The sequence below is a fragment of the Arsenicibacter sp. R0_47 genome (genome assembly GCF_057652235.1).
On sequence record NZ_JBYFCJ010000028.1, the window covers coordinates 1 to 100,686 of the forward strand.

Genomic DNA, 100,686 nt, shown 5'->3' on the forward strand with positions numbered 1-100,686 from the left:
CAGAAACTGTCCGTAAAGTTGGGCCGTGACTTTCATGGCTTTTTTTGACTCAATTTAACTCTTTTGCGTAAGTCCTATTTTAATTAATTGATTTTTAAAATCTTAATATAGGGCCGGGGCCACCGATTTTTCAGGGTTGACAAGGTTGACAAGGTTGACCTAAAAAATGCCTCACATGAGCTGCTTTAGGAGCGGCGGCACCGTGCCGCCCAAAAAAATCCCGTTTCCTTTGCACTGGCTAATTGTGTTTCGATGAAGTCAAGCCACCCAATGACGTGCTGAATGAAATGTTGCATTGTTGGGGTGGGTTCATGTGATGATCGGGCGAAATGTGAGTAGTACAGAAACTGAAAGCCCGGCCCTTTTCGATTGAGCACAATTGATCTATCGGATTCCTGCATACACACAGCTATACCACTACCTGAAAAGAAGTGAAGCCAGGCCATTGGGTTGATTTCCCAATTCAAAAAGGCGGCAGGGTGGCCAAGAAAGCCAAACTCGTATTCGTTTGAGCCATTGGCACCACAGTATTTAGATAGTTGTGGTGAATCCTGACCATCGTAGCAAGCTTTCAGCAAAATTGATTTTTCAATCAGGACTGCTGAAAAAGGCTCTGATCCATCACAGGTCCAGGCCAGTGTAAATAAGCTGTTTGAATAGCTTTTCATTGAAGGAGGTGTTAAAAGCCAGTATCGTCTTTCGCCTGATCGGTTGTCTGTAGCTCTTCTTCTATATCTTCCAGGCTGAAGTCTTCGATGGTTTCTGTGAGATAATCGTAATCAAATGCTAATGCCGTTGATGATACCTTACCGAACTTCAGGCCGCGAACTTTTGCCAGATAGCCTTTTTGATTAGTCAGGTAATGTCTGACTGTACCTTCGTCCAGTGCCTTTTCTCCGCGTTCTCTGCACAACTTCTGATAAAAAGTGTGAATGTTTGTCAGACGGATAAAAAGAACTTTTCGGCCTTGTTGAGTCTCATTATTAACTAGGTTAATCCGGATTTCTTCTGATCCCCTTGGTACATCAACATCAAGAAAAGATTTTACGTCAATCCGGTAATCAACTTTCATTTTAATGTGTTTACTGCGACTCATAAACATGACCATTTTCCAGAATACAGAAGTCTCTTTGTTGCCGGAAATAAGACTATTTTGAGAAGCAACTAAATTGTAGGCTGATGTTCGGAGTTCAGTAACCGTGAATGGAAAATCTAACTGATCACTTAAACAGCTATATGTACTGAGTAGAATAGACATATTTTTAGCAATACGGTCATCAATACCCCATTTGTTGAAATATTTCTTCAATAACGAAAATTCGTTATCGAAATGTCTCATGAAATCGGCCTTAAAATGATCTCTATATTGGCTTATGTGTGCTGTAAGGTAACTGACTCCATGCACTTCAATGTCCTGATAAAAGTTTGAATGTTCTTCTTTTTCTTTTTCAGAATAATCGGTTTTAGTGAATTGTAAAAGGATGCAACGGGTGAAAAGAGCGTTGTCGGCCGTGGGTAGTTCCTGACCCGAAATAATACAGCCTGATTTAACAGGAATTGACCGGTTTCTGTTGTCTTTTGAATTTTCTGATTTTGTGTGCCCTGCGCCATCGTATGCGGTTTTAAGGCTTTGAATACGAGCGTAGTCGATACTATTCTGATACTCGTCAAACCAGACAATTGCATTTTCAAACTCCGCAAATTGTTTGTAAAAGGCAACGGCTGTACCGGTGTTCAACATGAATGGTGATCTCGCCTCTCCAAATAGTTTCATAATTGACCAGGCAATTGATGACTTTCCGGATTGCGGTGGGCCAAACAGAAACAGGTGGGGGAAAAACCGGAACCGGTTATATATAATATCCCGGAATAGACATGTTATGAAGTAGAGCAAACCAATTTGGCCATTCCCGTTCAAGGGATATACTTCACAAAAACGTTTGGCATACTCAGTAAATGAAACTGCTTTTGACGGCAAATCCATCTTGAATTTTTTATGATTTTCGAAATCATCAGAGTCATGTGGGTTTATTTTGCTTATGGCAGGAATGAAGTAACGCTGATTATTATGTTCAACGATCCCAAATCCCTTTTTGTCTAATGGTATCCATTTGTCTGTCTGGATGCCATTACAGAATGCATAAAATCCGTCTCTGTGGTAGCCTAATGTTTTAATTTCTATCGCTGAAAAACATAACTCATATAGTTTAATCTTGATTCTGTTGAATTGTGTTTTTGATGTGTGAATGTAAAAATTACCTAATGACTCAACTTGCTCTGTAAACCCTTGTGGAGTAGTGAACTCTTTAGGAGAAAATGATTTTAACTTTGATTCACCAAAAACGTTGAAAATCTCATAGACCCGTTTAGGGTCGTTGCTGTCAATAAGTAATAGCGGCTTAATTACACAGTTACTGACGCTCCGGAAGGTTAGCGTTTTGATGTCGTCTTTCGTTGTGATACTGCCAAACCAATATCTCGATCTATACTCGACAAAGCCGAAACGCCGGTAATGTTTTTGGGTATCAGCTCTATAGAAAAACGCTTTATCCAGACCGATCACATGATCCCATTCCTCGCTGAAGTCAGCTTCTACATTCTGCGATTCATACTCATCGTCTTCATCTTCATTATCATCATCTGTGTTAGAAACTTCTGGTAGATATGGCTGTTCCGGCTCCGGGAGTGCAGTAACAGGCCATATTTCATTCGTTATACCATCAGCTATGTCAAAGCCATCTTTGCGGGTAGGATAAAGGTCAAGGACTTCGTGATTAAATTGATAAGCCTGAAGTTTCTTTATACTGCTATTGCGCCGACCGCCATACGTTTTTTTGGAGTCCTCTGACTTGGATTTCTTATCATTGATTATGATTTCATCCCCGTCTGCATCTGCCAGCCAGTAGATAGTTCTGCCAGCCAGCACCTGAATTTTCGCATCTGTCAGGCCGTTGCAGGAGCCTACAGCAATCCAGTCAAAATGAGGATAGAACCAACTGGCGATAACGGCTGTTTTTTCTGACTCAACAAGACAAACAATCCGCTTCCGTTCAGGATCTAACAACTGTTCGCCATACAAGCACATACCATAACGTTTTGGGGCTTCATCGCCATCCTTTTCCGTAGGCTGACGGAGTGAATGGCTCTCAAAATCCTTGTTTCGCTTGCCGGTTGAATGGTACTGAAACCATTTTGCATTTACGATTTCATTATGATGATCAACAAATACAAAAACTGTCAGAAGACCCTTATTTGGTCGCTCTTCGGTTCCTACTCTCCACTTGGCTAAGTGCCCATAGGAAATACCTAGTCCTACACAGAATCTGTGAAAATTGCTTTCCTGGTCGATTAGATAATCGTCGAATTTCTTTTTTTGTAGCCTGTCTGGATAAATTTGAACAGGCATTGGTGGTGGTACATAATCTCCGGGTGTTTTAGGTACAGCTTTACCGGTTGGCCATACATGATAGCCGCAGCTGTTGACTCGTTCGCAACGGCCGTACTCTTCTAAACGGTTGCCGTTCAGGTCTTCATAAAACCGGAACTGACCATCATGGCCACAATTCGGGCAGATGCCCTTTTTCTTGGGCGATTGTTCCAGCCGAAAGGGATAATTTTGAGATTCTGACATGATAATTAATGACTTAGGGTTAACGGAGTTGCCCCTTCAGGGCTTCCAGCTGCTTTAAATCTTCCTTTTCCTTTTGTAGCTGCTCTTCATACAGATTCAAATCCAGGCGGCTCTCAATCTCAGTTGTAAGGATGCTGTTTAGGACTTCAGGGCGTAATGCATCTACTTCCCAACTTGTATCCCCTAATTCTTCAATGAATTTTTTAGACCGTGGATCAGTCGTTTTTGCCGGGTTCGGGGGAGGCGTATATTGGTCGATCTGCTTTCTGGTCAATGCTATTGGCGTAACCGTAAATCGACTTTTTATGTAGGCTCTGTAACTATCAAAATCGTCATCTTCGTTGAAACAAGATTCATCGAAGTAATACTTGTCATACAGTTCTTCGATTTCGTGCTTGGAGATTTCGGTAAAGCCTTTTTTTGTAGTTGTACAGCCTGAAAAAAACTCTATAATCCTTGCCTCAATATCGCGGATCATATCAATACCTGAAGGGTCGTAATCCCCCAGATAAAGAATTGTTACGTTTTGCTTCCTTTGAAATGCGCTAAAAAAACGCTTATAGGAATCATACATTGCTGAAATCGAACTATAACCCCGATTAACCAGAATGGGTACATGGTACTTTGAGGTTACCCGACTTAAAACGCCTGATAAGGCATCCTTTTCAACCCAGGTTTCAATGTAATTATGTTGGCCGGCCAGGCGTGGTAACTGATAACTATAAATAACTGAGTCCATGATCTCAGACGGCGATTCCCATGACGGCGGTGTTTGCGGCCGTCGTAATCTGTCCTCAATTGCATCCCAATCAACAATTCCGGCCATACGGCCTTCTTTTAGTATGTTTGAAATCTTGACATACTCTGCCTGTTTGTTGGCAATTATATCACGGCTCACCAACTGATAATACAGCTGGCGAAGGGTTAATTTGTAGTTCTGTGCCTGGTATTCTTCAATTATGCTGTTTATTTCAGCAAGACGCTCCCGGTTCGCCTTGCTAAGGCGAATGTGTCGGAATCTGATTTTCATAATGATTGATTAATTAATTAGGAATCAATAGCGCCTTTGTTGTGCTATTCGATTTTTTAATTGGGGCAATATGATAGGGTTTCCGACTGTAAACGATCCGGCTTAAATAAGCCGCTGTAATGCCCGAAAAGCCGTTACTGTTAAGTTGCGTGGCTACTTCTTCAGTAGTAAGTCCCTCGTAATGTTCACGCATATATCCGGCTGATTTGCCGCCGGGGTAAAATACTTGTTTATGTATTGTTAGAGCGAACATCATTATTTTGAGTCATTTAGGATTTTCAGAACCGGAGCAAGACACTTTGGCAAACTGCCAGACTCAAACGTCCTAACGTAATTTTCGAGTGCCGTCATAGCACTCTCCATTTTTGCGGTTTTTGCTGCTTCCTTGATGTACAATTCTCTGAAGTGTCTTACTTCAGTTTGTTGTGTGTTTCCGGCGCTCATATTCCTTGTATCGTTTTTGATAGATTTTTGACTCAATGTCATCTTTCATACAACCAGAAAGCTTAGATAGGACTGATCCCGCCAGGATAATTGCCAATACCACGAATATGAGCGTTATCATGCTGCTGCCTTCATGTTGTATTTGCTTGCCAGAGCCTGATCTTCTCGTACAAGATCGCAGTGCGTATACTTAGGTCGATACAGTGAGTTTGTTAGGGTTTCTACCGAGACCTGAAGCATTTCGGCGTACCAGATTAAATCCTCGATTTTGGGGTGTTTTTTTCTGTATCCAAACGACTTACTGCCAAATTCTTGCGTCCAGAGTTTTTTTAACTTTCGCTGCTTCCAGTACGGCAAATCATCGTACATCCGCATAATAATATTTTTCATCTCTAAGTGTAAAAAATTTGTAGTGTTGTTGTAAATTTTCGATGCAATGTAAAATTATTATACATGTACTTCCAAATTTTTACAGTAAAAAAATTACAAAAAAACCTAAAGCTAGATATATGAATACACACATTGGTCAGAGAATCAAGGCATTAGCCAAGATGAAGGGAGATAGCGCAGAGACGCTTGCTCCTGTACTGGAACTTACTTCCAGTAGCGTTTTTAAGAAGTTTAACTTGCCTGCGGTGAGTACAGAGATCGTTGTGAAGTTGTCGGAGTACTGGAATATTCCAGTTAGTGCGTTTTTTGCGAGTGAGAATGAAGGGCTGCAAATGGGTGGGGCGAGAAGCCTGCGAGACAAAGAACTGAGGAGTGAGAATGAGAAACTTAAACTTGAATTGGAACTGAAGAATCAACTCTTAGAGGAAAAAGAAAGGCTTATTAATGCCTTGTCAAGGAAGTAGTTTAAACCTTTGGTTTTGCCACAAAATAGATTGGTAAAACTGCCTAAAAAAGTGGTCACAGACTTACCTGTACGGCTCGCTGCGTATAAAGACAAACGTTAATGATGTGGTCAATGTATTGATTTTCAGGTAATTATCTTGTTTTTTGCGTCGAGTCCCGCTCCCGGTACAATAAAAAGCATCGCTAAGGCGATGCTTTTTCCGTTTTAGACCGGTTGCTGATCCCAGTACGTTTCGGTCAGGTGTTTGAGAAAGCTGGTATATACCTTTAGTTGGGCTGGCTGGGTAAAGCTATAAAACTGATCATGGCTAGTGTGAAAAGCCATGTAAAACAACCAGAAACCGATAGCCAGATAAGGAACTAATGCCAATTCTTCTTCGCTGATTGAACGATGCTCACGGTAACCCGCCAGAAAACCAGCGTAAGCTTTTTCACAGGCTTGAGGCGTTAGCCGCCCTGCATAGACCTCAATGGCCAGATGCTGCCAGAAAGAGGCAAGGTCATATACGAGCCAGCCATACACCATAAAATCAAAATCGAAAAAGTTAACTCTATCCCGTTCAAAATGCATGTTTTTGGGCAGAAAATCAAAATGACAGTACCCTGTTGATAAAGCGGAGCGGTCGATGGCGGCCAGTTTTTTTTCAACCATATGGGCCGCACGCTGCAACCAGTCATATACGTCCGGATTATCTGAAAATCTGTCCTGTAGCGTTTTCAGAGGCTCAGTAAACGTTGTATTAAAATCAAAACACCATCGTTCGCCTGGCAACTTGATTGTCGATGATACCTGATGAAAACGCGCCATTTCGCGGCCTAAAAGGTAAAGCTGCTGATCATCCGGCATCCGGACAGACTCGCCCGGGGCATAGCTGAAAAGTACGGCATACCTCACTCCTTCAAGGGCATCAATCGCCTGAATTGTTTCACCGGTCCGGTCCGCTACCGGCCAGGACACTGAAACTGCTGCTGCTTTTAAGGCCAGCAGTAAGGCAACTTCTGCCTGTACGTGCGACAGATGCCGGTGCGAAGTCCGGTAGATACGCAGTACAAACCTGCCTTGCCGCGTATCAGCCAGGTAGGTGTCACCGACGCCCCGCGTCAGAAATGTACACCGGACATCATCCAGCGGATATACGTTGGCGAGGAGTTCAGCCAGTGCATCCGGACAAAGTGTTGAGTAACTGGCAGGGAACGTCGGTTTCATACACGCGGGTATAAGTCAGTTAATTGGAAAAGCAGGAGATGTTAACTTACCTTCACCGTTTCAGTATACACCTTCCCGAAGCGGTCGGTTGCCCGAACGGTAATCTCTTTCGCGCCGGCTGATGGCGTAAAAAAGAAAAGGTGATCGGTAAGCGTCGGGTCTACGAATTTATGTTTTTTGGGCAAGTCCGAACCGGCATAAAGCTCGGTGGCCCACGGATCCAGCGCGACACGGCTTTCCGGCGTTCCTTTTACTACACCGTCTTCCAGCCATTCAATTTTCCACGACGGGTCCCAGTTCCAGACATTAGCGGCCATTAGCTCCGGCGCGTCTTTAATCCTGCCTTTTTCATAAATCCGTAACTGGTGCTCACGCGGTTTGCCTGTCGATTTATAGTACCAGCGGATGTCGTTTCCGTCAACTTCATAAACACCGTAGCCAGCGGGTGTACCATCGCTGCAAATCGGGCCGGTCCACCAGGCACCGCAGACGGTACCGTGTACGTGCTCGGTGATGTTGCCTGCCTGCCATTTTTCATTGACGTGTGTGTGGCCCGACATGATGTGGACATTAAACGGCTTCAGCAACTCATAGAGATGGTTGCGGTTAGCAACGGTGCCGCTGATCTCTTCTTCCTTAAGCTTATTGCGGCGGGCATGTCCCGTTTGCGTCGGAATGTGCAGACTGACCACAACTGTTGAGCTTTTCGGAACAGTTTTTAAATCCTGTTCGAGCCAGTGGAGCTGTGCTTCGGGCAGATAGCCGATGTACTTTTTAGCGGTGCCGATGAAAAACACATCGTCGAGTACCACATAATGAATTTTGCCCCGGTTGAAGGAGTAATACGTCGGCCCGAATTGTTGCCTGAAGGTTTTAGCAGAACCCTCGTCAGAACGTGCTTCCAGGTCAAGGTCATGATTCCCGATAACGTTGAAAAACGGGATGCCGGTTGTGGTAACAGCCTGTTTGTAATCGTCGTACAGCTCAAAATGATCCCAGACAAGATCCCCGCACCCGATACCATGAAACAAGGCGCCCTTAGGGTAAGTCGCCACCAGATCGCGAAGGTCGGGAGCAGCGCCGGTCTTCAGCAGCTCAGCATCGGCTTTGGAGATCATCTGGGTATCAGCCCAAACCACAAACTGATGCCGGGTATCATCGACCGGCAGTTTTTCAAGGGTGAAATCAGCCGTGAAGGTATCTTTACCAACGGGTATGGGCTGATAAAAACGGGTCGTCCCCTTGTCAGCGGGAAACACATAACCGGCTGGTATGCTGATATATACAAATTCTGCGTGACCGTCGGCGGGTAGCGTATACCTGCCGTTTGCGTCGGTCTGTACAACGGTGAAGCCATCCGTTACAGAGACATTGGCGAGTCCTTTGCCATGGCCGGTTACACGGCCGGTTAGCCGGGGAGGGGCTGCCGGTGCATCCGTTCGGGCTATGGCAGCCGGAGTAGCAGTGAGGGCCGCACCCGACCAGCCAAGTGTTTTCAGAAAAAAGCGTCGGTTTAGCATTGCAGAGCTAATTGGGTTATTTACAGCACTAAAGATAACAGCGCAGGTTCATGTCATTGCTACGCTGGTATTATCGAAACATTAAACCTGTTGCCGGATACAGACTGCCGGATAAGAGCATACGCAATGCCCTCCGTTTTTTGTAAATTGCCTGAAGATAGACAACAACTCTGAACAGTAGCGATGGCGGTAAAGTTAAGACGGCGGACATTGGCAAGCGGTAAAATCAGTCTGTACCTTGATGCCTACAACGGCGAAGAACGGACCTATGAGTTTCTCCGCCTTTACCTGCACAAACGCCCTAAGGACGAACTGGAAAAACAGCATAACAAAACCGTGCTGCAAACGGCCGAGCACCTGCGCGCCAAACGTGAACTTCAGCAAAGTACCCAACGCAACGGCCTGACGCCGGTCCAGAAAACAAAGGTTAACTTTCTGGCGTATTTTCAGACGTTTATTGATGCGTACCCTAAAAAGGACGGTCGCATGTTTAAAGGTACGCTGCGTTATCTAAAGGAGTTTGCCCAAACCGACTACCTGTCGGTACAGGCACTGACTGAGAGCTTTTGCTATTCCTTCAAAAATTTCCTCGACGGCCACGCCAACCTTACCGGTGAGACACCCCACGACTACTTTGCCCGTTTCAAGAAAGTATTGCGTCAGGCGGTGCGCGACAAACTGCTGGAAGCTAGTCCGGCTATTGAGGTAACGAATAAGCGGTCGGCCAACAGTTTGCAGAAAGATGTGCTGACCACCGAAGAGCTGCAATTGCTGGCGCAGACGCCTTGCCCGAACCCGGAAGTAAAGCGGGCGTTTCTCTTCGCCTGTAACACCGGCCTGCGCCTGTGCGATGTGAACACCTTACGCTGGACGAATATTCAGCGCGGGATGCTCCGGCTGCAGCAACAGAAAACACGCCAGATCGTTTGGGTAAACCTGAACGCAACGGCACAGAAACTGCTTGGTCCGGCCGGCCGGAATGAGGAGCCGGTTTTTGCACTGCCTTCACACACCTCCGTACTAAGTGCCCTGCGGCTTTGGCGTGAGAACGCCGGTCTTGGCAAAAAAGTAACCTTCCACGTGGCGCGCCATTCGTTCGCGACCAATCTGCTCATTCACCAGACAGACCTGAAAACGGTATCATCGCTGTTAGGGCATACCTCGCTTACCCATACACAGAAATATGTCCGGGTAGTTGAAGCCCTGAAGCAAACAGCCGTGAACCGTTTACCTGAGCTGGATATCGCCGGCTGATTAAAATTATCATTTTCAACGCGTAACAAATGCTGGTAGCTGGTTCGCCGTTTCTGGTACTGAAAACGGCTGCAAAAAATGTTGTGTATTTGTTACTCATATTCCATATAATACAGATATACAGGTTTTTATTTCTTATTTTAGTACCCATTACCGGTACTAAAATAAGGAGAAAGAGTAAAATTGACACAATTCAATCTTATGCATGTACATTCCGTTCAGCAGTATAAAATCCAGTCTTTGCTACGTATATTTCTGAAAAATACCAGATCCTTTCTATGAAATCTTTCTTTTTATGGTCTGTTCGTCAGCGCCGGATGCTCAGTATATCGGCGGCCGGGCTATTGGCCGGCGGCTTGTTGATGGGCGCCTATCAGCAGACAAACCCCGGACAGGCATCTCAATCGTTTCTGAATGAATTATTTGCCGGCTTGAGCGATGACGATAAACGTGATCCGAAGTTTGCCGTTGGTAGCCTGAACGTAGCGCCCGGCCTGGAGGCGACGCTTTTCGCCTCGGAACCGATGCTGGTCAATCCGACGAATATCGATGTAGACACGCGCGGGCGGGTGTGGGTGTGCGAGGCCTATAATTACCGGCCTGCCATCAACGGTAACCCGACACACGCGGCAGGTGACCGGATCGTGATTCTGGAAGATACTAACGGCGACGGTAAGGCCGATGCCAGCAAGACATTCTACCAGGGCCCCGAAGTGGAATCGCCGCTCGGCATCTGGGTGCAGGGTAATCAGGTGATTGTGTCGAACAGCCCGAACGTATTTGTTTTTACCGACGAGAACGGCGACGACAAGGCGGATAAGAAGGAAATCCTGTTTACCGGCATCAGCGGCGAACAGCATGATCACGGTATGCACACGTTCGTGGCAGGACCGGATGGGAAATGGTATTTTAACTTCGGTAACGAAGGCAAACAACTGAAAGATAAAGACGGTAATCCTATCATTGATAAGGTTACCGGCAAGGTAATCAACCCGGCGAACTTTAAGCAGGGAATGGTTTTCCGCTGTGATCCCGGCGGGAAAAACGTTGAGCTGCTCGGCCATAATTTCCGGAATAATTATGAAGTGGCGGTTGACTCATATGGCACCCTCTGGCAGTCGGACAACGACGACGACGGTAACAAAGGTGTTCGGATCAACTACGTGATGGAGTATGGCAACTACGGCTATACCGACGAAATGACCGGCGCGGGCTGGCAGGCCAACCGCACAAACATGGAAACGGAAATCCCGCTGCGCCACTGGCACCTGAACGATCCCGGTGTAGTACCGAACCTGCTGCAAACAGGGGCGGGCTCACCAACTGGCATCATTGTTTATGAAGGAAAACTGTTGCCACCGGCGTTTCAGAACCAGGTGATTCACTGCGATGCCGGGCCCAATGTGGTTCGGGCCTATCCGGTGCAGAACGATGGTGCCGGCTACAAGGCGAGTATGCTGCCGGTGCTCGAAGGGGTGCGGGATCAGTGGTTCCGGCCGGCTGATGTGTGCGTAGCACCCGACGGCTCGCTGATCATTGCCGACTGGTATGATCCGGGCGTGGGTGGACACCAGGCCGGTGATCAGGCCCGTGGCCGTATTTACCGCGTTGCACCGCCGAATACACCGTATAAAATGCCGAAGCTGGATCTGACCACCGTGGCTGGTGCCATTGAGGCCTTGCAAAGTCCGAGCATGAACGTGCGTCATCAGGCATGGAACGTACTGAAGGGCATGGGTACTAAAGCTGAAAAGCCGTTGGCGGCGTTCTATAAAAATACGACCGATTCGCGGATGAAAGCCCGTGCGTTGTGGCTACTCAGCAAGCTGCCGGACAACAAAGGCCGGCAGTATGTGGCGGCTGGTCTGAAAGAAACTGACCCGAACCTGCGGATTACAGCGCTTCGGGCCGCCCGTCAGCTAGGCAGTGAGGAGACGATCAAGGCCGTAAAACAACTGGCAAAAGATACAGAACGTCAGGTACTTCGTGAATGCGCATTGGCGCTGCATCAAAATCAGTCGCCGGAAATGCCGGCCTTGTGGGCAGACCTGGCAGCCGCACACGACGGGAAAGATCGCTGGTATCTGGAAGCGCTGGGTATCGGTGCCGACGGGCAGTGGGATGCCTGTTTTGCGGCGTGGCAGAAACGCGCCGGCGAAGCAGCGACGGGCAGTGCGGCCGGCCGCGATATTGTCTGGCGGGCACGTACCAAAGATGCCGTACCGCTGCTGGCGCGTCTGGCCAATGACCGGAATGTATCGCTGAATGAGCGGTTGCGCTATTTCCGGGCGTTCGATTTTAATCCGGGGCTGTCGGAAAAATCAAGTGCTTTGCTGGACATCCTTCAACAGAACAGCGGCTCGCCGGATATTGCCAAACTGGCGTTCCGGCACCTGGATCCGGCAACGGCCAAAAACAACGCATCCGCAATGACTGCCTTGCAGAAACTGCTGAACGATGTGTATGGTACGGCCGAATACATGGATTTGGTAGCCCGCTACGAACCGGTAGCTGAAAACAATCGTCTGCGTCAGCTGGCGCTTACCAAGTACCTCGAAGGCATGGGACGGGATGCTTCGCGCCAACTGCTTAAGCAGGGTGGTGAATCGCTGATCTGGGAAACGATCAACGGCAACGATGCCGAGGCTGCTTCGAAAATGGTGATGGCTCTGCGTATGGTCGGCAGCAATCAGTCGCTCGGGATCCTGAAAACGGTTGCCCTGGACGAAAAACGGCCGGTAGCCTTGCGGAAAGATGCGACCCGCGCCATCGGTGGCAGCGGTAACGGCGAAGACCTGATTCTGGCCCTGCTGAAATCGGGGGATATTAAAAATGAATATAAACCAGCTGCCGTACAGGGTGTTGCAAATACCTGGCGTAAGAAAGTACGGACCGAAGCCGCCAGCTATCTGGATGGTATCGGCGGTTCTACGGCTAAAAAGACACCGCCGATGAACGAGCTGCTGGCCATGAAAGGTGATGCCAGCCGTGGTGTAACGGTTTTCAAAAACAACTGCTCAATCTGTCACCAGGTCAATGGCGAAGGCATGGACTTCGGGCCGAAGCTCTCGGAAATCGGCAGCAAGTTGCCGCGTGAAGGGCAGTACCTGGCCATTCTGCATCCGGATGCCGGTATCAGTTTCGGATTTGAAGGCTGGGAAATCAAGTTTAAGGATGGTACTAACATTGCCGGTATTGTTTCCAGCAAAACCGAAACCGATCTGCAGGTGAAATTTCCGGGCGGTGTAGTACAGAATTATAAAATGGCCGACGTCGTTTCGATGAAAAAAACGGATAGCTCCATGATGCCGGCCGGTCTTCAGGACAATATGAGTACGCAGGAGCTGGTTGATCTGGTCGAGTACCTGGCTAGCCTGCGGAAAAAGTAGTTTGAACAGACAGTGTAACTACCCGGAAAGGATGCTCTATACAGAGTGTCCTTTTTTGTTGGGGCCAGCCATACCACGTATTCCGGAAATTTTATGGCCTGGCAAGGTATGTTCATGCGCAGATTATCTTTTTGTGAAAAGTGAAACTACCAAACACAACTCAAACGTATGATTCGTCGCGATTTTGTGAAGAATACCCTTGCTTCGGCCGGTGCTATGCTGGCTGGTACGTCGTCAATTGCTGCTGCTGCTGATCAGGTAGCAACGGGCGGCCCGATGGCCAAAAACAAGTTTAAGCTGATGTATGCGCCTCACTTCGGCATGTTCGAGAACAGTGCAGGCAAAGACCTGATTGACCAGCTGAAGTTCATGGCCGACCAGGGGTTTACGGCCATTGAAGACAATGGGATGATGGGGCGTCCGGTAGATGTACAGGAAAAGATCGGTAAGGAGCTCGACCGCCTGGGCATGAAAATGGGCGTGTTTGTGGTCGATAAGGGAGGTAACTCACAGAACTCACTGGCGGCCGGCAAGCAGGAGTATATCGATATTTTCCTTAACGGCTGTAAGCGCGCGGTTGATGTGGCCAAGCGTGTGAATGCCAAATGGATGACGGTTGTGCCTGGTGACTTTGAGCGTAACCTGCCGATCGGGATTCAGACCGGAAACGTGATTGATGCCCTCCGGCGTGGCTCCGACATTCTGGCACCACACAATATGACGATGGTACTCGAGCCGCTGAGCGACACGCCCAACCTGTTTTTACGGACATCGGATCAGACCTATGAAATCTGCCGTGGGGTAAACAGCCCTGCCTGCAAAATTCTGTTTGATATTTACCACATGCAGAAAAACGAAGGGCACATCATTCCGCACATCAACTGGTGCTGGAGCGAGATCGGGTATTTTCAGATTGGCGATAATCCGGGTCGTAAAGAGCCTACAACGGGAGAGATCAATTACAAAAATATCTTTAAGCACGTGTACCAGAAAGCTAAAGCCGAAAACAAAGAGTTTATTTTCGGTATGGAGCACGGCAATTCACGACCCGGAAAAGAAGGAGAGGAAGCCTTGTTGAAGGCGTATATCGAATCTGACAGCTTTCAGGTATAATATACTCGCAGGAGAAGCCTGGTAGCCCAAATGGCTTATTGCCAGGCTTTTTCCTGTACTATCGTTCCATTACAGTACAACAACACAGTTATCCTCTGCCGATACGCCGCTGCTCACATATTTGTCGGCGGTTTCGTCATTCAGCCATTGCTCACCATCAATCAGATACCGGAATTGGTATTCGCTGCCAACCGGTAACTCAACCGTCGTTTTGTACGAACCGTCTTTCTGTTTCTTCAACGGAGCCGCTTCTGCATTCCATTCGTTAAATTCACCTACAAGCGCTACCGACTTGGCACCATTGATAGATTCAGGCGTTACAGAGAAGGTAACTTTGCAAACAGGCTTGCTTTTTAAGAATTGCTTGGCTAGTGCCATACAGTTTAGTAAAGTTTGGTTCCAGAATCAAATTTATATAACAATAAATACAAAGCAATGTCAATCAATGGGTTGTAGATTGAAATTCTTTCTTTAGTCATATATTGTACTCGCGGAGTAACAAAACTCTTGTAAAAAAGTCGATTACTTAGCTGAACCGACCGCAAGGTCTTGCTGATACTCTTTTGTCCAGTGCCATGCGCCCTGCACGGCAATCAGGCAGAAGATGCCGTATTCAAATGCGACCAGTTTTACCCCTTTGACATAATAGATATAGGTCAGAATGATGTCGATCAGAAGCCACACATACCAACACTCGACTTTCTTCTGAATCATCATGAAGGTGGCCACGATGCTCATGGTCGTGGTGAATGAGTCAAGGTATGGAAATGCACTTGGTTTACTAAACAGAACCGGAAACCAGGTGTTTAAATTCTGAGCGAACGACCCCAGGACCAGCGAAGCCACTACGCCGGCCAGCGACCAGGTCAGGGTTTGCCGCGGGCTTAACCGGCTGATTTTTAGCTCCTGCTCCTGATTGGCTTCTCCGGCCTTCGGGTGTGTCCAGCGCCACCAGCCCTGTAGGTTGGTCACGAAGAAAAAGACCTGCAGAAACATGTCGGGGTAGAGTTGAATCTGGTAAAACAGGAAAAAGAACAAGGCAACGCTAACCGCCCCGATGGGCCAGCTCCAGACGTGAGCACGGGCTGATAGCCAGACCGCAACGGCTCCGGTCAGGGCCCCGAAAAACTCCAGGTAGCTCATCGGATACCCCCAGACGGTAAAGAAAATTGTGTTAATATCGAAAAAGTCAGGCATTGCTAGTAGGAAGTCTGCGCGGCTTGATTTTGACAGTATAACAGGCCGCTCGTTTCGACTGCAAAAAACGGAAGAATACCCGAAAGGCCATGCGCAAACACTAAACCCTGTTCATTATGCAAAAAATAGCCATGCTCGGGGGCGGTTTCATCGGCCGCTTCTATGCCGAATCGCTGCATGGGCAGCGGAGCCGCGACCGTGTGGTTGCCATCTATGCCCGCCGCGAAGAAACCGCCCGGAAGTTTGCGGCCGATTACGGCTGCGATTTCTGGTCAACGGAAATGGAAGCTGTGATTGCAAACCCTGAGGTAACTATGGTCTGCATTGCGCTGCCCAACAACCTGCACGAACCGGCGGTGCAGCTCTGCGCCAAACACAAAAAGAATGTTGTCTGCACCAAGCCGCTGGGCCGGAATGCCGATGAAGCGCTGCGCATGATGCAGGCCGTGGAAGAAGCCGGTATTTTTGGCGGTTACCTGGAAGATTTGTGCTACACCCCCAAATTCCTGAAAGCGCTCGAAAGCGTAAAACGCGGGGCACTCGGCCGGATTTTGTGGGCGAAATCCAGAGAGACTCATCCCGGCCCGCATTCTGACTGGTTCTGGGATAAGGAGCAGGCGGGTGGAGGCTGTATGCTCGATCTGGGCTGCCACTGCGTCGAAATTGCCCGGAGCTTTATCGGCAAGGATGTAAGACCGGTTGAAGTCATGTGCTGGGCCGCTACGCAGGTAAAACCCATTGACGCCGAGGATCACGCCATTGCGCTGGTGAAGTACGAAAACGGTGCTATCGGGCAGTTTGAGGTCAGCTGGACATTCAGGGGCGGCATGGATCTCCGCGATGAGGTCATGGGTACCGAAGGAACGATCTGGATCAATAATTTCCTGCGGACCGGTTTCGAAATGTTTACAACGGGCGAAGGAGAGGGCGAAGAGTACGTAGCCGAAAAAGCCGAATCAAACACGGGGTGGCTCTTTCCGGTGGGTGATGAAGTGAACGATCTGGGGTATAATCACATGTTTACCGATATGTTCAGCGCCTGCGAAGCGGGCCGCGAACCGGTCGAAACGTTTTATGACGGGTATGTGGTGAATGCCATCCTGGATGCGGCCTACCGGTCAGCTGTCTCAAAGCAGTGGGAGCCGGTAGCGTTGCCGGTTTGGCGGGGGCAGGAAGGCCTTTCGGCCCAAACAACACTCACGGAATACGATGCCGATCATTACCTGATCAAGAAGGAAGTTACCCACGACGGCCGCCACAAAATCATTCTGAAGGAAAAGCAAAGCGGAAAAATTATTGAACGCGATAGTAATTAAGCCCGGGCCGGACGCCGGTCTGAACCGGCCGCGTCCGGCTTTTGTTGCGTAAGTTCAGGGAATACGAATGCCCTTTCATGGGATTCCCGGCGTATTGAACGATTACAATGGCAGAAACACTCATCATACCGCAAACCACCAGCCGCGCTGAAGTATATGCATCTCTGGTGCCGCAGATTGACGCACTCATCAGCGGCGAAACTGACCTGACGGCGAATCTCGCCAATATTGCCGCCGCGCTGAAAGAAGCCTTTGGCTTTTTCTGGGTCGGCTTTTACCTGAAAAAGGAAAATCAGCTCGTACTGGGACCCTTTCAGGGGCCAATCGCCTGTACCCGTATTCGCTTCGACAAAGGCGTTTGCGGAGCTGCCTATACGCGGCAGGAAACAATTCTGGTGCCGGATGTTGAGCAGTTTCCGGGCCATATTGCCTGTAGCTCAGCCTCGAAATCAGAAGTAGTCGTGCCCATCTTCGACCAGGCAGGTGCGGTTGCGATGGTCCTGGACGTTGACAGCGATCAGCTCAATGACTTTACGCAGGATGACGTTAACGGACTTGAGCAAATCGGCCGGTTGATTACCGGATTGTTGTAAATGTTGGCGCTGACTTAATCAGAAAAGTATTATATTCATGAAAAAGCTGATCTATGGAGGCAATTCGGAAGGTTGTTAGACGACAGGGAAATACAATTACAGTAGAGTTGCCGGCCAGCTTTATTGCAGAGTTAGTTGAACTCATCGTACTACCGGTAGAAGCTGAAGACCAAGGTGAAAGAAATAAAGATCAGAGTCAGGGAGTGCTTTTGACGGATCTACAACAGCACTTACTGAGTTGGCCTGTTATGTCCGATGAAGAATATAAGCTTTATCAGGAAAAACAACAGGGATTTGAATCATGGTCAAAGAAATCAGTTTAAGCAAACATAGCAAGAATGTCAATATCTGTCACCGAAGGGCCTGCCCAAATGGTCTATGTACCGGTAGAAACGATACTAATAGATACCGATATTCTCATTAAACATTACAGGGCGCTTGACAAGAAAGAGACAAGGTTGTTTACCTTGGCAGGTCGTTATCAATTTGCTGTTTCGGCAATAACAGTCTTCGAGTTAACCAAAGGAGAGAGTTTGCCTGCTGAAAGACAATTTTGGCAGGCTTTTTTTGGCCGGATTCAAATACTTTCGTTTGATAAAGAAGCTGCAGAAATAGCTGCTCAGGATTTGTTATTGTTAAAAAAAGAAGGCAAGGAGCTAGGGAATAAGTTTAATGATCTTTTCATTGCTGCGACAGCTAAACGACATAAACTGCGTCTGGCAACAGATAATTTGAAAGATTTTGGCCGTATACCTGCGCTGAGTCTTGTAAATCACGAATGACCGAACGACACAAGGATGCCCTGCGCAAAGCCGCTTCGTTTTGCGCGTATCAGGAACGAACCCAGCAGGAAGTCCGCGAACGGCTGGCTGACTGGGGCGTGTGGGGCGATGAGGCCGAAGCTGTCATTGCCGATCTGATTGAGCAGAATTACCTGAATGAGGAGCGGTTTGCCAAAACCTTTGCCGGCGGAAAGTTCCGCGTTAAAAACTGGGGAAAGCGCAAAATCAAACAGCACCTCCAGCAGCGTGGTATTACCGGCTACAATCTGGAACAGGCCATGAAGGAAATTGAGCCGGACGATTACCGGCAAACCCTGCGTAGCCTGCTCGATAAAAAACGCAGCACCCTGCGTGATGATAACCCGCTGGTCGTCAAACAAAAACTGGTCAGGTTTGCCCTGAGCCGGGGCTATGAATCCGATCTGATCTGGCAGGTGCTTGGTGAAGAAAGCAGCGAAACGGACGAATAACCGCAAATTCTTTCTGGTGGTGCAACCCTTTTAATCCGGCAGTTGTCTCTATAGCTGTACGAACAGGATGATAGTGTACGGATGAAGCGGTTAACTAAATACATGTACTGGCTCAATATGGGGCTGATTGGTCTGGTTTCCTGTGATCAGATTAACCCTGACCTGATGCCGCCCGCTGAACCGATTTCCGGTGATAATCAGTTTGTCGCCCTTGTTGATCAGCAGCTCGCCATTGACCTGAAGAAAATTCCGGGGCTTAGTACCGTTACTACGTTCCGGATACAGAAGCAGCCTGGCTGGGGCGACGCCCGGTTTACTACCCAGGGCTTGCTGGTATATACCCCGAAAGCTGAATTTGTGGCCGGTGACGATGAGGTTATCCTCAGTGCCGATCAGCAAAACAGCGCCGTTTCGGCGGTTCCGCTACGCATTACAATGGCAACTCCCGAGGACCAGCTGCCCTGCCAGCTTGGCGCCGTTTCTGACAAGGCCGAGGCCGTGATGAGTACGGCCATATCGGTTCCGGTGCTGCAGAACGACGTTTTTTGCGAAGGTAATGTAGATGTATCCTCGCTGACGATTGAGTCACAGCCTAAAAACGGTACGGTTCAGCAAGGCAGCAACGGTACCGTTATCTATACGCCCAAAGCGGGCTATAAGGGCCAAGATTCCTTTATTTATAAAGTCTGTAACAGCGGTGCCTCGACCAGGAACTGTTCGGTGGCAGCCGTAACCATAACAGTTATTGATCCGGTGCAGGCCTGTACCGTGTCGCTTAATGATAATGTAGTTTCCTTTAAGCCGGTTTTTGTCGGCGATTCTATCCGGATTCCGGTCTTGAGCAATGATGTCCTCTGTAAGAGCAGCCGGACGATTCCGGTTTCGCTGGCATTACCGCCGGTTTTCGGATCGGCTTACGTGAATAAAAGCAATGTAATTGTCTATAAGGCCCGTGTATCGGCAGCCTCTGATGAGCTGACCTATCGCCGCTGCGACGGTACCTGTCTGGATGCTGTAGTGGTTATTCAGGGGAGGCCGCCGGTGGCTAACTGCGTCCTGACAGCTGCCGGCGATTCACGCACCATTACGCTGTCCGGTCTGTCAGACGACGCCCGTACGAACGGCATTTATCTACCCATCCTGGCCAATGATATGGTCTGTAACTTGCTGAAATCAATTACCATAAAAGAAAACCCCTCAAACCTGAAACTGGATGTTCAGCGCGACGGGCGTTTGCTCTACCGGCTGGAGACAACGCCTAAGACCGGAACGTTTAGTTTTGTGTATGAGCTGACTGACGCCAGCGATAATAAGGCCTCAGCCCAGGTGAAAATAATTGTAAAGTAAGGACAGATTGAGGGGACGATACGTGAAAATTTCGCGATTTCTGCGTCCTTTGTGAATATGACGGAACAGGAATTGTTACGAGGATGTCAGCAGAAAGACCCCCGTGCACAAACCGCTTTGTATGAGCGGTATAGGGCACGGCTGATGGGCCTTTGCCGCCGCTATGCCCGTAGTATTCCTGAAGCCGAAGACATGTTTCAGGAGGGGTTTACCCGTATCTTCCAGCAGCTCCATACGCTTGAGCAAACGGAAAAGTTTTTGCCCTGGATGAAGCGGGTAATGGTCAACACAGCCATAAACCTGTACCATAAAAATCAAAAGCAGGGCGCGGAGACCGATTACGAAACCGCCTGGGATTACGGGTCTCAGGAGCATATGGATATATTGGCCCGCATCTCAACCGAAGAATTACTCCAGCTTATCGAAGAATTACCCGACGGTTACCGGATGGTGTTTAACCTGTACGTGATCGATGGCTATACCCATCCCGAAATCGGGGACATGCTGAGCATTTCTGAAGGTACATCAAAATCACAGCTGGCGCGGGCCAAACTGGTATTACAGAAAAAACTGAAATTACGGGGTATTATAAACTATGAAAACTCCTGACCAAACCGATCCCTGGGAAGATGAATTCCGGAAGCGGTTTGAGCATTTTGACGCTGAACCACCGGCAGATGCCCTCGCCCGCATACTGATGCAGGCCAATGCACCGGCGCCTCCGCCACCGGCCGGCAGGAGCTGGCGGAAATATGGGGCACTGGCCCTGATTGGCGTATTGCTGAGCATCGTCGGTATCCTGATGCTGAAACAGTCGCCGGATCAGGTAGTGTTGCCGGAAAAAACAGTACCTGATCCGGCGACCAGCCCGCCAATAGCCGCCGGAAAGGGGCATGCTCAGGGATCAGTAAGTCAACCGGCACAAACCGGTGAACTAACGGAATCCCATACCTCACTGGCAGGCCCTGCCGGTGAACCAGCCGATGGTACTACTACCGGTCATAAGTTTGTACCTGAAAGTAAGCCTGGCAGGAGCGAACTGACAGCATCGGTGAGCCGTAAGCCGACAGCGGGTAGCAAGACTGTTTTAGATGAAAAATCAGCTGTTCGTTTAGGGAAGTTGTTTCGGAGTAAGTCCGCAGGCGGAGCCGACGGGGAGGTGAATATAAATGATCAGGTTGTTGCCGGGTCGATGAAAGGCCTTGGTAATCAGCAAAATAAATTAACGACTATTGATGCCGGCCCGATAGAGACTGTAGCTGCATCCGGCGCTGCCGGAGTGGCGTCACCGGTAGACGTCGTGTGGCGTAATCCTGCCTTAGCCGTGCCGACGCTGTCGGGAAAAGGGTTTGCTGTACACAAACAGACCACACGCCTGCCAGGTATTGAGGCATCTGCTTCGGGTGAGCCCGCTCAGTCAAAACCACGTCAGTGGCCGGTTTGGTTTGTCGCGGTGATGCCATTGTATACCTTCCGGCAGATTAGTCCGAATACAGACGATGATGTGTATGTGCGGCAGATTAAAACGGATAACGGCCTGTCGGGCGACCGTGTCGGCTGGCGGATGCAGGCCGGCGGCGAGTGGCGTCTGACCAAATGGGCGAGTCTTCGCCTTGGTGTTAATTTCGGCCAGTTCCGGCAAACGGTGCAGTACAGCGTCGGAGCGGCCAGACCTGATTCAATTATCTCCAATCTGATTGACGACCAGACCCTGCAACTGACACCGGTGACCCGTGATGTGGTCAAGACGCAGACGACGAACTGGCAATATGCCGGCATCAGCGCCGATGCAGTCTGGCACCTTGGCGCGGGTAAAAACTGGACCTACTATGCCACAACCGGCGCTTCGGTTGGGGGGTATATCGGCCCTATCCGCCGGTTTTCTGGCTTTTATCAGGGCTCCTTCGGTATTGAACGGCCATTGGCTAACGCCCTGTGGTTTCGCGTTGAACCTACGGTGCAGTATGGCTGGAATGCTGTCTCCGACCACAAAAGTCTTTTTCTGATCCGTCCGTATATGTACGGGCTGACGTTTGGTTTGCGTTATTAAGCTCCGGACCGTTTCCTCATTATAGCAAACTTCCGGATTTATTGGCTGTTAGTCTAATAAACAACTAGAACTATAGACAAACCAGCTAATATGAAAAAGCTAGTAGTAGTAGGAGCCATGCTGGTAGCCGGCCTGACCCTTAGCGCACAGGCGCAGACAACAAACCCGACACAGCAGGGAACAACAAATCCGACACAGCAAGGAACGTCGACAACGACGGGAACATATAACAATAACACGGGAAGCAACACACAAACCGGCGCACAGGTACCAACGGTAAATCCGCCGGTGGGTACGATGCAGACCAACCCGCAAAACGGTACGATTCAGACGAATCCACAGAATAGCAACACGGGTAACTACAACACGCAGGGGACTTCGCAGACGGGTACGCAGGGTAATACAACCTATCCGACTCAGCAGGACCGGACCATGCAGCAGGGCAGAACCCGTGACCGGAACCTGAACCGTTCAACGGACCGCACGACTAACCAGATGGATTCGACTCGGCCAACCCGCCGTGAAATGAATCGCCAGGATCGCCGGTCGCGCCAGAACCAGATGCGTCGGGATACGCTCCGGTAGGATAACATCAGACAGCTAAATGTGAACATGGAGTTTACCGGCAGCATGCTGCTGACACTAGTCAGGGCGGTGACCGGTAAACTCCTTTTTTTACGAACGATATGAAAACCAGCACCATTGGTATATTTCTTCTGAGTATCGGTCTTTCGTTGCCGGTCGCCGCACAAAATCAGTCACCTGTTATGCAGGAATCGACCTCGACAACGCAAAAGCGGGGAATGGGGCAGACCAAAAAACAAAGTCAGCGCGAAGCACTGCGCAAGCAGCAGGCGCTGAAAGATACGCCTGTGACGAAACCACGCCCGTTGCGGCCGGATTCATTACGCCGCGGCGGGGCCACGCGGGTAGACACGCTCCGGTAAGCGGCAAAATGTGTATCTTGACGGTCGAACATTAACGCGCTGTCAACCATGATCAAAAAAACATTTTTCGGCCTGATGCTGGCCTGCTTCTGGATCTGCGGCCAGGTAATGGCACAATCAGCTGCCGACCGGAAGGTAATTCTGGGTATTCTGAGCCGGCAGGAGGGAGACTGGAACGCCGGCCGGGTAGAATCATTTATGAATGGCTACTGGCCCTCTGACTCGCTGACGTTTATCGGAAAGGTCGGCGTTACAAAGGGCTATCAGGCAACGCTGGAGAACTACAAAAAGCGGTATCCGAACCGGGCGTCGATGGGAACATTAAAATTCTCAATCCTCAAACTTGACTTCGTGGCGCCGGATGCTGCCTATGTCATTGGCCGCTGGCACCTGACCCGGCCTGAAGTTGGTGATGCGGGCGGACACTTTACCCTGCTCTGGCGCAAAATCAAAGGCCAATGGTTGATCGTGAGCGACCATTCGAGTTAAAGAGCGGAAGAGCGAAAGGGTGAAAGAGCGAACTGGAATCACTCTTTCGCTCTTTATCACTTTCACTCTTTAAACCTGCTTCGGCTCTTTCGGGGTCAGGCGGTCGCGGAGGTTGGTCATGGGCTTTTCGTAGAAGCGGTAAAGCAGCGTTGACAGCAGAATTGTCAGTGTCCAGAACAGCCCGATTTTAGCGTAACCAACCGCCAGCGATGTTGTCGGTATCCGGTCAATGACCAGAATCATAAGGGGCGACAGGTTGAGCAGGTACATGGAGTACGAGATCAGGCTGATGTGGGTGACAGGACCGGCAAGCCAGCTGCTGCTGCTCCGCCAGTTATCCATGCGTGGTAGTAACAACATCGTACTCAGACCAATGGCTGTGAAATAGAGCGAGCGTTTATAAAACACGTAGGCGGGGTATACGCCACCATCAACATAATACGGTAAAATGAAAATCGACGCCGTAAACGCAAGGAAAACTGTCAGCAATACCCCGAACCAGAAGCCGGCTTTACGGGCCAGCGGACTTTGCCACAACGACAGATGATACTGCTTGATATAGGCGGCGAGTACACCGTATGAAATGGCGTCGAGCCGTGTCAGTACAATTCCCCGATACCCCAATTCGCCTTCACTGATCGGAATACGGATCGCCTGAATGAGCCGTAAGGCGTTGGTGCCCAGTATTACGGTCAGGATGACGGCTAGTACGACGTACCTGCGCGGCCACCGTTTCGGCGCAATCAGATGCCAGGCCAGCAGCAGTGTCGGCAGCACCAGATACGACCATTCTTCAATAGCCAGGCTCCATGTTTCGGGGAAAAAATCAGGTACATAGGTCGCAAAATTCTGGAGAAACACAACGTATTTGGCCAGCGTCCATTTGTCGGGCAGCGTATGATGCAGGCCGCTGCGCCAGGCTCTGATCAGGTTAACCAGAATAAGTCCGGCAAGTACGAAATAATAGGCGGGCAGGGTCCGGAACCAGCGCCGTGTCCAGAAATTAAGAATGAGCGGTCCGCTCATTTTTTGTTGCTTCTCGTAAATCCGGATCAGAATACCGCCGATCAGAAAGCCGCTGAGGACGAAAAACAGTTCAACGCCGTCGGGTAAAAACTGATGGAGCAGGTTTCCGGTATGAAAACGGCCGAGGGCAATAGCCGAGTGGGCATCGACGACAATAAGGATAGCAAGGGCCCGCAGCAAGTCTAATCCGAAAACCCGGTTGTGTGCGTCGGAACCTAACGAAAATATATGTTTGGGCATAGTGCTGTGATCTCAATAAACAAACGGACTGCAAAGCTACGGTGCTTTTCGGCATCCGGGAAAGGAAAATAGCCTGCGGTAAGTTAATCCGGCGAAGATGTAAAAAAATGGGGCAGATGCTGTACTTTCACGCTTTATTGAACAATTTCCGTTTTTCAGCATGACACCCGAATTTGGTTTAAACGCTGTTCACCGCTATGCGTTTCGTTTTACGCAGGCCGACGTCGAAGATTTTGCCCGTGTTACCGGCGATAATAACCCTTTACATTTAGATGCTGCCTTTGCCGCGCAGACCCCGTTTAAGCGCCCGATTATTCACGGGATGCTGGGTGCCAGCGTATTCACAAAAGTACTTGGTACCGAGTTTCCGGGGTATGGTTCGGTCTACATCGGCCAGACGTTCCAGTTTCTGCGCCCGATGTTTGTTGATACCGATTATGAGGTGACCTTTACGGTTCAGTCGGTAAATCCCGAAAAACACATTGCCGAAATCCTGGGCGAAGTACGGGATGTGCAGACGGGTAAGGTAACGACAAAAGGCGTTGCTACGCTGATGCACAAAGAAAAAATCTGATACTGATAAAAAGCGGAAAAGCCCGTCTTACATGCATGTAGGACGGGCTTTCTCGTTGATGAAGTTACTATCGCTATAATTAGCTGTCAGTACCATCATTCTTTTTTTCCTGAATTTCTGCACGAATTTCTTGTGCCAGATTCTTAAGGTCCTGCATGCCTTTACGGACGCGGGTACCAGCTGCCTGATTGTTCTTATCATAGAACTTTTCGAAGTCAGCTTCTAAGGACATAATCAGGTTTTTTACTTCATCAAAGCGTGCCATAGCAGAACGGATGAGGTTTTTTGTGTGAAAAAACTGCTTAAATCCGCTAAAAACGCGGTTTTGGGCGAAATTTAAGCATTCTTAAACACTGCGCAATAGTTTGCCCAAAAAAATATCCAAAAAGTACAACTTTTGTAAGTTCTTCTTATTCAATGGCTATTTTCAGGCTAATTTGGCCTATTCTGCCACCTCAATTGCGATTTGCTGCCGGTAAACGCCATTCTTCAGACGCTCTGCAATTTCACTAAAGCTATTCAGAGTATATTCGACGTCGTCAAGCGTATGCGATGCCGTTGGAATAATCCGTAACATGATCACGTCTTTCGGGACAACCGGATATACGACAATTGAGCAGAAGATACCCATGTTCTCGCGAAGATCCCGTACCAGTGCCGTCGCCTCCGGAATACCGCCTTCGTTCTGCAGCAGCACCGGCGTAACCGGCGATGTAGTATCACCGATATGGAAGCCCCGTGAGCGCAGACCTGTTTGCAGGGCGTTTACGTTCTCCCACAGTTTGGCGCGCAGCTCCGGTTGGGTTTTGATCAGCTCAAGACGCTTCATTGCACCGACTACATACGGCATTGGCAGTGCCTTTGCGTATGTCTGTGAGCGCATGTTATACTTCAGGTACATGATCACATCATGATCAGCCGCGATGAAGGCACCGATTGCCGCCATCGACTTGGCAAACGTTGAGAAGTACAGGTCGATACCATCCTGGCAGTTCAGCATTTCGCCGACACCCGCACCGGTTTCGCCCATAGTCCCGAAGCCGTGTGCATCGTCGACCAGCAGTCGGAAGTTGTATTTCTCTTTCAGGGCAACAATTTTGTCCAGACTACCCACTTTACCCGACATACCAAAGACGCCTTCGGTAATTACCAGAATGGCACCGCCTTTTTCGGCGGCTTTTCTGGTGGCCCGCTGGAGATTTTTCTCCAGACTTTCCATGTCGTTGTGGTTGAACTTATAGTATTCGCCCATTTTCGCTTTGTGCAGGCGGATACCGTCGATGAGGCAGGCGTGGCACTCGGCGTCATAAACGATCACGTCGCGGTGGTCAACCACCGCTTCAATGGCCGACATTACGCCCTGATAACCGTAGTTGAGCAGGAAGGCGTCTTCTTTGCCGACAAACTGCGCCAGTTGCTGCTCCAGTTCTTCGTGCAGGTCCGAGTTGCCGGACATCATCCGGGCACCCATCGGATAGGCAAGACCCCATTGCGCAGACGCTTCGGCATCGGCCTGGCGGACTTCGGGATGATTGGCCAGCCCGAGATAGTTATTCAGACTCCAGTTCAGCATCTTACGACCCTGAAATGTCATGTGTGGTCCCAGCTCGCCTTCCAATTTAGGGAAAGCAAAATAATGGTGGCCTTTTAGTTGTTTCGACGATGACCCGATAGGGCCCAGATTCGTGCGCAGTTTCTCAAATAAATCCACTTTTTATAGCTGTTTAGCGGGTTAGACGCTTAATTATTAGGGAAATACGGCGTTGGATATAGAAATAAATGCAAAAATACGCTAAATGTTAACAACAGCCAACAGAAATGACGTTTTGGTTACCCGCCGGACTTTTACTATTCGTTTCATTTTTACTGGTGGTTGCTGATGGTTCTGATGGTTTTAGTTGTTGCTGATGGTTTTAGTTGTTACTAATGGTTTTGGTGGTTGCTGGTTGTTCTGGTGGTTGCTGGTTGTTCTGGTGGTTGCTGATGGTTCTGGTGGTTACTGAACCGAAACTCAGAAACAACCAGAAACAATTCAGCAACCCAGAAACAACTCAGCAACAATTGAATAATAACCCGGAACAGATAAATATCCCCGTCTATAATAAATTACCGGATTTTTAGGGGCTTTCGTGCTGTAACTCTGTCGCTCTTTTTACATTTGTGCACAGACTAGACCGCTTAACTGCCAGATGACTACAATCAAAAAACTACTCGTTGCCAACCGCGGCGAAATCGCTCTGCGGGTAATGCGAACCTGTCGGGAGATGGGGATCAAAACCGTGGCTATTTACTCGGAAGCCGACCGGAATGCACTCCACGTGCGGTATGCCGATGAGGCAGTCTGTGTGGGGCCGGCGGCTTCGGCGGAGTCGTATCTGAAGGGCGATGTCATTATCGATGTCTGCAAACGGCTGGGCGTCGACGCCATTCATCCCGGATACGGGTTTCTGTCGGAAAACGCCCGTTTCTCGCAGATGGTGAGGGATGCCGGACTGATCTTTGTTGGGCCGTCGCCGGAAAGTATCGAGGTGATGGGCAGTAAACTGGCTGCCAAGGCTGCCGTCGCCACCTATAACATTCCAATGGTGCCGGGAACGCCCTCGGCGATTGCTGACCGTGATGAAGCAAAGGTGATTTCGGCCCAAATCGGCTATCCGGTCCTGATCAAGGCCAGCGCAGGCGGAGGAGGAAAAGGGATGCGGGTGGTCGAAAACGAAGCCGAGTTCGACGAACAGATGGACCGTGCCGTGAGCGAGGCCCTGTCGGCGTTCGGTGACGGATCGGTGTTCATCGAAAAATACGTTACCTCACCGCGACACATTGAAATTCAGGTGCTGGGCGACCAGCATGGCAATATCATTCATTTATTTGAGCGGGAGTGCTCGGTGCAGCGCCGTCACCAGAAGGTGGTTGAAGAGGCACCGTCGGCCATTCTGACGCCCGGAATCCGGGCCGAAATGGGCCGGTGCGCGGTCGATGTGGCGCGTGCCTGCGGGTACTACGGCGCCGGAACCGTTGAGTTCATCGTCGATGATCAGCTGAATTTCTACTTCCTGGAAATGAACACCCGATTGCAGGTAGAACACCCTGTGACGGAGCAGATTACCGGTATTGACCTCGTGAAGCAGATGATTTACATTGCGGAGGGCAAGCCGCTGACCATTCAGCAGGATGATCTGCAGATCAAAGGCCATGCCGTGGAGGTTCGGGTCTACGCCGAGGATCCGGCCAATAACTTCCTGCCCGATGTAGGTACACTCGAAACTTACGTACGCCCGCAAGGAAACGGAGTCCGCGTAGACGATGGCTTTGAGCAAGGCATGGAAATCCCGATCTATTATGACCCGATGATTGCCAAACTGATCACCTACGGTGCCGACCGTGAAGAAGCAATTCAGAAAATGATCCGGGCCATCGACGAATACCAGATTACCGGTGTACAGACAACGTTGCCGTTCTGCCGGTTTGTAATGGAACACGAAGCCTTTCGCTCGGCTAATTTCGATACCCGTTTCGTGAGCCTTTATTTTACGCCTGACGTGCTGAAACCAGCCGTTGATAAAGCCGAAGAAGACCTGGCTGCCGTCTTGGGTGCCTTTCTGCTGGATACGCAGAAACCAACGCAACAGACAGCCGTATCGGCAGCGCAGCAACGCAGCCGCTGGAAAGAAAGACGCCTTTCCTGACAGGCAAATCCAGAAAGGGGGTAGTACATAGCGTACTGCCCCCTTTTTTTGTTAAAGCCCTATAAAACAACTTATTGATAGCATTTGTGTACTTATCGTTGCCGGTGTTAACTGATAGTAGAACAACAAAAATGTGATTTATTTTATATATAATTTTGGTGTTTTGATTTTATTCCAAAATATTGGAATGTACAGGTATAATATTTTGAGTTTTCTATTGACAGCGATAGTATAGTTGGTATATTTGACAAAGTGCAACAAAGCAATGCTTCCGGTCACAGCCGCAAATGATCTTCAGGAAGCACCCGTAAATCATCGTTCAGACAGGCTGTTATGTTCCTGACGTAGCAGACAGGCTGGCTGAATTCCTTAGTCCTTTATTGTCTCGTTGAAAACCGCCGGTGCGGTTATCGGGAAAACTATTGCCTGTTCATTTCAACATTCATAAACAAACTGTACAACGATGAATTACCACGCTGCCAGAGGCCTCTTCAAGGCGAAACCTCCGCTTTAACCGCTTCGCTTTTACGGATTCCCATTCCGGTCAGGTACATACTGTACGCTGAGCAGGATTGCTATTGCCTTTAAAACCATCTGTTTAACCATAAAATATAACCTGTTCTTCTACTTGTATGATGAAACGATTACATCCTCTACTCCATGTGTTTGCCGTATCGGCGGTATGCTGTGTGCTGAGCCTGCTGGCTCCGTCAGCAGCACTGGCGCAAACGAAACGTGTCACCGGCAAGGTCGTAACAAGTATCAATGCCGAACCTATTCAGGGCGTGAATATCCTGGTGAAAGGAAATTCACGGAAAGGGGCAATTACCAACAACCTCGGTGAATTTGCCCTTGACGCTACTCCGGACGATGTGCTGGTCATCAGTTTCATCGGCTTTAAATCAAAGGAGATAAAAGTCGGTACAAGTACCGCCATCAATGTATCGCTGGACGATGATGTAAGCCAGTTGAGCGAACTCGTCGTGACGGGAACACGTAACGTGGGCCGGACCACACTGGAAACGCCGGTGCCGGTCGATGTAATTTCGATCAAGGAAATGATGGGGAGCCTGCCGCAGATGGATTTAGCCCAGATGCTGGCCTATGTTGCCCCGAGTTTCAATGCTGTCCGGTCGCAGGGTGGTGACCTCGACTCACACGTCGATCCGGTACAGCTGCGGAACATGGCACCGAACCAGATTCTCGTGCTGGTCAACGGAAAGCGCCGGCATACATCGGCCTTGCTCATTACCGGCACCGCCGTGGGCAGCCCGTCATCGTCGGTGGATCTGATGACGATTCCGGCAGCGGCGATTGACCGGGTCGAAATCCTGCGCGACGGGGCGGCGGCCCAGTACGGATCTGATGCCGTGGCGGGTGTGGTGAACATCATCCTCAAAAAAGGCACCAACCAGCTGACCGGTAACCTGACCGGGGGCGGGTATCTGAACTCCGGTGGTAGTGCCGGTACGCTCACAAAGGCCGGTAAGCCGGATGGGTTTAACTACCAGTTTGATGCAAACTACGGCTTCAAAATCGGTGATAAGGGCTATCTGAACGTGTCAGGGCAGGTTACCCAGCGTCGCCCGACGCTGCGCCCGTTCGTAAACGATTGGGGCATTTACGATGCGACCTACCTCACCAACCAGCGTACGGACAAATACGGCAAGCCGGTGATTACCAATCCGGAGCTGATTAATGCGCTGGCCGCCGGCAATACGACACTGGCCAATACGCTGAAAACGCAGGCCGGTCTGCTCAGTGCCCGTGGCCTGACACCGGCCGATTTTGCCGTGTATGCCGGTATGCCTGGCATTACGATGGGCAGCACGTTCTACAACGCCGGCTACGAAATCAACCCGAACACCACCTTGTATGCTTTTGGCGGGGCGTCGTACAAATACCTGAAAGGCTTCTCGTGTTACTACCGTCGTCCGGGGCAGACCGACCGGTTCAACTACCTGCTGTATCCGAACGGGTTCCGGCCGCAGATGACATCGAACATGTCTGATGTGTCGAACACGATCGGCGTTCGCAGTAAAATCGGCGAGTTCAGCGTTGATTTCAGCAATACATTCGGCCGGAACGCCATGCGCATCGGTATGGTGAATACCATGAATGCGTCTTACGGGTCAAATTCGCCGGTAAACATGTATCTGGGTACGCACCAGTTTACCCAGAACTCGACCAACCTTGACTTCTCGCGCTATTTCAAGGGCGTTATGAAAGGCCTGAACGTGGCGTTTGGTGCGGAGATGCGGCTGGAGAACTACAGGATCATGAAAGGGCAGGAGGAGAGCTACACCTACGGGGATGCCGGTACGCTAACGGTTACGAAGGCCGGGCTGCTGGTCGGGCCGGACGGAAAGCCTTTGCAGAATGCCGCCAGTGTACCGATCCTGGACCCAAGCGGTAATCCGGTATCGGTTTATGCCGGTCAGCAGGTTATTGTGAAGTCGCTCTCGTCGAACTGCCAGTGCTTTGCCGGTTTCGGGCCTAAAAACGAGCGGAATGAATACCGTACGACCATGGGTGCCTATCTGGATGCCGAACTGGAAATGACGAAAAAGCTGCTGGTTACCGGCGCGGTCCGGCTGGAAAACTATTCGGATTTCGGCGCGGTATCCATCGGAAAACTGGCTGCCCGCTACTCGCTGGCCAGCAACCTGACACTGCGCGGGTCGATTGCGTCGGGTTTCCGGGCGCCGTCGCTTCAGGAAATGAACTATACGCATACGGCAACGGCGTTTGTGCCGGATGCGAACGGGGTACCACAGCCGCTGGACGTAACGACCTATCCGACCAACAGTACCGCCGCCCGGGTACTGGGTATTAAGAATTTGCAGCAGGAAAACTCGCGTACGTACGGGCTGGGGATGACCTATCAGCCAATGCACGGCTTTGAGGTGACGGTAGATGCGTACCAGATTGATGTGCGGAACCGGATTTTCCGGACCAGCTACTTCAACGCCTCGGAAGTCGGCAACAACTACAACGAAGTAATCGGCGGTGGCGAGGCTCAGTTCTTTGTCAACGGCGCCAATGTACGTTCGCGGGGACTTGAAGTAGTGGGCAACTATACTCACGCCATGTCCGGCAAGCGGAGTCTGACGTTCAGCCTGGCCGCGATCCTCAGTAAAAACACCATCCTGACGCGCAAAACACTGAACCTGAACGTGGCAAACCTGACGCCGGACCAGGTGGTTGAAAAATACCTGAGCCGCGATGTGATCGGTCAGTTCGAGACCGGAACACCGCGTCAGAAGCTGATCGGGTCGGTTATGTACCGCTTCAGCAAGTTTGATGTCATGCTGCGGGGCACCTACTTCGGGTCGGTAACCGAGCGCTCGGTATCGGCGGATGAAAAAGGAAGTTATTACGATCAGACATTTAAAGCGCAGACCGTATTTGACCTGAGCGTTGGCTATAACGTGTCGCGTTCGCTGAAACTGTCCGTGGGTGGCAGCAACATTTTCGATAAATACCCTGAGCTGCTGCGTTCGGAAAACCGTGGCTTCTACCTCTACTCGAACAATCAGCAGGGGTCAAACGGTGCTTACTATTATGGCCGTCTTTCATTCAATCTTTAATCTTACGTTCCGGAGCAACATGAATTATTCATACATCATAAAGAAGCGTCTTTTTTTGCCGGGTCTGGTGCTGATGATGCTGGCCGCGTTTTTCCTGACGGCTTGTGAGCAAACGAATTATGATCCCAATATGAGCGTGGCGCCGGGGGGCGGTACAGTATCAACCTACAAGGCGTATACACTGGCGTCGGCCGACAGCAAAAATATCTATGGCCGTGTGGTGTTCTACAAATACAGCACAGCCGTGACCCTGGTACAGATTGGTTTATACAACACGGCAAGTTCAGCTACCTACACCGCTTCTGTTTTTCAGGGGACGCTGGCGGGTAACCTGGCTACCGTTCTCAAACCGCTGGATACGGTGAGCGGGGCAACGGGCGCTTTTGCTACGAACAAGTACTTCACTATCAGCGAAGCCGGTTTTTACGACAAACTGACTACCTATAACGCCAATGTAAAGGTGCTGGCGGGGACGACGGTAGTGGCAGGCGGCAATATCGGCGCCAATGCCGCTCCGGTTGAGCAGTCGAATTAAGAGAAAGAAGTAAACGTTGTTATTCATAGCCGACCTTCCTGGAAGTTCAAAACTTCCAGGAAGGTCGGCTATGACCCGGCGGCTCGTATCCTCGTTTATTGGCGGGGTGAAAAACTATTTCAGGCGTAGTCGGTTGATAAAGCATCAATCGTCTACAGACAACGTTATGGAACATTTCACTACTGTGACCGAGGCCATGGAGAGCCTCCGTCAACGCGGATACACCTATGAATTTGCGCCGGAAGGAAATCACCTGAAGGCAAACGGCGAAGAGATGCGGGTGCGCAGCAACGAATTTAACGTGGATGAATTTCACCGGTTTGAAGGTACGTCTGATCCGGGTGACGAAATGACCGTTTTCGGCATTACGACCAGCAACGGAAAGAAGGGGATTTTTGTGATGGCGCAGGGAACGTATGCCAACGAAGCGTCATCGGAACTGATGGCTAAATTTTCGATTTCTGACCGTGCCGATGTCAATACAGAAGGCGCTGTACAGCCCATAAATTCGATGCCGGAGAGCGGTAAATAAGTAAAAGTCAAGTTATTCACTGGCAAAGCCCGGAAAGACGAACGGTCTTACGGGTTTTTGTGTATATTTGCGATCTTCACAAAATCGGGTCGGACCGCGTGGGCGGCCCCGCGCCGATGCGTCGAACTGCATAGGCAACCAGCAAGAGAGGTTGCCATACGGTTGATTTTTTGGGTGTAAAAATTCTATGAAGCTATCTGAATTTAAATTTGACTTGCCCGAAAGTCTGATTGCCAAGTACCCTGCGGAACGCGGTGAATCCAGATTAATGGTCGTTCATCGCAAGACGAAAAAAATCGAACACAAAATGTTCGGTGATATCCTCAGTTACTTTGATGACGGGGATGTAATGGTCATTAACAACACCAAGGTATTTCCGGCACGGCTGTACGGTAATAAAGAAAAAACCGGCGCAAAAATAGAAGTCTTCCTGTTGCGTGAACTGAACCGCGACATGAAACTATGGGATGTTCTGGTTGATCCGGCCCGTAAAATCAGGGTAGGAAATAAGCTGTACTTCGGCGATAGCGATCTGGTGGCCGAAGTGATTGATAATACTACATCACGCGGTCGTACAATCCGGTTCCTGTTTGACGGCTCACACGAAGAATTCATGAAAGCCGTTGACGAGCTGGGCGAAACGCCACTGCCCCGTGAGATCAAACGGAAAACAGAAGATGCTGACCGTGAGCGGTATCAGACTGTTTTTGCCGAGCATATCGGTGCGGTTGCTGCCCCGACAGCCGGTACGCACTTCACCAAGGCCATGATGAAGCGCATGGAGATCAAGGGTGTACATTTTGCTCCTGTTACGCTGCACGTTGGTTTAGGTACCTTCCGGCCGGTTGATGTTGAGGATCTGACCAAACACAAAACCGATTCAGAGAATTACCGTATTGAAGATACGGCAGCCCGGATTGTCAATAAGGCGCTCGATGAAACCAAGCGGGTTTGTGCTGTTGGAACTACCTCGCTTAAAGCCCTTGAATCGTCGGTGTCGGCCAATAGCCGCCTGAAAGCGGTTGAAGGCTGGACGGATAAGTTTATCTTCCCGCCTTACGAATTTAAAATTGCCAATTCGCTGCTGACCAACTTCCACCTGCCGGAGTCGATTCTGATCATGATGACGTCGGCATTCGGTGGTTACGATCTGGTGATGGAAGCTTATGAAACCGCCATAAAGGAGAAGTATAAATTCTTCAGCTACGGCGATGCGATGTTAATTTTATAAAGACCAGTATAGACGGGCTGGTGATTAGTGATTAGTTTGCGGAGAAATTCAGAATCCAATGAATCCTCAGCCACTAGCCACTAGTCACCAGCCTCTTTTTTGTATTATTGTTGCCGGCGGCAGCGGTAGCCGGATGAAATCCGACGTGCCCAAGCAGTTTTTGCTCCTGAACGGGAAGCCGATTCTGCAACATACCATTGAACGCTTCTTAGCTTACTCGCCTAACCTCCGGATCATCCTTGTGCTGCCCGCGCGCGACATGAACCGCTGGACGGAGCTTTGCGATCAGCATAATTTTTATCCTCCGATTCAGACGGTGATCGGCGGAGCCAGCCGTTTCCAGTCGGTTCGGAACGGACTGAAGAAAATCTCGGCCAAAGAAGGCCTGGTTGCCGTCCATGATGGTGTCCGGCCGATGATTACGACCGACGTGATTGGTGCCGGTTTTGATACGGCCGCTGAACAAGGCAGCGCCGTAACCTGTGTGGCGGTAAAGGACTCCGTGCGGGTTGTCGAACCCGATGGGACCAGCAAGGCCGTTGACCGGAGCCAGTACCGGTTAATGCAAACCCCGCAGACTTTCCGGCTGAGCGACTTCCGGCAAGCCTTCACTGTAGAGGAACAGCCGTTTTTTACCGATTGCGCCAGTGTGATGGAGTTTGCCGGTTATGCTATAACGCTGGTAGAAGGGACTTACGAAAATATAAAGATCACAACCCCCGAAGACCTGCACTGGGCTGAAAGCGTGCTGGCAGGGCGGGGTGTATAACCAAGACAATGCTCCGGATACTGACCCAGCCATACCCGTCTTCTGATTTACCGGTCAGCCGCCAACTGCTGCGGGCCGGCATCATCGGTGGTTTTGTCGGGTTGTTTTTACTGTTGTTTCAGCCGTTTGGAATGAACATCTGGCGTACCGAAGCCAAAGCGCTGAAAATACTGGGATTCGGGGGGATCACGTTTCTGGTGACGTTTATCCATTTTACGATCTGGCCCAGATTACTTCCGGCCGTTTTTGCCGAACAGCGGTGGACGGTCTGGAAGGAAATTCTGTTTATTCTGCTCAATATCCTGCTGATTGCCCTGGCAAACCGGTTTTACCTGGTTTACCTGACAGACCAGCACGCGAGTCTGCCTAATTTCATCTGGATGCTGCTGGCTACCCTCCTGATCGGTATTTTTCCGACAGTAGGGTCCGTACTGATTAATTACATTGTTCAGCTCCGGAAATACAGCCAGGCTGCTGCTGAGTTGCCGGTTACGCCTCATGAACCAGCGCCGCAGCACCCGCTGCCGGACACTACAGCGCCGACTCACCCGGACGTAATGCCGCTGACATTGGTAGCCGAGAATGAAAAGGATACCCTTACTCTGTTGCCGGCGGAGCTGCTGTTTATCGAGTCGAGCGATAACTATTGTACCGTGCATTTTCTGCGGCAGGGGCAGCCTGCCCAGGTCCTGCTGCGGAGTAGCCTGAGCCGTATGGAGGGACAGCTGCCGCAACAGGTCCATTCGCCGTTTGTACGGTGTCACCGGTCGTATGTGGTCAATCTGGATCAGGTAGTCAAGGTAACCGGTAATGCACAGGGCTATAAACTCCATTTGCAGGCGGGTGAGTACCAGGTGCCGGTGGCCCGGAAGTACAACGATACCCTTGTTGCAGAGCTGAAAGAGGTTGCCAAACGTCCCTAATCCCCCGAAATCGCCCCGATTACCCCAAAAAGTTGCTAAACAGCCCTCTTTTTTGCGGCCATCAGAAAGACCGGCTACGTTTGTTCCATCAATTCGAAAACACAAAAACGATGGAAACGCTCATAAAACTTTCGCTTATCACCCATATTGCTGCCGGTACCATTGCGCTCTTAACCGGTCTGATTCCGATGTTAGCCAAAAAGGGTAGCCGCCTGCATAACCGTGCCGGTCTGCTCTACGTGTACTGCATGATTGCGGTGGCGGCGTCAGCGGTGTTGCTGTGCGTGTTCCAGCCGTTTAAACTATTCCGTCTTTTCCTGGCCGGTATCGCTGTGTTTAGCTTTTACCTGAGTTTTACGGGCTGGCGGGCCACCAAACAGAAAAAGACCGGCCCCGCTTTCGGTGACCGTGTACTGACATTCGTAACGCTGGCCGTCAGTATCGGCATGATCGGGTTTGGCGGCTGGCTGTTGTCGCAGTCGTTCTCGGTGGTGAGTGTGCTATTCACCTTTTTCGGAGTATTGACGATGACGTTTGCCGTCCAGGATGTGCGTCTGATTGGTAAGACACCCGAAGCGCAGCACTGGTTTTTTCAGCACTTTACCCGCATGGGTGGTTCGTATATTTCGGCATTCACGGCCTTTGTGGTCGTTAATATCGGCCGGATCGCCGGTGACCATGTACCGGCCTGGCTGGGTCTGGCCGGCTGGATTGCTCCGTCGCTGATCGGAGGTATGCTGATTGGCCGTACCGTCCGTTACTACAAAATCAAATTCAGCACCCCGAAAAAAGTGGCGGTTGCGGTGTAGGAATAATGCCTGATGAGACCTTCCTGGAAGTTCTAAACTTCCAGGAAGGTCTCATCTTCTCTCAGAAGCTACAATAATAACTTCTTCACAACCGGCAGGGCTTGTTCGGCCCAGAGTTTCATCTGCTTGCCGGAATAATGCAGCCCGTCTGAGGCAAAATGGCTGGCATCCTTCGCATACTGCCGCGACAAAGGAGTGATGTCGACATAGGCGATGCCTGCCGCGCGGCACTCTTCCTGCGCCACGGCGTTGAACGCATCAATTTCAGCCGCTACTTTTTGCCGGTCACGACCTTCTGCAAACGGCGATTGCCCCCAGTCCGGAATCGACAAGACAAAGACGTGATTGGGTTTTCCCTTCGCATACCGGACAGCGGTTTGCAGCAATTCTCTGAACTCCGTCCGGTAGGTGGTCAGCGACTGGCCGCGATACTGGTTGTTTACCCCGATCAGCAGCGAGACCAGGTCATAGGTCTTTGTATTACCCGACGCCTTAATGGCCGCCTGCAGTTCGCTGGTGGTCCAGCCGGTGCGGGCGATGATATCCGGGGTACCGGCATCTACCCCGTCTTTCCGGAGCAGACCGGCCAGCTGAACACTCCAGCGGTCTGCCTCCCCGACGCTTTCGCCGATTGTATACGAATCGCCGAGCGACAGGAAAGAATAGGTAGCATTGGGCGTTGTTGAGGAAACCATCGGGTCAGAAGATGTTTGTGTACAGGAAACAAACAACAAAAATACGACACTCAGCCAGACCGGCCAATAAGCCGTGCCATGGGAGTGTCGCAGGGAATGAGCATGGGTTGAATACATACAAAAAGAATCGGTCTGATTTTATGTACGCCAAACCGATGCCTCTGGATTCAACCGGAAAAGGATGTTTACTGTTCAGCCTGGGAGCTTATAAAAGCCCTTGCCTTACGGATGTTGGTATTGACACGATCGGTTTCAATCAGACCGTCGCGGAGCCGGACAATGCGGTGGGCATATTCGGCAATATCTTCTTCGTGCGTTACCATAATCACCGTGTTGCCCTTGCTGTGAATCTGGTCAAACAGGTCCATGATTTCGTACGACGTTTTGGTATCCAGGTTACCGGTCGGTTCATCGGCCAGCAGGATACTCGGGTCGTTTACAAGCGCACGGGCAACGGCTACCCGCTGGCGCTGACCACCCGATAGCTCATTGGGCTTGTGATGCGCGCGGTTTTCGAGACCTACATTTTTAAGCGCCTGCATTGCCTTCTCGGTACGGTCGGCCTTGCTGTAACCCGCATAAATCAGGGGTAAAGCAACGTTTTCGAGCGACGACTGGCGGGGCAGCAGGTTAAAGGTCTGAAACACGAAGCCAATCTCCTTGTTGCGGACTTCGGCCAGCGCGTTTTCGCCCATATTGCTGACGTCCTGCCCGTTCAGAATGTACTGGCCTGAGGTCGGTGTATCGAGGCAACCCACAATATTCATCAGCGTTGATTTACCGGAACCCGACGGCCCCATGAAGGCAACGTATTCTCCTTTTTTTACCGAAATCGTAATGGATTTCAGGGCATCAACTATCTCGCTACCCATGATGTAGCGTCTGGCAATGTTGTGGGTTTCAATGATGTTCACGTCGTATCAGGTTTTAAGAACGAATAGCGGCTGTGTCGGGCAGTTATAGTCAACAAAGCTAACTTATTGCCCGAATTTCTCATTCGACTTTTCGATTAATGTCAGCTTTTCCTGATAAGCCGCTAAAAAAGCCTGATAGTCGGCGGGCGTTGTGGTTTGCTGTAGCTGAACGAGCTCATTTGCCGCATAATCGCGTAGGCCCATTGCCAGACATAATTCGATGTAGGTCTTGAGCAGTTCGGGCTGGTCGCGGTTAAAGGGCAGGGCGGCTACCAATACTTTGTACGCCGGCTGAATCTGCTTTTGCCGGGTCCTGAAGCGGGCCACGCCGGTAACAATGTCGGCCCGTAGCGGAGCCAGCGCCAGGGCCTGATTGAAATACGTCTGCGCCTGCGCCGGATTTTTTTTCAGCACATAGGCTTGTGCCAGGTAAAAGGCGCGGTCAGCGGCATGCAGCGGCAACATGGGCTGCTTTGCCAGGGCGATGGCGGCATTGCCGTTGCGGCGGGCCACGGCCAGCCGCAGGGCCAGTACGTTTTCAAGCGATAAGGCATAGGCGCTCAGCCGGTCCGGTTTCGGCAGCTGACTCAGAATCATCTGGGCATAGAACCACTGCTTTGAGGCAATGTACTGCTCAATCAGGCTTTTACCGGCTACCGCTTTCAGGTCGGGTGTGTTGATCTGCTCCCAGAGCTTACCGCGGTTCAGGTCGTCGGTGCGGTAAACAACGTAAAAGGCCCGCTCGATATCCGTTTGTGGTGGCCGTTCGCTATACAGGACCCGTTTGATGGCCGTCACCGATGAGTCACCGCGGGCGGCGGCTTCCCACCGCGACTGTGCCAGCGGCAGGTCGCCGGCTTTGGTGTAGGCAATAGCCTGATAATAAATCGAGACCGTATCCCTGTTCATCTCAAACTGCTCCGCCGCCGGCCGGTACAGCTGCTGGTCGATCATGAGCAGGCCCAGAATACTTTGGTAATTCAGGGCGTTAGGCTTCCGGACAGACGTTCCCTCGGCCAGTTGCCCGATCAGACTGAATGCCGTCAGCGGCTGATGGTTGTGGTATTCAGCCATTGCGCGGGCAAACAACAGATCGTCGGTAAAGTCTTGATTATCGGGGCGTTCAATTGCCTTCCGGATGGTTTGCGGTAACGTGTTGACGGGTTTGACAGCCCCGAGTGCATAATTATACAGACTGGCAAACCGCCCGACGCTCAGGCCCATATCGGTTTGGCCGGTCGAAAGCCAGGCGGGTACCTCCGGTTGGCTGGTGTCCTGACGCGCGATCAGCCTCAGGGCCAGGGCATTGGCCTGATAGGATTCGTAGGTAATGGGTTCGGTGGTCGCCAGCGATGAGTCGGCCGCGAGTACCTGCGGGTTCTTGACATAAAGTGCCAGCAGGTTCGATTTCGGTACGTCGGATTGATGGCTGGTTTTGGCAGCGGTATCGAAATAATAGTAAGCCGAGTCGGCAACGCTGGTCCGGGCGTAGAGGAAGCCCAGGTTGTTCCGGAGCTCACCGCTTTGCGGAAATGCCTTGATGCCCCGTTGCAGGATTTTCACCGCTTCGAAAAACAGGCTGTTCTGTAAATACGTCTGGCTCAGGCTCGCGTAAGCTTGCGGACTAGGTTGTTTCAGCAAGGCCTGTGAAAAATAGTATGCCGCCGTGGGCCGGTCTTCGTCGGTAACGGCGAGCGAGGCCATAGAGTAATTGGCTTTATGGTTCTGAAACTCATGCTCCAGGGCCTGCTGATAAAATGCCCGGGCCGAGGCCAGTTCGCCGGTAGCAATGTACAGATCGCCGAGGCCGTTGTAATACCCCGCCACCGACTGCCGGAAGGGGAAAAAGTCCTGTAACCCGATGACCGCAAAGACGCCGAATACGCCAACGACGCGGAACAGGCTTAGTTCGATTCGTTTAGGTTTGTACAGAACGCGGTGCACGGGCAGCCCTTGCTGGTAGATAGGCAGAAAGTTGATACCAACATACACCAGAAACAGCACACACATAACCAGATGGCTATACACAATAACGTCCTCAAAGGCTTCAATCAGCGGGTCGTTGGCCGTGCCGAACAGGTAGGCAATGGTCAGGGTGCTCAGCAGCGCCAGACCGGCATACAGAAAGGCGCCCGACTCCCCGAATGAAAACGATTCCTGTTGTTCGGTTAACCGGCGGAATCCCCAGACGCCGACAATGGCAGACAGCAGATAAATGACAAACGGGCTGATGGCCAGCAGGTCCCAGTCAATGACCTTGGTGTTACGCAGGGCAATCAGCAGCAGGTTCACGAAGTAGAGCAGGCTGATATAAATAAGGTTGTTAAAACCCAGAATCCGTTTTTCGGCTACGTCCGTGTTGCCCGAAAAGTTGGCGGATGTCAGCCAGACCAGTCCTGCCACAATCTCGGCGCTGATAAAAAAGATAAAGCCCATGGCCAGCACCAGCAGCGCAGGCATCCCGTAACTAATGGTAGTCAGGGCCGGAAACGGCGTTTGGGCAAAATAGCCCAGCACGCCGGCAATGGCAGCGATCAGCCCGCCGAACACCGCCAGCCGGACCGGCAGCAGTACATCGGGGCGGAACGCGTGGAAGTAATAGCTGAGGGAAATGAGCAGAAAGGCGATGACCAGGAACAGGTAGCGGCTGTCGGCACCCAGCCCGTCGAAGCCGGGAACGGCCAGCATCTCGAACCGGAACGTTGACAGAGCCACCAGAAAAAGACCCATGCCAATAAAGTATTTCAGGCGGGGCAGGCGGGTAAGCGCACTCAGAATCATGGTCATGGCTACACAGACGCCCGTAAGCAGAACGGTTGCCATCCAGGGAGCGATGGTCATGGCCGAGGCCACGAACTGCTCCGAGACGGCATAGGTCTTGCCGCGGACCGGAAAATCGAGCAGGCCGTCGCTGAAGGTATAGATTGTTGCGGGCAGGTCGAGCAGTTCGCTCAGAACATCCCAGCGGATCATGTTGGTCAGTCCCCGCCACCAGGCCAGGCAAAAGGCAATAATACCGGCCAGCAGCAACAGCAGCGAAAGTAAATATAGTATCCGGTAGGACCGGCTCCAGGTTTTCCAGAAAAGCAGCGACATGAATGCGTGTAAAGAAGCGTGATGAACGCACCGGTCAGTGAGGCTGGCCGGTTTTCGGTGTCAAAATTAATGGATGCTAAAGATATGCAACGAACGGGCGGGGCAGATAGTGTTCTGACAGGGCAGAATTGCCAACGGAAAAATGGTCCCGGGTGGCTTCAGACATACTGAAAAATGGTAAAGCGGGATACCGCCGCAGATAATTTTTTCCGGCCTGTCACCAAAGCTGCGGAGGGTGTATATAGTAAAAAATAACCGGTGTCCGGGCGTAGTGCTCAAAAATTGAGCGACTTACTTTTGTACAAATCTCTGCAAATCGCGGTTTGGGTCAGAATTTGGGCCAAAAGCTTGTCAGAAAAACGGTTTTGCTTGTTAGTCAATAATATTTGATTAAAATGACCGTTGCCTTTCCGCTGATTTTCTTCTAATTTTGCGTCCTGAAATACAAGCAACTTCTTTTACACCTATTGATAATCCAATGATTACGGCAACGGCAGTCAATAAGGGCAAGATTACACAGGTTATCGGTCCGGTAGTAGACGTGAGTTTCGAGGGCGAAGGCTCGCGGATTCCGGCTATCCTGGACGCCCTCGAAGTAACTAAAGAAAACGGCCAGAAAGTTATACTGGAATGCCAGCAGCACCTGGGTGAAGATCGTGTGCGTGCAATCGCCATGGACTCTACCGAAGGTTTGCGTCGGGGCATGGATGTAATTGACCTTGGTGGCCAGATTAAAATGCCAACAGGCGAAGGCATCAAAGGTCGTCTGTTCAACGTCGTCGGTGAAGCCATTGACGGTATCCCTCAGCCAAAAAGCTCAGGCGGTATGTCGATCCACCGTGCGGCTCCTAAATTTGAAGATCTTGCTACGTCAACCGAAGTACTGTTTACCGGTATCAAGGTAATTGACTTGCTCGAACCGTATGCAAAAGGTGGTAAGATTGGTCTCTTCGGTGGTGCCGGTGTAGGCAAAACCGTATTGATTCAGGAGCTGATCAACAACATCGCGAAGGCCTATGCAGGTCTGTCGGTATTTGCCGGTGTGGGTGAGCGTACCCGCGAAGGAAATGACCTGCTGCGCGAGATGATCGAAGCCGGTATCATCAAGTACGGCGACGAATTCAAACATTCAATGGAAGAAGGCGGCTGGGACTTGTCGAAAGTAGACATGGGTCAGCTGGAGCAAAGCCAGGCGACGTTTATCTTCGGTCAGATGAACGAACCTCCGGGAGCCCGTGCACGGGTAGCCCTGTCGGGTCTGACGATTGCCGAACACTTCCGTGATGGCGACGGTTCAGGCCAGGGTCGTGATATCCTGTTCTTTATCGACAACATCTTCCGCTTTACACAGGCGGGTTCAGAAGTATCCGCTCTGTTAGGCCGTATGCCATCAGCCGTAGGTTACCAGCCAACACTGGCTACGGAAATGGGTGCCATGCAGGAGCGTATTACGTCAACCAAGCGCGGTTCAATTACATCGGTACAGGCCGTTTACGTACCTGCTGATGACTTGACTGACCCTGCGCCGGCGACAACATTCGCCCACCTTGACGCCACAACCGTATTGAGCCGGAAAATCGCCGAGTTAGGTATCTATCCTGCGGTGGATCCTCTGGATTCAACATCACGGATCCTGAGCGCCGAAGTGGTTGGTGACGAACACTACGACACGGCTCAGCGCGTGAAACTGATTCTGCAGCGCTACAAGGAATTGCAGGATATTATCGCGATCCTTGGTCTGGAAGAATTGTCGGAAGACGATAAACTGATCGTATCACGGGCACGTCGTGTACAGCGTTTCCTGTCTCAGCCGTTCCACGTTGCCGAGCAGTTTACCGGTCTGAAAGGCGTACTGGTTCCGATCGAAGATACCATCAAAGGTTTCAACGAAATCATCGACGGTAAGTGGGATCACCTGCCGGAAGCGGCGTTCAACCTTGTTGGTACGATCGAAGACGCAGCGGCTAAAGGCGAGCGTCTGATGAAAGAAGCCGGACAATAATAAAAATGGATAATGAGCGTGCAGGTATATTTCTGCATCCGTTTTACATGGTTCATTATCCATTATTCATTCATACGATATGACGCTCGAAATCATAACGCCTGACCGGAAAGTATTCTCGGGAGAGGCAACGGCCGTTACGTTTCCGGGTAGCGAAGGACAGTTTCAGGTACTGAACGACCACGCTCCCATGGTGAGTACATTGGCCCGCGGACCGGTTACGATTCAGACAGCCTCTGGCCAACAGACATTTACCGTTGATGGTGGTGTGGTTGAAGTACTGCGCAACAAAGTGCTGGTACTTGCCGAAGCGGTTGTCAGCTAATACCATATAAAATGGCCGCATACCGGCCGTTTTCCGGAAGGACAAGTCGAAAGACTTGTCCTTTTTTTATAGCTTCGGGCCTTAACCGGTAAACCAATCCCGATGAAACGCTCCGAAATTCCCTTCATGCCCGAGTTCTTCGACCGCTATATCAACCGCGTAGCCGATATCGAACTCCTGGACGCACTGTCTGCCTTTGACCGCTTCGAAACAATTGTCCCCGCCGAAACGCTGACCGCGCTGGGCGACTCTATCTACGCGCCCGGTAAATGGACGATGAAGGACATTGTACAGCACATGATTGACACGGAACGCATCATGAGCTACCGCGCGCTCCGGTTTGCCCGTAACGACCAGACGACGCTGCCGGGCTTCGACGAGGATTTGTTCAGTACGTCGGCGCATGCTGCCACTCGTAGCCTGGAAGACCTGCTCGATGAATTTGCCGTTGTTCGTCAGGCGACGATTGCGCTCTTCAAAAGCTTTGACGAGGAAATGCTGCTGCGGACGGGCATCTGCTTTAACAAACGTGTTTCGGTGCTGGCCATCGGCTTTATACTGGTTGGTCACCCGATCCACCACGGCCACGTCATTCAGGAACGCTACCTGCCACTGCTCAGCGCTTAAATTTTTGACAGGATTGACATGATTATAGGATTAACAGGATTATAGGCTGTACAGGACAGGCTATTAAATCCTGTTAATCCTGAAATCCTGTCAAGATAATTAGGCCGGATGCATTGCTTGTTTCGACCTGTCACTATAAAAGGAGATTGTTTTGTATTTTCGTCCTTCAAGACCCAATCAACATGCTGAAACAAACCTTCGTGATCGTTGCCTTAACGGTTGAGGTTGCCTATGCGCAAACCAAACAGAAAATCGTGGCGACGGACTTAACCCGTATTAAACAAGTCGGTGGTATTCAGGTAGCTCCGAATGGTCAGCAGGCTATCTATACGCTGACGACCATTGAGCCAAACCCCGAACAACGGGAAGAATACGAATACAAAACCCATCTTTACGTCACGGATTTTAAACCAGGCACCACCCGGGCACTGACCCGTGGTGCCGAAAGTATCCGTGGTGCCGTATGGTCGCCCGATGGCAAGTCGGTAGCGTTTGCGCGTACGGTACGCGGTAAGTCGCAGATTTTTGTGATGCCGCTGGATGGCGGCGAAGCCTGGCAGCTGACCAATAGCCCGTACGGAGCCTCAAGTCCGCGGTGGTCGCCCGACGGGTCGAAGATTGTTTTTTCAACGGGCGTAACCTTCGCCCAGATGCTGGCCGACTCGGTACTGAACCCCGGTAAACGGACACCGGCCTGGTCACTCGAAAAGCCGGGCTTTGCCAGCAACGACTACATTAAACCCGACAAAAAAACAAAGCCAAATCCCGATGGTTCCCTGGCCGAAATCCGTGCGTACCTGAACAAGGACGTGGACGATAAAAAGGCTAAGGTGATTAACCGCCTGAACTTTCAGGGTGAGTTTACGACCGAGCCGGACATGTCGTTTACGCACCTGTACGTGACCGACGTGCGCGAAGGGGCACTGGCTAAAGCACTGACCCACGGCTTTTATTCCTTTCAGGGCGCGGCCTGGCTGCCCGACGGCAAAAACATTCTGGCGGTAACCGACCGTGATACGCTCCAGCATCCGGACCGTGAGAATGCGAATGCCATCATTGCCCTGCCCATCGACGGGTCGGGTCGCCGGACGGTGTTGCTCGACGAAAAAGGACGCAGCTATTCCGCGCCCGAACTCTCGCCAGACGGCCGTTTGCTGGCGTTTCTGACCAGTCCGTCGGAAGGCGTGAATTTCGGTCAGCTGGGTGTGGCTACGCTGAACGGACTGTCGGTGGCCGGCAAAGAACAGATAACCTTCGACCGCGCGGCCGGTGGCCTGAAATGGGTCAGCGCAACGACAACCAGCGGGAAGGGCAAAAAAGCTACGACGCTGATGCTGTACTTCACGGCTCCGTCGAACGGCGGGGTGCCGCTGTATCGCCTTGATCCGGCAACGAAGCAAATCAGCCAGTTGACCGATGTTGAAAGCGGGGTGACCGGCTTCGACGCGTCAGGCGAAAAGGTAGTATTTGCCAAAACGGAAGTGGCTAACCCATCCGAATTATTTGTGGCCGATGCCGTTGCTAAAAATGCGCAGAAACTGACTGCCCACAATGATTGGGTGGATGGCAAGCTGCTGAGCAAACCCGAAAAGCGGATTTATAAAAACTCGCTGGGGCAATCGGTTGAGTACTGGATCATGAAACCGGCGGCACTGGCAGGGGGGCAGGCGGCAGGAGATCAGAAATACCCGCTGCTGTTGCAGATGCACGGCGGTCCGACGGCCATGTGGGGTCCGGGCGAGGCATCGATGTGGCACGAGCTGCAGTACTTCTGTGCGCAGGGTTATGGCGTTGTCTATGCCAACCCGCGTGGCTCGGGCGGCTACGGTATTGCGTTTCAGCGTGCCAACATTAAGGATTGGGGCACCGGCCCGGCCGAAGATGTGCTGGCTGCCGCGACCGATGCCGCAAAGGAAAACTGGGTGGATACCAGCCGCCAGGTAATTACCGGCGGTTCGTATGCGGGCTACCTGACGGCCTGGATTGTCGGACACGACAACCGGTTTAAGGCCGCCTTTGCGCAGCGGGGCGTTTATGAACTGACGACGTTTATGGGCGAAGCCAATGCCTGGCGGCTGGTGCCGAACTACTTCGCGTATCCGTGGGTAGCCGGTGCTCAGGCCATTCTGGATGCCAATTCGCCCTATAGCTTCGTGGATAAAATCAAAACACCGCTGCTGATCAAACACGGCGAAAATGACCTGCGGACGGGTGTGTCGCAAAGCGAGATGCTGTACAAGAGCCTGAAGATTCTGGGTCGTCCGGTAGAATATGTCCGGATGCCGGGTGCCACGCACGAGCTGAGCCGCACGGGCAACGTACGCCAGCGGATCGACCGGATTCTGCGGATTTATGAATTTTTCGAACGGTATGTCGGCAACGGCGCGACGGGGTTAACGCAAAAATAAACGACGGGTATCCCGATCTATTTACGTTCTTACAGCGCGGAGCAACCCTCCGCGCTACTTTTATGGAAAAACTGGAAGACGCACCAAAGTTCCGTTTCTGGAAGCAGAATGCCGAATCAAACGGCCTGACAATCAACAAGGTCGATAATTTTTACATCCGCCGCCGCTACAACGGCGAAGTCCTGTTTGCGATGCTCGAAATCGACGCCGACACCCCCGAGGGTGATAAAATCCCGCCGGCCTTATTTCTGAAAGGCCATGCGGTATCGGTACTGGTTGCGCTGATCGACAGGGAGACGCGGGAAAAGTTTGTGGTGTTGGTGCGGCAGCGGCGTATCTGCGACGGTTCGCACTCGTATGAGCATCCGGCCGGCATGGTGGATGCCGACGACGATGCGGCCGATGTAGCGGCCCGCGAGCTGGGCGAAGAAATCGGTCTGACCGCCACCGCCGCCGAGCTTACGCGCCTGAACCCGCGGCTATGGTTCCCGAGCACCGGCACCAGCGACGAGGGCATGCACTTTTACTTTATTGAGAAGGAGCTGACGCGGGCGGAGATTATGGCGTACCATCACCGCGACATGGGCAATCAGTCTGAGTTTGAGCGGATCACGACGGCAGTCGAGACCCTGCCGGCCTCACACAAGCTGATCAACAACGTAAACGGGCTGCTGTTAAACTTCCTGTACCTGCAGCATGTCGGCGATTATGAGACGATGAAATTGTTGTAAATATATTTTTTTTGTATATTTGCACTCCCAAATAGGGAAACTGCTCCCGTAGTTCAATGGATAGAATTATGGTTTCCGGTACCATCGATAGGGGTTCGAATCCCTTCGGGAGCACAACTAGCTAATTAAGGCTAATCAGTTTGCGAGCAAAAAAGCTCAAAATCAACTGATTAGCCTTTTTGTTTTTGGTCCTCACAACTCCTGTACCCGCACCTCTACCCGTGACTGTACGTTGATCAGCGTCTGGATGCCGTCGGGGCGGACAGCGACGCGCTGGGGGGCAAACCGGAAATAGGGAATCGTCAGGTCGGTTTTGCGGCCGGCGTTCGATTGTTCAAAGGCCCGGCCAATCTTGCGCGGCAAGGCCTCGATCTGATCGTGGAGCGGGAACGTCAGGACATGCTGGAGCGAGTCGAGCAGGTGGTCTTCCAGCAGCCTGGCCGCGTTGTTTACCAGTACCTGCTCGGTATTAGCGTCAAACCCGAGCTTTTCAATCCGAAGGGTGTTCGTCAGCGTATCATAGACCGGTCGGCCACGAAAATACAGCGTGCCCCGCACCAGCCCGCCCACATCGGCCTTTACAATAATGGCCCGCTGCCCGCCATATACCGACGCCTTCCGGATTGTCAGCATACCGCTGGCCAGTGAAAATTTCTTTTTATGTAAGGTTTTGTCCAGCAGCTGGTTAATGGATTCGTAGCGGACAAAACTCATGACGTGTAAATCCGAGCGCTCCGGTACGTCAGGGCGCTTTTGCAGGTTGGGTAATATCGAATCCGGGACTACTTCGGGGCGTTCGCCGAGGGCTGTTTTCGTGCGCAAGGCAATCCGGAGCGGAATGGTGATAGACTGGCTGTCGCCTCTGATGGTTGCCGCCGCCACGCTGATCGGTTTTGGTAACAGCCACAACCCGTATTCCTTGCTCAGGCGCAGCGGCTTTTGCAGGTCTTTCCAGATGGGTTTTACCATTTTATCGAGCCGCAGTTCCTGATACACGGCCGAGTCGATGGCGCTTTCGATGCGGGTCTGCTGGCTTTTGAGCAAATCGTCGGCAAATTTGGTCAGTTCGATCTCTTTGCCGAACAACTTAATGCCTGGTTTTTTGATCCATTTGTAATCCGCAAATTTGGCCTTGGTCAGCAGCCGCCAGTTAGGCGTTACGGCCAGGGTGCTGTTGAAATTGACATGTAACTGGCAAAAGGCCTTATCGGTCTGTTTTTCTTCAGACTTCAGCGGGTTAATCAGCCATACCTGAATCGGGGCCGAAAAACTTACCCGTTCGCCCACGTAGTTGATCTTTACTGACCCCATGCGTTCAACGCGTAAGGGCAGCAAACCACCTTTTTTCCCTTTCTTTGATTCCTGACTGATCAGGACGGGATCCAGTGATTCATTTATTTTTTTCTCCAGTTCAGACAGGCGAAACGATATCGGCCCGGCCAGATACGAGATCTGATCGGGGATGGCCGGGTCAAAACCTTCAGCCTTAGGCGGCTGCGGTTTTACTTTTTTACAACCAATGGCCAGTAAGAGTAGTGTAAAGCAGGTTAATAAACCAAAAATCCGTTGCATCTTCATTGCCTGATAAACAGACGGATGGTGTAAAAGTTAGAGAAATTTAGCCACGTAACGACTTTTAGTCATAGGCCGGATTATTCGTATGAACGGTCCGGATATTTTAGGAAATAAAACTATACCTGTCACGATTTCGTTTTATTTTTGCTTTATAACATACAAAAGCCCACAGACATGGAGTCACAAACTTCGGCAAAGACCTACCCCTGGCTACGCTTTTACCCAGAGGGGGTTCCCTATGAAATCAATCCCGATGCTTATCCATCGCTGATTGGCCTGATCGAAGAAGGCTGCCAGCGTTTCCGCGATCAGCCTGCATATGCCTGCATGGGCAAAAAAATTACGTTCGGTGAGCTGGATACGTTATCGAAAAATTTTGCGTCGTTTTTGCAGCATGACCTTGGTCTGAAAAAGGGCGACCGCCTGGCCATTCAGATGCCCAACCTGCTGCAATATCCGGTTGCCATGTTTGGTGCCTTGCGGGCCGGGCTGGTTGTGGTGAATACCAACCCGCTCTATACACCCCGCGAGATGCAGCACCAGTTCAAGGACTCGGGGGCAACCGCCATCGTGATCCTGGCTAACTTCGGCAGCAATCTGGAGAAAATTCTGGCTCAGACAGATATTAAACACGTGATTGTGACCCAGATCGGCGATATGCTCGGCTTCCCGAAAAAGCTGATTGTCAATGCGGTGGTGAAATACGTGAAAAAGATGGTGCCTGCGTTTACGCTGCCGGGGGCTGTTTCGTTTAACGACGCACTTTCCAAAGGCAGCAGCCATCCGATGAAACCGGTATCGGTCAGCGGGCAGGACATGGCGTTTATCCAGTATACGGGTGGAACAACCGGTGTGTCGAAAGGCGCCATGCTCACTCACCGGAATATTATTGCCAACGTAGAGGCGCAGGATGCCTGGATGAAACCGGCAACGGTGGAAGGTAAGTGTGAAGTATTGGTTGCCGCGTTACCGTTATATCACGTCTATGCATTGACAGTAAATGCATTAGCGGCGTTGAAGTCGGGGGCGATGAACCTGCTGATTACCAATCCGCGCGACCTGAATGCGTTTATCGACGACCTCAAGAAATACGAAATCACGACCATGACAGGCGTGAATACGCTGTATAACGGGCTGCTGAACCATCCGCGGATCAAGGAAGTTGATTTCAGCCACCTGAAAATCACCTCTGCCGGTGGTATGGCGCTGCAAACGGCAGTAGCCGAACGCTGGGAGGCGCTGACGGGCTGCAAACCGGCGGAAGGGTACGGACTCTCGGAAACATCGCCGGTTCTGTCGTCAAACCCGGTCGATGGTAATGCGCGGATCGGGACAATCGGTATCCCGTGGCCAAGTACACAGCTGAAGCTGATGAAAGACGACGGTACCGAAGCCGCTCTGGGCGAACCCGGCGAAATCTGGGCCCGTGGTCCGCAGGTATTCAAAGGATATTACAACCGCCCCGACGAAACGGCGAAGGTGATGGAAGGCGACTGGTTTAAAACCGGCGATATCGGCGTGGTAGATGCCGATGGCTATTTCCGGATCGTTGACCGTAAAAAGGATATGATTCTGGTATCCGGCTTCAACGTGTATCCAAACGAAATTGAAGATGTAGTTGCGAAATGCCCGGGCGTGCTGGAAGTTGCCTGCATCGGTGTGCCGGATGCGCGGTCGAATGAGGTAGTGAAGGTGTTTGTGGTGAAGAAAGACGAGAGCCTGACCGAAGACAAGATCAAGTCTTACTGCCGCGAAAACCTGACGGCTTATAAAGTACCGAAACAGATCGAATTCCGGACCGAATTGCCGAAGTCGAACGTGGGTAAAATCCTGCGCCGGCCGCTGCGCGAAGAGGAACTGGCGAAGCTGAAGAAGTAAAATTAGTACTATAGAAGGAAGCAACAGTCGGGCAGGTAACATCCAGGAAGGTCAAAACATCCAGGAAGTTTCCTGCCCGACTGTCGTCATTTTCGGAAGTTTCATTAATTTTGAACGTGAGAAACCCGACCGGCGGTTGACGTTATCAAACCCCTTTTTGATTATGGCTACACTCTTAGACCTTGTAGGTAATACGCCCCTCGTCGAACTCAACCGCATGGCGGCTTCAGCGGGTATCAATCCGAACGTTAAAATCCTGGCGAAACTCGAAGGGAATAACCCCGGCGGGAGTGTCAAGGATCGTGCGGCTTACAGCATGATCCGTGGTGCGCTGGACCGTGGTGACCTGAAGCCGGGCATGAAGCTGATTGAGGCAACGAGTGGTAATACCGGCATTGCGCTGGCCATGATCGCGCGTCTGTTCGGGGTTGATATTGAGCTGGCAATGCCTAAAAATTCAACCCGCGAGCGGGTTCTGACAATGGAAGCCTTCGGCGCAACCGTAACCCTGACCGAAACCATCGAGAGCGCGCGGGACTATGCCGAAGAGCAGGTGCAGAAAGGTGGTTTCCTGATGCTGAATCAGTTTGCCAACCCCGATAACTACCTGGCTCACTACCGGACAACTGGCCCGGAAATCTGGCGCGACACGGCCGGACAAGTGACGCATTTTGTCTCATCCATGGGGACAACCGGTACGATCATGGGGACATCCCGCTTCCTGAAAGAACAAAATCCGGACATTCAGATTGTCGGATGTCAGCCAACGGATGGTTCGTCGATCCCGGGCATCCGGAAATGGCCGCAGGAATATTTACCGAAAATCTTTGAGCCGCAGCGTGTTGACCGTGTTATCGAGGTCTCTCAGGAAGATGCTACGCTGACAACCCGTCAGCTGGCGAAGGAGGAAGGCGTGTTCGCCGGCATGAGCAGTGGCGGCGCAACGTGGGCGGCGTTGCAGTTAGCGCAGGAGCTGGAATCCGGCGTCATCGTCTGCATCATCTGCGACCGCGGTGACCGTTACCTGTCGTCGGAATTGTTTGGATAGATACTTGTATTAACTCCCCGAAAGTTTTAAACTTTCGGGGAGTTTGCTTTGGGAAAGATCCTGAAAACACTACTTCGTCGCGATGCGCCAGACCATGGCGGCGAGCCCGGCAAACGATAGCGCACCCAGCAGCATATAGCCTTCTGCGCCCAACATACCGGTAAGTCCGTGTTCCAGCGAAATGCTGGCCAGGGCATTAAACACGTTATCGTTAACCGAAAGTAAGGCCACGGCTACACCCGCCAGGGCACCACCGGCCACCAATCCTGTCGAGAACAGGTTACCACGGCTCAGATCAGCGTCTTCTTCGGCCTGCGGGTTGTTTTTATCCTTCCGTTCGACAATGGCTTTTACCAGACCACCGGCAAAAATCGGCAATGTTGTCGATAACGGCAGGTAGAGGCCCACGGCAAACGCCAGCGCACTCACGCCGCACAGCTCAAAGACAAAAGCAAAAAATGCACCCACCAGTACAAACTGCCAGTCGAGGTTAAACGACAGCAATCCTTTGATGAGGGTCGCCATCAGCGTGCCCTGCGGCGCCGGAAACTTGTCGCTGCCGATGGCGTGGGTGATGCCCTGCGCCACCAGATCGGGCGTCGGCGTATCCAGAATTTTCACCGTGGCCCCGATCACCAGCGACGAAACAATGACGCCTATAAACAAGGCCATCTGTTGGTATTTCGGCGTAGCACCCACCAGATAGCCGGTTTTCAAATCCTGCGACGTGGCGCCCGACGTAGCGGCGGCAATACAGATCATACCACCTACTACCAGCACCGCCGGCTCAAACGCTTTGCCGGTCAGACCGAACGCGATAAAAATCAGGGCCGTGCCCATGATGGTCGCAATGGTCATCCCCGATACCGGCGACGACGACGAGCCGATCAGGCCCACAATCCGGCTGGCGACGGTGACGAAGAAGAACCCGAACACGATCACCAGAATGCCGAGCAGGAGCTTGGTCAGGATGGTATCGCCCGGAATTTGCGGCATAACCACCATCAGCAGTACCAGTGCCAGGCTACCGGCAGCCACAATTTTAAACGATAAATCCTGCTCCGTCCGTTTGGCTGACGTCTCCCCGGCGCCCAGTGAACGGTTGCCACCCAGGCTTTGCTTAAACGATGCCACAATGGTCGGAATGGTTTTCAGGAGGGTCATAAAGCCACCGGCCGTAACGGCGCCGGCGCCGATCTGCCGGATGTAGGCGCGGTAAATAGCGGCGGCCGTATCACCAAAAGCATGCGTTTCGGGGTTCCAGCTGCCCGGACCACCGGCCGTGGTCAGACTGGTCAGGTAGCCGAGTTTTACGAGCTGGGCCGCAATGATGTCGCCCGGCACCAGCGTAGCCAGCAGTGGAATTAACCCCAGCCAGGCCAGAATTCCGCCACCGACCAGTACTGCCGAGATGCGGAAACCAATGATATACCCCACGCCCAGGTACTCCGGCGTAATCTCACCCGACACCTGTGCCGACGGGAAATAACGGTTCGCCTGTTTGGTTGCCCAGACCGGCACTTCGGCAATGACGTGCAGTACCTTTTGCAGAAACGCATAAAGCAGAGCCACACCTAAGCCCTGGTAGGCCGTTTTGGCAAAATCGCCGCCGCGCTCCCCGGCAATCAGCACTGAACCACAGGCGGTACCTTCGGGATAGGGGAGTTTGCCGTGTTCGTCGACGATCAGCGATTTACGGAGCGGAATCATCATCAGCGTGCCCAGCAGACCGCCCAGGATGGCGAGCGTCAGAATGGTCCAGTAATTAAAGAAATCAGCCCCGATGCTTTGCCCCGCCTCGGTCTGGCTCAGAAACAGAAAGCCCGGCAGGGTAAATACCACACCGGACGCTATACTCTCACCCGCCGAGCCAGTGGTCTGGATAATGTTGTTTTCGAGAATGGTAGTGCCCAGATAGCGCCGGCCCAGGGAGATGGCGAGTACGGCAATCGGAATGGAAGCCGAAACCGATAGCCCGGCTTTCAGCGACAGGTAAACGGTAGCCGCCCCGAACAAAACGCCGAAAAGAGCTCCGGTCAGAATGGCTTTCAGGGTAAATTCCGCCGGCGACTGGTCGGCCGGAATAAAGGGTTTAAACTCAGACATAGGAAAGGATGAAGGGTAACGGGTCTAAAATAAACATCAAGATAGGATTAATCCCGACACTGTGTGTGGCCCGGCTTTCAGGGGGCACAAAAAAGCCGGAGCGGTCAGGCTCCGGCTTTAAATATGTGTGAAATCGTTTAAGCGACTTCTAGTTCAACCATATTGGGATTCTTGATATTATGTGAGGCATTGAGTATTTCTACCCCGACTACCATGCCTTCAGCATTATAATCTAAGATAATTCCCGGTTTATCTTCACTGCTCTCTTGTATTGGTGAATCACTTAATTTAATATATAAGATGTCCACCTCTTTGTCATACGTCACCTTCATAATACCAATACCGACTTATATCCGATGTCCTATAAACAGTTTTAACCACATTCGGTTCTATATCTGTGTTAACGAACACACGAACTAAGTAAGTACTTTTATCGCTAAATTCAATGATCGACTGATAAACTTTTTGTCCATTTCCCGGACCGTTAGAAAGATCATCAACGATTTGTTGCGGGTTATTAAGAATGTCGTAAATGAGATTTTCAGTGATTCCACGTTCTCCTAATCTAAGTTTAACGTGATTAGACAAATTGAAACTCATTAATGCGTACGCATTCGTTAAAAATCTTCGTCAACCGAGAATTTAGCGGCATCCCGTTCTTTGGTACCGGCCATAACACCGGCTTTCTGGTATTCACCCACGCGCTTCTCGAAGAAGTTGGTTTTACCCTGTAGTGAGATCATATCCATAAAGTCGAACGGATTCGTGACGTTGTACAGCTTTTTCAGGCCCAGCGATACCAGCAGGTGATCAGCGACAAACTCAATGTACTGCTTCATCAGGTCGGCATTCATCCCGATCAGTGATACCGGCAGGGCATCACTGACGAACTCCTGCTCGATGGCAACAGCATCCTTAATGAGGTCGTAGATCGACGATTCCGGCAGTTTGTTGCGGATGTGGTCGGTGTAGAGCATACACGCAAAATCACGGTGCAATCCTTCATCGCGGGAGATCAGCTCGTTTGAGAACGCCAGACCCGGCATCAGCCCCCGTTTTTTCAGCCAGAAAATCGAGCAGAAAGAACCCGAGAAGAAAATACCTTCAACGGCCGCAAAAGCGATCAGACGCTCCACGAATGAACCGTTGTCAATCCAGCGCAGTGCCCACTCGGCTTTTTTCTGCACACAAGGAATGGTGTCAATGGCGTTCAGCATCCGGTCTTTTTCGACGGGATCCTTGATGTAGGTGTCAATCAGCAACGAATAGGTTTCCGAGTGGATATTTTCCATCATTACCTGGAAACCGTAGAAGCATTTGGCTTCGGCATACTGCACCTCTGAGAGGAAATTAACCGCAAGGTTCTCATTGACAATACCATCCGATGCGGCAAAGAAAGCTAAGACGTGGGAGATAAAATGCCGCTCGCCATCAGTCATCGTGTCCCAGTCTTTCAAATCCTGTGACAGGTCGATTTCTTCAGCGGTCCAGAAAGAAGCCTCGTGCTGCTTGTACATCTGCCAGATGTCATCATGCTTAATCGGAAAAAGCACAAACCGGCTTTTGTCCTCTTCGAGGATTGGCTCAACCACAGCGTTCTGTATCATGTATCTGTTAATTATAGTGACGGGCTGCCCCGACCGGGCAGCGGAAAGAAGCATTCAAATCGCTAACAAAGTTAACCCATTCTGAGGCATTCGCAAGGCAAAAAATGTGATTCGTAGTAAACAGTAAATGATGGAAAATTATAACCTCTAGGCTTTCAGCTACTTGCTTAGAAGCGGATTAGTTTATTCTTAGAAATATTCTAATTTCGGTACTTGTCTTTGATAATCAACGTGTTGTGGGCGAATAACAAAATATGGTAACAATTGGTTGTATCTGTTTGGCTACTTATATTTGTGCTATCTAATCTTATCTGGCAAGTTTAAAAGATCCGTAACGCATGTTTATGCACAAAACGACTGCGATCAGTGCAGTCATGATTACCTACAACTCTGAGCGGGTGTTGGCAGAGGTATTGCGTGCCCTTTCCTGGTGTGATGAAATTGTCGTGGTTGATTCGGGAAGTACGGATCAGACCATTGCCATTGCAACCTCATTCGGCTGCCGTGTTATGCACCGTGATTTTGATGGATTCGGTACGCAAAAGGGATTTGCTGTCCGGCAGGCACACAACGACTGGGTCTTTGTCGTTGACTGTGATGAGGTCGTAACCCCTGCGCTGCGCGATGAAATCCTGGCGCGTGTCGGTACCGAACCGGACATTGCCGGATACAAGGTCCCGATCTCACTGGTCTTCCTGAACCAGCTCATGCGCTATGGCGGCGAATACAAAATGCGCCACCTGCGCTTATTTAACCGGCGGTATGGTACCTACAACGTTAACCGTGTGCACGAAGATGTGCTGCTGAACGGGAAGGTTGCTAATCTGAAGCATCATTGCCTGCACTACAGCTATGCTTCCATCCATGAGTATTTCGAGAAGTTTAACCGCTATACAACGGCCGGGGCGCAGGATTTGTCGGTCCGTGGTAAGCAGACGTCAATCGCTAAAATCGCGTTCCGGATGCCGTTTTCGTTTGTACGGGAGTATGTGGTGAAGCGGAACGTACTGAACGGATACCCCGGCTTTATGTGGTCGCTTTTCTCGGCCATGTATCCGGTTGTAAAATATGCTAAACTGCGGGAAATGAATAGTGCCGCACAGGCCGTCCGGCAGATACCGGTCACCTCAGAAGTGGCTACTTTTTCCTGATGCGTATACATAAGAGCGTTATAAAGCCCGTACTGCCATGCCGTGCGGGCTTTTATTTACCGTGACATACCGGAATTTCATCCGCAACGCCAAACGGATGAGTGAATGAAATATGCTGAAAGCCCCGGCTCAGCAGGATAATTGACACAAGCAGCAGGCCGATAGGAGCCCACTGCCGGATACGGGCCGAAAACAATCGCTCAATCTGTGGCCGGATGGCCTGCATGAGTAAGAGCGCCGGCAAGGTTCCGGCACCGAATAAGGCCATGAACAGGGCGCCTTCCTGAGCCGTACCGGTTGCACTGGCTCCCGCCATCGCGCCATACACCAGTCCGCAGGGCAGCAGCCCGTTGAGGGCACCTACGGCCAGACGGGCCATCGGGTGCGGCTTGCCTGCAAAAAGCCGGTGGCCTTTGTGCAGCCAGCTGCTCAGGCGTGAGGACGCAATGTGCGGCAGCCGACCTACCGCACCGAGCAGCATCATAACCCCGGCAAAAATAGCCAGGTAACTTTGCCAGCCTGCCCAGCTAACCAGATGTCCGAGACTGCCGGCAATAACGCCCAGCACACTGTAAACGCCGATACGGCCAATGTGATAGGCTGTTACCGATGGCCAGGTCCGCGCGCTGAACCGCCCTCCCTGAGCGGTGAGGGCCCAGACGAGGGGCCCGCACATACCCAGGCAGTGGAGGCTGTTCAGTAAACCAAGGGTGAAACCAAGGTAAATCATAGTGGTTGGTTGTTAAGGCCTGTTCACAACGCCTTCGTTCCAGTACGCCTGATCACCGGCTTTCCAGTCGATCTGGAGTTTGTAATGGCCTTTCGGCAAACTTTCCAGCCCCAGCACCTGATGCTGGTCCGTGATGGTGATGGTCCGGTCGTTTTTGCTGTTGGCAGGGCAGTAAAAATGGATGGTACCGGTTGGTTTGCCCGGTACGTCCGGAAAGTCGACAAGCAGCCGGTTGCCGTCTATATGCCACTGGACCGGCGTTTTCAGCGCCCTTGTCCGGTTAATCCGGTCTATTTTCTGTTGGTACTGAATCTCTTCGTCGTAATATTTTTCGGTGACCAGATCAATTTTCTGGTTCATGCTCAGACTAACCAATACGCCGATCATGGCCACGAATCCGCCATACAACAATCCGATTCCCCAACCCCAATGCAGTTTCATAATGTTATCAGTTAAATGATTTACCTCTCCGGTGCAATGAATGTCGTTGTAACAGTTTCCGGTTTGGTACCGGTGGTCGTAACCGTTAACGTAAGTTCGGTTTTACGTTTGTTCAGGGCGCTAGCCGGCAGCAAGATGAATACCGATCCTTCGCACGACTGCCCTTTCTGAACCGCTGCCGGCGGATTACCGACAAACTGAAGCGTACCCTTGATGCCTTCCAGCCGGATTTCGGGTTTTAAGACACCGTTGGTCCGGTTGAAAATTTTATAGGTATACAGGTTCTGAATGCTTCCGTTGGCCAGCTCCTGGTACGGCGATCCGGGCGCCCGCAGGATGTTCGTGCGGGTGTCGGTCCGGGTAACAAGCGCAAAGCCGAGTACGCCCCACAGGATCATCAGAATGGCGCTGTAGCCGATGGCCCGCATCGGAAACCGCTGCGGCTTCCCGGTCTGGATAGACTCTTCGGTGGTGTACCGGATCAGGCCGGTTGGCATGTTCACTGTCTCCATGATGGAGTCGCAGGCGTCGATGCAGGCTGTACACTGTACACACTCCAGCTGAGCGCCGTTGCGGATGTCGATACCGGTCGGGCAGACAAACACGCATTGCTTGCAGTCGATGCAGTCGCCGATCTGACGGTCGGTATTTTTCCGCAGCTTGCCCCTTGGCTCGCCCCGGCGGTAATCGTAGGCAACCGTCAGGGATTTTTTATCGGTCAGGACGCTTTGCAGGCGGCCATACGGACATACGATGGTGCAGGCCTGTTCGCGCAGCCAGGTAAACGAAAAGAAAAACAGGCCCGTAAAGACCAGAATGGCAATGAATAAGCCCCAATTGTGGGCCGGTGTATCGGTAATGACCTTCAGCAGTTCGTCGGTACCGATCAGGTAAGACAGCATCAGGTTGGCCACAAAAAACGAGATGGCCAGAAAGATTGTATATTTCAGCGCCCGTTTTGCCAGCTTCTGACCTGTCCACGGGGCTGCTTCCAATACTTTCTGTTTAGGGGCATCACCGTCGATCAGGTATTCAATCCGACGGAATACCATTTCCATAAAGAGCGTTTGCGGGCAGGCCCAGCCACACCACAAACGGCCGTAAACACTGGAAAAAAGCGCGACGAACACAACGAAGGATACCATGGCCAGCCCGAACATCCAGAAGTCGGGAGGCCAGAAGGTAACGCCGAAGACAATGAACCGGCGTTCGAAAAAATTAAAGAGAACCAGCGGCTCGCCGTTGATCCGAAGGAACGGTACCGCTACCAGAACCACTAACAGTACGGCAGTAAATATAGAGCGGTAGCGATACCATTTTCCTCTGGGTTTCTTTGGATGGAGCCAAATCCGGTGGCCTGCTTCGTCAACGATCGAGATGTGATCGCGGAAAGAATCATCCGTATGGTCGTTTGGCAGGTGATTAGTTGATGGTTCGGCGGTCATGGGAGAATATCAATTCTGCCATCGTCCGGTGGCAGTGTACTTGGCAAACCAGGAGCACGCGAGGCTGTAAAGCGTGCCCCTGGTCGCGGTATTATTTAAGCGCTACTTCTTTGGTGGCTTCTTCCTTGTAAACTTCTCCTTGCGGAGCTTTCGCATTCGGCGGGTTCGTACCTTTAATGGTCAGAATGTAGCTGGCGATTTTCTGCATGTCAATCGGCGTCATCTGATTCTGCCACGAGATCATCCCTTTGTCGGGCACGCCATACTTGATGGTTTTGAATACATTGTGGATACCACCACCGTGCAGCCAGTACTCGTCTGTCAGATTCGGCCCGACACCACCTTCGCCTTTTGCACCGTGGCAGGCAGCACATTTCTGCTCAAACATGGTTTTTGCTTCGGCCAGCTGTGCCTTGTCGGCCACCGGTGCTACCGTGTTTTCGTTGATTTTAGCGGCTACCTTTTTCAGATAGGCTTCTTTCTCGGCACTGGCAATCTGCATGGTTTTGTCCAGCTCGGCCATTTGCAAATCACCTGTTCGGGTAATGTGGTAATGTACCAGATAGATCAGTGCAAACAGGATGGTAGTCGAGAACAGGAACTGCAGCCACGGCGGCATCCGGTTGTCGAGTTCCATGATGCCGTCATATTCATGGTCCTGCATCATGAGCTTGTGCTCTTCCGAAATCGCATAGTTTACCCCGCCGAAGCGTTTCCACCAGCGGCTCAGGCCATTGCCTTCCGGCTCGGCATACGTGTTTGTCGCAGTGGCTGGTTCGTTTACATTGATGATCTTACGCATCAGGGCCACAATGGCAACCAGCAGGCCAATCACAAACAACGCAACGATCAGCAGCAGCGCCAGTAACAGGTACTGCACAAATTCTTCGGTGCCGGGTGCTTCCACCGTCAGAAGTAATAACGGCAGCAGATTGGCCTGGAACGGAATGTTTTTCATCCCGTTTACTTCCCGGCGGGTCATCCGGAATACCATCCACAACAGGATCAGAAAGAAGGCAACGAACAGCAGGAGCGAGAACATCGGGTAAACACTCACGCCGGTAATTGATTCTAGATAATGACGGAATTTCATAATCGGGTCAATGTTTATTTCGTCTCAGGATTCTCGGGGTTTGCTTTGATATCAGTACCCAGCCGTTGCAGGTAAGCAATGAGGGCAATGATCTCCTTATTCGGATTTGCCTTAATGCCGGCACCTTTCAGGTTTGCGACAATTTTACCGGCCTGTTTTTTCAGGTCTTCATTGGCGTATTTTTCGTAGCCGTCGTAGTAAGGTACCCCCAGCGTACGCATGGCCTTGATTTTATCCCCTGTGTTCGAAATATCCAGGTCGTTGTCTAGCAGCCAGGCATAGGTTGGCATAATCGAGCCCGGCGACATACTGGTCGGGTCTTCCATGTGGTTGTAGTGCCATGAATCCGGGTATTTACCACCAACGCGGTGCAGATCCGGACCGGTCCGTTTCGATCCCCACTGGAACGGGTGATCATACACAAACTCACCGGCTTTCGAGTATTCGCCGTAGCGTTCCAGCTCATCGCGGAACGGACGAACCATCTGCGAGTGGCAGGTGTAGCAGCCTTCGCGGATGTACAGGTCACGGCCGTGTAACTCAAGCGGCGTGTACGGCTGGACGCTGGCAATGGTCGGTACGTTCGATTCAACCATGAACGTCGGGATGATTTCGACCAGCCCGCCGATCAGCACAATCACCAGAGACAGTACCATGAACTGAATCGGACGGCGTTCGAGGGCACGGTGCCAGAACTCACCTTTTTCATGGGTTGCATGGAACAGACGGGCCGCCTGCGTTGACTCTTCCGGAATCAGTTTGCCGGTCAGAGCTGTTTTCGCCAGGTTGTAGCAACCCACCACGAAACCACCCAGGTACAGTACCCCGCCGATACCGCGCAGCGCATACAATGGTTTCAGCGCCGTAACAGTTTCCAGGAAGTTCGGGTATTTCAGGAATCCTTCAGGCGTAAAGGCTTTCCACATTGAGCTCTGCATGAAACCGGCCCAGTACATCGGAACGGCATAGAACAGGATACCCAGTGTGCCAACCCAGAAGTGGAAATTGGCCATTTTGGTCGAGAACAGCGGTTTTCCATACAGGCGAGGGAACAGCCAGTAAAGCATACCGAAGGTCAGGAAACCGTTCCAGCCGAGGGCGCCAACGTGTACGTGGGCTACGGTCCAGTCGGTAAAGTGGCTGATGGCATTTACGTTTTTCAGCGACAGCATCGGGCCTTCAAACGTAGCCATACCGTAGGCTGTAACGGCCACAACCATAAATTTCAGCACCACATCGTCACGGACTTTATCCCAGGCACCGCGCAGGGTCATCAGCCCGTTCACCATACCACCCCATGACGGAGCAATCAGCATGATCGAGAACACAACCCCCAGCGACTGGGCCCAGTCTGGCAGCGAGGTGTACAGCAAGTGGTGAGGACCCGCCCAGATATACAGGAAGATCAGCGACCAGAAGTGAACGATAGACAGGCGGTATGAGTACACCGGGCGACCGGCCGCTTTTGGCAGAAAGTAGTACATCAGGCCCAGATACGGCGTTGTCAGGAAGAATGCCACTGCGTTGTGGCCATACCACCACTGCACCAGCGCATCCTGTACACCGGCATACCATGAGTAGCTTTTTGTGAGACTGATCGGCAGCTCAACGGAGTTCACGATGTGCAGCACGGCAACCGTTACGAGGGTAGCGATGTAGAACCAGATACCGACGTAGATATGCTCAATCCGGCGTTTGATGATGGTACCGAACATGTTGATACCGAACACGACCCAGATCAGGGTAATGGCAATATCAATCGGCCATTCCAGCTCGGCATATTCCTTACCGGTTGTGAGGCCCAGCGGTAGCGACAGCGCAGCGGCCAGAATAATCAGCTGCCAGCCCCAGAAGTGAATTTTGCTGAGGGTATCGCTGAACATCCGTGCTTTCAGCAGGCGCTGCATCGAATAATACACGCCGGTGAAAATACCGTTACCGACAAAGGCAAAGATCACCGCGTTGGTGTGCAGTGGCCGGATCCGGCCGAAGGTTGTATACGGTATACCGAAGTTGAGGCTTGGGAAAGCCAGCTGGAAAGCGGCTAATACCCCAACCAGCATACCGATAAAGCCAAAGATCAGCGTGGCAACGGCAAAGTTCCGGACAATGGTGTTGTCGTAGGAAAATTGCTCCAGATCCACCGGACGGGCCTGCGCCGGGTCCCGGTGACCGGGGGCCGGTGGCAGGTCGGTTGCAACGCCTCCGCCGGCGGTTTCTTTCAACAAGTCTTTTTGAATCATGGCACTGAGTAATTATAGGACGGAAGAAGGATTTTCGTTATCGTCGAACAGGATCCGGACCGAAGGCGTGTAGTCGTCGTCGAATTGCCCCCGCCGGACCGACCAGACGAAAGCACCCAGGAACCCCCCGGCTACAATCAGACTAAAGGTGATAAGTACATAGATAGCAGCCATAGCTTTGTCGTTTTGGATACACAAAGCTACCGCCCGCCCCTCTGTGGCTACATGATGGGTATCAGCGGCGAAATATGATATTAATCAGATAAGTATGCGGCGTGTGCCGGTTAGGTTACGCGAGGTTGTTCTGGTTGTATTTGCTGACCCAGAAGCTGCCGGTCGCGAAGATGCAGAGCAGGATGTAGAGAATCTGGTTGGTTTTCCAGTAAAAGTCGAAGCGCTCGGCCTCGTGTTCGGTGAAGGCGTACTGACTGAAAAGATAAATGAAGAAGGTGCCTGTACTATAGAGCAGCAGCCCGGCACTGAGCCAGAAAAGCGGATAAACCAACAGATTGCGGACCCGTAGCTGGGTCATCCACCACGAAAAGGTAATAAGGATAATTACGATAATCATCAGCCGGAAAATGGCATGGCCGAACGCCGAAAACTCATTGGCTTTCAGGTCGATCCGGAAACTGATGGCGACGGATACAAAGGCCAGGCCCGTCAGCAGGCGAATCCAGAAGCGTTGGGTGGGGAAGGAGGCCGCCTGATCATAAATTCCGCCCAGGAGGAGAATGTCAATCAGGATCGATCCGTTGTAGATGTGGAGATTGTGCCAGCCGTTCAGGGCGTACCAGATCGTCAGGTTGATTTTGAGGAAGGACAATAAAAAATAGATCACTGCCAGCCGGATTGCTTTTTCTTCGTATTGCCAACGATAAAAACCAATCACGACCGGCAGTAATACCAGTATGTCTTCAATGTAGTCGAGGGGATATTTTTGGGCACTGCTTAGTATAGTATCCCACATAAACGATTAATTATTGACCTCCTGAACAATGTGTGGGGCATGGCATCCCATCGCCGTAGGTACCGGAATCGTCATCGCCCGGCATATCCTTTAATCCGCCAGGTACGCGGTGAAGATCATTTCCGTTTTTATCGATTCCTACCAGAATCAGGCTTGGTTTATCGTCATGGCGACCGTAGTAAATACGGATACCTTTGCATTCAGTATTGCTGAAAATCTGCTCAAACATTTCCTTGCTGAACGCCTCAGCGTTAATGCGGGTGGCTGGATCCGGAAATTCCTTCTGGTATGCCTCAATACGGGGGCGCACTTCGCCTATTTTAAATTGCCGGCCGGCGCGGTCAAATGGGAATGGGTCTGTTAGGTCTTTCACTGTTTCAGGAATTTAGTCGTATTTTTCTTCAAATATGTATCAATAATGCACCTGTCAATACAATATATGAAGAAAAGCCGTAATTTTCCCGGGCTGAATGCGTAGTTTTACGTAGTAAGCTTACCCGAAAAACACCGAATTTTATCATCGCGTAGTTATGCGCTAAAATACGGCTTTGGGCGGCCTTACTTTTGCAAAGAACTTACTGGAAAGACATAAACTATAATTTCTCATCTCATAGGTTAGGTGAAAAGAGCCGGAGCATTGCACCGGCTTTTTTTTATCGTTTCACCTGAACCGGCAAGTCTTCCAGCTGGGCGTAACTAAGCTTCCAGGTATTATCATCCCCTTTTTTCCAGAGCAGCATAAAATTCCCTTCGCCGATGCCGTGCGGCTGGTCGGGCGTTTCCGGCAATACATCGACCGAGAAAGTACCGGCTTCGTAGGCTGTTTTTTCATCAACGGTTGAGCTGATGACATTCGTTTTCAGGTCGTTGAGCGTCGGGAGCGTTTCCCGTACCCATTTGCTGCCAACTTCGGATTTTCCTTTATAATGGGCGTTACCCTGAACAAACTGGACATCCTCGGCCAGAAAGCCAATAATTTTGTCGGCTTCCTTGTTGTTCCATGCCGAAATAAACTGCTGATTCAGGTCTGTTACATTAACAGCGTCGCCCGATTTTGAGCAGGACGTTAAGAGGGCTGTTGCGAAAACAAGCCAAAGAAATGATTTCATGATGTTGAGCTTTTTGTGAATGATGAAAAACGGCATCCGGCACCTTGCCGGATGCCTGTCTGATTACCAGCTTTTCCGCCGGTATTCCGACGAACCATAGGGGGCCGACTGATCACCGACAGTGTTATTAGGCAGATAAACCGCCGTATTAACATAGGCCGCCGGACTGGCTACGGCGCTGTAGACCGGTGCCTGTGCAGCCGCATTGACCGCTGCATTAGCCGGTGTTGCCGGTAATGGTTTTTTAGCCGCCTCGGCTTTGGCAAGTGCGGCCCGTTCAGTGGCGGCGCGCTCGGCGGCAGCCCGTTCAGCCGCGGCGCGGGCACGGGCTTTGTTTTTGTTATCCTGATGTTTACCGATGGCATACCCGGCGGCTCCGCCGACCACACCACCTATAACACCACCAACTACACGGTTCCGTTTGTTGATAATGGCACCGGCGGCGCCACCGGCCGCTGCACCAATCACCGTACCACGAGCCTGCGGGCTCCATTTACGACGCTGCGCGAAGCTTGATACATCGACTGTTAGCACAAGGGCCAGTGTAAGTATGAATAAATTGCGAATCGTTTTCATCGTTTTTTGTCGTTTAAGTGCTGACTTACTTACGGTTATTGTTCAAACTGACCAGCTTACATGAAGGTTTAGGATTTTTAGTTTCCTGTCCTTCCGCCGGTACAAACCAGCTTATCCAGTGGTTGAACAAAAAGTTAGACACTACGAAGCCACCGGTTGTTTAACGCACCGCCGGTAAAAATCGATGAATTCTGCCGTCCGGTCGACAGACGCAGCGTCTTAATGGACGAATACAGCGTCTGCCGGCGGTCATAAAAGGCAGGTATTAATGACCCCAGCCGGTGACTTTCCGGAGCAGTTGAATCAGGACAACCGGTAGCAGGCCGGCTGCCAGAATCAGTTCCAGCGGGGCGGCTGTGAGCTCCTGAATAGACAGTACGTCGCGCAGGAAAGGCACGAAGTAGGTCAGCAGCAGGATGCCCAGACATAGCAGAATGGCTCCCCAGACGTAGCCGTTCCTTGTGATTTCGTTGGTAAACAGCCGCCGGAACGTTACATCACCGGAATACAGGTTAAATACGTGGAAGAGCTGGGCAACCGACAGGCTATAGAACGTTACGGTATTTGCTTCGGCCTGCGTAAAGCCCAGTTCGTGAATCCCGATCCAGAAAATACCCAGGACCGAAACCGTCATCGCCAGGGCATAGGCTACCACCAGCCGCCAGTCGGCCGCGATCAGGATCGGCTGTTTCGGGTCGCGGGGCGGTTCGTGCATCAACTGCCGGTTTTCGCGGCCGACACCCAGTGCCAGTGCCGGAAATACATCCGTGACAATATTGATAAACAGAATCTGAAGCGGTAGCAGCGGATTGCCGACGTTCAGAAAACCGGCGAAGGTAACGACGAATATTTCGCTGAGGTTACACGATAGCAGGAAGAGTACAAACTTGCGGATGTTCTCAAAAATAACCCGTCCCTGCCCGATGGCCTTCACAATTGACGCAAACGAATCATCTTTGAGGACCATGTCGGCGGTTTCGGCGGCCACCTGCGTTCCCCGCAACCCCATCGCAATGCCAATGTCTGATTTCTTAAGCGCCGGAGCATCGTTTACCCCATCACCCGTCATCCCGACAATGTCGCCGTGTTGCTGGTAGAGGTCAATCATATCAAGTTTCTGTGCCGGATTGACGCGGGCAAACACACGGCTTTCCATCAGATGCACTTTCTCGGCCTCCGATAGTTCGTCAATGGGTTTCAGGTCTTTGCCGGTGAGTACCAGCTTTTCATCCTCATCCACCAGTTTTACCTGCCGGGCAATGGTCAGGGCGGTGGCCGGATGGTCGCCGGTAACCATAATGACTTTGATACCGGCTTTGCGGCATTCTTCCAGCGCCGGGGTCACCTCCGTACGCGGCGGGTCCAGAAAACCGATCAGGCCCAGATAAGTCAGGTCGCTGCCGGCAAAGTCATCGCCGGGTTTGGTGTCCGTCGTGCGCCAGGCGAAGCCCAGTGTCCGTAGCCCGTCGGTGGCCATTTGCTCCGATACTTCCTGTTGCGTTTGGCGGGTCTCTTCATCAAGGCCCGTGCACCGCTCCATTACCTCCTCAATCGCACCTTTCACCGCGACGACGTATTTCCCGCTGATAGCAGGCATCCCGGTCGGCTGACCGTCTTTTACTTCGTGCAGTGTCGCCATGATGCGGGTGTCGGAGCTAAACGCTTTTTCCGCCTGTCGTGTTAACTGACTTTTGAGCGTGTCAATATCGTTGCCGGCGCTGTATGCCCATTTAAGGAGCGCCACCTCAACCGGATCCCCGATTTCTTTGTGAGGCTCCTGGTCGGTGTCGTAATCTGCATTGTTGCACAGGATACCGGTCAGCATCAACAGCCGGCTGTTTTCTGTTGCAGGCAGTTCCTGGTCACCGTCAACAACAGCTGCTTTCCGGGCAGCGGCATCAATCTGAAGCGCAGCGTACCCCTCCGGTGTCTGGATGGCATGGACTTCGATCCGGTTCTGCGTGAGTGTGCCGGTTTTATCGGTAAAAATAACGTTGGTGCTGCCCAGCGTTTCTACTGCCGACAATCGTTTGACAATCACCTTTTTTCGGGCCAGCCGGAGCATGCCGTAGGCCAGCGCGATCGTTGACACTACCGACATCCCCTCCGGAATGGCGGCAATGGCCAGCGCTACCGACGTTTTAATGAGCGATTCCGTTTCTTCGCCACGCAGCAGTCCCACACCCAGAAAGAGGATGGCCAATCCGAGCGTCACCCAGATCAGGACTCTGGCCAGCGAATCGAGTTTTTCTTCGAGCGGAGTAGCCGTCCGTTCGGCTTCTTCGACCATCGTGGCAATTTTGCCCAGTTCGGTATCCTGCCCGATGCCGGTAACGACCGCCTTCCCGTTGCCGGCCGTCACGGCGGTACCCTTAAACAGCCGGTTGTGCTGATCGCCCAACGGTGCATCGGCTTCGGGTATACCAGTCTCCTTGGCTACCGGCAACGACTCACCGGTAAGCGACGATTCGTTGACCTCAAGCTGGTTAATGTCGAACAGGTTGGCGTCGGCCGCCACCACGTCGCCGGCTTCCACGATCAGTACATCGCCGATGGTCAGCTCTTCGGAGGAGATTTCATGAATGCGACCGTTGCGCAGCACGCGGGCGGGGGGCGTGTCCATTTGCCGGAGCGCTTCCATCGACTGCCGGGCGTTCCATTCGAGCACAAATCCGGTGATGGCGTTAATCAGCACCACGGCAATGATGGCCCACCCCTCAACGGTATCTTCCAGCACAAAGGAAATGATGGCCGCAGCGGCCAGAATCCAGACAATAACGCTGTTAAACTGCCGGACGGCGATCTGAAAAGCCGACTCCCGTTTGGCTTCCTGAAGCGCATTCGGGCCATGTTCGTCAAAACGCTGCTTTGCCTCAGCGTCAGTCAATCCGCGCTGCAGATCGACCTTAAAGTGCGCGGGTAAATCAGCTACCGGAATCTGATGCGGTAGCATAGGGGGATTGGAAGCCATGGTTGTCATAACGCGTGTATAGAAGTAGTACTAAACTAACGGGATTTGGTATATGAAGATTAGTAATGTGGCTTTAAATACAAATTTGTCACTACTTGTTACTGTATAGTGCATATCGTGTTAAGTTTTAGTAGTTTTATTCATTCATGTAATTCCGTAATCCGACAAGATCATTATGAATCCTGCAATACCTTTTTCCATGCATACGGATGGAAGCAGGCCTGCCGAAGCCACGATCCCTACCTATGTCTATGCCGTCGTTTTTTCGTCGCTCTGCATTGTCTGGGGCTTACTCTGGGACATCATGTGGCACACCAGCATTGGCCGCGACGGCCTGCTGTCGCCGCCGCACCTGCTGATTTATGTCGGCGCGATCGTATCCGGCCTGTTCTCGGGCTACAAAATTCTGGACCTTACCCTGCGGCGGAATCATCCGGAGCGGGCCGGAGCCGTGCGGTTCTGGGGCATCTTCTACGGATCACTGGGGGCGTTGTACTGCGTTTGGGGCGCCATTGCGATGCTGACCTCCGCTCCGTTCGACGACTGGTGGCACAATACCTACGGACTGGATGTCCAGATTCTGACGCCGCCGCATACGGTACTGGTGCTGGGAATGATGTTTGTGCAGTTCGGGGCGATGATCGGCGTACTGGCCGTTCAGAACAAATTCCGCGACCGTGCACCCGAAACCGAGGCGCAGCAACAGCAGGCACAACGCCTGAAGGTACTGTTCGGTATTTCGGCCGGTCTGCTGCTGGCGGTGTTGTTTACGCTGCTGTCGGAGCAAATGGGGCGTTACGATGCCCACAGCTCGTCGTATTACAAGACGGCGGCCATTTTCTTCCCGATTTACCTGCTGGCCGTTGGCCGGGCCTCGTTGCTGCGTTACCCGCTTACGACGATTACGGCCGTCTACATGCTGGCTATGCTGATTCCGAGCTGGATTCTACCTTTTTTTCCGGCAACGCCGAAACTGGGACCGGTCCTGAACCCGATTACCCACTATCAGGCATTTGTCTTTCCGCAGCTCCTGATTATTCCCGGTTTTCTGCTCGATAAACTGATGCACCGCTACAGCGGTAAGGTCAATGACTGGCTGCTGGCATTGCTGGCCGGTGTGCTGTTTGTGGCGGTGTTGTCGGTAGTACAGTGGAACATGGGCACATTTCTGCTGGAGTCGCCGCTGTCGCGTAACCGCATTTTCCTGTCAACATCGTGGTATTATGGCAGTGACCCGACCTGGGAGTACCGGTATAAGTTTTACCCCAATGATGAGGACACGCTGCCGGTATTTCTGAAAGGCATTGCCATTGCTATGGTCTATGCCGTGGCGTCGGCCCGGATCGGTTTGTGGTGGGGCAACTGGATGAAGCGGGTGCAGCGTTGATGTGTTGTATCTTTTTTGTCATGCTTTCCTCCCCCTGCCCCCTCCAAAGGGGGAAAGCTCCGCGTGCTGTTCCTTACGGAGTCAAAGCGCCGGCCGGTTTCCCCCTTCGGAGGGGGTTGGGGGAGGCTTTTTAAATAAAACAATAACATTCGTTACCGAATGAAACCATACATAAAACTAGTCCTTTTCCTGATTTGCCTGCTGCCGGTTGCGGTACGGGCGCATGTCGGCAGCTCGGGTGTGATTGTCCAGAAGCAGGCCGGTAAATACCAGCTGCTGATCAGCGTGAATCCGCCGGACGTAGTACCCGGAACCGCTAAAGTTACGGTCATCGTGGAGAGCGGCGAAGTTCATTCAATCATGGCGCGGCCGGTTTATTTCTGGTCGGGTGATGAAGGGGCGCCGTCGCACGATGAGCTCACCCCGGTCAAAGGCGCTCCCGGCCGGTTTGAAGGCGTGGTCTGGCTGATGGACTCCGGATCATCGAGCATCCAGCTGGAGCTGAACGGCCCCGATGGTAAGGAAATGGTCGTTGCGCCGGTAATGTCCATGGCAACGGCGCAGCGCGATATGCCTGCGGGAACTGGTGTCGTGCTGGCCATTCTGGGCATATTACTCGTTATTCTGATGGTGACAATCATTGGGGCCAGTACTGCAGATAGTGTCATTAAGCCAGGGGCGGCCGCACCGGCGCGGCTGGGGCGTAAGCGGCTGATTAGTATGGGTATTGGTGCATTAGTACTGGTCCTGATGCTGACCGGCGGCCGGTTCTGGTGGAACAGCTGGGCCGATAATTATCAGAACCGCCAGCTGTATAAACGCACAAACATCAACACGACCGTTGCCGTTAAGGAAGCCCAGCCGGTGCTGACGGTGCAGATTGATTCCAGCGACTTCAACAAACGGAGCCGCCGCCGCATGGTGAGCTTTATCCTGCCCGACCACGGTAAACTGATGCACGTTTTTCTGGTCCGGACGCCCGGCCTCGACGCCTTTGCCCACCTGCACCCCGACCGGCGCGATACGCTGAACTACGAAAGCAAACTGCCGAATTTGCCGGGCGGTAAATACCTGGTCTACGCCGATGTCGTCTACCGCAGCGGTTTTGCCGAAACGATGGTGGATACGGTAGCGATTCCGTCTGTAAAAGTATCGGCGGCACAGGCGGCAGCCCGTACCCAGACCGACCCAGACGACAGCTGGCTCGTGACCGAACCCATGGGCGTGAAATCAAACGCAATCGGTAAGCTCCATCTCGATGACGACATGGTGGCCTGCGGTAAGCCGTCGGCCAGTGTGAAGCTGGAGGATGGCTCAACCATGTTCTGGAACGATAAACCGGGGCCGGTCCTCGAAGCCAATCAGATGTATACGCTCCGGTTTGCCGTGGCGGATGAAGCCGGAAAACCAGCTAAACTGGAGCCGTATCTGGGCATGCAGGGACACGCGGCCATTGTGCGCTCCGACGGTACGGTGTATATCCACCTGCACCCTGTCGGGACCTACTCAATGGCGGCGGAAGAAACCATGCTGAACCGCATTGCCGATACAACCCGTTCGTTCAAATACCCCAATCCAAAGCAATTCCGCGACAGCATTGATGCGTATGTCGCGAAGCTTAAAACGTTACCCGAAGCCGAAAAAAACAAACTACTGATAAGCAGTATGCCGGCGATGAGCCATGCGATGAAGGCCAATAACATGGTTGAATTTCCGTATGCGTTCCCGCGCGCAGGGCATTACCGCATCTGGGTGCAGGTAAAACGGAATGGCAAGGTACTGACCGGGGTGTTTGATACGCAGGTGAAAGAGGCTCTGATGTAAAAAAGCGGGTTTGGCCTGAACCGTTTCGGGCCAAACCCGCTTTTTCAGGTAATATGAAGTATGTTTTGATTCTCTGGCTGTCGCTGCTGACGATTACGGCCCCGGCCCAGGTGCTGCGGAAGCGGACCGTAAAGCTCATGGGCAGCCGCTTCGATATTACCATTGTCGGCCGAGACTCGCTGACGGCTGAAAAGCGCATTGACGAAGTTATCGCGGAGGTGACCCGCATCGAATACCTGATTTCGGACTGGAAGGCGGAAACGCAGGTTTCGGAAGTAAACCGGCAGGCCGGCATCAGGCCGGTAAAGGTAGATGCCGAGGTCTTTGCCCTTGCCGAACGGGCCATTGCGCTGTCGAAACTGACGAACGGCGCGTTTGACATCAGCTTCGCGGCTATGGACCGCATCTGGAAATTTGACGGATCAATGACAGCCATGCCGACACCGGAAGCCATCCGGAAATCGGTCGAAAAGGTGGGTTACCGGAAAATCGTCCTGGATAAAAAAGCATCCACCATCTTCCTGACGCAGAAAGGCATGAAAATCGGTTTTGGCGCCCTCGGCGAAGGCTATGCTACTGACCGGTGCCGCGACATGATGCTGGCCAAAGGTGTTCAGGCAGGTATTGTCAACGGCTCGGGCGATATGAGTACGTGGGGCAAACAGCCTGATGGTTCCGACTGGCAGATTGGCATCACCAACCCGTTTCATAATGACACCCTGTTTGCCGTTGTACCGCTGAAGGGAGGGTCGGTTGTGACCTCGGGGAGTTATGAAAAATATGTGGAGTTCAACGGCAAACGCTACGCCCACATCATCAACCCGGCAACGGGCTATCCGGCCACCGGGCTGTGCAGTGTCACGGTGTTTGGGCCAGGCGCCGAACGCGCAAACGGCTTCAGTACCTCACTGATGGTACTTGGCAGGGAAGCTGGTCTCCGGCTCATTAACCGCTATCCCGCCTACAGCTGCATCATGATCACCGACGACGGCCGCGTCTTCACCTCCAAAAATCTGAAGTTGTAAGGCGACTCATGTATCACGGAATATCATTCCGTGTACAAGTTTAATAACAATCCGTCCGGATTTGATTCCGGGACTGGTAATAACTCACGGCCTGACCGGTCCGGTCCCGGCAAATCGTATCGAGAATGGCCAGCACATCTTTCTGCATGGCCAGTGAGCCGCACAGCATCAACACACCGCCTTCCGCTAATACCCGGCCGATTAACGTACGGTCGCGGGAAATCAGATCGCTGACGTACTGTCTTTCTCCCTCGCGCGAAAGGGCGACCGCGAGGGTGTCCAGCCTTTGTGCGGTGAGCTGCTGATCCAGAAACGGTTGGTAGAGGCCAAGCGATGCCTGGTTCCGGAAACCGCAATACAGGTAGCAGGGCGTCTGCGTCGTGTTCTGGCTGATCATACCGAGAAACGGGGCAATGCCGGTACCGTTCGAAATCATGACAACGGCCGGCGTGTTGACCGGAAAATGAAAGTGCGGGTTGCCGACAAGACGGGCGCGGATGGTTTCGCCGGCCGTTAACCGGTGCAGGAATCCGGAACCCAGCCCACCTTCGTGCAGCCGGACACTGAGCTGTATCTCATCACCCAGAATCCCAATCGAATACAGGCGCTCCCGATGGTCGTTAGCGGGGTAAATGGCCAGCAAATCGCCGGAGGTAACGCGGGCGGCCGATGGGCTTTTCAGCCGGATCAGGAACGTATCGTCGTTGGCGTCTGACGCAGAATGGGCCGTTACCTGTAGCGTGTCCAGCGTAGCCGGATCAATGGCCAGCGTTTCGGCCGCTACGTCAATCGGTATGCCCGCCTGCTGTGTCCATGCCTTGGTCCACAGACCAAATTCTGCCAGCGATTTATCATTGACGGTATGCACATCGACCAGCGGGGTAGCCCAGGGTTGCTGCTCCAGCCGGTTATGCACATCGAACGCAAATTTGCAGAAGTCCGGATAAGCCGTTGACCCGAAGCCGACTACCGAATACCGCAGCGGATTCGGCTGGGAGACGGTCGGGAGCAGGGCCTCGAATTTAGCCGCATTGGTTGGTGCGTCGCCCAGCCCGTAGGTCGAGGTCAGGATGATCAGATGCTCTGCTTTGGGGAAGGTCCGGTACTGGTTCAGTTCGGCGAGCCAGGCTTTTTCACCGCGCTGCACCAACTGCTGATGCACGAGCTGCGCAAACCGGTACGTGCTGCCATTTTCTGATCCAACCAGAATAATAAACCGGCTTTCGTCGGCCGTATGTTGATTTTGGGTCCGTTTTCCGCGCCGTTTCAGCGTAATAGCAAAGCCGGAGTAGATGAAAAACAGGATGTTGGCCGAAGCAATGGCCAGTATCAGGGCCCAGAATGTATTAGTCCGGCCGGTGTGCAGGTTCAGGCTCAGCTGGCTTAGCACGAGCGCCGTCGGATAGGGCGATTCGGTCAGCACATCGCCGGTCACCTGATTGACGGTGATTTCGCGATCGTTTAGTTTGAGGGTGTAATAGTCTTCCGCATCTTCGGAGAACGGGAAGGCAATGGTTTGCACATCGGCTAAGCGGGTGCTTTTAAAGACCGGCAGCTCAGCCAGCGCAAGAGCCGGTTTCGTCCGGATGGCGTCCAGATCAACGTCCAGCGACAGAACCTTTGTTGGTAGTAATTCGAAGCGTACCACCGACAGGTAGGTGCCGGTCAGGGCGATGATCAGGATGACCACGAGGGATAACCGGCCGAGTGTGACGTGGTAATACTGTGCGAAGTTTTCCTTGACAATCCGGGTGAAAAAACGCCTGACACCCCGTTGCCGCTGAATGATCAGGACCGTCCCGGAAATGGCAATGAGAACGAGCAGAAAGGCGGTCAGCCCCATCATAAAGCGACCGGCTTCGTGGTAGAACAGCGAGCGGTGCAGGGTTGTAACGGTCTGGAAAAACTCACTTTGCGCCGAAGGTTTACCCAGTATCTTGCCGGTTTTCGGATCAACAAAGGCAGTCAGGTTTTTGCCATCGTCGTCGGTCGCCTTGATCACCACAAACCGGTTATGATCGACGGAGAGTTCACTGATGTCGGGAAAGGCTTTTTTGAGGACCGGCAGGGTTTCGGCCAGCGTAATCTGGTCAACGTCAGCTGACCGGTAAGGCTGCTGTTTTTCCAGAATGGGTTCAACCGCAAGGATGATGCCGGTAACGGAAGCCAGTACCAGCAATAACGAAGAAGATACAGCCAGTAGTAAATGGCTGTATCTCCAGATTGAAATAGTCATTGAGTAAATCAGTTGTTTGCACTAAAGCGCACGTAGCGGATATAGCCCGTTCCTTCGCTTTTGGCCGCGAGGCTTTCGGTCGTCAGCGGAATTTCCAGATCGTTTACGTAGTACTTCTTATCCTCCACGGCGCTTTCGAACCGCAGCTTATACCCCGCATTTACTTTCGCATTATCAATGTCGATAACGCTGACGGTGCGGTCGCCGCCCGCTACCGACGCACCGGTAATGGCGCTGATGTTAGCTGGCTTTTTGGCAAAGGCCTTGTGCCACTCCTTTATGTCCGGATACCATTTTTTGTCGGAGCCCAGCACGTAGAGCGTCTTGTCGTATTTACCTTTCGGATCAATGATCGAGATGACCATATAGGCCCCTTCGCCCATGTAGTTCGTCATCTGAATCATGCACTTATACTTTGTCGTTTGCGCCGATGACGTCGCGGGTTTTACGAGCAGTAAACCCAGCATGAGCACAAAAATGCGGCAGATCGCAGCCATATAGTTATTTCAGGAAGTTAACGGATACTTTGTTTTTTGTCAGCGATTCGTTTTCGCTGGCCAGGTCGAAGGCGGTTTCGTTGAAGCTGGTCTGTGCTTCTTTTTTGGCACCGATCGACAGCAGATACTTCAGCATGTTATCGTCCTGCGACACCATGGCGGCTTTGTGCAGGGCGGTCAAGCCTTCTTTATTTTTAGCGTTGATATCAATCTGAAGGGCTTCCAGTTTTTTCAGCAGCTTAATGTCGTTTTTCGTAACGGCTAAATGATAAAGCGTGTTGCCGTTTTTCTGCGGTGCCGCCAGCGAAACGCCTTTGTCCTGCAACAGTTTCAGCTTCGCGTCGAAATCGGCAGCCTGCCGCGGGGTATATGACTGAATCAGGTGCGCCGCCAGATTGTCGCCGCTCTGATCAACTACCGCCACCGAGGCACCCTTACGGATCAGGTACTGCACCACCTCCGGCGAGTTGCTGCGTACTGCCATGGTCAGGGCCGTAAGTCCCTTCTGATTGGCCTGATTGATGTTTTTCACCTGTGGCAGCAACAGGGCGATGGTGGCTGTATCGCGGTTTGTTGCCGCTGCGTTCATGAATGCCGTATTCCCCTCGGCATCGGCTTTGTTTACGTCAACGCCTTTGCCGATAAAATAGGTAATAATCTCTTGCTGACCCGGGCGGCGGGCAATGGCGTGCAGAACCGTTTCGCCTTCCTTGCCGGTTGCCGTTGGCTTGAGGCCGAGGCTTTCCAGATATTGATACACCTCCAGATTAGCCGAGCTGCCGCGTCCGCCCTGACTGGCCATCAGCAGCGCATCGTTGGTGGCCGGGACGCCACGTTGCAGCAAGGTTTTGAGCACCGTGATGTTGCCGCCACGGGCCGCATAGGCGAAGGCATTGCGGCCGGCCGCATCTTTGCTTTTAATATCCAGCCCTTTAGCCGTGAAATAGTCCGTTAGTTTGAGCTCCTTGTCGTTGGCAACGGCTACCAGCAAGGCATTGGCACCGTCGTGGTTCAGGTCTTTTTTGAGATCGGCCCCTGCTTTCAGGCAAAGGTCATAAACAGCGGTATTTTGCTGACCACCGGCGGCGGCAAAGTTCAGGGGCGTCATGCCGTGGCTGTCACCAACATTGGCTTTTGCTCCTTTGGCAATCAGAACCTCCATGATCGCGGTGTTCCCCCGGCTTGCGGCCCAGTGCAGGTACGTCCGGCTGTCGTGCGTGATCTTGTCAACGGCGTTGCCGGGCTGTTCGAGAAGGTATTTGATGGTTTCGTCGGGAGCGCCTGCATTGATGGCCATTACGACTGGATCAAACGAGGACGGGTTCAGCTGCGACGGGCTGTTGCCTTTTTCCACCTCTGCTTTCACCTGACCGACATCCGGTTTGTTGCGCCAGAATGCCTGATCCAGTAATGTATTGGTCTGAGCCTGTGCCGATAAGGTAAAGATCGCTGCAATCGCAACAAGTAGCTTTTTCATGATCGTAAGCCGGTGAAATGCCCGTTTATATATGCTTGTTATTTAGACTAATTATAATGTGATGCAAATATAGGGGCTCCGGCTGAGAAAAAAAGCAAATACTGACAGAAATCAGGGAAAAGGGGAGGAATGAATGATGATGTGCGGGCACTGTTTGCTGACAGAGCCCGCTAAAATGAATAGACCACAAAAACGAATGCACCACACAGGTACATAGAAAACAAAGATTTCTGAAATACTTATGTGCTCTATGTGCCTGTGTGGTATGATACCATGTAATGCCTGCTGAGGGCTTTCCGTAAGATTATAAAATGGTGGTAGCTGACAGGAAGATATCGCTTCCCGTATGTTCAGCATCCTTACTGCCGCCCGGGCTCGATGATGCGTTTGGCGCGAAGGAAGCGCTTTAGCTCATACTCATCAAAATTCGGGGCCGACGGGCTCATGCTGCTGATCCGGACTTTGCCCGACGCATGGATAAACTCGTTGTTACCGATCCACATGCCTACGTGTACGACACGCTCCGGTTTTGCCTGAGTGGCCTGTTCACCGAAAAACAGCAGATCGCCGGGGCGCATTTGCGAAAAGTCGCCGTTTGGTGTCTCAACGGGTGCGCCCTCGTATACCTGCTGCGAAGCGTCGCGCGAGAGTTCAAGGCCGTTGAGGCGGTAAATAGTTTTGGTAAAGCCGCTGCAATCCATGCCTTTAACCGACGTGCCGCCCCACAGATACGGAATGCCCATCAGCGTCTTTGCGGTTTTCACCACCGACGTTTCCGTTGGTTTAGCGGCGGCCAGCCATGTTTTCAGGGGCTGGGCGTCGGTTTTAACGATATAGCCGGTGCGGCCGTCGGGATAACGCACCTGATAGAATTTCTTGTCTTCTTTTTCAACTACCAGCTGATCGCCCGCTACCAGATCCGACACCGTCTGCGACTCGCGGTCGGGCTGGCTGTAGCAAAAACCGAAAGGCTGGGTATAGATCACTTTGTCGGCCTGTTGCCAGCGGTCGAACTCCGCTTTGGTCATGCGCTGAAAACCACCGAAATCCACCCAGGCAATGTATTTGTCCTGCATTTGGGCGAGGTACCAGCCCCGTTCCTTGTCCCAGATCCGCAGCGGCATACCAAGCAGTGCCTGGGTGGCCAGTTCAGCAGCGTCGCGGGGCTGCGAGCGGAGATTGGCGACCGACACGTTAACCACACCATACACCTGCTCGCCAAGGACGGGCGCAGGCAGTTCCTGAATCTGGTCGGCCACGGTAGCGCCTTGCTGCCGGAGTTTAGTCAGGAGGGTTTGGTGAGCCTCGGGCAGGTTGGTTTTGCCCTTGAGCGTCCCTGCCGAATCAACCTCAATCTGGAAAATCGCTACCCGTTTGTCCGGGGCGTATTGTTGCCGGACGGCATCAATCGTCTGGGGTACCGTTTGGGCCAGTGCCGCTCCTGACAGGCAAAGGGCTAGAAAAAGGGCTTTTAGTCGGGTCATTGCTGCTTATCGTACGTCACCATAAACTTCCGAAGGTCGGGCCGTTCGGGGCGTTTGCGTTTGACATCATAGTCGTACACAACGCGGCCCAGGTTGGCCAGAAACGGATAGCCGATGGTATTGTAGTCGTATTTATCGTCATTAAAGATACCATCTGAGTTACAATAAATAACTGCCGACAGCATAAATTCAACGCCTTTGTCAAAATCGACGATGTAGGCATTGTCGAGCAGGTAGCCGTATGCCCCGCCGATTTTATTGAAAATCCGGATATTCTGCGGAATCTTTCCCTTGTTATCGCCGAACATAAAAAACTTGCCCGAGCTGTCGTGCAGGCTGGTATCCGCCCCGTAATTCGGGTAAGTGGTTTCGCGCGGTAACTGCGACATATACTGGTACAGAAACCGGTAGTCGTCGGTTGTCAGGTTGAACCGGCGTTTGGCCGGCACGGCCTCAGGAAACATAACTGCCCGGAGCATTTCCTGCTGATCGCCGAGGGCGAAGGCGTTCTTTTCGGTAAAATCGAAGGGCTGCCGGATCAGCGAGTCATTCCGCATAAACCCGGTACCCCGCCGGATGCTGCTGTCAGGTGTAAATGATTCGGCGCAAACCTGTGCCGGTTGGGCGTAGAGGGTCTGCCCGTTTTCCACAAACCGGACCGGGTTGGTCTGCCGGTTCTGATCAGCCGTCATCGACACCGACAACCGGTGCAGCATGCGCGTATCGCGGTACCCTTTCTGTTGCAGCTTCGTATTGAAATCGCACTGCCCGATAAATTCGTAGAGCCGGTTGAAGGCGTCGTTACTGCTAACCAGAAAAATCTTTTTGGCGTAATGCGCCACCGACGGCAGTCCGCTGGCCGACGACGGATCTTTGGTCGTAGCCGTCTGACGGGCATAGGCAGAATCCGTCAGCATCGGAGTATTGGCCGTCAGGGTGGGGTATTTGGCTTTCAGCTCGTTTATTTTTTCCAGAGATACCAGAACGGCGGGAAATTTTACCGTACTGGCCGGATAGACATAGCGTTTGCGGTCATACCGATAGTAGTAACTACGGAAAACGGGCCGGTTCTGCGGGTCACGGTTGATCTGGGTATAAATGATCTGCACATCGTACTTTGCGGGGTCCTGCAGGATCGGGCCGAACAGTTCCGGATTTTTGCGTAACAGATCGCTCAGCAGCTTATCGGTCTTCTGCGCCGCCGCTACAATCGGAAAAAGACCGGCGAATAAGATAGCGGAAAGAACTTTTATGAATGATTGCATAGGATCCGTTACTTTTTGGTAAAAAACATAGTCGTACAGAATAGAACGTTTATACTACCTGTCTGACGCTTTCTATTCATGTTGACATCGACCTGCTTAGCCGCTTCGTTTACCGTTATTCAACGCAGCGACCTGTACATACACCTTATGTCCCGGTCTTATCCGCTCAAACTGATCATCAGCCGGAACCTGAACCGGAAGCCCTGCGAATGCGGATTTTATATCAGCTCAGCCTTTCTGCATGGAAAACGAATTCAGACCCGGATAAATTTGTTCCGCCACCCTGATGAGCCCAATGTTTTTGAGTTTGCGTACGAGCATGCCTATTACACGCTGACGCTTCAGGATCTGTCGGCAACTATTTCGGAAATCACCTGCTCTGTGGGTAATTCCGCGCGGTAACGCCGGACGGCTTCGCCTAACCGGTCAATGTCTTCGGGCTCATGAAACGCGCTGATAACAATGCGCGTGTTGGCTTTATCGGCAGCGGTCGGATACGCAAACGAGTAAATACAAATTCCCTGTTTCAGTAAAAACGGATACAGTGCATCATCGTCTGTGTAGAAAACAGGGTAGTCCGGTGCTTGTTTAAACAAACCGGTCGGCAACAACCAGGTTTCGGCCAGCTGAATCAGCCGGCCTAGTTTGTCGTGTGCCTGTTGGTAGAGCGTACCAGCTTCGACATAGGCATTCAGGTAAGCGGGCGGAATGGGGGAGCAGCCGCCGAAAAACGCCGTGTGCCGGAGTGACGCAACAGGCTCCGCGCCGGCCAGGACAACACCGCCGGGCAATCCCATCGCTTTGGCCAGCGACGCCGTGACCACTACCCGTACGCCCGCCGGTTTCGGCAGGTGCTGCCAGATACCCCGCCGCTCGTGGCCCAGTACCCCCAGTCCGTGCGAGTCGTCGACTACTACCGTAATCGGCCGGTTTGTCGGCAGGCTAGCCATCCAGTCAAAGAAATAAGCTTCTGACCGGACGGCATCCAGGGAGTTAACCAGAATCACCACCGGTCCGTCGCCCTGCGCCAGTAATGCGGGCAGCCCCGCCACCCAGTCGCTGAACGGACAGCCGGGTAACGAAACTGTTGGCTCGTGCCAGAGCGCGGGGTGCGTATGCGGGGTGTATATAAACGTAACCGGACTGTTCACGCCCGCCCATGCCGAGGGGAGTTTCAGCCAGTTAATCACAGCCTGCCCCGCCATCATGCCCGATGAAAGCGTCAGCGCTGCCGGGGCACCGGCGAAGGCCGCCAGTTGCGCCTCGGCAGGTTCGTAAATGGCCAGCCGCAGGTTGCCGTTCCGCGAACTGCCGAAAACTGTCCCGTAGCGGGCCATTGCTTCCGTCATTAGTTGCCGGAACGACGGATGTTGGGGAAGGCCCAGATAAGCCGTACCGCTGAAAAAAAGATAGGGCTGCCCGTCGAGCGTTATGAAGCGGTCGGGCAGGTGGTCGATGGTATGAAAGGCCTGTTCCATCCGTTATACCGAAAGCAGTTGAGCACCCGTACCGTTTTCGGCGGCATAGATTACCCGGCCATAATCAAACGTTACCCCCGACGCCGGATCGTTGGTAATCAGCAGGGTACCGTCCATGTCAACATAATCGAGCAGGGGCAGCAGCTGACCGATGGCCGAAATCCCGACGCTGGTTTCGTTCATACAACCCACCATCACGCGCAGGTTATTGGCCCGCGCATTTTCAATCATCCGGCGGGCCGGTGTCAGACCACCGCATTTGGTGAGCTTGATGTTGATACCGTGGAAGTAGTTTATACACTTATCCACATCGTTTTCCACAATGCAGCTTTCATCGGCAATAACCGGCAGCACACTATGGGCAAACACCTGTTGCTGGCCCTCCCAATCACCGGCTTTCAGGGGTTGTTCGATAAACTCAACGCCGAGCTGCTGCAATTCAGGGGCGTAGGCAATGGTTTGCGCGGCCGTCCAGGCGCAGTTGGCATCAACGCGGAACGTGGCATCGGTATGCCGGCGCAGTTCGCGGACAATGGCCAGATCGTCGCTGGTGCCGAGCTTGATTTTATACAGCGGCCACGGCAATTCCTGCATCTTAGCCACCATTTTCTCCACCGTGTCGATACCAATGGTATAGTTCGTCAGCGGAATATTGGATGCATCCAGCCCCCAATAGGCGTAAAGCGGTTGCCCGGCCCGTTTCGCCATCAGATCGTGGGCGGCTTCATCCAGCGCACACTGGGCAAACGGGTTCTGTTGCAGCTGGGGGTGCGCCAGCGCCCACAGTTCTTCGGCGCTCTGCCATTGTCCTGACTCAATCAGGGGCCGGATCGCCGACAGGTCAGCAATCATGCTGTCGAGCGTAATGCCGTAGTATTTATTAGACGTTGCCTCACCGAAGCCACGGATCACCCGCCCGTCGGGCAGGGTATACGCCAGCTCAACAATCAGCGACGGCTGCACATCGCGGCTGTCGTGCGCAATGGTGAATGTATGCTTTAACCGGAGATCGTAACGGTGGAAACTAAGTTTTATCATATCGGGTGTCAATGGTTTCTGACGATTGATTAACAAAGATGTTAATTGTCGAAGAAATCGTTGGCACTTATGCTGAATAATTACGTTGCCGGTTTTGCCTTTGCGTCGTAAACCGGATATTTGCGCGGGACTTTTTACGATCTGCATGACCAACCTAATCTTATTTGACGATCCGACGATCCGCACCGCCTTACTGCCTTTCACGTTTACCCGTCCGGTAGCCAAATGCCGTGTGGGTATTCTGACCATCGCGGAGAAATGGGAAAAACGGCTCGGAACAGTGCCGTCTTATCTGACGCAGGATTATCTGCGGGTGACTTTTCCACAGATTGCCGGAACGGATAACCTGTATGTCAACGGGGCGCTGCTGGCGACTGATGCGCTGGCTGAAGCCGTACAGCAACTGGCTGTGGGTCAGTCACTGGTAAGCGCCGACGGGCAGTTGCTGGCGATCCGGACAACGGAGGTTTTCCGTGAGCAGCCGGTGGCCGGTGACGATACGGTAGTAGCAGCCGGCACGGTTGAGATGATGACGGGAATGCCCTCGTTTCTGGAGCATAACGGCCGTCAGATACGTGCCGATTTTGCGTTCCTGACCGCTGGCCGGCAATCACAGCCCATTACCGATCCGTTTACGCACTGCTACGGCACCGAAAATATCTTTATCGAAGAAGGAGCAGTCATACGGGCTTCCATCCTGAATGCCGAAAACGGTCCGATTTATATTGGCCGTGACGCCCGGATCAACGAAGGGTCGGTTGTGATCGGGCCATTTGCACTGGGCGAAAATTCGATTGTGCAGTGGACGTCAAAAATGCGGGCTAATACGTCGGTCGGGCCTAACTGTAAAGTTGGTGGTGAGGTAGGTAACACCATCTTATTTGCCTACAGCGCCAAGCAGCACGATGGCTATCTGGGGGATTCGGTTATCGGTGAATGGTGCAACCTGGGGGCTGATACGAATAACTCAAACCTGAAAAATGATTACGGCAACGTAAAGTTATATAGTTACGCTACGGGGAAACTCGAAGACAGCGGCCGGATGTTCTGTGGGCTGATGATGGGCGATTTTACCCGCGCCGGCATCAGCACCATGTTCAATACCGGTACGGTGGTTGGTGTGAGCGTCAACGTATTCGGGGGCGGATTTCAGCCAAAACATATTCCGTCCTTTTCGTGGGGCGGAGCCGCTGACGGTATTGTCGAATATCGCCTGGAGAAGGCGCTGCACGTAGCCGGAGAGGCCTGCAAGCGCCGGAATCTGGTATTGGGAGAGGTAGAAGAACAGGTGTTGCGGGCCATTTTTGACAAAACCAGACCGGATATTGCGCCGTCTTGATTATGCTTTTTTCTGATATTATCGGTCACGATGAGACCAAACAAACATTGCTGCGGGCTGTTCAGAGCAATCACCTTGCCCACGCACTGTTGTTTGACGGGCAGGCGGGGAGTGCCAATCTGGCGTTAGCGCTGGCGCTGGCAACCTACGTAAACTGCGAAGACCAGCAGCCGGATGATGCCTGCGGGCGGTGTGCCTCCTGCGTCAAAATGAACAAGCTGGTACATCCTGACCTGCATTTCGTTTTTCCGGTGGCCAATCTGGCAGGCAAAGGAAAAACCAGCGAAGCCTTCCTGGCCGACTGGCGGAAGTTCCTGCTGGATTCGCCGTTCAAAACCCTGCCCGACTGGCTCGATTCGCTCGGGGCCGACAACAAGCAGGGCAATATCTCGGTCGAGGAAGCGCGGAACATTCTCCAGAAACTCTCGCTGAAATCCTACGAAGGCCGTTACAAGATCATGGTGATCTGGCTGCCGGAGTTCATGAACGCGGCTTCGGCCAACGCGTTGCTGAAGGTGCTCGAAGAACCGCCGGAACAAACGCTGTTCCTGCTGGCAACCAACCAGTCTGATAAGCTGCTGATTACAATCCTGTCGCGGACGCAGCGGGTTTCGGTCCGGGCGTTTACCGATGAGGAGGTAGCGATGTACCTGCGGCAGCAGCTGAATCTGGCCGAAGGGCGTGCCCGTCAGCTGGCTTTCCTGGCCGATGGCAACATGGCCGACGGGCTGATGCTGGCCCGCACCGAAGCCCGGGAAGGCGAACAAGCCAACGACCGGCACGTCTGGTTCGCCGACTGGATGCGCACCTGCTACCGGCAGGACCTGATTGCACTTGTCAAACATGCAGATCAGTTCGACGGCTACAGCAAGGAAAAACAGAAAGGCCTGCTGGAGTACGGCTTGCGTCTGTGCCGTGATCTGTTCCTCTGGAAGCAGGGCGCTGAATCCTTGCTGCGGTTGCCGGAAGAGGAAACGGTTTTTGTGAAAAACTTCTCAAAGGTCCTGACGATCGCCCACATCGAACGCATCATCGCCGACATCAACGAAGCGCTTTACCACCTCGAGCGGAATGCCCGTGCCAAAATGGTTGTGCTGGATATGTCGCTGACGTTTACGCGGTTAATCCGGACGTAATGTACCCCATCCCAACCCTTCCCCTGAAATCAGGGGAAGGGCTTTTGCTGCGTCTTTCTCTTGTTTTCGTGATGGGTAATGTCTTCCAGATCTTCCATCGGACGCATCGCGCTCACACCCCTCCCCTGATTTCAGGGGAGGGGCAGGGGGTGGGGTAAAAAGCGCTGTTAATCCGTTGCTTTGCCTTGTCTTTACGAAAAAATAACAGAAAATTAACAGCTAAAAAGACGGTAAGCGGTATATGTGCGTTTCTTTTGAAACATGAATACTGATCCGCCTGCCGCAGCATGCGGCCTGTTGATCCGGTTACCGTACAGAAGAAAACAATGGCCGGGCTAATGTGTTGTTAGCTGTCAGGTGGCCACAAGCGTAATGAAAGCGTCGAAGCTGAAAGAAAAACAGCTGATCGGGACAACTGATCTTGTCGATTTTCCCGATCTGGGTTTGTGCGATGTACCCGCCAAAGTGGATACCGGAGCGTTTACCTCCGCCCTGCATTGTAAGGAGGTTGAGGTGATTCAGGACGGTACAAAAACGCGGCTGAGTTTTTATATCATTGACCCGAGCCATCCGTTGCCGAAACGCATTTATTCGGATAACTTTACCAGAAAAATGGTCCGCAATTCTTTTGGCCACGCCGAAATGCGGTATGTCATCAAAACAAAAATCGTTCTGTTTGGTCGTATCATAAAGACCGAATTTACACTGGCTGACCGGGAGCGGATGCGTAATCCGGTACTGCTGGGCCGGAAACTTCTGCGCAACCGTTTCATCGTTGACGTTTCTCTAAAAAATCTATCGTTTCAAGCCAAAGGCAAAAAGCTGTAAAGCACAATGGCCCACAGGTACCGGCCGTTATACATGGCTGCCCGACACCATTTCTTTACTCAACAAAGCTCCGGAACTCATGCGAATCGCAATATTATCGTCTAACCCTGCGCTGTATTCAACACGGCGCCTGGTCGAGGCCGCACACCAGCACGGTCATGAAACTGAGGTAATTAATTACCTCAAATGTCAGATTGTGATCGAAAATGACCGCCCTGCCCTGTTATACGGCGGCAAAGCCCTGAACGAAATCGACGCCATTGTTCCGCGGATCGGCGCGTCAGTGACGGACTATGGCTGCGCCATTGTGCGGCAGTTTGAGATGATGAAGGTCTTCACCACGGCCAAATCGCAGGCCATCAGCCGGTCGCGCAACAAGCTGCGGAGCCTGCAGGTGCTCTCGCGGGCGGGCGTCGGCCTGCCGAAAACCGTGCTGGCCAACCACCCGAAAGACGTGGCCCAGCTACTTGAGCTGGTAGGTGGCCCGCCGGTTGTGATTAAACTGCTGGAAGGTACGCAGGGCATCGGTGTGGTGCTGGCCGAAACCATTAAAACGGCCAAATCAACCATCGAGGCGTTTACGGGGCTGAAGCAAAACGTACTGGTTCAGGAATTCATCGGTGAGTCGAAAGGGTCGGACATCCGCGCGTTTGTGGTCGGCACGCAGGTGGTCGGGGTCATGCAGCGGCAGGGCGTCGAAGGTGAATTCCGGTCAAATCTGCACCGGGGCGGCAAGGCGCGGGCTATTGAATTGACGCCCGAGATCGAATGGACGGCCATCAACGCGGCGAAGGCACTGGGTCTGAAAGTGGCCGGTGTAGACATGCTGATGTCGGATCGCGGCCCGCTGGTGATGGAGGTCAACTCGTCGCCGGGGCTCGAAGGCATTGAAAAAGCCACCGGCTGTGATGTGGCCAGCCAGATTATGACCTTCATTGAGGAAAAAATCCGGGCGGACGAAAGCGATACGGTGGGCGTTTAATGCGTGTGTTTGCGTTCACTAACCCGTTGAAACATTCGGGGGCGGAAACGGCTTATGGTCTGTATGAAAACTGCAATCATAACCGGAGGAGCACAGGGAATTGGCCGGATTACGGCCCTCAGACTGCTGGAAAAAGGATACGCGGTCGCTGTGTGGGACACCGACCCTGACGCACTTGCTGACATAAATAAACAACTATCGGCTAAGAATGCCTTTTTCGTTTCCTGCGATGTCTCGTCGGAAGAGGCGGTAAAGGACGCGGTCCGGAAAACCCTGACGCGCTTCGGACGCATCGACGTACTGATCAATAATGCCGGTATCGGTATCGAAAAACCGCTGGCCGATTTTACGATTGACGACTGGAATAAGGTGATCGGCGTAAACCTGACCGGTGCTTTTCTGTGCGCTAAATATACCGCCGAACACATTGCCCGTTACGAAGGCAGTATCATCAACATGGCGTCAACGCGGGCGTTTCAGTCGGAGGCCGACACGTTTGCCTATTCGGCGTCGAAAGGCGGTTTGGTGGCCTTGACCCATTCGCTGGCTGTGAGCCTTGGCCCTGCTATTCGTGTTAACTGCATCAGCCCCGGCTGGATTGATGTCTCGGCAGTGAAAAAGCCGGGTGAAGCCCGTCAGGAAGACCTGCGTCCCGAAGACCACAGCCAGCATCCGGCCGGCCGCGTCGGTACGGCCGATGATATTGCCCGTATGGTGCTTTTCCTGATCGACGACGAAAATGACTTCATTACCGGCCAGAACTTCACCGTCGATGGCGGTATGACGCGGAAAATGATTTATGTGTGAGGTTGTTTGTAAGTTTGTGTATCAAACTACATTCTCATACTGATCAGACTGCATGGATGCTGACCTGAAAAAAGCCATTGTCCGGATGCCGCAGGGCGAAAAAGATAAACTGCTGCTCCGGCTTATTGCCAAAGATGATATTCTGGTAGAGCGTCTTGCGTTCGAACTGGTCGAGCATAAGGAGACGCTGGATACGCGTCGTGAGATCATCAAATCGGCGATTAACCGGCTGGCAAAATCCAGCTATGACTGGCCGGGCTGGGCAATGATGGACATGCGGTCGCTGAGCGGTGATATTACGCGGCATGTGAAGGTTACGAAGGATGCGTATGGGGAGGTGGAGTTACAACTGCACATGCTCAACTCGTATTTTGATGAACAGACCGACTTGCTGCGGTTCTATAATTCGCGGTCGGACAAAACGGCTGAATACATTGCCAAACGCACCGAGCAACTGCTCAAGAAGCTGAACAAGCTCAATCCTGACTACTATATTGACTTTGAACTATCGGTAAACCGGCTGCTGGAGCGGGTGCATGCTTTTTGTCCGGCGCCCTATGCCCGCCAGCTGCAGCTGCCGCACGAGTGGGTGTATTGAAAAAAGTAGTGGCACGACTCTGACAGCAACGGCTGCCGGTCGTGCCACCACTGGATAGATAGCACTGATTAAAACTTCGGACACGACAGCTGCCGGGCGCTCTGGCGGGTGCGGCGGGCGCGCTTCTCAATCGGGTCGAAGGTGTATGAAATCGAAATTTCGTGTGAGCCGCCGCTGGCAAAGCCCAGTGTTGAGACCGTCGCGTCGTAGCTATAGCCAATCGAAAACTTATCGGCGCGATACCCGATCAGGAACGCCAGGGCATCGTGGTTATTAAGCGACTGATTATACCGCTTGAACGGCAGGCCACGGTAATAAACCCCCACCGTCATCGGCGAGTAAGTCAGGTAGGCACCCAGATCAAGCTGGTCGTATTTGCCCTGAAATTTATAGAGAATCACCGGCGAAAAACTGATTTCGCGGTCCATCTCATCACCCCGGCCGGTAAAGCCTAAAAGCGGAATCCGCAAACCGGCATGGATATTGCCTTTTATTGGCAAGCGGGTGTTATCACCGACAAAAAAGCCCTGCGCAGGCCGGTTAATGTGGCTGGCGGTTGCGCCGATCCACGCCCAGTCAGAATAATAAAGCCCGCCGACCGTAAAATCAACGTAACTGTTTTTTGGCGATGGCTGCAGCACAATCGGATCGGAAGTCGGGTTGCCCGTGTACCCGCGATTCGTAAACTGATCACCGAAAGTTAACCCGAAATAGTTTAGATTGCGGTTTACGTAGGATGCCTGCAGGCCTAAACGCAGGTTTGCTGCTTCGCTTAGCCGGAGCTGGTAAGAATACTGGCCGGCAATTTCCGTCGACCGGATCTGACCCTGTCCCTGGTTATCGTTCAATACATAGAAGCCGACGCCGCTGTTGATGCCTGGCATAAAGTGGTCAAAACCAGCAGATGAAGTGACGTAGCTCGTGATGGATGGCCACTGATTGCGGTAGTTCACCGTCAGGCGCGGCGCCAGCGCAGAACCCGCAAACGCCGGATTCAGATAAAGCGGAGCGGCATACCACTGTGTGAACTGCGGATCCTGTGCAAACGCTAGCCGAACCAGCAAGAGTAGCGTACCAGTCAAAATGTATTTTTTACCCATAATAAATGCTTCAGCACAAAGAGTTTGCCAAATCAGGGAAATAACGAAGAATCTGCAACGAATTGCATATGATTTGACGTAAAATAATTCGCTAAATGTAAAGGTTTGGTTTCAGTTAAACACCCGCCCGAACATAAAATTTTGCGTCTTTCATTTCGTTAACAATAACGTAGTGCCCCCTTTAACTGTTATGTGATTTGTGTAATTTAGGCCAATTGGGAGCGGTAAACAGTTTATGTCAACAAAGACTACACTCAACTATATTCTTGGACTGATCATTTGGTTGGGCATACTCCCGGGGATCAACGGGGCACTTGCACAGCTTACCGGTCCTCCTCAGAACGTGACCGTTTTACAATCGTTCAGTATCACGGCACAGGGAAGTTTATGCTCACCGACCGCCAATACGGCGTGTGGTAGCGGAGCCGTCACCTTTACCGACTCACGGACCGATGTAGTCGGCTGGAGCTGGCAGTTCGGCCCCTCGACGCCCGGCAGCGGGACAACCACACCCGGCAGCAACACCGGCGTAACGGCTACCACCCGCACGGTAACGCATCAGTTCAGCAGCCCCGGGATGCAGACATTTATTCTGACCAGAACCTTAGCCAACGGGACAACACTGAACAGTACGATTCCGATTACGGTCGGGCAGTCACCCGATTCGTTTACCCAATGGCGGACTGATACGACGATCTGTAAGGGTGAAACCTTAGTGCTGGACCCTTATCAAGGTACTTCGCCGCCTGACTATACCTACAAATGGGCCCCGAGAGGGCAAACGACTCAGACGCTGAGTGTTACCGAATCCGGTTGTTATTCGGTCGAGGTTAAGTCAGACGGCTGTCCGTATGAAGACCTGATCCACGTGGATGTGTGTTTTGAACCGCCCGGATCACCGTCGGCCAAGTGGTACTTCGGCAGCAACGCCGGTCTTGACTTTGCGGGAGGCTCACCACAACCGCTGACCGACGGGAAACTGAAAACCCTGGAAGGGGCTTCGTCGATTTCCAACAGCAAAGGCCAGCTTCAGTTTTATACCGATGGTATTTACATCTACGATGCCGACGGCAATATTATGGCCACTGCCCCCGGAACGGCTTCTGCCTTGCTGGGGGGGGATCAGAAATCAACGCAATCGGCGCTGATTGTCCCGAAACCGACCTGCCGTGGCTGCGAATATCTGTATTACGTTTACACCACTGCGGAAGTAAACGGTACCAAGCAGCTGACCTACAGTATTGTTGATATGCGGGAAAATGGCGGCAAGGGAGCCATTACGGCCGTTAACCTGCCGGTCTCCAGCGACCCGACCAAACTCAGTACCGAACGCTCAGCCGCCGTTCAGAACGAAGCGGATACAACATACTGGGTAGTAACCCATGACTTTGGCAGCGATGTATTCCGGATTACGCACCTGACCCGCAGCGGTACACCGACCCAGACAACGGTTTCGGCCGGTACCTCGCAGACAAACGTAGCGCAGGCACAGGGCTATATGAAGTTCGGGCCTGCCATCAGTACCTCGGCAACAGGCGGAACGGCCACGCCGGGGGCGTCGAATACGGCCATTAAGCAATTGGCAGTAGTCGTGCCGGGTGTGGTGCCGGGACCGCCGAACAACATGGTTGAACTGTACGAGTTTGATACACAAACAGGTAAGTTAACTTACAAACGAACGGTTGACCTCGGACCGGCTCCGCCTGATGCGTATGGGGTAGAGTTCTCGCCCGACGGGACAAAACTGTTCGTAACGTTATTAGGTAATCCCTCAAGCGCTACGAATGCGTCCTCCTATATTGTACAATACGACCTGAAGCAAACCGACCCGGATGCATTAACGGCTTCCCGTACCGAAATTGCGACCAGTACCACGCAGCAGTTCGGTGCGTTGCAGGTGGCTACCGACGGTAAAATCTACGTCTCAGTGCCAGGCTCAACCTCGCTGGGCGTTATCGAAAATCCGAACGCTACCTTCCTGGACAGTCTCCGGTTCAACATCAACGGACAGGATCTGGGCGGTCGTCAGGCGCAGCTGGGTCTGCCGAATCAGGTCATGAACTTTACCCAGCCGCCGAGCAGTAGTCCGGGATTGTCGCATGAAGGGGAATGTGTGGGTGAAGAAGTTCAGTTTACGATAGGGCCATTTTGTCAGAAGTTGAAGGAAACGTATACGTTGGATTTTGGCGACGGAACAGTTCCTAAATCATTCACCTCGGCTCAAACACAGACACACGTCTATCGACAGGCTAACCCTGCGGGATATATTGCAAAATTAACGATAGTGACACGAAAGAATGCACCTCAGGGCCAGGTTGGTGATATCTGTAGTGTTACAACTGTAGTGGACACTGTAAAAATTTATGATAAACCTCAGTCATTCAGTTTAGGGCCTGATCGAATTATTTGTCAGACATCGCTTGATCTAGTGATAAATACGACAGCTCAAAATTATGTTTGGATACGGAATGGGCGGATCATAAGCCGCAATAAAACATATACGGTCACACAGACCGGTACGTATATTGCCTTTGCCTATAATAGTACTGAATGCCCGAAATCTGATACAGTTCAAATAGAACTAACAGCACGAAGACCAAGAGTTTCACCAAGTACTACTATTTGTGCTGGCACATCTACAACATTAACCGTTAGTACTCCTTTATATGAGAAATTTTTGTGGAGCACAGGAGAGAGAGAGAGGACTATTAACGTTGCGCAGGCTGGTGTTTATTCTGTGACAGCATCCTATCCAGATGTGAATGGAGGAGGTGAATGTAGTTCGGTTGAGAGTATTACAGTTGGTACTCTACCAAAACCACGCCTGACAGCTGCGTTAACTCACCCCACAGGTTGTACAACCCTTGACGGTGCCATTACCCTGACACCGACACCGGCGGGTACGTATACCTACGTGTGGACGCGCGCTGACGGATCAGTATTGCCTTCGACGGCAAACCTGCTGTCAGCCGTTTCGGAAGGGACCTACAAAGTCAAGGCCACCAATGCTGCCCAGTGTACGGTAGATAGTTCGTTTGCGCTTGTCTCGCCGGCCAACCCGCTGAAAGCGACACCAACGTCGATGTCTGCGCTGTGTAGCGTACCAAACAGCGGCAGTGCGAACCTGACGATTACGGGCGGAACGCCGACAAGCTTTGCCTGGCGGGATGCTACCGGTGCTATTGTCAGCCAGACGCAACCGTTTACCGGCGCGGCTGCGGGCCGGTATAACGTCGAAATCCGCGATGCGGGCGGTTGCCGGTTAAGTATTCCTGTTGTGGATATCGGGCTCGATACGCGCGGTTTTGCCGATCTGCCGCCGCTCTCACAAGCCTGTATCGGCGAGGCATTGTCGCTGACACCGGCGGGGGCTAATGTGCCGGGGAACACCTTTACCTGGAGTACGGGTGCAACAACGCCAACCATTTCGGTAAGTGCGCCGGGCTCGTATTCGATTACCATCCGCAATACCCTGAACGGGTGTATCGGCAGTGATTTTACAAATGTAACCTTCAGCCCGAAACCAACCGTATCAGCGGGCCCGGCCTTATCGGTTTGTGTCGGCGTACAGCCGGTACAGCTTACCGGTAATTCGCCAACGGGCGGGGTCTGGTCCGGAACGGGAGTAACGCCGGCGGGCAGCTTCACGCCGAGCGCCGCCTATGTATCGACTATTATTACGGTGACCTACTCGGTCACGCAGAACGGCTGCGCCAATGCAGCCACGAGGGCGGTCAGTGTGTTGCCGCCGCCGCAGGTAAATGCCGGTCCGGATGTGGAATTCTGCGCCAACCAGCCGCAGTCGCTTTCGGCAACAGGAACCAGCGGAGCCAGTTTCCAGTGGTCGAACGGAACGGCCGGTGCCATCCTGCGACCGGTATCGTCGGGGACTTATGTGGTCACGGCTTCACAAAACGGCTGTTCAGTAACCGACGCCGTGGTGGTACGGGTGAAGCCGGTTCCGCAGTTCTCCTTTACCAAAGAAGCAGCCATCTGCGTGGGCGACGGGCAGTCAACGACCTTGCTGGTACGGGGTACGCCGGACCTGACCTATTCGTGGCCGGATGTTGGTTCGAGCTTGTCGGCCATTACGGTCAACCGGTCGGGCAGCTACTCGCTGATTGTTACCAACACCGATAATTGTGTGGTCAGGGACTTTGCTAATGTAAAAGACCTGTGCGAGGCGAGGGTATTTATTCCGGAAGCCTTTACGCCAAATGGCGACAGTCAGAATGATGTGCTGCAGGTGTTCAGCGCCTACACGACCGACTTTGAACTGAAAATCTTTAACCGGTGGGGAGAGATCGTCTTTATGACGACCAATCCGGCCGAACCCTGGGACGGGCTTTATAAAGGCGTTTCGTATCCGCCGCAGGTATATGCCTATGTCGTAACCTATGGCAGCCAGTATTTTCCGGAACGGCCGAGGGTTACCAAGCGCGGTTCGGTATCGGTTATCCGGTAATAAAACAGGCCCCTTTCTGTTACGGCAGAGAGGGGCTTTTTCTGTATGAACGGGCTGCCTCGGGCGGCTTTTTTTATGGGAAAAACCGCCTTTTTTTTGTATATTTGACTAGGTAAGCGTGCCTGAAATAACCGTTGTCAGTACGCTTTTATACCACAGGAAACATGCGAAAAGATATTTTAAAAGGTACCAGCGACAGCATGTCTAATTCGGAGAAAGAAATTGAACGGGCGCTCCGGCCGCTTTCGTTCGATGACTTCACCGGGCAGGCGAAGGTGCTGGATAACCTTCAGGTATTCGTGATGGCGGCCAGGCAGCGCGGCGATGCACTCGACCACGTGCTGCTGCACGGTCCTCCGGGACTGGGTAAAACCACGCTGTCGCACATCATTGCCAATGAACTGGAAGCCAACATCAAAATGACTTCCGGACCCGTACTGGATAAGCCAAGCGACCTCGCCGGCCTGCTGACCAATCTTCAGCCGAATGATGTGTTATTTATCGATGAGATTCACCGGCTGAATCCGGTTGTGGAGGAATACCTGTATTCGGCGATGGAAGATTATAAGATCGACATCATGCTCGATTCGGGTCCGAATGCCCGTACGGTACAGATCAAACTGAATCCGTTTACACTCATCGGCGCAACGACGCGGGCGGGTATGCTGACTTCGCCGCTGCGGGCCCGCTTCGGGATCAGCTGCCGGCTGGAATACTATGATGCCAAAATTCTGACCGGCATCGTTCAGCGGTCGTGTGCCATCCTCGGGACGCCGATTGATGAAACGGGTGCCTTTGAAATTGCCCGCCGAAGCCGTGGAACCCCGCGTATTGCTAATAACCTGCTGCGCCGCACGCGTGACTTTGCGCAGGTAAAGGGAAACGGGTATATCACCGTCGGTATTGCCGAGATGGCGCTGACTGCACTTGACGTAGATCACAATGGCCTTGATGAAATGGATAACCGCATTTTATCGACCATTATCGATAAATTTAAGGGCGGACCGGTCGGGTTGTCGACGATTGCCACTGCCTGTGGCGAAGAAGCAGAAACGATTGAAGAAGTATATGAGCCGTTCCTGATTCAGGAAGGCTATCTGAAGCGGACCTCACGGGGGCGTGAGGCGACCGAAAAGGCGTACCATCACCTGGGTGTGTTGCCTACTTATCGTACTGGCGAACTGTTTAATCAATGATCGTATCAGGAGCAAACAACCTAAGTTTGTTTGCTCCTGTAAGATCCAACGTTACTGAGCTAAAACCTTACTCCGGTAAATACAGTCGATTACTTCTGACATTGCATTGTCGACCAGGAAATAATAGATATTTTTCCCGCTCCGACGGATTTCCAGAATACCTTTGTCACGCATGTTGATCAAGTGATGAGAGATCAAAGATTGCTCGGCGTTCAGATTTTTATAAATCGTAGATACGTTGAGTTCTTTGTTTTCCTTTAGCATCTGAATGATCTTGATGCGTAGCGGATGTGCCACGGCCTTTAGCACGTAAGCGGCACGTTCAATACGTTTGTCGTCGTCCATCATTTTTTCCATTACCATATCCGTAGAACATTAAGGTGCGTGCGCGAATGAAAGATACTACTTATTCTCATACAACTGTTTTTTGATGTCTTTTGTAATCGAAAACATTATTTAATGGGACAATGTGTCACCTGTTGTATTGAGTTATAAATTAATATGACCGATCGTTTAACATCGTCAGTTAGTTATACGAAATAACGCCTGATCTGGATTTAAAATTTTATATTTTTTTACCACGCCACCCAATTAAGGATACTCCAGCTAAAACAAATGCCGTTCCCAGTAACTGTAATGCCGTAATTTTTTCGCCTAAAAGTACGGATGCCAGGACAATAGTAAAGACCGGCCCGATGCTGGCTACCAATGATGCATTGGCTGATCCCACGCGCTTAATACCTTCAGCAATCATAAATGTCGGCACAACAGTTACGAAAACAGCCATAATGGCTGTCAGTCCATAGATTGGTGCCGGATAGCTGGCGAGGGTGAAGCCGTTCTGAATCAGGCAGTGGATAACCACCGGAATGGTTGCCGCAATCAGCGCATAGCATGTATACCGCTGCGAGCCCACACGGGCAATCATTGAGTCACTGCCGACGAGATAAACCGCATAGACCAGCCCGCTCAGAATAACCCAGAAAGCGCCCAGTAAAACCGCATGGTGATCGCCGAACTGAATGTGGGGAGCAAACGCAATCAGAATGCCGAGATACGTCAGGGCCAGGGCACCCCATTGCAGCCGGCTGATGCCACGCTTTTTGGTGACGGCATTCATCAGCAACACAAACGTCGGATAGGTGAACAACAGAATCCGCTCCAGACTGGCCGAAATGTAGACCAGACCAATAAAATTAAAGTAACTGGCCAGGTAGTAACCTGTGATCCCCAGAAAGAAAAGCCATAACCATTCACGAACCGTGAGCGGGGTAATCGGAGCGCGCTGCTGCTGATAAAGGGCAATGCCAACGTAAAACGGCAACGCAAACAGCAGCCGCAGCGTCAGCAGCGACAACGCATCAATGTGATACTGATAGGCCAGTTTGATCAGCACGCCTTTCAGGGCAAAACAGAACGCCGCCAGAAAAACGAACAGAACGCCCAGCCAGTAGCGGATTCGGGAAACCTCCATATAAAAAAAACAGCCGATGGCTATTGGTCCGGAACGGACGGCCATCGGCTGCAACTAAGGTGATAACTGTATTATTTCTGCCGGAAAAAGAGCGTTATCGGTACACCGTCGAAGCCGAAATGCGCCCGGAGCTTGTTCTCCAGGAAGCGTTCATAGGATTCCTTAATGTACTGTGGCAGATTACAGAAAAATACGAAAGTCGGCGATGGCGTCGGCAGCTGCAGCATGTATTTGATCTTGATCTGCTTACCCTTGGTCGATGGCGGCGGGTAGGCTTCAGTTTCGGGCTGCATGGCTTCGTTCAGCTTCGAGGTAGTGATTTTCTTGTGCTTGTTTTCATACACCTCCATGGCTTTTTCGATTACCTGGAAAATCCGCTGTTTCTCGTGCACCGATGCAAACATGATCGGCAGGTAATCAATCGGCATCATGCGCTGAATCATCTCCTTACGCCAGTTATCGGCCGTTTTATGGTCTTTCTCCACGGCGTCCCACTTGTTAATCATAACTACAACACCCTTCTTGGCCCGGATCGCCTGACCGATGATGTTGAAGTCCTGTGATTCGAAGCCACGGGTCGCGTCCAGCATCACAATACAAACGTCCGACTCTTCCATCGCCTTCAGCGACCGGAGAATGGAGTAAAATTCGATGTTGTCCTTGATTTTTGATTTCCGGCGGATACCGGCCGTATCGGTCAGGATAAAATCCTGTCCGTAGGCGCGGTAGCGCGTGTTGATGGCATCGCGGGTAGTACCGGCAATGTCGGTAACGATGTTACGCTCCTGCCCTAACAGGATGTTAACGAATGACGATTTGCCGACGTTTGGCCGGCCCAGAATTGAGATCCGCGGAATACCGCCGTTTGGATTTTCAATGCCGTCAGTCTGAAAATGGGTGATAACCTGGTCGAGCAGATCACCGGTGCCGCCGCCATCCTGGGCCGAAACCGGATACGGATCGCCCAGGCCAAGGGCATAAAATTCGGCTGCCGCCTGCCGGCGGTCGGCCGTTTCGGATTTATTGGCCACGACATACACCGGTTTGTTTGACCGGCGGAGTACGTTGGCGAAATCTTCGTCGAGGCCGGTCATGCCCGTCATGGTATCAACCACAAACAAGACCACAGTGGCTTCGTCGAGCGCAATTTCAACCTGTTCGCGGATGGCGCCTTCGAAGACATCTTCGGAGCCTACCACGTATCCGCCTGTATCAATGACTGTGAAGTGTTTGTCTGTCCATTCCGCAAAACCGTAGTGCCGGTCACGCGTTACGCCCGATTGGTTGTCCATGATGGCCTGCCGCTGTTCGGTCAGGCGGTTAAATAGGGTGGACTTTCCGACGTTGGGACGGCCCACGATTGCAACAATATTTGCCATAATGTCAAAGGAGGTGATCAGCGAAGGGGGGCAGCCGGTTTGGTTAAAGCAGCCCTGAAACCTTCCTCACGCTATTCTTCATAACCCAACCGCTTCAGCATACGTTCTTTGCTGCGCCAGTCGGGCTCAACTTTTACAAATGTTTCAAGATATACTTTCTTCCCAAAGAACCGTTCCAGCTCCTCTCGGGCCATAATACCGGTCTTTTTAATCATTTTACCGCCTTCACCGAGCAGGATCGAGCGTTGCGTCGGCCGTTCAACCAGAATTTCTGCCTGTACGACAATCATATCTTCCTTGTCCTTAAACGACGTGATGATTACCTCAGAGCTATACGGTACCTCTTTCTTATAGTTCAGGAAGATTTTTTCCCGGATAATTTCGGAGGCAAAGAAGCGTTCGGGCTTGTCGGTCATTTCATCCGCCGGGAAGTAAGGCGGGTGATAGGGCAGACGGGTAATGATTTCGTGGAACAAAGGCTCCAGGTTGACACCGTTAAGGGCCGAAATCGGAAGAATTAACTCTGCCGGGACGTTTTCCTGCCAGTAAGCCACTTTTTCGTCAACCTGTTCCTGCGTTGCCTGATCAATTTTATTGATCAGCAGAATGACCGGTGCATCGGCATGTTTCAGGCGCCTGAGCACATCGTTCTCGTCGTGTTTTTCGAAAATATCGGTCACGAACAGGACTACATCGGCGTCTTCGAGCGACCCGCGGACAAAGCTCATCATGGACTCATGGAGTTTGTACTGGGGCTGAATGATGCCGGGTGTATCCGAATAAACCAGCTGAAAATCTTCACCGTTGTGGGTGCCATTCAGGATACCCATAATCCGGTGGCGGGTGGTCTGGGCCTTCGAGGTAATGATCGAAAGGCGTTCGCCCACCAGCTGATTCATCAGTGTCGACTTCCCGACATTGGGTTTTCCGATGATACTGACAAAGCCGGCGCGTCCGGGATAAGGTTCTTCCTGTCGTTGTACCGGTTCAATTGAAAAATTTTCTTCTGATTCCATTCTCTTGATAACCAATGATTACCGAAAAAAATCCCTCCCGCACAAAACATTTTTGGGGGAGGGCTGTTATTTTTTTTACAAAGGTAGCTTGTTTTTTCAAATATAACTACTACCTTTGCAGTCCAATCAGTTAGATGATTGACGCGAAAATCGCGGGATGGAGCAGTTGGTAGCTCGTTGGGCTCAGCAATGCAACTTCAGCAGAACAGGTACAAATCGCACTTATTTGTATCGGGCGGGTAAAACCGGAAACTGAAGTTATGGGCAGCGTAGTTGGTAACGATTACGTGTATCTTGTCAAATTCGGGGAAGCCGGTAGTGTGGTAATCCCGAGCCAAGTCCTGACTCGTCAGGAAAGGTGTAGAGACTGAATGGCAGGCCCCTACCTCGTCATGGAGAGGGTGAAGAGACAGTCCAGACTACAAATTCTGCATCAGCAGAAGCAACGAAAGTTGTAGTAGCAAGCATAACCCAAAGGTCGCTGGTTCGAGTCCAGCTCCCGCTACTAAGTAAAAAGGCTAACAAGTTCATAACGAACGGGCTAGCCTTTTTTGTTTTTCCTCGGGGATGGAATCAAATAAAAGCTTCCTGCATAACAGCAAATCATATATCTTTATTTTCTTCAAGTGCTGTTGTTCATCATTCATTTATGTACTTAACTCGTCCTACAAACCCTATTAATATCAGTCAACTCACGAGTGACAAATTTGCTTCCATAGTTCAGGGCGAAGATGATACTTGGCTTCATCCTAATGGATCAAATATGAGAGAGTCTTTTAGGCAAACAAACCGAAACCTAGAGAAACTTGGCTTACCGCTCAATCCATTTACGATCTTTATACCCAGATATTTGGACTATACTTTACGGATGAGCTATGACTCAATGCCTTCCAACAGACGTCCTGATATTAGTCAGCTTAGGATGCATGAAGTTATTGGCTCGGTTAATATATACAGAGGAGTACATACGTTTGAAGCAAGGCCGGCTAAAGAGCCGCTTAAGCATAACATAAATATTTCGTATTGTAGAATAGAAGGGGATTTCAACATTAATCATGTAGTTTCAAGTGAGTATCTAAAGCTGTACTGTTGCACTATCAGCCAGAAAGAATATCTCACCAATAACAATAAGGGCCACGCCATTCTCATAAAAGACTCTCAGTTCAGAAGCATTAAAATTGATCTTTTGGCTGGACACTTGGAAGAAGAAATTGTAGAGTTACGCGAACTGACAATAGAAGACGTTACGACTGAAGAGCTTGAAATTGAGTGGTGTAAAGTTGCAGAGTGAGATGGTCTAATTTATCGGCACAGTGAACTTGCTTAACTTCGCAAGATCATGCAGCAACTAAGCAGACCTAAAAC

At 51.9% G+C, this 100,686-nt stretch carries 87 protein-coding genes and 1 tRNA gene; 46 read left to right on the forward strand and 42 right to left on the reverse strand.

All coding sequences use genetic code 11. The annotated features are described in order from the left end of the window. Positions 1-185: 185 nt before the first annotated feature. From AC23NW_RS28910 to AC23NW_RS28925, 4 genes are all read right to left on the reverse strand, one after another. The gene (locus AC23NW_RS28910) at positions 186-668 is read right to left on the reverse strand and encodes a hypothetical protein (protein ID WP_487453960.1); all 483 of its coding nucleotides are present in this window, start codon (positions 666-668) and stop codon (positions 186-188) included. An 11-nt stretch (positions 669-679) separates the two neighbouring features. Beyond that, positions 680-3,631: a DUF6371 domain-containing protein gene (locus AC23NW_RS28915; protein WP_487453961.1), complete on the reverse strand. Its 2,952-nt coding sequence runs from the start codon at positions 3,629-3,631 to the stop codon at positions 680-682. A 19-nt stretch (positions 3,632-3,650) separates the two neighbouring features. Further along, entirely contained in the window at positions 3,651-4,661 is a 1,011-nt protein-coding gene (locus AC23NW_RS28920) for a hypothetical protein (RefSeq protein ID WP_487453963.1), read from the reverse strand. A gap of 561 nt (positions 4,662-5,222) precedes the next feature. Then, the gene (locus tag AC23NW_RS28925; RefSeq protein ID WP_487453964.1) at positions 5,223-5,495 is read right to left on the reverse strand and encodes a hypothetical protein; all 273 of its coding nucleotides are present in this window, start codon (positions 5,493-5,495) and stop codon (positions 5,223-5,225) included. Positions 5,496-5,614: 119 nt separating this feature from the next. Here AC23NW_RS28925 and AC23NW_RS28930 point away from each other — a divergent pair, with 119 nt between their 5' ends. Continuing rightward, positions 5,615-5,959 carry a hypothetical protein gene (locus AC23NW_RS28930; RefSeq protein WP_487453966.1) on the forward strand — a complete coding sequence of 115 codons (345 nt, stop codon included), beginning with the start codon at positions 5,615-5,617 and terminating at the stop codon, positions 5,957-5,959. Positions 5,960-6,165: 206 nt separating this feature from the next. Here the strand turns inward: AC23NW_RS28930 and AC23NW_RS28935 are convergent, their stop codons facing one another. Both AC23NW_RS28935 and AC23NW_RS28940 read right to left on the reverse strand, forming a co-directional pair. Next, complete coding sequence (locus AC23NW_RS28935; RefSeq protein ID WP_487453968.1) at positions 6,166-7,167, reverse strand: phosphotransferase enzyme family protein; 1,002 nt, start codon at positions 7,165-7,167, stop codon at positions 6,166-6,168. A 41-nt stretch (positions 7,168-7,208) separates the two neighbouring features. After that, on the reverse strand, positions 7,209-8,687 hold the full coding sequence (locus AC23NW_RS28940; RefSeq protein ID WP_487453970.1) for a calcineurin-like phosphoesterase C-terminal domain-containing protein: 1,479 nt from the start codon (positions 8,685-8,687) through the stop codon (positions 7,209-7,211). A gap of 183 nt (positions 8,688-8,870) precedes the next feature. Between AC23NW_RS28940 and AC23NW_RS28945 the strand changes: the two genes are divergently transcribed. The 3 genes from AC23NW_RS28945 to AC23NW_RS28955 all read left to right on the forward strand — a co-directional run bounded on the left by AC23NW_RS28945 (position 8,871) and on the right by AC23NW_RS28955 (position 14,443). Continuing rightward, positions 8,871-9,941 carry a site-specific integrase gene (locus AC23NW_RS28945; RefSeq protein ID WP_487453971.1) on the forward strand — a complete coding sequence of 357 codons (1,071 nt, stop codon included), beginning with the start codon at positions 8,871-8,873 and terminating at the stop codon, positions 9,939-9,941. A gap of 278 nt (positions 9,942-10,219) precedes the next feature. After that, positions 10,220-13,330, forward strand: coding sequence for a PVC-type heme-binding CxxCH protein (locus AC23NW_RS28950; protein WP_487453972.1), 3,111 nt, complete (start codon positions 10,220-10,222; stop codon positions 13,328-13,330). Between the two features lie 168 nt (positions 13,331-13,498). Beyond that, a complete protein-coding gene (locus tag AC23NW_RS28955) occupies positions 13,499-14,443 on the forward strand; it encodes a hydroxypyruvate isomerase family protein (protein WP_293837444.1) in 945 nt (314 codons plus the stop codon). A gap of 69 nt (positions 14,444-14,512) precedes the next feature. Here AC23NW_RS28955 and AC23NW_RS28960 read toward each other — a convergent pair whose 3' ends face one another. Beyond that, a complete protein-coding gene (locus AC23NW_RS28960) occupies positions 14,513-14,821 on the reverse strand; it encodes an isoamylase early set domain-containing protein (protein WP_293837445.1) in 309 nt (102 codons plus the stop codon). A gap of 144 nt (positions 14,822-14,965) precedes the next feature. Then, a complete protein-coding gene (gene pnuC, locus AC23NW_RS28965) occupies positions 14,966-15,640 on the reverse strand; it encodes a nicotinamide riboside transporter PnuC (protein WP_487453973.1) in 675 nt (224 codons plus the stop codon). Between the two features lie 116 nt (positions 15,641-15,756). On the opposite strand from pnuC, the gene AC23NW_RS28970 reads away from it, so the two are divergent. The 11 genes from AC23NW_RS28970 to AC23NW_RS29020 all read left to right on the forward strand — a co-directional run bounded on the left by AC23NW_RS28970 (position 15,757) and on the right by AC23NW_RS29020 (position 23,634). Then, a complete protein-coding gene (locus AC23NW_RS28970; protein WP_487453974.1) occupies positions 15,757-16,956 on the forward strand; it encodes a Gfo/Idh/MocA family protein in 1,200 nt (399 codons plus the stop codon). A 107-nt stretch (positions 16,957-17,063) separates the two neighbouring features. Next, positions 17,064-17,549, forward strand: a complete 486-nt coding sequence (locus AC23NW_RS28975) for a GAF domain-containing protein (protein ID WP_487453975.1) — start codon at positions 17,064-17,066, stop codon at positions 17,547-17,549. Between the two features lie 53 nt (positions 17,550-17,602). Continuing rightward, positions 17,603-17,872: a hypothetical protein gene (locus tag AC23NW_RS28980; RefSeq protein ID WP_487453976.1), complete on the forward strand. Its 270-nt coding sequence runs from the start codon at positions 17,603-17,605 to the stop codon at positions 17,870-17,872. A gap of 15 nt (positions 17,873-17,887) precedes the next feature. Then, entirely contained in the window at positions 17,888-18,331 is a 444-nt protein-coding gene (locus tag AC23NW_RS28985; RefSeq protein ID WP_487453977.1) for a type II toxin-antitoxin system VapC family toxin, read from the forward strand. After that, positions 18,328-18,801, forward strand: a complete 474-nt coding sequence (locus tag AC23NW_RS28990; protein WP_487453978.1) for a regulatory protein RecX — start codon at positions 18,328-18,330, stop codon at positions 18,799-18,801. Before AC23NW_RS28985 ends, AC23NW_RS28990 begins: the two co-directional genes overlap by 4 nt. Positions 18,802-18,882: 81 nt before the next feature. Continuing rightward, a complete protein-coding gene (locus tag AC23NW_RS28995; protein WP_487453980.1) occupies positions 18,883-20,148 on the forward strand; it encodes an Ig-like domain-containing protein in 1,266 nt (421 codons plus the stop codon). 57 nt (positions 20,149-20,205) lie between these two features. Further along, positions 20,206-20,757 (forward strand): RNA polymerase sigma factor, encoded by a 552-nt coding sequence (locus tag AC23NW_RS29000; RefSeq protein WP_293837451.1) that lies wholly within the window; start codon positions 20,206-20,208, stop codon positions 20,755-20,757. Continuing rightward, a complete protein-coding gene (locus AC23NW_RS29005; RefSeq protein WP_487453982.1) occupies positions 20,744-22,198 on the forward strand; it encodes a hypothetical protein in 1,455 nt (484 codons plus the stop codon). Before AC23NW_RS29000 ends, AC23NW_RS29005 begins: the two co-directional genes overlap by 14 nt. Before the next feature lie 90 nt (positions 22,199-22,288). Then, positions 22,289-22,783 (forward strand): hypothetical protein, encoded by a 495-nt coding sequence (locus AC23NW_RS29010; protein ID WP_293837453.1) that lies wholly within the window; start codon positions 22,289-22,291, stop codon positions 22,781-22,783. Between the two features lie 101 nt (positions 22,784-22,884). Then, positions 22,885-23,145 (forward strand): hypothetical protein, encoded by a 261-nt coding sequence (locus AC23NW_RS29015; RefSeq protein WP_487453984.1) that lies wholly within the window; start codon positions 22,885-22,887, stop codon positions 23,143-23,145. Between the two features lie 75 nt (positions 23,146-23,220). Further along, positions 23,221-23,634, forward strand: coding sequence for a YybH family protein (locus AC23NW_RS29020; protein WP_487454065.1), 414 nt, complete (start codon positions 23,221-23,223; stop codon positions 23,632-23,634). 69 nt (positions 23,635-23,703) lie between these two features. Here AC23NW_RS29020 and AC23NW_RS29025 read toward each other — a convergent pair whose 3' ends face one another. Then, positions 23,704-24,900, reverse strand: coding sequence for an acyltransferase family protein (locus AC23NW_RS29025; RefSeq protein WP_487453985.1), 1,197 nt, complete (start codon positions 24,898-24,900; stop codon positions 23,704-23,706). Between the two features lie 160 nt (positions 24,901-25,060). Here AC23NW_RS29025 and AC23NW_RS29030 point away from each other — a divergent pair, with 160 nt between their 5' ends. Beyond that, a complete protein-coding gene (locus AC23NW_RS29030) occupies positions 25,061-25,474 on the forward strand; it encodes a MaoC family dehydratase (RefSeq protein WP_293837456.1) in 414 nt (137 codons plus the stop codon). 79 nt (positions 25,475-25,553) lie between these two features. On the opposite strand, the gene AC23NW_RS29035 is transcribed toward AC23NW_RS29030, so the two are convergent. Both AC23NW_RS29035 and AC23NW_RS29040 read right to left on the reverse strand, forming a co-directional pair. Then, the gene (locus tag AC23NW_RS29035) at positions 25,554-25,739 is read right to left on the reverse strand and encodes a histone H1 (RefSeq protein WP_293837457.1); all 186 of its coding nucleotides are present in this window, start codon (positions 25,737-25,739) and stop codon (positions 25,554-25,556) included. A gap of 177 nt (positions 25,740-25,916) precedes the next feature. Further along, positions 25,917-27,185 carry an aminotransferase class I/II-fold pyridoxal phosphate-dependent enzyme gene (locus tag AC23NW_RS29040; protein ID WP_487453987.1) on the reverse strand — a complete coding sequence of 423 codons (1,269 nt, stop codon included), beginning with the start codon at positions 27,183-27,185 and terminating at the stop codon, positions 25,917-25,919. 478 nt (positions 27,186-27,663) lie between these two features. Between AC23NW_RS29040 and accC the strand changes: the two genes are divergently transcribed. From accC to AC23NW_RS29080, 8 genes are all read left to right on the forward strand, one after another. Beyond that, positions 27,664-29,160: an acetyl-CoA carboxylase biotin carboxylase subunit gene (gene accC, locus AC23NW_RS29045; protein ID WP_487453989.1), complete on the forward strand. Its 1,497-nt coding sequence runs from the start codon at positions 27,664-27,666 to the stop codon at positions 29,158-29,160. 632 nt (positions 29,161-29,792) lie between these two features. Further along, a complete protein-coding gene (locus tag AC23NW_RS29050) occupies positions 29,793-32,750 on the forward strand; it encodes a TonB-dependent receptor (RefSeq protein WP_487453990.1) in 2,958 nt (985 codons plus the stop codon). A gap of 19 nt (positions 32,751-32,769) precedes the next feature. Beyond that, positions 32,770-33,285 (forward strand): hypothetical protein, encoded by a 516-nt coding sequence (locus tag AC23NW_RS29055; protein ID WP_229201697.1) that lies wholly within the window; start codon positions 32,770-32,772, stop codon positions 33,283-33,285. A gap of 166 nt (positions 33,286-33,451) precedes the next feature. Next, the gene (locus AC23NW_RS29060; protein WP_071501886.1) at positions 33,452-33,817 is read left to right on the forward strand and encodes a hypothetical protein; all 366 of its coding nucleotides are present in this window, start codon (positions 33,452-33,454) and stop codon (positions 33,815-33,817) included. 187 nt (positions 33,818-34,004) lie between these two features. Next, complete coding sequence (queA, locus tag AC23NW_RS29065; protein WP_071501887.1) at positions 34,005-35,048, forward strand: tRNA preQ1(34) S-adenosylmethionine ribosyltransferase-isomerase QueA; 1,044 nt, start codon at positions 34,005-34,007, stop codon at positions 35,046-35,048. Positions 35,049-35,106: 58 nt separating this feature from the next. Continuing rightward, positions 35,107-35,817, forward strand: coding sequence for a 2-C-methyl-D-erythritol 4-phosphate cytidylyltransferase (locus AC23NW_RS29070; RefSeq protein WP_071501888.1), 711 nt, complete (start codon positions 35,107-35,109; stop codon positions 35,815-35,817). Between the two features lie 8 nt (positions 35,818-35,825). Next, positions 35,826-36,740 (forward strand): LytTR family DNA-binding domain-containing protein, encoded by a 915-nt coding sequence (locus AC23NW_RS29075; protein ID WP_071501889.1) that lies wholly within the window; start codon positions 35,826-35,828, stop codon positions 36,738-36,740. A 110-nt stretch (positions 36,741-36,850) separates the two neighbouring features. Further along, entirely contained in the window at positions 36,851-37,549 is a 699-nt protein-coding gene (locus tag AC23NW_RS29080; RefSeq protein WP_071501890.1) for a DUF2306 domain-containing protein, read from the forward strand. 68 nt (positions 37,550-37,617) lie between these two features. Here the strand turns inward: AC23NW_RS29080 and AC23NW_RS29085 are convergent, their stop codons facing one another. The 3 genes from AC23NW_RS29085 to AC23NW_RS29095 form a co-directional block, all read right to left on the reverse strand. Further along, a complete protein-coding gene (locus AC23NW_RS29085; protein WP_487453994.1) occupies positions 37,618-38,244 on the reverse strand; it encodes an SGNH/GDSL hydrolase family protein in 627 nt (208 codons plus the stop codon). A 185-nt stretch (positions 38,245-38,429) separates the two neighbouring features. Further along, positions 38,430-39,158: an ABC transporter ATP-binding protein gene (locus tag AC23NW_RS29090; RefSeq protein ID WP_293843094.1), complete on the reverse strand. Its 729-nt coding sequence runs from the start codon at positions 39,156-39,158 to the stop codon at positions 38,430-38,432. A 63-nt stretch (positions 39,159-39,221) separates the two neighbouring features. After that, positions 39,222-42,254 carry a tetratricopeptide repeat protein gene (locus tag AC23NW_RS29095; RefSeq protein ID WP_487453996.1) on the reverse strand — a complete coding sequence of 1,011 codons (3,033 nt, stop codon included), beginning with the start codon at positions 42,252-42,254 and terminating at the stop codon, positions 39,222-39,224. Positions 42,255-42,732: 478 nt separating this feature from the next. Here AC23NW_RS29095 and atpD point away from each other — a divergent pair, with 478 nt between their 5' ends. The 6 genes from atpD (at position 42,733) to AC23NW_RS29125 (ending at position 48,461) form a co-directional block, all read left to right on the forward strand. After that, complete coding sequence (gene atpD / locus AC23NW_RS29100; protein WP_487453998.1) at positions 42,733-44,256, forward strand: F0F1 ATP synthase subunit beta; 1,524 nt, start codon at positions 42,733-42,735, stop codon at positions 44,254-44,256. Between the two features lie 79 nt (positions 44,257-44,335). Then, complete coding sequence (gene atpC, locus AC23NW_RS29105) at positions 44,336-44,581, forward strand: ATP synthase F1 subunit epsilon (protein WP_293843100.1); 246 nt, start codon at positions 44,336-44,338, stop codon at positions 44,579-44,581. Between the two features lie 102 nt (positions 44,582-44,683). Beyond that, a complete protein-coding gene (locus AC23NW_RS29110) occupies positions 44,684-45,208 on the forward strand; it encodes a DinB family protein (protein WP_487454000.1) in 525 nt (174 codons plus the stop codon). A gap of 182 nt (positions 45,209-45,390) precedes the next feature. Further along, complete coding sequence (locus tag AC23NW_RS29115) at positions 45,391-47,616, forward strand: S9 family peptidase (protein WP_487454002.1); 2,226 nt, start codon at positions 45,391-45,393, stop codon at positions 47,614-47,616. Positions 47,617-47,678: 62 nt separating this feature from the next. Then, a complete protein-coding gene (locus AC23NW_RS29120) occupies positions 47,679-48,347 on the forward strand; it encodes an NUDIX domain-containing protein (protein WP_487454004.1) in 669 nt (222 codons plus the stop codon). 42 nt (positions 48,348-48,389) lie between these two features. Further along, positions 48,390-48,461, forward strand: a tRNA-Arg gene (locus AC23NW_RS29125). A 78-nt stretch (positions 48,462-48,539) separates the two neighbouring features. On the opposite strand, the gene AC23NW_RS29130 is transcribed toward AC23NW_RS29125, so the two are convergent. After that, positions 48,540-49,919: a DUF4403 family protein gene (locus AC23NW_RS29130; RefSeq protein ID WP_487454006.1), complete on the reverse strand. Its 1,380-nt coding sequence runs from the start codon at positions 49,917-49,919 to the stop codon at positions 48,540-48,542. Positions 49,920-50,096: 177 nt separating this feature from the next. Here AC23NW_RS29130 and AC23NW_RS29135 point away from each other — a divergent pair, with 177 nt between their 5' ends. Together AC23NW_RS29135 and cysM are read left to right on the forward strand one after the other, a co-directional pair. Further along, positions 50,097-51,800: an AMP-binding protein gene (locus AC23NW_RS29135; protein WP_487454008.1), complete on the forward strand. Its 1,704-nt coding sequence runs from the start codon at positions 50,097-50,099 to the stop codon at positions 51,798-51,800. Between the two features lie 163 nt (positions 51,801-51,963). Continuing rightward, a complete protein-coding gene (gene cysM / locus AC23NW_RS29140) occupies positions 51,964-52,848 on the forward strand; it encodes a cysteine synthase CysM (protein ID WP_487454009.1) in 885 nt (294 codons plus the stop codon). 69 nt (positions 52,849-52,917) lie between these two features. Here cysM and AC23NW_RS29145 read toward each other — a convergent pair whose 3' ends face one another. The 4 genes from AC23NW_RS29145 to AC23NW_RS29160 form a co-directional block, all read right to left on the reverse strand. Beyond that, positions 52,918-54,954, reverse strand: a complete 2,037-nt coding sequence (locus AC23NW_RS29145; protein WP_487454010.1) for an OPT family oligopeptide transporter — start codon at positions 54,952-54,954, stop codon at positions 52,918-52,920. Positions 54,955-55,091: 137 nt separating this feature from the next. Next, positions 55,092-55,286 (reverse strand): DUF2283 domain-containing protein, encoded by a 195-nt coding sequence (locus AC23NW_RS29150; protein ID WP_487454012.1) that lies wholly within the window; start codon positions 55,284-55,286, stop codon positions 55,092-55,094. Next, positions 55,270-55,554, reverse strand: a complete 285-nt coding sequence (locus AC23NW_RS29155; protein WP_487454014.1) for a DUF4258 domain-containing protein — start codon at positions 55,552-55,554, stop codon at positions 55,270-55,272. The genes AC23NW_RS29150 and AC23NW_RS29155 overlap by 17 nt, the downstream gene beginning before the upstream one ends. 17 nt (positions 55,555-55,571) lie before the next feature. After that, positions 55,572-56,561, reverse strand: a complete 990-nt coding sequence (locus tag AC23NW_RS29160; RefSeq protein WP_293842028.1) for a ribonucleoside-diphosphate reductase small subunit — start codon at positions 56,559-56,561, stop codon at positions 55,572-55,574. A gap of 344 nt (positions 56,562-56,905) precedes the next feature. Here AC23NW_RS29160 and AC23NW_RS29165 point away from each other — a divergent pair, with 344 nt between their 5' ends. Beyond that, positions 56,906-57,712 carry a glycosyltransferase family 2 protein gene (locus AC23NW_RS29165; RefSeq protein WP_487454016.1) on the forward strand — a complete coding sequence of 269 codons (807 nt, stop codon included), beginning with the start codon at positions 56,906-56,908 and terminating at the stop codon, positions 57,710-57,712. Between the two features lie 52 nt (positions 57,713-57,764). On the opposite strand, the gene AC23NW_RS29170 is transcribed toward AC23NW_RS29165, so the two are convergent. The 11 genes from AC23NW_RS29170 to AC23NW_RS29220 form a co-directional block, all read right to left on the reverse strand. Then, entirely contained in the window at positions 57,765-58,442 is a 678-nt protein-coding gene (locus tag AC23NW_RS29170; protein WP_293842024.1) for a sulfite exporter TauE/SafE family protein, read from the reverse strand. A 12-nt stretch (positions 58,443-58,454) separates the two neighbouring features. Next, a complete protein-coding gene (locus AC23NW_RS29175; protein WP_487454018.1) occupies positions 58,455-58,883 on the reverse strand; it encodes a FixH family protein in 429 nt (142 codons plus the stop codon). Between the two features lie 20 nt (positions 58,884-58,903). Continuing rightward, positions 58,904-60,328 (reverse strand): cytochrome c oxidase accessory protein CcoG, encoded by a 1,425-nt coding sequence (ccoG, locus tag AC23NW_RS29180; RefSeq protein ID WP_487454020.1) that lies wholly within the window; start codon positions 60,326-60,328, stop codon positions 58,904-58,906. Between the two features lie 91 nt (positions 60,329-60,419). After that, a complete protein-coding gene (locus AC23NW_RS29185) occupies positions 60,420-61,421 on the reverse strand; it encodes a cbb3-type cytochrome c oxidase N-terminal domain-containing protein (RefSeq protein ID WP_487454022.1) in 1,002 nt (333 codons plus the stop codon). A 14-nt stretch (positions 61,422-61,435) separates the two neighbouring features. Further along, positions 61,436-63,664, reverse strand: a complete 2,229-nt coding sequence (gene ccoN / locus AC23NW_RS29190; protein ID WP_487454024.1) for a cytochrome-c oxidase, cbb3-type subunit I — start codon at positions 63,662-63,664, stop codon at positions 61,436-61,438. A gap of 12 nt (positions 63,665-63,676) precedes the next feature. Beyond that, positions 63,677-63,838 carry a cbb3-type cytochrome oxidase assembly protein CcoS gene (gene ccoS / locus AC23NW_RS29195; protein WP_071501907.1) on the reverse strand — a complete coding sequence of 54 codons (162 nt, stop codon included), beginning with the start codon at positions 63,836-63,838 and terminating at the stop codon, positions 63,677-63,679. Positions 63,839-63,953: 115 nt separating this feature from the next. Continuing rightward, positions 63,954-64,634: a hypothetical protein gene (locus tag AC23NW_RS29200; protein WP_293842012.1), complete on the reverse strand. Its 681-nt coding sequence runs from the start codon at positions 64,632-64,634 to the stop codon at positions 63,954-63,956. 10 nt (positions 64,635-64,644) lie between these two features. After that, positions 64,645-65,007 carry a hypothetical protein gene (locus AC23NW_RS29205; RefSeq protein ID WP_487454026.1) on the reverse strand — a complete coding sequence of 121 codons (363 nt, stop codon included), beginning with the start codon at positions 65,005-65,007 and terminating at the stop codon, positions 64,645-64,647. A gap of 280 nt (positions 65,008-65,287) precedes the next feature. Then, positions 65,288-65,743: a YybH family protein gene (locus AC23NW_RS29210; RefSeq protein ID WP_293842007.1), complete on the reverse strand. Its 456-nt coding sequence runs from the start codon at positions 65,741-65,743 to the stop codon at positions 65,288-65,290. A 63-nt stretch (positions 65,744-65,806) separates the two neighbouring features. After that, positions 65,807-66,319, reverse strand: a complete 513-nt coding sequence (locus tag AC23NW_RS29215; protein ID WP_293842004.1) for a YMGG-like glycine zipper-containing protein — start codon at positions 66,317-66,319, stop codon at positions 65,807-65,809. A gap of 265 nt (positions 66,320-66,584) precedes the next feature. Continuing rightward, on the reverse strand, positions 66,585-69,299 hold the full coding sequence (locus AC23NW_RS29220) for a cation-translocating P-type ATPase (RefSeq protein ID WP_487454028.1): 2,715 nt from the start codon (positions 69,297-69,299) through the stop codon (positions 66,585-66,587). Between the two features lie 166 nt (positions 69,300-69,465). Here AC23NW_RS29220 and AC23NW_RS29225 point away from each other — a divergent pair, with 166 nt between their 5' ends. The 3 genes from AC23NW_RS29225 to AC23NW_RS29235 all read left to right on the forward strand — a co-directional run bounded on the left by AC23NW_RS29225 (position 69,466) and on the right by AC23NW_RS29235 (position 73,526). Next, entirely contained in the window at positions 69,466-70,677 is a 1,212-nt protein-coding gene (locus AC23NW_RS29225; RefSeq protein WP_487454030.1) for a hypothetical protein, read from the forward strand. A gap of 159 nt (positions 70,678-70,836) precedes the next feature. Continuing rightward, on the forward strand, positions 70,837-72,501 hold the full coding sequence (locus tag AC23NW_RS29230) for a hypothetical protein (RefSeq protein WP_487454032.1): 1,665 nt from the start codon (positions 70,837-70,839) through the stop codon (positions 72,499-72,501). Positions 72,502-72,554: 53 nt separating this feature from the next. Then, positions 72,555-73,526 (forward strand): FAD:protein FMN transferase, encoded by a 972-nt coding sequence (locus AC23NW_RS29235; RefSeq protein WP_487454034.1) that lies wholly within the window; start codon positions 72,555-72,557, stop codon positions 73,524-73,526. A 40-nt stretch (positions 73,527-73,566) separates the two neighbouring features. Here AC23NW_RS29235 and AC23NW_RS29240 read toward each other — a convergent pair whose 3' ends face one another. The 5 genes from AC23NW_RS29240 to AC23NW_RS29260 all read right to left on the reverse strand — a co-directional run bounded on the left by AC23NW_RS29240 (position 73,567) and on the right by AC23NW_RS29260 (position 80,485). After that, positions 73,567-75,762 carry a PepSY domain-containing protein gene (locus AC23NW_RS29240; RefSeq protein ID WP_487454035.1) on the reverse strand — a complete coding sequence of 732 codons (2,196 nt, stop codon included), beginning with the start codon at positions 75,760-75,762 and terminating at the stop codon, positions 73,567-73,569. Between the two features lie 8 nt (positions 75,763-75,770). Then, positions 75,771-76,259: a DUF2271 domain-containing protein gene (locus AC23NW_RS29245; RefSeq protein ID WP_293843162.1), complete on the reverse strand. Its 489-nt coding sequence runs from the start codon at positions 76,257-76,259 to the stop codon at positions 75,771-75,773. A 4-nt stretch (positions 76,260-76,263) separates the two neighbouring features. Then, positions 76,264-77,736: an ankyrin repeat domain-containing protein gene (locus AC23NW_RS29250; RefSeq protein ID WP_487454037.1), complete on the reverse strand. Its 1,473-nt coding sequence runs from the start codon at positions 77,734-77,736 to the stop codon at positions 76,264-76,266. Positions 77,737-78,095: 359 nt separating this feature from the next. Beyond that, a complete protein-coding gene (locus AC23NW_RS29255) occupies positions 78,096-79,220 on the reverse strand; it encodes a C40 family peptidase (protein ID WP_487454039.1) in 1,125 nt (374 codons plus the stop codon). Then, entirely contained in the window at positions 79,217-80,485 is a 1,269-nt protein-coding gene (locus AC23NW_RS29260; protein ID WP_487454041.1) for a serine hydrolase, read from the reverse strand. Before AC23NW_RS29260 ends, AC23NW_RS29255 begins: the two co-directional genes overlap by 4 nt. Positions 80,486-80,632: 147 nt before the next feature. Here AC23NW_RS29260 and AC23NW_RS29265 point away from each other — a divergent pair, with 147 nt between their 5' ends. Further along, positions 80,633-80,887, forward strand: coding sequence for a hypothetical protein (locus AC23NW_RS29265; protein WP_487454042.1), 255 nt, complete (start codon positions 80,633-80,635; stop codon positions 80,885-80,887). Here AC23NW_RS29265 and AC23NW_RS29270 read toward each other — a convergent pair. Both AC23NW_RS29270 and AC23NW_RS29275 read right to left on the reverse strand, forming a co-directional pair. Next, complete coding sequence (locus AC23NW_RS29270; protein WP_487454044.1) at positions 80,827-81,963, reverse strand: aminotransferase class I/II-fold pyridoxal phosphate-dependent enzyme; 1,137 nt, start codon at positions 81,961-81,963, stop codon at positions 80,827-80,829. The two genes, AC23NW_RS29265 and AC23NW_RS29270, sit on opposite strands and share 61 nt — an antisense overlap. A 3-nt stretch (positions 81,964-81,966) precedes the next feature. Then, positions 81,967-82,998 (reverse strand): dipeptide epimerase, encoded by a 1,032-nt coding sequence (locus tag AC23NW_RS29275; RefSeq protein WP_071502304.1) that lies wholly within the window; start codon positions 82,996-82,998, stop codon positions 81,967-81,969. A gap of 148 nt (positions 82,999-83,146) precedes the next feature. On the opposite strand from AC23NW_RS29275, the gene AC23NW_RS29280 reads away from it, so the two are divergent. The 6 genes from AC23NW_RS29280 (at position 83,147) to AC23NW_RS29305 (ending at position 88,691) form a co-directional block, all read left to right on the forward strand. Continuing rightward, positions 83,147-84,340 carry a putative sugar nucleotidyl transferase gene (locus tag AC23NW_RS29280; protein ID WP_487454046.1) on the forward strand — a complete coding sequence of 398 codons (1,194 nt, stop codon included), beginning with the start codon at positions 83,147-83,149 and terminating at the stop codon, positions 84,338-84,340. A gap of 2 nt (positions 84,341-84,342) precedes the next feature. Then, on the forward strand, positions 84,343-85,476 hold the full coding sequence (locus tag AC23NW_RS29285) for a DNA polymerase III subunit (protein WP_293834348.1): 1,134 nt from the start codon (positions 84,343-84,345) through the stop codon (positions 85,474-85,476). A gap of 372 nt (positions 85,477-85,848) precedes the next feature. Continuing rightward, positions 85,849-86,304, forward strand: coding sequence for an ATP-dependent zinc protease family protein (locus AC23NW_RS29290; RefSeq protein WP_293834347.1), 456 nt, complete (start codon positions 85,849-85,851; stop codon positions 86,302-86,304). A 79-nt stretch (positions 86,305-86,383) separates the two neighbouring features. Further along, positions 86,384-87,286 (forward strand): 30S ribosomal protein S6--L-glutamate ligase, encoded by a 903-nt coding sequence (rimK, locus tag AC23NW_RS29295; protein WP_293834346.1) that lies wholly within the window; start codon positions 86,384-86,386, stop codon positions 87,284-87,286. A gap of 63 nt (positions 87,287-87,349) precedes the next feature. Then, complete coding sequence (locus AC23NW_RS29300; protein ID WP_487454049.1) at positions 87,350-88,093, forward strand: glucose 1-dehydrogenase; 744 nt, start codon at positions 87,350-87,352, stop codon at positions 88,091-88,093. Between the two features lie 52 nt (positions 88,094-88,145). Next, complete coding sequence (locus AC23NW_RS29305) at positions 88,146-88,691, forward strand: hypothetical protein (RefSeq protein ID WP_487454051.1); 546 nt, start codon at positions 88,146-88,148, stop codon at positions 88,689-88,691. A gap of 68 nt (positions 88,692-88,759) precedes the next feature. On the opposite strand, the gene AC23NW_RS29310 is transcribed toward AC23NW_RS29305, so the two are convergent. Continuing rightward, complete coding sequence (locus tag AC23NW_RS29310; protein WP_071501927.1) at positions 88,760-89,791, reverse strand: PorP/SprF family type IX secretion system membrane protein; 1,032 nt, start codon at positions 89,789-89,791, stop codon at positions 88,760-88,762. Between the two features lie 235 nt (positions 89,792-90,026). Between AC23NW_RS29310 and AC23NW_RS29315 the strand changes: the two genes are divergently transcribed. Both AC23NW_RS29315 and ruvB read left to right on the forward strand, forming a co-directional pair. Continuing rightward, positions 90,027-94,256, forward strand: coding sequence for a T9SS type B sorting domain-containing protein (locus tag AC23NW_RS29315; RefSeq protein WP_487454053.1), 4,230 nt, complete (start codon positions 90,027-90,029; stop codon positions 94,254-94,256). A gap of 164 nt (positions 94,257-94,420) precedes the next feature. Beyond that, positions 94,421-95,452, forward strand: coding sequence for a Holliday junction branch migration DNA helicase RuvB (gene ruvB, locus AC23NW_RS29320; RefSeq protein ID WP_487454055.1), 1,032 nt, complete (start codon positions 94,421-94,423; stop codon positions 95,450-95,452). A 51-nt stretch (positions 95,453-95,503) separates the two neighbouring features. On the opposite strand, the gene AC23NW_RS29325 is transcribed toward ruvB, so the two are convergent. From AC23NW_RS29325 to era, 4 genes are all read right to left on the reverse strand, one after another. After that, positions 95,504-95,815, reverse strand: coding sequence for an ArsR/SmtB family transcription factor (locus AC23NW_RS29325; RefSeq protein ID WP_487454056.1), 312 nt, complete (start codon positions 95,813-95,815; stop codon positions 95,504-95,506). Positions 95,816-96,017: 202 nt separating this feature from the next. After that, positions 96,018-96,926 carry a DMT family transporter gene (locus tag AC23NW_RS29330; protein WP_487454058.1) on the reverse strand — a complete coding sequence of 303 codons (909 nt, stop codon included), beginning with the start codon at positions 96,924-96,926 and terminating at the stop codon, positions 96,018-96,020. Positions 96,927-96,997: 71 nt separating this feature from the next. Beyond that, positions 96,998-98,305 carry a ribosome biogenesis GTPase Der gene (gene der, locus AC23NW_RS29335; protein ID WP_487454060.1) on the reverse strand — a complete coding sequence of 436 codons (1,308 nt, stop codon included), beginning with the start codon at positions 98,303-98,305 and terminating at the stop codon, positions 96,998-97,000. Between the two features lie 71 nt (positions 98,306-98,376). Further along, positions 98,377-99,321 (reverse strand): GTPase Era, encoded by a 945-nt coding sequence (gene era / locus AC23NW_RS29340; RefSeq protein WP_487454062.1) that lies wholly within the window; start codon positions 99,319-99,321, stop codon positions 98,377-98,379. A 649-nt stretch (positions 99,322-99,970) separates the two neighbouring features. Here era and AC23NW_RS29345 point away from each other — a divergent pair. Beyond that, positions 99,971-100,612, forward strand: coding sequence for a hypothetical protein (locus AC23NW_RS29345; protein ID WP_487454064.1), 642 nt, complete (start codon positions 99,971-99,973; stop codon positions 100,610-100,612). Positions 100,613-100,686 lie beyond the last annotated feature (74 nt).

What these genes read in the sequence shown, in the direction of transcription:
- AC23NW_RS28940 (WP_487453970.1), bottom strand. Translation starts at nt 8,687, where the DNA reads ATGCTAAACCGACGCTTTTTTCTGAAAACACTTGGCTGGTCGGGTGCG.
- AC23NW_RS29055 (WP_229201697.1), top strand. Translation starts at nt 32,770, where the DNA reads ATGAATTATTCATACATCATAAAGAAGCGTCTTTTTTTGCCGGGTCTG.
- AC23NW_RS29250 (WP_487454037.1), bottom strand. Translation starts at nt 77,736, where the DNA reads ATGAAAAAGCTACTTGTTGCGATTGCAGCGATCTTTACCTTATCGGCA.
- AC23NW_RS29095 (WP_487453996.1), bottom strand. Translation starts at nt 42,254, where the DNA reads ATGTCGCTGCTTTTCTGGAAAACCTGGAGCCGGTCCTACCGGATACTA.
- ccoN (WP_487454024.1), bottom strand. Translation starts at nt 63,664, where the DNA reads ATGATTCAAAAAGACTTGTTGAAAGAAACCGCCGGCGGAGGCGTTGCA.
- AC23NW_RS29070 (WP_071501888.1), top strand. Translation starts at nt 35,107, where the DNA reads ATGAATCCTCAGCCACTAGCCACTAGTCACCAGCCTCTTTTTTGTATT.
- AC23NW_RS29305 (WP_487454051.1), top strand. Translation starts at nt 88,146, where the DNA reads ATGGATGCTGACCTGAAAAAAGCCATTGTCCGGATGCCGCAGGGCGAA.
- AC23NW_RS29240 (WP_487454035.1), bottom strand. Translation starts at nt 75,762, where the DNA reads ATGACTATTTCAATCTGGAGATACAGCCATTTACTACTGGCTGTATCT.
- AC23NW_RS28960 (WP_293837445.1), bottom strand. Translation starts at nt 14,821, where the DNA reads ATGGCACTAGCCAAGCAATTCTTAAAAAGCAAGCCTGTTTGCAAAGTT.
- AC23NW_RS29325 (WP_487454056.1), bottom strand. Translation starts at nt 95,815, where the DNA reads ATGGTAATGGAAAAAATGATGGACGACGACAAACGTATTGAACGTGCC.
- AC23NW_RS29345 (WP_487454064.1), top strand. Translation starts at nt 99,971, where the DNA reads ATGTACTTAACTCGTCCTACAAACCCTATTAATATCAGTCAACTCACG.
- AC23NW_RS29005 (WP_487453982.1), top strand. Translation starts at nt 20,744, where the DNA reads ATGAAAACTCCTGACCAAACCGATCCCTGGGAAGATGAATTCCGGAAG.
- AC23NW_RS29025 (WP_487453985.1), bottom strand. Translation starts at nt 24,900, where the DNA reads ATGCCCAAACATATATTTTCGTTAGGTTCCGACGCACACAACCGGGTT.
- AC23NW_RS29030 (WP_293837456.1), top strand. Translation starts at nt 25,061, where the DNA reads ATGACACCCGAATTTGGTTTAAACGCTGTTCACCGCTATGCGTTTCGT.
- AC23NW_RS28970 (WP_487453974.1), top strand. Translation starts at nt 15,757, where the DNA reads ATGCAAAAAATAGCCATGCTCGGGGGCGGTTTCATCGGCCGCTTCTAT.
- AC23NW_RS29265 (WP_487454042.1), top strand. Translation starts at nt 80,633, where the DNA reads ATGTCCCGGTCTTATCCGCTCAAACTGATCATCAGCCGGAACCTGAAC.
- AC23NW_RS29150 (WP_487454012.1), bottom strand. Translation starts at nt 55,286, where the DNA reads ATGAAGGTGACGTATGACAAAGAGGTGGACATCTTATATATTAAATTA.
- AC23NW_RS29230 (WP_487454032.1), top strand. Translation starts at nt 70,837, where the DNA reads ATGAAACCATACATAAAACTAGTCCTTTTCCTGATTTGCCTGCTGCCG.
- AC23NW_RS29035 (WP_293837457.1), bottom strand. Translation starts at nt 25,739, where the DNA reads ATGGCACGCTTTGATGAAGTAAAAAACCTGATTATGTCCTTAGAAGCT.
- AC23NW_RS29255 (WP_487454039.1), bottom strand. Translation starts at nt 79,220, where the DNA reads ATGACCCGACTAAAAGCCCTTTTTCTAGCCCTTTGCCTGTCAGGAGCG.
- pnuC (WP_487453973.1), bottom strand. Translation starts at nt 15,640, where the DNA reads ATGCCTGACTTTTTCGATATTAACACAATTTTCTTTACCGTCTGGGGG.
- AC23NW_RS28980 (WP_487453976.1), top strand. Translation starts at nt 17,603, where the DNA reads ATGGAGGCAATTCGGAAGGTTGTTAGACGACAGGGAAATACAATTACA.
- AC23NW_RS29075 (WP_071501889.1), top strand. Translation starts at nt 35,826, where the DNA reads ATGCTCCGGATACTGACCCAGCCATACCCGTCTTCTGATTTACCGGTC.
- AC23NW_RS29245 (WP_293843162.1), bottom strand. Translation starts at nt 76,259, where the DNA reads ATGGCTGCGATCTGCCGCATTTTTGTGCTCATGCTGGGTTTACTGCTC.
- AC23NW_RS28955 (WP_293837444.1), top strand. Translation starts at nt 13,499, where the DNA reads ATGATTCGTCGCGATTTTGTGAAGAATACCCTTGCTTCGGCCGGTGCT.
- AC23NW_RS29225 (WP_487454030.1), top strand. Translation starts at nt 69,466, where the DNA reads ATGAATCCTGCAATACCTTTTTCCATGCATACGGATGGAAGCAGGCCT.
- AC23NW_RS29135 (WP_487454008.1), top strand. Translation starts at nt 50,097, where the DNA reads ATGGAGTCACAAACTTCGGCAAAGACCTACCCCTGGCTACGCTTTTAC.
- AC23NW_RS29160 (WP_293842028.1), bottom strand. Translation starts at nt 56,561, where the DNA reads ATGATACAGAACGCTGTGGTTGAGCCAATCCTCGAAGAGGACAAAAGC.
- AC23NW_RS29285 (WP_293834348.1), top strand. Translation starts at nt 84,343, where the DNA reads ATGCTTTTTTCTGATATTATCGGTCACGATGAGACCAAACAAACATTG.
- AC23NW_RS29235 (WP_487454034.1), top strand. Translation starts at nt 72,555, where the DNA reads ATGAAGTATGTTTTGATTCTCTGGCTGTCGCTGCTGACGATTACGGCC.
- AC23NW_RS29175 (WP_487454018.1), bottom strand. Translation starts at nt 58,883, where the DNA reads ATGAAACTGCATTGGGGTTGGGGAATCGGATTGTTGTATGGCGGATTC.
- ruvB (WP_487454055.1), top strand. Translation starts at nt 94,421, where the DNA reads ATGCGAAAAGATATTTTAAAAGGTACCAGCGACAGCATGTCTAATTCG.
- AC23NW_RS28990 (WP_487453978.1), top strand. Translation starts at nt 18,328, where the DNA reads ATGACCGAACGACACAAGGATGCCCTGCGCAAAGCCGCTTCGTTTTGC.
- AC23NW_RS29010 (WP_293837453.1), top strand. Translation starts at nt 22,289, where the DNA reads ATGAAAAAGCTAGTAGTAGTAGGAGCCATGCTGGTAGCCGGCCTGACC.
- ccoS (WP_071501907.1), bottom strand. Translation starts at nt 63,838, where the DNA reads ATGGCTGCTATCTATGTACTTATCACCTTTAGTCTGATTGTAGCCGGG.
- AC23NW_RS28935 (WP_487453968.1), bottom strand. Translation starts at nt 7,167, where the DNA reads ATGAAACCGACGTTCCCTGCCAGTTACTCAACACTTTGTCCGGATGCA.
- AC23NW_RS28985 (WP_487453977.1), top strand. Translation starts at nt 17,888, where the DNA reads ATGTCAATATCTGTCACCGAAGGGCCTGCCCAAATGGTCTATGTACCG.
- AC23NW_RS29080 (WP_071501890.1), top strand. Translation starts at nt 36,851, where the DNA reads ATGGAAACGCTCATAAAACTTTCGCTTATCACCCATATTGCTGCCGGT.
- cysM (WP_487454009.1), top strand. Translation starts at nt 51,964, where the DNA reads ATGGCTACACTCTTAGACCTTGTAGGTAATACGCCCCTCGTCGAACTC.
- AC23NW_RS29315 (WP_487454053.1), top strand. Translation starts at nt 90,027, where the DNA reads ATGTCAACAAAGACTACACTCAACTATATTCTTGGACTGATCATTTGG.
- AC23NW_RS29220 (WP_487454028.1), bottom strand. Translation starts at nt 69,299, where the DNA reads ATGACAACCATGGCTTCCAATCCCCCTATGCTACCGCATCAGATTCCG.
- AC23NW_RS29120 (WP_487454004.1), top strand. Translation starts at nt 47,679, where the DNA reads ATGGAAAAACTGGAAGACGCACCAAAGTTCCGTTTCTGGAAGCAGAAT.
- AC23NW_RS29170 (WP_293842024.1), bottom strand. Translation starts at nt 58,442, where the DNA reads ATGATTTACCTTGGTTTCACCCTTGGTTTACTGAACAGCCTCCACTGC.
- AC23NW_RS28920 (WP_487453963.1), bottom strand. Translation starts at nt 4,661, where the DNA reads ATGAAAATCAGATTCCGACACATTCGCCTTAGCAAGGCGAACCGGGAG.
- AC23NW_RS28910 (WP_487453960.1), bottom strand. Translation starts at nt 668, where the DNA reads ATGAAAAGCTATTCAAACAGCTTATTTACACTGGCCTGGACCTGTGAT.
- AC23NW_RS29330 (WP_487454058.1), bottom strand. Translation starts at nt 96,926, where the DNA reads ATGGAGGTTTCCCGAATCCGCTACTGGCTGGGCGTTCTGTTCGTTTTT.
- AC23NW_RS29155 (WP_487454014.1), bottom strand. Translation starts at nt 55,554, where the DNA reads ATGAGTTTCAATTTGTCTAATCACGTTAAACTTAGATTAGGAGAACGT.
- AC23NW_RS29165 (WP_487454016.1), top strand. Translation starts at nt 56,906, where the DNA reads ATGCACAAAACGACTGCGATCAGTGCAGTCATGATTACCTACAACTCT.
- era (WP_487454062.1), bottom strand. Translation starts at nt 99,321, where the DNA reads ATGGAATCAGAAGAAAATTTTTCAATTGAACCGGTACAACGACAGGAA.
- AC23NW_RS29110 (WP_487454000.1), top strand. Translation starts at nt 44,684, where the DNA reads ATGAAACGCTCCGAAATTCCCTTCATGCCCGAGTTCTTCGACCGCTAT.
- AC23NW_RS29020 (WP_487454065.1), top strand. Translation starts at nt 23,221, where the DNA reads ATGCTGGCCTGCTTCTGGATCTGCGGCCAGGTAATGGCACAATCAGCT.
- AC23NW_RS29310 (WP_071501927.1), bottom strand. Translation starts at nt 89,791, where the DNA reads ATGGGTAAAAAATACATTTTGACTGGTACGCTACTCTTGCTGGTTCGG.
- AC23NW_RS29185 (WP_487454022.1), bottom strand. Translation starts at nt 61,421, where the DNA reads ATGAAATTCCGTCATTATCTAGAATCAATTACCGGCGTGAGTGTTTAC.
- AC23NW_RS28930 (WP_487453966.1), top strand. Translation starts at nt 5,615, where the DNA reads ATGAATACACACATTGGTCAGAGAATCAAGGCATTAGCCAAGATGAAG.
- AC23NW_RS29145 (WP_487454010.1), bottom strand. Translation starts at nt 54,954, where the DNA reads ATGTCTGAGTTTAAACCCTTTATTCCGGCCGACCAGTCGCCGGCGGAA.
- AC23NW_RS29300 (WP_487454049.1), top strand. Translation starts at nt 87,350, where the DNA reads ATGAAAACTGCAATCATAACCGGAGGAGCACAGGGAATTGGCCGGATT.
- AC23NW_RS29085 (WP_487453994.1), bottom strand. Translation starts at nt 38,244, where the DNA reads ATGGTTTCCTCAACAACGCCCAATGCTACCTATTCTTTCCTGTCGCTC.
- AC23NW_RS28975 (WP_487453975.1), top strand. Translation starts at nt 17,064, where the DNA reads ATGGCAGAAACACTCATCATACCGCAAACCACCAGCCGCGCTGAAGTA.
- AC23NW_RS29200 (WP_293842012.1), bottom strand. Translation starts at nt 64,634, where the DNA reads ATGTGGGATACTATACTAAGCAGTGCCCAAAAATATCCCCTCGACTAC.
- AC23NW_RS29215 (WP_293842004.1), bottom strand. Translation starts at nt 66,319, where the DNA reads ATGAAAACGATTCGCAATTTATTCATACTTACACTGGCCCTTGTGCTA.
- rimK (WP_293834346.1), top strand. Translation starts at nt 86,384, where the DNA reads ATGCGAATCGCAATATTATCGTCTAACCCTGCGCTGTATTCAACACGG.
- AC23NW_RS29060 (WP_071501886.1), top strand. Translation starts at nt 33,452, where the DNA reads ATGGAACATTTCACTACTGTGACCGAGGCCATGGAGAGCCTCCGTCAA.
- atpD (WP_487453998.1), top strand. Translation starts at nt 42,733, where the DNA reads ATGATTACGGCAACGGCAGTCAATAAGGGCAAGATTACACAGGTTATC.
- AC23NW_RS29130 (WP_487454006.1), bottom strand. Translation starts at nt 49,919, where the DNA reads ATGCAACGGATTTTTGGTTTATTAACCTGCTTTACACTACTCTTACTG.
- AC23NW_RS29210 (WP_293842007.1), bottom strand. Translation starts at nt 65,743, where the DNA reads ATGAAATCATTTCTTTGGCTTGTTTTCGCAACAGCCCTCTTAACGTCC.
- atpC (WP_293843100.1), top strand. Translation starts at nt 44,336, where the DNA reads ATGACGCTCGAAATCATAACGCCTGACCGGAAAGTATTCTCGGGAGAG.
- AC23NW_RS28925 (WP_487453964.1), bottom strand. Translation starts at nt 5,495, where the DNA reads ATGAAAAATATTATTATGCGGATGTACGATGATTTGCCGTACTGGAAG.
- AC23NW_RS29280 (WP_487454046.1), top strand. Translation starts at nt 83,147, where the DNA reads ATGACCAACCTAATCTTATTTGACGATCCGACGATCCGCACCGCCTTA.
- AC23NW_RS28915 (WP_487453961.1), bottom strand. Translation starts at nt 3,631, where the DNA reads ATGTCAGAATCTCAAAATTATCCCTTTCGGCTGGAACAATCGCCCAAG.
- AC23NW_RS28945 (WP_487453971.1), top strand. Translation starts at nt 8,871, where the DNA reads ATGGCGGTAAAGTTAAGACGGCGGACATTGGCAAGCGGTAAAATCAGT.
- AC23NW_RS29290 (WP_293834347.1), top strand. Translation starts at nt 85,849, where the DNA reads ATGAAAGCGTCGAAGCTGAAAGAAAAACAGCTGATCGGGACAACTGAT.
- AC23NW_RS29015 (WP_487453984.1), top strand. Translation starts at nt 22,885, where the DNA reads ATGAAAACCAGCACCATTGGTATATTTCTTCTGAGTATCGGTCTTTCG.
- AC23NW_RS29260 (WP_487454041.1), bottom strand. Translation starts at nt 80,485, where the DNA reads ATGCAATCATTCATAAAAGTTCTTTCCGCTATCTTATTCGCCGGTCTT.
- queA (WP_071501887.1), top strand. Translation starts at nt 34,005, where the DNA reads ATGAAGCTATCTGAATTTAAATTTGACTTGCCCGAAAGTCTGATTGCC.
- AC23NW_RS29115 (WP_487454002.1), top strand. Translation starts at nt 45,391, where the DNA reads ATGCTGAAACAAACCTTCGTGATCGTTGCCTTAACGGTTGAGGTTGCC.
- AC23NW_RS28950 (WP_487453972.1), top strand. Translation starts at nt 10,220, where the DNA reads ATGAAATCTTTCTTTTTATGGTCTGTTCGTCAGCGCCGGATGCTCAGT.
- AC23NW_RS29270 (WP_487454044.1), bottom strand. Translation starts at nt 81,963, where the DNA reads ATGGAACAGGCCTTTCATACCATCGACCACCTGCCCGACCGCTTCATA.
- AC23NW_RS29000 (WP_293837451.1), top strand. Translation starts at nt 20,206, where the DNA reads ATGACGGAACAGGAATTGTTACGAGGATGTCAGCAGAAAGACCCCCGT.
- AC23NW_RS29050 (WP_487453990.1), top strand. Translation starts at nt 29,793, where the DNA reads ATGATGAAACGATTACATCCTCTACTCCATGTGTTTGCCGTATCGGCG.
- accC (WP_487453989.1), top strand. Translation starts at nt 27,664, where the DNA reads ATGACTACAATCAAAAAACTACTCGTTGCCAACCGCGGCGAAATCGCT.
- der (WP_487454060.1), bottom strand. Translation starts at nt 98,305, where the DNA reads ATGGCAAATATTGTTGCAATCGTGGGCCGTCCCAACGTCGGAAAGTCC.
- AC23NW_RS28995 (WP_487453980.1), top strand. Translation starts at nt 18,883, where the DNA reads ATGAAGCGGTTAACTAAATACATGTACTGGCTCAATATGGGGCTGATT.
- ccoG (WP_487454020.1), bottom strand. Translation starts at nt 60,328, where the DNA reads ATGACCGCCGAACCATCAACTAATCACCTGCCAAACGACCATACGGAT.